This is a genomic window from Halorubrum ejinorense, from assembly GCF_039522565.1.
In the GTDB taxonomy this organism is placed as follows: domain Archaea; phylum Halobacteriota; class Halobacteria; order Halobacteriales; family Haloferacaceae; genus Halorubrum; species Halorubrum ejinorense.
The window spans coordinates 325,566-416,785 of the sequence record NZ_BAAADQ010000015.1; the positions used below are offsets into that span (position 1 = coordinate 325,566).

A 91,220-nucleotide genomic window follows, 5' to 3' on the forward strand; every position below is an offset into this window, starting at 1 on the left:
TGGTCACCAGGGAGCTGTCGCTGTCGGACGTTTCCGACCGGCTCGCGGCGATGAACGAGTACGCCGTGCGCGGCGTCGAGGTCGTCACCGACCTCTGAACGCCGGGACGGGACCGCCCTACAACAGCCGCGAGAGGAACTGCTGACCGCGTTCCGTCGTCGGCTGCTCGAAGAAGGACCGGGTCTCGGTCCGCTCGACGACCCGGCCGTCGGCCATCAGGACGATCCGGTCGCCGACCTCGCGGGCGAACCCCATCTCGTGGGTGACGAGGACCATCGTCATCCCGTCTCTCGCAAGGTCCTCGATCACGTCGAGAACCTCCCCGACGAGTTCGGGGTCGAGCGCGCTCGTCACCTCGTCGAACAGCATCACCCGCGGTTCCATCGCGAGCGCGCGGGCGATGGCGACGCGCTGCTGTTGACCGCCCGAGAGCTCGTTCGGATACGACTCGGCCTGGTCGGCCAGTCCGACTCTGTCGAGCAGGTCGGAGGCGGACTCCTTCGCGCTCGACTCGGCCTCTCCTTTGACCTTCTCCGGAGCGAGCGCGACGTTCTCCAGTGCGGTCTTGTGCGGGAAGAGGTTGAACGACTGGAACACCATCCCGATCTGCTGTCGGATCTCGTTCACGTCCGTCTCGATCACGGACCGTCCGTCGAGGCGGATGTCCCCGCCTTGGATCTCCTCTAACCTGTTCGCACACCGGAGCAGCGTCGACTTGCCGGAGCCGGACGGGCCGATGACGACGACGACCTCTCCCTCGTCGACGGAGAGGTCGACGTCGTACAGCACCTGCGTGTCACCGAACGACTTGTCGACGTCGTCGAACTCGACGAGCGGACCGGTCACGCCTTCTCACCTCCGTCGTTGCCGGACCTGAAGTCCGACAACCAGCCGAACATCCGGCTGTCCGAACCCCAGTCCGACCGACGTTCCAGCCCGTTGACCAGTTGGCTCATCGACATCGTGATGACGAGGTAGAGCACGCACACCCACACGAGCGGCGTCCACGGGTCCAGCTGGTTGCTGTTGATGTTCCGGAACACGCTCATGATCTCCGGGACTGCGATGACGGTCAGTAGCGAGGTGTCTTTCACCAAGATGATCTGGTCGTTTCCGATGGCCGCGAGCGCGTTACGCCACGCCTGGGGGAGGACGACCTCCCGCAGCGCCATCACCCGCGACATTCCCAGCGAGCGCGCGGCTTCCATCTGTCCGTCCGGCACGGCGTCGATGCCGCCTCGGACCGCCTCGCCGACGTACGCGGCGTGGTTCAGAGTCAGTCCGATGATCGCGGCCGGGACTGCCCAGTTCTCGAAGGGGAACTGCCCCGTGGCCCACAGCCGCGGGATGCCGAAGAAGATGACGAACAGCTGGAACAGAAGCGGCGTCCCGCGGAAGAACTCCACGTATCCCTTCGCGATCCGCCCGGTGACGGGTGAGGTCGAGATCCGTGCGAGACCGACGAGGATGCCGGCCGTCACCGACAGCACGCTCGATATCACGACGATCCGGATCACCAGGAAGAACGCCTCGACGAACCGCTCGGCGATGAACGGCGACGAGAGCAGCGTGTAGTTGACCTGCGTCGTGAGGATCCACACGAGCAGTCCGCCGATCGCCAGCACGAAGCCGGCCGCGGCGATCTCTCCGATGCGTCTGACGGTCCCGTCACGCATCATGACACCGCCGGTGTTCGACTCCGTATCTGTCTGTGTCGCCATTATATGTGTGCCGAGTGCGCTCGATTACGCGCTGAAGTACTCGCTGTATATCTCGTCGTACGTGCCCTCCTCGCGGAGGGTTGCGAGCGCCCCGTTGACCTCCTCCCGGAACTCGTCGTCGTCCTGCCGGAAGGCGATCCCGTACTCTTCGATGGTGAGCGTGAGGTATGGCGGTGCGTCCTCGCGGTCGGCGGCGACGCCCTCACCCTCCAGGAACACGACGTCCTCGTTTTCGGCCGCGAAGTCGCCGCTGACGGTGTTGTCGTTGATCACGGCCGACACCTGGTTGTTCAGCAGGGCGTCGAACGCGCCCGTGATCTGGTCGTAGCTCTGGATCTCGAGGTCGCCGTCGAAGTCGGACTGGAGGTCCTCGGCGGCGGCCTCGCCGGTCGTCCCGCGCTGGACCCCGACGGACTCGCCCTGGAGGTCGTCGAGCTCGGTGATCTCCCCGTTGTCGAGGATCAGGACCGTCTGGTACGCCGTGAAGTACGGGTCCGAGAAGTCGACCCGCTCCGCGCGCTCGTCGTTGATCGTCATGGCGCTCATGATGACGCGGAAGTTCGCGTTGTTCAGCGACGCGATGATCCCGTCGAAGCCGGTTTCTTGGAACTCGAAGTCGTAGCCGAGCTGATCGGCGAACACCGCCTCGGCGATATCCACGTCGAACCCGACGAGCTCCCCCGACTCCGTGCGGTACTCGAAGGGCGGGTACGGGATGTCCGACCCGATCGTTATCGTCTCCTGTCCGTCTCCGCCGTCGCCGCCGGAACACCCGGCCAGTGCCACCGTGCCGGCCGCTCCGAGTCCCGTGAGGTACTGACGGCGACCGACCGTTCGATTTCCATCCATACACTCTCGGTCGGCCGATCAGGGTTTCAACGTTTCGGCCGCCGCAACGGCCCATCGATCGTTCGTGACGTTCTCGAAACGTCATTCGGCCCGCTGAGGGAGAAATCCCACTGCTTTCGAGAGTCACACGCATCAGACTCACGTCGACACGTCAGTCTCGTGGAGCGGTTCTTCTCGTCGTCCGGGGTCGTCGCTCGCTTGTTGGGTCCGACAGATTGACCGACGGTGCCCGGTCAGTCACCCCGAGAGAACCGGTGACTTCCGAGTCAGTCCCCGCCGATCGGTTCCGACGAGGGCCCGTCGGGCTCGACCCCGCGTAGCGTCCACGCGGACCCGGCGGCGAGCGCGACGGCGGCGGCGAGCGCGACGAGGTTGACCTGCTGCCAGACGGCGGTGTAGAGGACGAGGTCGCGCCCGAGGAGGAGGGTCCCAACGAGCGCGCCCATCGATCCGACCGCGAGCGCGCGTACGGTGCCCGCGGTGCCCGCGTCGAGGCCGGCGTATCCCGACCGGACCGCCTCCGTCGCGTACGCGACCGTCGCGACGAGCCCGAGGTGGCCGGCGAGGCCCGTGATGTAGAACGCGGCCTGCGCGGGCGGGGCGTAGGTGAGGAACGGCACCGCCCGCGAGAAGAGCGCGCTGGCGACGATGCCGACGACGGCGATGCCCGCCGCCGCGCGGAGCAGTCGCGCGCTTCCCCGGCCGCCGCCCCAGATGGTCGCGAGGCCGAGCAGCGTGAAGATGGTCAGCGCGACCGAGAGGTGGGCGGCGTGAGTCGACACCGTGTACCCGCCGGGGACGAGCCCGCTGAGCGTGACGGTGATCGCGCCGACGGTGATCTGGAGGGGCAAGATCGCGACCGCGAGCGTCGCCGCCAGCTTCGTCCGGCGGTCGAAGCCGGAGCCGAGCCACGTCCACCCGGCGACGCCGACGATCAGGAAGCCGGTGACCATCGCCCACGCGCGGTGGAACCACTCGATGAAGTCGGGGTTGATCGTCAGCGCCGGGATCAATTGGTCGGAACACAGCGGCCACTGGGCCTGACACGCCAGCCCCGAGCCGGTCGCCGCCGTGTAGACGCCGAGCGAGAACAGGACGAGCGTCATCCCCGTCGTCGCCGCCGCGTATCGCCTGAACGTTAGCCACGCGGGCCGAAGACTCATTGTCCAATTTCGGGCGTGCGCGTACTTAGACCGTTCGGCCGCTCCCCGCGCTCGGGAAGGTCGCAACGCGGAGACGCGCTACCCGGACAGCTCTCGCTTCGCCTTCCGCGCCCGTTCGGACATCTCCTCGTTCCCGTCGACGTCGGCGAGCGTCTCGACGGCCTCTAGGTTCCGGACGGAGTCGTCGAGGAAGGAGAGCACGTCGCCGGTGTACGCGTACACCATGTAATCGTCGGTCATCACGTCGACGATGGCCTGCGGTCCCAGCCCCTCGGCGCGCAGTTCGAGGACGTAGCGCATGAACTTCTCCTCGGGACAGCCGCAGTACGGGTTCGCGTCGCAGCTACAGTCGAGGAAGTCCTCGGCGAAGTCGAGGACCCGATCGCGGGTCGTCTCGTCGAGCTTCGAGAGGCCGTCACCGGTGAAAAGCAGGTCGAGGGTCGCGCCGGCGAACGCCCCCTTCGGGATGTTCGCCTCCAGCTGGGAGGCGAGCTGCCGGTGGTTCTTCACGTAGATCTTGTCGGTAAAGGCCACGAGTTGGCGACGCTACGCCCGCGACCCTGAAAAACGACGCGGTGACCGAGAGACGGTGCGGCGCTCGGTTCGGACGCTCGAACCGACCCCGGTCGCCACTCCGTGCCACGCCCGTCCGGGAGTCGTAACCGTTATTTATCGAAGCGGGGTACTTGACGACGCGTGTCCGGGTTAGGGTAGTGGACTATCCTTCAGCCTTGTGGAGGCTGAGACGCGGGTTCGATTCTCGCACCCGGACCTTTTCACGACGACCGCAGGGAGGAGTTGAAACGCCGGAAGGCGAGAGCGAAGCAGGGAGCAGCCGAGCACCGCGAGGCTGCGAGTGGGGTTCGATTCTCGCACCCGGACCTTTCTCGAACTGGCAGTGAATTAGAGACCAGCGGTCTCGCTGACGGCGCCGGCGAGTCGGTCCAGAAACGCCGCGTCGTACCCCTCGTCGACGTGGTCGATGTTCCATAGCCCCGATTCGCCGATCTCGCGGCGCGGACTGTCCCGCCCCAGCCAACCGTCGCCTCGGCAGTCGATGGCCTCTTTTCCGTAGTTGCTGACGAGCGCGATCGCGTTCCGCTCGACGGCGGCGCGGTCGCTCTCCGGTCCGGGCTCGTCGTCGATGTCGACCCACAGGAACGGCAGGTCACGGACGTACTCGCTCACGCGACGCTCGTGTTCCAACTCCCCGAGGCGCCGCTCGCGGTCCGCGGTAGACCCCGTTCCCCAGTGCGGATGCTCGTCGCCGAGGCCGTCCCGTTCGATCATCGCCCGGCCGACGTGTTTGCGGAACACCGAGCCCCGGTGATTCCCGCCGCCCTCGTAGCTGCCGCGGTTCGCCCCGCGATGCGTCCGAAGCCGATTCCACAGCGTCGTTCCCGACCCCGCCGACACGGCGTGCGTGCCGACTCGCGTGAGTCGGAGTTGGTCGGTCGCGTCCCGCGTCTCGTCCGTCGCGAAGAAGAAGTAGACCCCTCGATCGGGCCAGTCCATGTGCCCGGTACACTCCTCCAACCGTCGCCTCCCTCCGACGTTCGATTCGAGACGGTCGAGGAGGTCGTAGAGTCGGTCGAGGTCCGAGGCGCGCGACATGTGTCTCCGTTCCGGGGTGACACACAAAACCGCCCGGGCTCTCACGGGCGCACGGCGCCGCGACTAGAACTCGATCCGCTCGCCGTCGTCCGGCACCAGCACGTCGTCCGTCTCCGCGCGGAGCTCCTCGCGCGTCAGCAGGCAGTGGTTGATCGCCTCCATGTGGACCACGGCGACCGCGGCGTCCGTGGCCTCGCGCACGGCGGCGACGTCGTCGACGCCCATCGTGATCGGCTCGCCTCGGTTGAACCGCGCCGCGCCGCCGTTGAGGAGGACGGCGTCGGGGTCGAACGCCGTCAGCGTCTCCGCCACCGGCTCGTACCAGACCGTGTCGCCGGCGATGTACAGCGTCTCGTCGCCGTCGAGGACGAACCCGGAAACCGGCCCCATCTGCTCGGCCAGTTCCCCGTGACCGTGACGGCCGGGGGTCCGATGAACGGCGACCCCGCCGAACGACGCCTCGTCTCCCACCGGCCGCACGTCGGTGAACCCCTCCTCGACGAACGCGTCCGCCTCGGCGGGCTGACAGAACAGGGGCACGTCCGCGTCGAGCGCCTCCCGCGCCGCGTCGTCGAAGTGGTCGGGGTGGCGGTGCGTGACGATCACCGCGTCGTACGACAGGTCCACGTCCGGCATCGGGACGAGCGGGTTCGCGCGGTCGTTCGGCGTGTCGTCGATCGGCGGCAGCGCGCCCTGCTCCGCGAACAGCGGATCGACGAGGAAGGCCGTCTCGCCGACGGTCGCGAGGACGGTCGCGTTGCGGACGAGGGTGACGGTCGGGCCGGAGTCTGTCGACATACCTCCCGTTCGGCGAGGGGCGGGTTGTGGCTTGCGACGGGGGCGATCCGGGCGTCCCGGCCGCCGGACGCCGTCTTCTCGCCGCATCGCACCGCAAACTTATCCGGCGCTCGCCCGACGCATCAATCGGTATGAACGAACGCGCAGCCGCCGTGCGACGACGGGACGTGCTTCGGGCCGGAGCCGCGGCCGGCGTCATCGGGCTCGCGGGCTGTGCGGGCGGGAGCGAGGGTCCGGCATTCGAGGAGGGGTTCGAAGAGGACATCGGCGACTGGGAGTTCGACGCCGCGATCGGTCCCGAAGTCGACATCGAGGACTTCGACTGGGAGGTGTCCTTCTCTCGCGAGGAGGCGGCTAGCGGAACGCAGTCGCTCCGCGTCTGGAACCAGGGCGACTACGACGACGGGGTGACGTGGGCGGTCCACCCGGTCCCGATCGAATCCGGAAGCTCGTACCAGATAGAGGTGAGCGGCCAGTTCTGGAGCGAGTCGGAGTCGTTCAACACGATCCGACACGCCCTGATGCGGCTGGGCCCCGAGCCGCCGTCGACGGAGGAGGAGTTCCCGCAGCCCGGCCTCAACACGACCGAACTCGGCGAGACGCCGTACGGCGGGCTCCGCGACGCGCTGTGGCTCGCCGACGGCTGGCGCGAGTACGCCTTCGAGTGGACGACGCCGGAGCTGTCGACCGACACGCTCTACCTCGCCGTCGGCACGGCCGTGATCTGGGAGGCGGACGCGACGCACTACGTCGACGACCTGTCGGTGCGCGTCGAGACGCGGTGACGCCCTCGTCGCGCGCGCTGCCCCGGTGCGACGGGAGGTGGCGAGCGCGGCCGCTCGTCGTAGTGGGATATCGCCCGCGACACTAACGACCGGTCTCATCTCCGGCGGCGTGCCGCGTCGACCGGGAAACCCTCGTGGCGGGCGGTCGCCTGCGCGGCGACGGGCGGGTCGCGTCAGCGACCGGTGTCGCGCGCCTGGGTTCTCCGCGCTGTCATCGCTCCCATCGGGGAGTACTCGGGCGGGGACTAATGGCGCGCAGTCCATCGTTACGCGGTGTGGGTGTTAAATAGCCCGTTGCTCCGCGGAATCGGCGCGTATCCGAACGCACTTACGTCCCTGTCACGGACCCACGCGCAATGTCTGTACGAGTCGGCATCCTCGGCGCGACGGGCGCCGTGGGCCAGCGGTTCATCCAGTTGCTCGACGACCACCCGACGTTCGACCTCGCCGCGGTCACGGCGAGTTCGGAGAGCGCGGGCGAGACGTACCGCGAGGCGGCCAAGTGGCGCGTCGACACGCCCATCCCGGCGGACGTGGCCGAGATGGAGGTCGCGGAGACGACCCCCGCGGGCATCGCCGACGACGACGTGGACCTCCTCTTCTCGTCGCTCCCCTCGGGGGTCGCCGCCGAGGTCGAGCCCGCGTTCCTCGAAGAGGGGTACGTCGTCTCGTCGAACTCCTCGAACGACCGCATGGCGGCGGACGTGCCGCTCACGATCCCCGAGATCAACCCCGACCACCTCGACCTCATCGAGGTCCAGCGCGACGAGCGCGGCTGGGACGGCGCCCTCGTGAAGAACCCGAACTGCTCGACGATCACGATGGTGCCGACGCTCGCGGCCATCGACGAGTTCGGCTTAGAGAGCGTTCGCGTCTCGACGCTCCAGGCGGTCTCCGGCGCCGGCTACTCGGGCGTCACGTCGATGGAGATCATCGACAACGCCATCCCGCACATCGGCGGCGAGGAGGCGAAGATGGAGACGGAGTCGCGCAAGCTGCTCGGCGAGTTCGACGGCGCCGAGGTCCGGCTTCACGGCGCCGACGTGGCCGCCTCCTGTAACCGGATCCCCACGCTCGACGGCCATCTGGAGAACGTCTTCGCCGAGTTCGCCGCCGACCCCTCCCCGGAGGAGCTCCGCGAGGCGATGCGCTCGTTCGAGGGCGCCGGCGACCTCCCGAGTTCGCCCGACCAGCTGATCAAAGTGTTCGGCGAGGACGAGCCGGAGCGCCCGCAGCCCCGCCTCGACCGCACGTACGCCGACGGGATGGGGATCGTCGCCGGCGGCGTCCAGTCGACCGACGCCGGCGCGAAGTACAACTGCCTCGCGCACAACACGATTCGCGGCGCGGCCGGCGCGTCCCTGCTCAACGGCGAACTGCTCGTCGAGGAAGGGTACGTCTGAGCGACGCCCGCGCCGACCGACACTAACTTCATCCTCCGCGTTTCGTCCGCCGACGCCATGGCAGAACCAAGCGCAAAACGGTCCCTCCGCCGAGGCGTCGCCGTCCTCCTCGTTCCGCTGTCGGGGGCGACGACGCTCCCCGAGTTCGTCGAGTCCGCGCTCCCCGGCATCTCGGATGTCGTCGGTATCGTCCTGTTCGTCGCCGCCGTCGCGTACCTCGTCGCCAGCGTCGGCAGGCAGGTGGCCGCGGCCGCCGACACGCCGCTGTAGTCGGGCGACCGGTCACCCGCGCCGGCGCCTCACTTCCCTTCGAACTCGGGCTCGCCGTCGCCCATGAACGCCGTCATCCCCTCCATGAGGTCGTCGGTGTTCATCACGTGACCGAAGCCCATCGCTTCGACTTCCAGGCCGGCCTCGTTGTCCGTGCGGCCGGCGTGGATCGCGCGCTTCGTGTACTTCTGTGCGATCGGCGGGCCGCCGGCGAGCTGTGCGGCCAGCTCCTGTGCTCGCTCCTCCAGCTCGTCGTCCGGGACGACCTCGTTGACGAAGTCGTACTCGGCCATCGTCTCCGCGTCGTAGCGGTCCGCGGTCAGGATGATCTCCTTCGCGCGCCCCTCGCCGACGATCCGGGCGAGCCGCTGCGTGCCGCCCCAGCCGGGCAGCAGACCCAGGTCGAGCTCGGGCTGGCCGAGCTCTGAGCGCTCGGAGGCGATCCGCATGTCGGCGGCCGTCGCGAGCTCCATCCCGCCGCCGAGGCAGTAGCCGTCGATGGCGGCGATCACGGGTTTGTCGGACTCCTCGAGCTTCCCGAACGTCTGCTGGCCCTGTCGGGAGAGCTCGACCGCGTGGATCGGGTCCGAACCGCCCGCGGCCATGCTCTGGACGTCCGCGCCCGCGGAGAAGGCGCGGTCGCCCGCGCCGGACAGCAGGATCGCTCGCACGTCGTCGTCCGCGTCGAGCCGGTCGATCGCGGTCGAGAGCTCGTCGAGCACCTCGCCGCTTATCGTGTTCATCCGGTGCGGGCGGTCGATCTCGACGCGACCGACCCGGTCGTCGACGCTCACGTTCAACACGTCGTAGTCGGCCGTGTCGTCGCCGCCCTCGGCGTCCCCGCCGCGGAAGCCGCCGGTCTCGGCGGCCTCGCGCAGGTAGTCGGTCGCCTCGTAGCGCGCCTCGCCGGTCTCGTCGGCGAGTTCGTCGAGCGTCTCGACGAGGGCGTCGAGCCCTTCCGCGTCGGCCAGCTTCGCCGGGCCGTCCGGGAAGCCGGCGCCGAGCTTGACGGCCTCGTCGATGTCGTCGGCGTCGGCCACGTCGTTGCCGATCAGCCCGGCCGTCTCGTTGGCCATCACCGCGAGCAGGCGGCGGCTGACCGCCTCGTCGACCGCGTTGGTCGGGATCTGGGCGCCGTCGCCGCCGTCGTAGTCGTAGAACCCCTTGCCGGTCTTCTTGCCGAGGTCCTCTTCTTCGACCTTCTCGGCGAGCATCGGGCAGGGGCGGTAGGCGTCGCCGAGGACCTCGTGCATGTACTCCAGGACGTGATACCCCACGTCGATGCCGACCTGATCGGCGAGTTCGAACGAGCCCATCGGCAGGCCCATGCCGAACTTGGTCGTCGAGTCGACCGTCTCGATGTCGGCGTCGCCGGACTCGACGACCCACGCCGCCTCGTTCATCAGCGGGACGAGGATTCGGTTGACGATGAAGCCGGGACTGTCCTTGCGGACACGGACGGGCGTCTTCCCCATCGACTCCGCGAGGCCCTCGATCAGGTCGAGCGTCTCCTCGGAGGTGTGTTTCCCGGAGATGACCTCGACGAGGTCCATCCGCACCGGCGGGTTGAAGAAGTGCATCCCGCAGAAGCGCTCGGGGCGGTCGGTGACCTCCGAAAGCTCCGTGATCGAGAGGCTGGAGGTGTTAGTGACGAAGACGGCCTCGTCGGGCGCGTGTTCGACGACGTCGTCGTACACGTCCTTCTTGATGGCCATCTTCTCGGGGACGACCTCGACGACCACGTCGGCCCCGTCGAGGGCGTCTTCGAGTTCGACGAACGCGTCGACGCGGTCGAGCGCGGCGTCGGCCTCGTCGTCACCGATTCGGTCCTTCTCGGCGAGCTTGCCGAGCGACCACTCGATCTGGTCGTACCCCTTCTGGACGAGTTCGTCGTTGATGTCGCGCAGCGACACGTCGTAGCCGGCGAGCGCGGCCACCTCCGCGATACCGTGACCCATGTTTCCGGCGCCGAGCACCGTCACGCGCTGGACGTCTTCGAGCTGCATACCTCAGGGTCGGAACCGTCATGATTGAACCTTTCCATCTTCCAAACGCCAAACGCACCGTAAGTTTATTCGGACGGGTCGACGGACGGCGCTCGGAAAGATTCACGCGGGCCGGACCCCTACGGCGCTCCATGGACGACCACGTCGCCGAGACGCTCCGCGCGGACCCGCGGATGGCCGACCTGATCGACCGACACGGCCCGGTCGACGTCGCGCCCGCGGACGACGAGTTCGACCGCATCTGTACCTCCATCGTGAACCAGCAGCTGTCGACCGCGTCGGCGAACGCCATCCGCGAGCGGTTCCTCGACGTGCTCGGCGGCGCCGTGACGCCCGACCGAGTTCTCGCGGCCGACGAGTCGGCCCTGCGCGAGGCCGGACTCAGCGGCACGAAAGTCGAGTACCTGCGGAACGTCGCCGCGGCCTTCCGCGACGACGAGCGCGACCTGACCCGGGAGGGGTTAGCGGGCGTGAGCGACGAGGCGGTCGTCGACCGGCTCACCGAGATTCACGGCGTCGGCGACTGGACCGCGCGGATGTACCTCATCTTCGCGCTCGGCCGCGAGGACGTCCTCCCGCTCGGCGACCTCGCGGTCAGGAAGGGGATAGCGCGGATATACAACGGCGGCGAGGAACTGTCGCGCGCGGAGATGCGCGAGATCGCCGACTCGTGGCGGCCCTACCGGAGCTACGGGACGCGGTACGTCTGGTCCGAGTACGAGTCCTGACCGGCCGGCGCGCGTTATCGGTCTCGGAGGCGGACCTTGTCCGGGTCACAGGAGGGGCAGAGGCGAGCTATTTCGCCCGGGCCCTCCAGAAACGCCTCGCCACAGCGGAGACACTCGCGCTCCCGGTTCCGGTCGAGGCCGCCCCCGCCGCCTCCGCTTCGCCCGCCGCCTTCATTTCGCCCGCCGCCGTCACTTCGCCCGTCACCTCCACCCCCCTCACCGGCCGCACTACGGCTCGGTGACGACGCGTCGCTCGGCTCGGCGGTCGTGCTGGCACTCGGCGCGGTCGTCCGACTCGGACAGTCGTCGCAGATGCGCGTGACGGTTCCGGCGGGCTCGGTGAACCGCTCGTGACACCGGATACAGGTCCGGGTCCGCTCTCGCGTGACGACGTTCATGCGCCCAGGGAGGTAGCGACGTTCATGCTCTCGGGGAGGTGGCGACGTTCATGCGCTCACGGCACCGCCGGCGGGCTTATTGGTTCCGGCTCGTCGCTTCCGGCTCGTCCTCCGCGGGCGACGCGCGGCCGCCGGTCGCCGCCTCCTCGCGGTAGAGCTGGAGGATCTCCTCGAGGAGGACGGCGTGGCGGTCGCCGGGGACGTACTGGTGGTCGATGAAGTCCTCGGCGTCGCTGAAGTTCCCTCTGAGCGCGAGCTTCCGGAGGAACGCGACCGACTCGAAGAACGGCGGCTCGTCGGCCTCCTCGTCGCCGCCGAGTTCCCGCTCCGCCTCGGGAATTACCTCGGCCTCGATCGCGTCGTAATCGATCGTCGCCGGCTCGTACTCGTCGAGGGTCCGCGAGAGCACGTAGTCCGCCGAGAACCGGTAGAACTCGGACTTGCTCTCGAACTGTCCCTCCTCGACGAGCGTCTCGATCTCCTCGACGACCGGCTCGGGAAACCGAACCGTGCTCTTCACCATATGCCGTGCTATTGACACCCGCCGTATTATACCTTCGTCAGACGGTCGCGACGCCCGACGACCGCGGCGTTCGCGGCGTCACTCCTCCTCTAATATCTCGCCCGCCTCGTCGCGCTCCGCCTCGTCCGTGTCGGCGCGCCGCCGGACGTCGACCCGGTAGTCGGTGAGGATGTCGCGGCCGAGGAGCAGCGGGTACTCCATGTGGCCGCGGTCCTCGACGCTGGCGGTGACGGTGTGTTGGTTCCCGCCGATGCCGATGACGAGGTCGACGACGGGGCGCGCCTTCCCGCCCTTCATGCTGCCCGACTTGACGCGGGTCATGCTCTTGATCGGGCCGGCGCCGATCTCGGCGGCCAGCTGGGTGTCGATGCTCGTCCGGGTCGCGCCCGTGTCCGACTTCGCGAGCGCCTGCGTGGAGCCGGAGGTGCCGGTGACGACGACCTCCTCGATGTAGCCGATGTCCGGCTGCTCGGTGGAGGTCGGCTTCGGGGCCGGCGCACAGGAGGGCCGCGAGTCGTCGAGGGTCGCGGCCACGCGCTCGACGGCGTCGTCGTCGACCTCGCCGCCGACCGTCTCGATCGCGAGCTTGGCGATGTACGGGGCGGGGCTGGTCCCGGTGGCCTCGAACAGCCCCTTGAACCCGGCAGTCGGGTTCACCTCCAACACGTACCAGCCGTCGTACCCCTCGACGAGGTCGACGCCGGAGTAGTCGAGCCCCATCACTTCGGCGGCGTAGAGGGCGGTGTCGGCGGCCTCGTCCGGCATGTCGTCGGTGGCGTCCTCGACGGCGCCGCCGAGCGCGACGTTGGTGCGCCAGTCGCCCTCGGGCGCGTAGCGGTACATCGACCCGACTATCTCGTCGCCGACGACGTACACCCGCAGGTCGCGGTGCTTCTCGTCGTCGCGGTCGATGAGCTTCTGGAGGAACGCCTGTCGGTTCCCGACCTTCGGGTTCACGCGCTCGGTGAGGTCGACCTTCCACGTCCCGCCGCCGTGGGTCCCGATGGCGGTCTTGTACACGCCCACGTCACCGAAGCGCTCGCGGCCTTCGTTGAGGCGGTCGTTCGAGAGCGCGAGCAGCGCGTCGGGCACGCGGATGTTCCAGTCGGCGAGCGTCGCCGCGGTCGCGAACTTGTGGATCGACGCCAACACCGCGTTCGGCTCGTTCAGCATCGGCCGGATGCGCTCGAAGGTCGCCGCCAGCCCGAGTAGCTCCGCGGGCTGGTCGGTGTTCGAGAGCAGCAGCCGGTTCGCGATCACGTCGACCGCGGGTTCGACGGACACGTCGCCGTCCTCGACGCTGACCGCGGCGTTCTCCTCGCGGAGCCACACGGGCTCGTGGCCGAGGTCCTCGACCGCGTTACAGATCGCTTTCGTTTCCTTGCTGTTGTGTAGCGACAGCACTCCCACCCGAACCGGATCCGAACTCATGCCAACACCTGCGCAGGGGTTCCTAAAAGGTCGACCGATCGATCCGCCCGGTGACGGCCGGTCGGGGTCGCCATATATATACCCGGTGCCGTGCTCCGGTTTCTCATGAGCGACGACCGGGTGTTCACGTACAACGGCGGCGCTGTGCCGCCCGGCGAGACACAGAACATCCGCTACGGCATCAGCGAGACGTACCTCGGAGACCCGGTGCGGATCCCGGTCACCATCGTCAACGGCGAGCGCGACGGGCCGACCGCGTTCCTCACCGCCGCCGCTCACGGCGACGAACTCAACGGGATCGAGGTCGTCCGAGAGGTCGCCCACGAGTGGGACCTCTCGGAACTCTCGGGGACGTTAGTCTGTCTCCCCGTTCTCAACGTCCCGGGATTCCTCGCCCAACAGCGGTACCTTCCCGTCTACGACCGGGACCTGAACCGGTCGTTCCCCGGCAAACCGGAGTCGACGAGTTCGAAGCGAATGGCCCACCGGATATACGCGAACTTCATCGAGCCCTGCGACTTCGGCCTCGACTTCCACACCTCCACGCGCGGGCGGACGAACATGCTCCACGTCCGCGCCGACATGACCAACGCTGGCGTCCACCGGCTCGCGCTGGCGTTCGGATCGAGCGTGATCATCGACAGCGACGGGCCCGAGGGCACGCTCCGCGGCGAGGCGACGAGCGACGGCATCCCGACGATCACGATCGAGATGGGCGAGGCACACCGGTTCCAGCGCCCGCTGATCGACGACGCGCTCGCCGGGGTTCGGTCCATCTTCGCCGAGTACGGCCTCTTATCGTCCGGCACGGTCCGGTGGCCCGGCTGGCGGACCATCGTCGCCGGCACGGGCGAGAAGACGTGGCTGCGGGCCGACTCCGGGGGGATCGTCGACACTCACTTCGAGAGCGGGTCGCTCGTCCGCGAGGGCGAGCGGATCGCGACGATCACCAACCCGTTCAAGCAGGACGCGGTCGCCGTCGAGGCCCCCTTCACTGGCCTGCTGATCGGGCTCTTGGAGAACCCGGTCGTCTACCCCGGAAACCCGCTCTGTCACCTCGTCGAGATAGACGAGTCGACCCGGCGGGCGATCGAGACCGGCGACGCGCCGAAGCCGGTGGGACAGCCGACGCCGTCCGTCAGCGGCGACTGACTCCCTCGCCGCCGAGCCGCCCCCGGAGCCCGAGCGCGGCGCCGGCGACGACCGCGAGGAACCCGACGAGGAACGCGACCGGCTGGAGCAGCGCTCGCTGGAAGACGACCGGGCCCGGCTCGCGCTCGACCGTGCGCGTCCAGAACTCGTACCGCTCGCCCTCGTACTCGACGACCAGTAGCCCGTCGCCGAGCGTCGGTTCGGCCGGGTACGACAGCGAGTCGACGCGTTCGTCCGGATCTTCGACGCCGAAGCCGCCGTCGGCCGCCTCGCGGGCGCGGTCGAACGCCTCCCGCGCGGCCGGGTCGAGGTCGGCGTGGGCGACGACCGCGCCGTCGTCGATCTCGCTCGGGTCCACCGCCGACCCCGGACCGACCGGCGACTCCGCGGTCACCGGTTGGACCGTGTGCGTGTACGCCGGGTCCGCCGCGCCGACGGAGACGGGGAGGTACAGGGGGTTCGCCATCAGGCAGACGCCGAGCGCGAGGAGCCCGACGACCGCGAGCGGGGTGCGCATGGGCGGGGTTCGACCGCGCGGGTGTTTACCGTTCCGACCGCTTCCGCCTCCCGTCGAACCGCCGCGGCCGCTTCCGCCTCCCATCGAATCGCCGCGGCCGCTCGCTATCGACCGATAGTCCCCTGTCGCGTGATCGGCGCGTCGGGGTCGAGGAGGAACGCCACGACGGTCGCGCCCTCGTCGCCGGCGGTCACGGTCGGCGGCGGGCCCTCGCCGGTCCAGACGACGCTCTCGGTCTCGTCGAGGGCGACGCCGCCGGTCGGCTCCTCGGCGTCGGACTCCCGGTCGCCGACCCCGACCGACCCCTCGAAGACGTACACGTAGGCGTCTCTCCCCTCGATCGCCGGCAGCGTCGCCGCGGCGTCGGCGTCGAGGCGCACGTCGAAGCAGTCGACCGCGTTGCGCACGGTGAACGGGTGGTCGGCGCCGGCGGGCGCGAACACGCGCCGCCACTCGTTCGGCTCGGGATCGGGGAGCGGTCCGTGCTGGATCCCCGGCTCCAAGCCGAGGTCGTGCGGCCGGACGAAGATCTGGAGCATCCGCAGCGGCGGGTCGTCGGCGAGCGTCTCCTCGGCGTGCCAGAAGCCGGCCCCGGCGTTCATCACGAGGAGGCGTTCCGAGTCGGTGACGAGCTCGTTCCCCTCGCGGTCGTCGTGGCGCATCACGCCCGCGGGGACCCACGAGACGATCTCCTCGTCGCGGTGCTGGTGCATCCGGATCAGCGTGCCGGGGTCCATGAACGACTCGACGACCGTCGAGAGCGGACCGTACCCGTGGTCGTCGTGATCCGGGAGGTTTCGGCCCGGGAAGTTGAACCGGGTTCGGAACTTGCCCTGATTCCGGAAGACGTCGGAACGCGGCGCCGGGTGGAGGCCGCGGTCCGTCTCGGAGTGCGCTTCCATTACTAACTGGTAAAATCCGTTCGGTGAAAAGCCGTCCGGTGCCGGGAATCAGCGGCGACGCCCTCTTACTCCCCGCGCCCCGTGTACCGATACCGTGACGACCGTCCTCTCTGACCGCGACCGACGCAAGCGCGACGACCGGCCGGACGGGACGTTCTACGACGCCCCGCGGTTCGTCACACACGCCGACGACGCGTTCTTATCGCGGCTGACAGCGCTGTACGCGTCCGCGATCGAGCCCGGCGACCGCGTCCTCGACGCGATGAGCAGCTGGGTCTCGCACCTCCCGGACGCCGAGTACGACCGAGTCGTCGGCCACGGGCTCAACGAGGCGGAGCTGGCCGAAAACGACCGGCTCGACGAGTTCGTCGTCAGCGATCTCAACGCCGACCAGTCGCTCCCGTTCGCGGACGACGCCTTCGACGTCGTCTGCTGTGCGCTGTCGGTCCAGTACCTCGAGTACCCCGGCCCGACGTTCGCGGAGTTCGCCCGAGTCCTCGCGCCCGGCGGCACGGTAGTCGTCAGCTTCTCGAACCGGATGTTCCCGACGAAGGCCGTCCGCGCGTGGCGGGCCGCCTCGATGGACGAACGCGCCGACCTGGTCGAGCGCTACCTCGACGCCGGCAGGTTCGCGACCGTCGACCGGATCGCGGAACGCCCCGGCGGGGACCCGTTCTACGCCGTGGTGGGGAAACTTCGGTGACTCCCCGCCGGATCGCGGTCGCGGCCTTCGACCTCTCGCTCGCCGTGACGCTCGGCGCGGCCGCACGGCTCACGCACGTGCTGTGGTACCGGACCTTCGAGACGAGCGTCGCCGTCGATCTCGCCGGGTCGGCCGCCATGGGCCTCGTCTTCGGGGTCGGCCACGTCCTCGTCGCCTCCGGCGACCGCGTCCTCGGCCCGGCCGGCCGCGACGCCGACTCGTGGGTGTTACGCCCCCGCCGAGTGACGCTTTCCGCCGCGGTCGGATTCCTGTGTCACGCCGGCGTCGCGCCAGCGTTCACTCCCTTCGGACTCGCGCCCGGCGGCGTCAACACCGTGCTGGCGGCCGCCGGCGTCCTCGTCGGTCTCTGGTCGCTCGCCGTCCGCCGGACCGCGCGGTAGGGCCCTCGTCGAGAGGGCGCGGGACCGAGGCGGTCCGTTCAGTCCGCGGTGGGTGACTCGGCCGCCTCCAAGCCGGACCCGCTCGGCGGTCGGAGGAGGAACACCGCCAGCCCCGCGGCGATCGCGAGGCCGCCCCCGAGCGCGAAGGTGGGAGTCCACCCCAGCGTCGCGACGAGGTAGCCGGCGACGGTGCCGGCGAAGACGCCGCCGCCGACCTTCGCGGTGTACAACACGGCGTAGTTGCCGGAGGAGTTGGCCGCCCCGTAGTAGTCCGTGAGCAGCGACGGGAAGTAGACGAAAAGCGGCGAGGAGAAGAACATCGCCCCGAGGACGAACGCGACGAAGACGGCGCCGTTCCCCGTCTGGCCCGCGCCGATGAGTCCGATTCGGAAGAGCCCGGCGAGCAGGAACGAGCCGGCCATCACGCGCTTGCGGTCGAACCGGTCGGTCGCCTCGCCGAGGACCAGCCGCGAGACCCCCGCCGCGACGGGCAGGAGGGTCGCCGAGAGCGTCGCGACGAGCGCCGCGAGGCCGAAGTTCTCCGCGAACCGGACCACGTTCGCGATGACGAGGAGGTCGGCGCCCGCCATCGCGACGAACATCGCGTACAGGAGCCAGAACTGCCACGTCGACAGCATCTCGCGCGAGGAGTAGTCGCGGCCGCGGATCGAGGCCGCGAGGCCGTCGTCGCCCCCGCCGCTCTCAGCGTCGTCGCCGTTCCCGCCGTCCTCGTGGCGGTCCAGCCAGTCCGTCGGCGGGTCCCGGAGGAGGAAGGACCCGACGAGCGTCACGACCAAGATCCCGATCCCGATGTTTCGGAGCACGTCGCCGTACGCCGCCACCGTCGCGTTCGCTCGGACGTACGGGACGACCAGCGCGCTTCCGGCGGCGAACGCCATCGTCCCGACGCCGGTCGTCAACCCGGTCCGGTCGGGGAACCACTTGACCGCGGTGTTGACCGCGACGGTGTAGACGATGCCGACGCCGATCGCGCCCAGCGAGTAGAGCAGGTACAGCTGCCAGAGGGTCGTCGCGTACGCGAGGCCGATGTATCCCCCGCCCGCGAGCAGCGCCGCGAGGAACGTGAGCGCGCCCGGCCCTCGCCTGTCGCGCCACTTTCCCGCGGGGAACTGCGAGAGCGACTGGAACACCACGTAAAACGAGAACACCGCGCCGAGCGCCGGCAGCGCGATGTCGAGGCCCTCCGAGAGCGCGGGCGATATCGACGACCACACGTACTGGTACGGGCTCACCGCCGCCATCATCCCGGCCGCGGCCGCGATCTGCCACCACCGAGAGAAACCGAGGATGTCGGCGGCGCGGCCTGCGTAGTCGACGCCGTCGCGCGGCTCCTCGGCGTCGGACTCGGCCTGACCGCCGCCCGGCTCGCCGTTCTCGGCTGAGCCGGCGCCTCCGGCTGAGTCGGCGCCTCCGCCTGAGTCGGCGCTTCCGGTCCGGTCGTCGGATCGCTCCTCACCCATCGTCGTCGGTCGGTCGCGTGCTGGTTGGCCGTGACATGTCGTGTGCCCTCCGGGTCACGCGAGCCCCGATCGACCGGGACTCGCTCGTCTCGTTTCTACTCATCGCACTCGTCGATTAAAACGCGTCGTTGCGGTCGTTCTTGCTTCGATCCGCCGACTCGACCGCGGGCGTCGTTTCGTCGGAGTGCGACGCGCGGACTCGTTAAGTGGGTCGGACCCCAACGATCGGTGTGACTGACGTAGGCATCGTCGGTGCGGGCGCCGGGGCGGCCGCGGCGGCGTTCGTCATCGACAGAACCGTGCCCGACGTGGACGTGACCGTCTTAGAGAAGTCCGGCGGGCTGTGCGGGCGCGCCGCGACCCGTCGCCACGGGGATCTCACGTACGACTACGGGGCGAACTACCTGAAGAGCGACGACGACCGCGTCGTCGAACTGATCACCGAGACGCTCGACGACGAGGGGCTCGTCGACGTGACGGAGCCGGTGTACACCTTCGACGCCGACGGGTCGGTGTCGCCGGGGCGCGACGCCGACGAGCACAAGTGGAGCTACCGGCGCGGTCTCACGCAGATCGCGAAGCGGCTGTTCGGCCGGACCGACGCGACGATCTACCGCCGGACTCGCGTCGAGACGGTCCGGCGGCTCGGAGCGGCCGAGGGCGACCGCGACGACGATCGGTGGGAACTCGACGACGCGGACGGGGAGACCCACGGACCGTTCGACGTCCTCCTGTTGAACCCGCCGGCTCCGCAGACGACGGAGCTCCTCCGGACGGCGGAGTGGGACGCCCCGCTCCGCGAGACGCTCGTCGAGGCGGTCGGCGACGTCGCGTACGGCAGCGTCTGGACCGCGGTGTTGCACTACCCGTTCGCGATCGACGTCCCGTACTACGCGCTCGTCAACACCGACAAGGAGCACGCGGTCGGTTGGATCTCCCGGGAGGAGTGTAAAGCGGGGCACGTGCCCGACGGCGAGACGCTGCTCGTCGTCCAGGCCGGCGGCGCGTGGTCGACGGCCCACTACGACGACGACCCGGCCGAGAACGTCGCCGCGCTCGCGGCCCACACCGCCGAGATACTCGACGACGAACGGCTCGCCGACCCGGCGTGGACCGATCATCAGGGGTGGCGGTACGCGCAGCCCGAGGGCGGCGTCGACCGCGGTCCGGTCGACTCGGCGCGCGAGGCGGGGCTGTACCTGCTCGGCGACTGGGTCGCCGGCGAGGGACGCCTCCACGCGGCGATAGCGAACGGGCTCGACGCGGGCGAGCGCGTCGCGTACAACGTCTAGAAAACGGTCGGGCCGGCGTCGCGGACGCGACGCGAGCCCCTTTTGAAAATCAGTTCGGTGCGGCCGGGCGGACGCCCGGCGGCTATCGGTTCAGTTCGTCGTGATGCGGTACTCGACGGTGCCCAGCCCGGGGAGCGTCAGCGTTCGGACTCGACCGCTGCGCCGGCGCAGGGTGCGCAGGACGGACCGCGAGAGGGCCCCGAGCGCGACGGTGCCGGTCAGGAAGGCGACCGTCGCCACGGGGTACGCGAGCGCGACGAACGGGACGATGACGAGCGCCAGGTACGCGAGCGTCCCGAGCGGAGTGCGAGGTGCGGGCGGCGACGCGGAGCTGATCTGTCGGTGCCGCTCCGTCGTGGTGAGAGAGCCTTGGTTCATACTACATCCTACACGCCCCGTTGACTAAAACCTTTCACATTCCAAATAGGTTTTGAGGAATGCTACCAATAACCATACACAGAGAGCATCTGAAACGGTTGTTCATGGAGTGTAAGGAGTACCATGTCACTTGTTCCTATGATTCTCATATTTCTTTTACTTCGGGTGTTCTCGGCCGCTTTCGTGTCCGGCTCGGGTGGGTGCGATCGGCGGCCTTCGGAACGCTCGTCGTGGCCCGGACGACTCGCCAATACTTTTATTTCGATCGAGAGATGTGTGTAGATACGGACAGACAGACGATGACACTCGACACTCCAACCACCGATCCAGCGGTCGTCGTTTCGGCGCCGGAGCGCAGGCGCGCGGTCGCCGGCCTCGCCGACGGGGCCGTCGAGACGGTCGCGGATCTTCGCGTTCGCGGGCGGGCCGACGAGATCGCCGCCGAACTCCGCGAGACGCACCTGCCGGCGCTAGAGGAGGCCGGCTACATCGAGTGGGACCGAGAGGCCGGGACCATCGAGCCCGGTCCGAACTTCGAGGAGGCGGCGGCCCACGTCGACGACCTCCCGATGCCGAAGCCCTCCGACGACTGACCGGGTCGGTCGCCCGACCGGTCGCGGACGCCCTCCCGACGCCCTCCCGACGCCCTCCCGACACCACGCCCCTTCTGGCGCCGACGCGAGGCGTCACCGCCGCCGCGGCCCGAGACGTTTATGCCGGGGCGCAGGCGACACCCGACAGCGATGGCCGAGCCGATCCTGAAGTGGGCGGGCGGGAAGCGGCAGCTCCTCGACGAGCTGTACGCCCGGTTCCCGGCCTCCTTTAGCCGGTACCACGAGCCGTTCGTCGGCGGCGGCGCCGTGTTCTTCGACCTGGAACCGCCTCGCGCGACGGTCAACGACGCGAACCCGCGGCTCGTGAACTTCTACGAGCAGGTCCGCGACCGGCCCGACGAGCTGATCGCGCGGCTGGCGTCGTTCGACGACCCCGAGAGCGACCCCGACCCCGACCTGCCGTACGACGAGGAGACCGCGCGCGGCCGCGACGTGGACGCCTACTACTACCAGCAGCGCGCGCGGTTCAACCGCCGGCCGTACGAGGGGGAGTTCGACCCGCTGGAGGAGGCGGCCCTCCTCTTGTACCTCAACCGGACCTGCTACAACGGGCTCTACCGCGAGAACGCGGACGGCGGGTTCAACGTCCCTATCGGCCGGTACGCCGACCCCGACTGGGTCCAGCGCGACCGGATCCGACGCGCCAGCGACCTGCTCGACGCCGCCGAGGTCCGGAACGACGACTTCGCGTACGTCCTCGACGCAGCCGACCCGGGCGACCTGGTCTACTTCGACCCGCCGTACGAGCCGATGAGCGCGACGGCGAACTTCAACGAGTACAGCGCGTCCGGCTTCGACCGCGAGGACCAGCGCCGCCTGCTCGACGCGGCGAGCGACCTCGACGACGCCGGCGTCTGGGTCGTGCTCTCGAACAGCGGCGTGATGTACGACGCGTACGTCGACGCGGGCTTCCGCGTCGACCGCGAGGACGCGACCCGCGCGATCAACAGCGACGCCGCGAACCGTGACGCGGTCGACGAGATCGTCGCGACGAACGTCCCGCCCGCGGAGCGCGGCACGGACGGCCAGCGAGAACTCCCCGATTTCTGAGTCGACGGATCCGCGCGGACCGCGATGGCGCGGAGACGGCGGGCCCGCGCGGTCGTCGGACCGCGACGTTGGGGCGGGCTTTTTGGCCTCCCCCGCCGACGGCTCGCGTATGACCGATCTCGACATCGACCTCGTCCTCGTGCCGGTCGACGGCAGCGAGGAGTCACACGAGGCCGTCGACTACGCCATCGCCGTCGCGAGCGAGTACGGCGCCAGCGTCCACGCGCTGTACGTTCTCGACGAGGAAGTCGTCCGCGCCATCGACCACGGCGTCGTCGACGAGAGCGAGGTGGCCGACGACTCGGAGGCGTTCACCGACTCGGTCGCCCGACGGGCGGAGGCGGCCGGCGTCTCTCACAGCAACTCCATCGCCTACGGGTTCTCCACGTCGGTGAAGACGGTCCATCCCGGGAGCGTCGTCCTCGACACCGCCGAGGAGCTGGAGTCCGACTTCATCGTCGTCCCGCGCGAGCCGGTCTCCGGCGACCCCGGCGAGGTGCTGGGGAAGGCCGCGGAGTACGTCCTCCTGTACGCGAGCCAGCCCGTGTTGTCCGTCTGATGGTCGGCGGCCTCCTCCCGGCGGGAACGACGCTGCCGCCCGCGCCCTACGTTCTCGTCGTCCTGCTCGCCGCGGGCGGGGTCGTCGCCGCGCTCCGCCGCCGACGGCCGCGCGTCACGGCCCGGCGCGTGCTCGCGCTCGCCCCGTGGATGGCGCTCGGCTCCGCGGCGCACGTCCTCTACGTCGTCGACGCGCTCCCGGCCCGCCTCGCGCCGCTGGCCGGCTCGCCGACCGTCTACCTCACGGTGGGGTCGCTGGCGGGCGCGGCGTGGCTCGCCGCCGACGCCGCCCGCCCGGACCGGGTCGCGGCGACCGTCGCGGGCGTCGGCGTCGTCCTGCTCGTTCCCGTCGTCGCGGTCGCGTTCGGGACCGGGCTCTCGCCCGTCGGCGCGCGCTGGTCGCTGATCGCGCTCGCGCTCACGGTCCCGGTCGCCGGCGCCGCGTGGGCCGGCCTGCTCCGGCTCCGCCCCGAGACCGCGGTCACGGGGAGCGTCGGCGCGCTCGCGGTGTTCGGCCACGCGCTCGACGGCGTCTCGACCGCGGTGGGGACGACGCAACTCGGCTTCGGCGAGCGGACGCCCGTGTCCCGGATCCTGCTGGAGCTCGGCGGCATCCCGCCGGTACCGGTGCTCGGCGAGGGGTGGGTGTTCCTCCTCGTGAAGCTCGCGGTCGCGACCGCCGTGACGTGGCTGTTCGCGGCGTACGTCCGCGAGACGCCGGCCGAGGGGTACCTCCTCCTCGGCTTCGTCGCGGCGATGGGGCTCGGTCCGGCGGCGCACAACCTCCTCCTGTTCTCCGTGGCGGCGTGAGGAGCGGGTCCCGAGCGGCGCGCTCCCGGTCGCCTCACAGGACCGCCAGCGCGAACGCGACCGTGACGCCGGCGAGCAGGACGGCCTGTACGAACGCGCTGGCGAGGGCGCCGACCACCGCGTAGGCCGCCTGCCGAGCGGCCTCGCGCGTGTCGCCGTCGCGCTCGTTCAGGGCGGCGAGGAAGACGGTGCCGCCCAGTCCGACGACGAGTCCGATCGGGCCGAGCGGGATCAGGAGCACGATTCCCACCAGCGTCCCGACGGCGACGGTCCGGGTCGACGCGCCGCCGAGCCGCCCGGAGACCATTCCCGACGCGACGTCCGCGGCGGAAGCGAGCAGCGAGACGACGACGAGCGCGACCACCGCGACGAGGCTCGGCTCCGTGAACCCGGTGGTGTACGCGTAGCCGACGACGGTCAGCGCCGCGAGGGCGCCGCCCGGCACGAGCGGGACGAACGAGCTGGCCGTCCAGACGACGAGCAGCGCGATCGCCAGTCCGGCCGCGGGGGTCACCATACGGACCGCACGCTACGTGCGCTGAAAACACTTCACCTCGATCGGCCCGGCGGGGACCGGTCCGCCGACGCCGTCAGTCCTCTTCCTCGACGACTTCCGGGTCCTCGATGGCCGACTGGAGGGAGTCGATACCGTTGACCCACTCGGAGACGAGCCCGTACTCGAGGTCCTCGACGAGGTCGATGTCGAGCGGCTCGCCGTCGATGACGCGGGTGCCGGCCTGAACGACGTAGCCGAGGGCGGCGTCGAGGTCGTCCTCGGCCTCCGCCTCGGCGGCCGCGCGGACGAACTCGGCAACGTCACCCTCGACGACGCCCCCGACGACGTACTCCTCGGCGGCGTAGAACACGGGGACGAGCGAGGTCTGGACGCCGTCGATCAGCATGACCTTGTCCTCGTCGTCGAACTCGACGTCGGCGAGGACGATCTCGCGGATGTCGCGGATCTCATCGACCGCGCGCTCCTCGTCGACGCGCTCCTCGTCGAACGCGGCGAGCACCTTCGCCACCGCGATCGCCGCGTCGTCTTGGAGGTTCAAGAGGAGCCGCGCGGAGTCCTCGTTTTCCGGGTCGAGGTCTTCTTCGGCCAGCCGGTCGAGCCAGTTCTGCCAGCGTTCGTCGGTATAGAACGTTTCAACGGCGTCGTCGTCGGTCATGTGCTATCCGTCGCCCGGACTACTCAAATGCCTTTCCTATCGATCGCCGCCCGATATCGCGTCTCACCCGCCCGAACTCCGCGTTCGAGGCCCATCGTGTTCGGCGCCGAACGGGGCTCAGGTCACGTCATCGGCTCGTCTCCGAGGTCCGGGTTCTCGCGGGCGAACGCCACGAGCCGGTCGACGTACGACTCGAACGCCGGGACCTCGATCCCGGTCTCGGCCAGCGCCGCGGTCGCGTTCGCGCAGCGGTAGCGCGTCGGGTGGTCGAAGTAGTCGATCGTCGCCGCCTCGACCTCCACGGAGGCGGCCGACAGCAGGCGGGCCGCCGCCTTCGCGATCCGCTTCGTCGTGGGGACGGTCACCGTCCGGCGGTCGGCGGCGTCGGAAAGCGCCGCGACGAACTCCGGGACGGTCGGCGGGTCGGGGTCACAGAGCTGGTACGTCTCCCCGACGGTGTCGGGCCGGCCGCTCAGTTCGGCGACGGCGTCGACGACGTAGTCGCGCGGCACGACGTTCAGTTCGGTCTCCGCCGCGCCCGGGATCGAGAACGCGAACGCGAGCCGCGCGGGCTGAGCCAAGAGCAGCCGGAGGAGGTTGTACGGCCCGTCGAGCTTGTCGGTCTCGCCGGTCCGGCTGTCGCCCACGGCGATCGCCGGGCGGTATATCGTCGCCGGGAGCCCGTCGGCCATCCGCTCTCGCACCGCGACCTCCGCGCGGTACTTCGTCGCCTCGTAGTGGTTGTTGAACGACTGACCCTCCCGGAGGTGGTCGGCGGTGAAGGTCCCGTCGTACCGACCGCTGACGTAACAGGTGCTCACGTAGTGGAGCCGGTCGACCCCGAGCCGTTCGGCGGCGTCAAGGACGTGCTCGGTGCCGCGGACGTTCACCGCCGCCGCGAGGTCGGCGTCGACGCTCAGGTCGTAGACGGCCGCGAGGTGGTACACCTCCTCGACGCCCGCCAGCAGGTCGGAATCGCCGGGCGCCGAGCCGAGTCCGAGGTCCGGCTCCGTGATATCGCCCTCGTAGAGGTGGACGGCCGCTTCGTCCCCGGAATCGGGCTCGGCCTCGGAGACGATCTCGCGGGCGCGCTTCTCGGCCAGATCGCGGTACTGCGGCTGGATCAGGCAGGCCACCGGACCGTCGCCGCGTTCGAGCACCTCCCGGAGGAGCGCCGACCCGAGGAAGCCGGGGAACCCGGTGAACAGGACCGTCGGCGGGCGCGACGACGAGCGTCCGATCACGACCCGGTCCCTTCCAGCGTCGCCTCGGTGTCGATCCCGTACACCGCGGCGGGCGTCTCGACGTGCGCCCGGCGGACCGCCTCGTCGTACCCCTCTTCGAGCAGCCACCGGACCCGTCGCGGGACGGTCTTCGGCCCCAGCACCATCCCCGGCCGGTCGGGGTCGTCGACGAAGTCGGTCTCCATCAGGAACGGCTCGCCGGTCTCGGCGGCGCGTCGCAGGCGCTCCTTGTCGCTCATCACGCTCGGCGTGACGCCGGCCAACTCGCCGGCAGCGTAGTGTTTGACGACCTTCGAGGGGTCCAGCCCGACCTCCTCGGCGACCGCCGCGAGGTCGGTCAGGTCCTCGGTCGCCTCGGTGTGGAGTTGGACCGCGCAGTCGGCGTCTGCGCCCAGTTCGAACGCGCGCCGCGTCACCGCGTTCGACGCGTCCCACACGGCGTCGCTCACGTCGTAGTGGGGGCGCCCGGACTTGAGCGCGAGCGCGTCGCCGTCGGCGACGTACTCGCTCGCGACCTCCAGTCCGCCGCGCATGAGGTCGCGGGCCTCTTCGGGGGAGAAGCCGCGCTCGTCGACGAGCCGGCTGATCAGCCCCGGATGAACGCCGAGTACGGGCCACGCGCGTCCGGGAAGCACCTCGGTCGCGGCCGCGACCGTCTCCAGCGTCTCCTCGAAGACGGCCCGGAAGTCCGCCGGCTCGTCGGGCTCGACGCCGAGCAGCCACGACGGTTTGTTCACGACGAGCAGGTGGGTGCCGCCGAGCCGGACGAACTCTTCGACGGCCGCCGTGCCGCGGCCGTGCCGGGGGTCGAGGTGGAGGTGGTCGTCCAACACCGGTGTGCCCAGGTCCTCTGTCATGGACCCTCCTTCGGCCGCGCCCGATTAGAAGGCTCGGTCCTCAGTCGTCGCCCTCGGCCGACGCCTCGGTTGAGCTGGACTCCTCCGACGCCTCGGGGCGGGGCACCGTCACGTCGGGGAGCCCGGCCTCGATCGCCTCGCGTCGGTCGCCGAACTGCCCGGGCAACACCAGCCGCTCGCCGAGCGCGTCCGCCGGCTCGTCGCTGGCGTACCCGGGGTCGCTCGTGGCGAGTTCGAAGAGGACGCCGGCGAACTCGCGGAAGTAGACGGACCGGAACCAGTGGCGGTCGATCTGTCCGGTCGGCCGCAGGCCCATCGAGGCCACCGCCTCGCGCATCGCGGACTGGTCCGCGTCGGTCGGCGTCTGGAACGCGACGTGGTGGACCGTGCCGCGCCCCGAGCTCCCCCGCCGGTCCGTCTCGACGACGTCGACGTACTTGCCCACCGACCCGGTCGCCGCGAAGCGGGTGCGGTCGCCGTCGGTCGTCGCGTCCGGTTCGGCGTCGGCCTCGGTCAGCCCCATCGTGCGCAGGAGCCGCTGCGTGCGCTCCGGCTCGTCGATCCACAGCGTCACCGAGTGGAACCCCCGGATCGCCGCCGACTCGGGGACGAACGCGGTCCACGCCGTCGTCGGGTCGTCCTCGGGGACCGCGACCGCGACCAGTTCGATCGGGAGTCCGTCGGGGTCGCGGACGGGGAGCACCGTCTCGCCGAACCGCTCCTCGCGGGCGTCGTAGTCGACGCCGCGCTCGTCGAACCGCTCCTCCCAGTAGTCGAGGCTGCCCTCCGGGACGCGGAACGCGGTGCGGGAGACCTGCCCCGAGCCGACCGTCCCGTCCGGGAGGTCGGACCACGGGAAGAACGTCATGCTGGTGCCGGGCGTCCCCTCGGCGTCGCCGTAGAAGAAGTGGTACGTGCCGGGGTCGTCCTGGTTGATCGACCGCTTCACCAGTCTGAGGCCGAGCGTCTCGACCCAGAAGTCGAGGTTCGCCTGCGGGTCTCCGGCCACGCAGGTCACGTGGTGGATTCCGGGGGTGGGAGTCGGACCGTCCCCCGGGGCGCTCCCGGAGTCGGCTTTCGCGTCGGTCGCGCCGGCGTCGGCTGGCGTGTCGCTCATACCCTCCGTACGTCCCGGACCGACTTGAATCGGCGCGGACACGGATGTTACCGGGGCGCGATCGGGGTCGACGAGCGGTCTCCCGAGTCAGCGCGCTCGTCCCATCGACCGCTCGATTCGTCGCCGGAGCGCGTCGAGGTCGGCGCCGACCGCCCCGACGGCCGCGAGGACCGGGTAGGTGGCGTCGAGGTCCTGATAGCAGTACGCCGGCAGGTCGAGGCCGTCGTCGAGCGCGAGCCGTCGCTCGCTGTCCGCGATCGCTCGCTGTCGCCGGGCGGCGATCCGGTCGCAGTCGTCTCTGAGCGCTTCCGTTCGAGTTCGACAGGCGTCGAGCGCGCCGAACGTCGGCGCCGCTCGGTGCCCGTTTCGGTCGGCGTCGCCGTCGCGTTCTTCGTCTCGCTCGTCACCGCCGCCGAGTTCGTCGCGGATCGCCTCGACCTCCGACCGGACCGGGTCGAGCCGGGAGCCGGCGCGCGAGACCGACTCGACCTCCGATTCCACGGCGTCGAGGAACGACTCCCGCTCTTCGATCGCGGTCGACGCCGCGGTCAGCAGCGACCGCTTGTACTCCGCGCGGAAGTTCGTCGTTCGCGTGAGGGCGTACGCCATCTCGGGACCGAACTCCGCCGCGACGCTGCGCTCGTAGGTGTCGTCGTACTCTACCTCGTAGTGCGGGACCGACATCACGGTGGCCCGGTAGGCGTCGCGCACCGCGACGAGCCCGGACCCGGCGGCCGCCGTCACGCCGTCGCCGATCTCATCGGTGCCGCGACCGAGCGCGTCCCCGAACGCGTCGACGGCCCCGCCGCCGACCGCGCGGTCGACGCCGCCGCTCGCGCCGCCGCCCCCGTTGGCGGGGCCCGCGGTCGACGGGTCGACGCTCCCGCTCTCGTCGGGGATAGACGACACGCGGTCCCGAAACGTCTCGAAGGCCTGTCGCTCGTCGACGGTCCGACGCCGCTCCACCCGGAGGGCGGCCAGCGCCGCTCGGACCGGGTCGTCCGCCTCTCCCGTGCGAGTCGCTGTCATGTATTGCGGCACGCCGACGCCCCTCGTAAACGCTTATATGAGTCGTACCGCGGCGAAACGAGCGCTCAGGACCGCTCCCGAGCGGTATATATCGCCCCGCCCGGTGGACAGCGGTTTTCACGCTCCGCCGTCGACCGGCAGTATGGACCCGGTGTCGCTCACGGAGGCGTTCGACTCGTTCGACGAGACGTGGTCCCCGCGGCTCGCGGGCGAACTCAACGGGCAGGCGGTCAAACTCGCCAAGGCGGACGGGGAGTTCGTCTGGCACCGCCACGAGGAGGCCGACGAGCTGTTCCTCGTCCACTCCGGCCGGCTCCGGATCGAGTTCCGGGAGGAGGGGGACACGGTGCTGGAAGAGGGCGAGTTCGCGATCGTCCCGCGCGGGACCGAGCATCGCCCGGTCGCCGAGCCCGAGGCGGAGATCCTGCTGTTCGAGCCGAGCGAGACGCGGAACACGGGCGACGTCGAGACCGACGAGACCGTGACCGACCTGGAACGGCTGGACTGAGTCGCGAGCGGCCGGACCGAGTCACCTGGCGACGGCCCGGGCGAGCGACCCGAACAGCGGCAGCGCCAGCCCCGCGCCGACCGTGACGTAGACGATCGGCCGCATCCCCGGCACTGCGGCGGCCGCCGGGCCGAGCGAGGCCGCGAACGCGGCGAGACAGACCGCGCCCGCGCCGAGCGCGTACGCTGCCCCCCGACGCACGGTCGGCGCTACGAGCGACGCGAGCGCGCCGGCCGCGACGAGACCGAGCCAGTGGACCGACGCGAGCGCGACGCCGGCGAAGAGCGCCCCGACGACCGCGACCGCGTGTGATCGCGGCTCGGTCCTGACGCGGTCGAGGAGCGAGGTCAGGTCGCTCACTGCGACCCCTCCGTCGACGGTTCGAAGCGAACCGTCGGGTCGCCGCCGCCCCCGAGCGGCATCGGTCGCTGGTCGTTCCCGAGCCAGCGCCGAAGCTGGTCGTCGTAGTGCTCCGAGAAGTAGTCGCCCGAGTTCCCGCCCGGCAGGACCGCCGTCGCGTCCGTCCCCGGACGAACCACCATGCGCCAGCTCGACCCGACAGCCGACTCGACGCGGTAGTTCTTCACCGTCGCGGGCGAGCCGTCGGCCGGTCGCTCGGGGTAGTTCAGGAACGGCGCCTCCCCGCCGAGCGGGTGGTCCATCGCCCGGGTAGAGTTGTAGTCGCCGTACAGATCCCACCCCGTCTCGCCGATCTCGTCAAGGGCGTCGCGGAGGGCGGCGACCGCGAGGTCGCCCCGCGAGCGGTCGTCGAACAGCGGGTCGTCGTCGGGGAGCCGCGCGAGCGTCCAGTCGCTCGGGTAGTAGGACTCGCCGAGGTCGGCCTCAGTGAACGCGGGACCGAAGACGCGCTCGCGGAACGCCGGCAGGTAGCGGGCGAAGATCAGCGCGGCGTCGGAGTCGCGGTCCATCCGGTAGTCCCACTCGTCGAGCGCGTCGGCGGCGCCGACGAGCGACGGGTCGGGGTCGGACAGCCCGTCCACTGCGTCGACGAGTTCCGGCACGAACTGCGCCGCGCGCCCGTCGCGCACGTCGTTCTGGAGGCCGCGGTGGAAGTCGGGGTCGGTGGCGCCGGTCGCGTCGCCGTCCTCCCCGACCGCCGCGTCCAGTCGGTCCGCGATCCGAGCCCCGCGGTACGGGGTCGCGTAGGAGACGCCGACGTAGTGGATCGGGTCGTCGATCGGGCGCTGATTGGCGGTCGAGAGGACGCCGGGGTCGATCGCGTGCGGCTTCTCCTCGAAGGGGACGAACCCCTCCCACGAGGACTCGCCGAACGGCTCGAACCCGCGCCACTCCCCCTCGCCGGCGGAGCCGTCGAAGACCCGGTCGCCGTCGACGACCTCGCCGTCGGTCCGCCGGATCGGGAGCCGCCCGGTCGCGTAGTAGAGGGTTCGACCGTCCGCGTCCGCGTACACGAGGTTCTGGGTCGGCAAGTCGAAGTCCCGAGTCGCTTCGAGCAGGTCGTCGATCCCCTCGCTGCGGCCGTACGCCTCGATGGCGACCGTGGTGCGCGTCGCGGTGTGACCCGTCCACGCGACGCCGACGGTCTGCTCTTCGCGCTCGATCAGCGGCCCGTGGACGGTGCGGCGGACGCGCAGGTCGCGGTCCTCGGCGTCCGAGACCGGGATCGTCCGCGTCTCGTCGACCTCGAACGGGCGCCACTCGCCGTCGTAGCGGTACCGGTCGCCCGCGTCGTCGGTCTCGTACCGGTAGCAGTCGAGCACGTCGGCGCCGAGGTTGGTGAACGACCACGCGCCGCTGTCGTTCGCGCCCGCGATGACGAACGGGACGCCCGAGAACGTCGCCCCCCGGACCGACCGCTCGGGCGTCTCGACCGACTGCTCGTACCACAGCGGGGGCGCTTGGAGCGAGAGGTGCGGGTCGTACGAGACGATCGGCGTCCCGCTTTCGGTGTGCTCGCCCGAGACGACCCAGCTGTTCGAGCCGACGCCGGTCGGCGACTCGAAGCCCGAGAGCCAGTCGGTCAGTTCCGGCTCGACGGGGGCGGTCGAACCGCCCGTCCGCCCGCTCGACTCGAACTCGGTCTCGGCCGGCGTCGTCTCGTCGCTCCCGTCGACACTGGCTCGCTCCGTGTTCGCCTCACCGAGCCGCGTCTCCGTCCCGTCGAGGATCGGGTCGTCGTGGTCGTACCGGCGCGGGAACAGCGTCGCCGCGCGGTCCGCGCCGAAGCGGTCGGCGACCAGCGCGCGGCGGAGTTCGCCGAAGTCGCCGGTGAGCGTCCACGAGATCTGTTTCTCCATCAGCATCGAGTCGACCGGGGTCCACGGCTCGGGCTCGTAGCCGATCAGCTCGAACTCCAGCGGGAGCGGGAGGTCGTCCATCGCCGCGTTGACGCCGTCGACGAACGCCTCGACGATGGGGCCGGCGCGGCTCTCGGCGACGACTCCCCAGGTGGCCTCGGCGGCGTCGGCGAACCCCATCGCGACGTTGAACTCGTCGCTCGACAGCGTCGCCGCGCCGATCACCTCGGAGAGCCGGCCGCGCATCACCCGCCGCTGGAGGTCCATCGCGAACAGCCGGTCGAACGCCTGACAGTACCCCACGGCGAAGTACGCGGCGGGCTCCGCGTCGGCCTCGATCTGCGGCACCCCGAACTCGTCGCGGGCGACGCTCGCGGCCCCGTGCGGGCTCTCGACGCTCTCCGGGAGCGACCGGTCGGCGGCGTCCCACGTCTCGCCAGACAGCGGGGCGAAGGAGTCGAGGAGGTCCGCCGCGTCGCTCGCCGCCAACCCGGCGCTGCCGGCCGCGAGGACGCTCGCGAGGACCGCGCGGCGCGTGGTGTCGCGTGTCACCTCCGAACCAGGGTCGCGATCCCTCATTATCATTTGGATTGCCTCGTTGAAGTCCTCCGAACCAGATACGAACGGCGTGCTGAATGCGGGGCGCGAGTCGACCGATGACGTCTTCTCAATTACAGCGGAGACTCATCACAGATCGTGACTCTACAGTTCGTCTGAATCGGATGCCGAACTGTAGAACCAGCAGAAGAGATTTACCCGTCTCACATGAGCATTGATATAAATGAGTAAACGTCGGGAGATGCTCTCTGCCCTCGTTGGTGCCTGTGGTGGAGTCTTTAGTTGGACCCTCGGATCAGAATTTGTCGACGAATTTCGGACCTCGGAAGTCCGATACACCACCTTCCGGAATGAGACGCAAAGCCAGCAGTCCCTCAGCGTGTTGTTCGAGAGCGAATCGGACCCGGTCTTTTGGGAAACGTACGAACTGGAACCGGGCGAAGTCGTCGAGTTTGACGGCTTCGATCGAGTCGGTGATTATCGGGTCTTCGCACGGTGGGACGACGTGGCTCGCTCCCAGCGACTTGAGACAGGCGAAAGAGCGGTCGCAGTCGTTCTCGCGTTTCCGTTCGGAGATGAAGATCTCTTGATTCGAGACCGTCTTTTCTCGTCGCTATCTCCCTCACAGCGATCTGTCGAACGGCCACAAAACGATTCGTCAGCGTAGGTCTCGATATCGTTTCACCCTCACACTCCGTTCACTCGATTATTTCCACTCTCGCTCCGTGGCTGACTCAGTCTTCGACGGGTGAAATGAGCGCCGATGGCTGTAACATACACCCTCTATATTCAGCACGTGGGCTGAGAAATATCAACGTCGAAGAATTTCAACAGAGCCGTTTGGGTCGGTTTTCGGGAAACGTACATCCGTCGTCCGGCCGAAGGATCGTTCGATGGAGGTCGCGCTGATCACGGTCGGGGACGAACTGCTCTCGGGGGACACGGTGAACACCAACGCGAACTGGCTCGCCGGCGAGTTGAGCGACCGCGGCGTCGCGGTGGGCAAGATCCTCTCGCTGCCCGACGACCGTGCGCTCATCGCCGAGCACGTGCGCGAGGACGCCGCCGCGTTCGACGCCGTGATCGTCACCGGCGGGATCGGCAGCACGCCCGACGACGTGACGATGGAGGCGGTCGCGGACGCGTTCGACCGGGAGATGGTCCCCACCGACCTCACGCGCGAGTCGGTCGAGCGCCGGCTGGCCGCGATCCGCGAGCGCGTCCCCGACCGCGAGTTCGACGTGGACGTGGCCGCCGAGGCGTCGGTTCCCGAGGGAGGCCGCCCGCTGGTCACCGAGGCCGGGCTCGCGCCGGGATGCGTCGTCGAGAACGTCTACGTCATGCCCGGCATCCCGGACGAACTGAAGGCCACCTTCGAGACGGTCGCCGACGAGTTCGCGGGCGACAGGCGCTCGCGGTTCCTCTACACCGTCGAGCCGGAGTCGAACATCGTCCCCGCGCTGCGGGAGGCGATGGACCGGTTCGACGTCGCCGTCGGCTGTTACCCCGACCGCGAGGCCGACCACAACCGGCTGAAGGTGACCGCGACCGCCGACGAGGCGCTCGACGCCGCCGCGTCGTGGCTGCTGGCGAACGTCGACGCGAGCGAGACGCCGGTCTCGCGGGACTGGGACTGAAAAAAATCGAGTTCGACCGAGCGGAGCGGGCCGCGAGCGCGTCGCGACTCGCCCGCGAGGCGGGCTCGGGTTAGCCGGCCGTCTCGTTACCGCTCGGCGGCTCCGGTCCGGGCGCGGTCGGGCCGGTCGCGCCGCCGGACCCCGGCGGCGTCCGGTCGTTCGTCACGAGGAAGTCGGCGAGGTTGCCGATCAGCACGTCCGTGTCGGCGCGCCCCGCGTTCTGCGGCGAGAGGAAGTCGCTGTCACCGATCATCACCACGTCGTCGTTCCGGACGAGCAGCGACGCCCGGGTGGACGCGCGGGTGGTCGACAGTTCGCTCCCCTCGATCGGACGGAGGACCTCGGTGCCGACGGCGGTCGTCCCGACCGGGGTCGCCGACGGGAGCACGGCGCGGTCGACCCCCTCGGTCAGGGCGGCGTCGGACTCGGCGACCGGCTCCGCGTACACGCGCTGGTAGTTCAGGTCGTTCTCTTCCATGTTGTACACGTAGCCGGGCTCGGTCGTCACGTCGAGCGTCGAGTCGAGCGCGGCCGCGCCCGGCTGGTCGAACGCCGCGCCGGGCTCGGTCGCCACGATCACGTGGCCGCCCGACTCGACGAACGACTCGATCTCGGCGAGTTCGGCCTGGTCGTAGTCGGTCCGGAACGTCACGAACGCGTCGGCCTCGGCGAGGCGCTCGCCGAGCTGCGTCGGTCCGGCCTGTCCGCCGGGACGGACGGCACGCTGCCGCTGTTGGTTCGGATCCGGCACGTAGACGCCGACCTCGTGGCCGTTCTCGATGAGGGCGTTCGCCAGCGGTCGGATGTCGCGGTCGGCGACGCTCGGCCCGCCGAATCCGAGCAGCGCCAGCGGGCTCGCGGGCACCGCACCGCTAGCCTCGACGCCGGGGTCGACGAGGACCGTCTGCGAGCGGGCCGTGGACTCCATCTCGACGGTCGCCTGCCCCGGCGTGTCGTTCGCGATCGCGTCGCCGTCGACGTAGTGTTCGTTCTGTATCTCGGGCGTCGGCGCGGCGCCGTCCGCGGTCACGTAGCCCGTGACCGCCGCGCCGCCGGTGACCGCCGCGAGCGTCACGACGAACGCGGCCGCCAGCGTGACGGCCCGGTTCATGCGCCGACACCTCCGGCGAGCCGCGCCGTGTCGTTCGTCGTGTCCGTGCCGGTTCCGTCACCGCCGCCCACGTCGAGGTCGCTCCGCGAGAACCGCTCGACGGTGTCGACGTGCGGCACGGCTCCCAGGTGGACGTAGGTGAGCCCCATCGGCTCGACCTCGCCGTAGCCGGGGTCGTTGGCGTACACCGCCACGACCTGCGTGTCGGTCCGCAAGAGGATCGGGAAGGCGGTGTCCGGGCCGGTCTCGCGGGTGTCGACCTCGTACTCGCCGAGGCTCTCCTCGGTGGCGGCGGCGTGGATCGCCTCGTTGAGCGAACCGATCTCGTCGGCGAAGCCGTTCTCGACCGCCTCGGTGCCGAGGTAGACGTCCGCCTTCGCGACCTCATCGCGCGGCATCTGGAACTCCTCGCCGCGTTCGGCCATCATGGCGTCGACGAAGGTGTCCGCGAGGGTCTGCTGTTCGGCCCACCGCTGGATCTCGTTGCTGCCGCGCTTGTCGGGGCCGCTCGGGCCTTCGGTCGGCGCGGTCGACCGCGGGGCGGGCGCGTTCAGCCCGATGCTCCCGACCGTCGAGGTCGGCAGCACGTAGATCTCGTCGGCGGGCGCCATGGCGTAGTAGCCGCCGGAGGCGCTGATCGACTGAACGCTCGCGATCACGGTCATCTGCTCGCTCGTCCGCTGGACCGCCTTGTACATCCGCTCGGAGGCGACGGGGGCGCCGCCCGGCGTGTCCAGTTTGAGGACCACCGCGCCGACCGACTCGTTGGCGCGGATGTCTGCGAGTTCGCTCTCGACGTCGTCGGCGAGGGCCGCGTTGACGGGCCCCTCGATCTCGACGACGGCGACGGTATCGTCCGGGTCGTTGGTCGCCGCGTACACGCTCGGCGCGAGTACGGCACCGACCAGTGCCGCGGCCAACACGACGACGGCGAGCTGCTGCCGTGACGTGAGGGCCGTGGAGGGCTGTTTGTCTGACATGTGCGAGTGATACGTGCGGCAACCGAAAAATAAAAATTCCGGAAACGAACGCGGAGAAATCGAGTCTCGGACGGCCGTCGCCGGCTCCGCGGTCGCGTGGTCTCGCGTCGGGACCCCGCAAGCGACGGCGAGACGCGGAGCGGCCGTCCGGTGCCGCAAGCGACGCCGAGATGCGGGTCGGGCGTCAGGTGCCGCAAGCGACGGCGAGACGCGGGTCGGCCGTCGGGTGCCGCGGGCTACGCGAGCCCGCCGGGAACCCCGGCGACGACCGCCCAACCGGCCGTCGACGCGACGGCGACGCCCACCATCGTCACGACCGCGAACAGCGGCTCCTCTCGGTCCGTGAATCGGGCCGCGCCCGGCAGCAGTCCGACCATCGGCGCGAGCGTCCCGACCGCGACGGGGAGCGGGAACACCCGGCCGGCGAGCGTGACTCCCGTCCCGACCGCGGCCAGGAGCCCGGCGACGTACGCCCACCGAAGCCGACCGGCCGACCACCGAGTCGCGAGCGTCCGCTTCCCGACCGCGGCGTCCGCCCGGCGGTCGGGCCACTGCGTCTCCAACAGGTTCACGAACACGACGAGCGCGAAGGGGACGGTCGCCAGCGCGGCCGCGGTCGTGACGCGACCGGTGACAACGGCGAACCCGTACAGCGGGAGCGCGGTGCCGCCGAGGGCGGCGTTCGTGGCCTCCCCGAGCCCGCGCCACGCGAGCCGGAGCGGTCCGACCGAGTACTGCCAGCCGACGGCGAGGATACCGACGAGCAGCGCCGCGGCGGTCGCCGGCAGGGTGGACGGCGCGGGCAGCGCGGGCAGCGCCGACGCTCCCGGGGCGCCGGTCGACAGCACGGCGAAGGCCAGAACCGCGAGTCCGATCACCCCGGTCGCGACCGCGGCGCGGAGCGCGAGCCGGGGGTCGATGTCGGTCTCGCCGAGCGCACCGCTCCCGCCGGAGAACGGCGTCCTGTCGGTGAGCGCGTCGGTCTCGACGTCCGCGTACTCGTTCGCGTAGTGGACGCTCGCGGCGACCGGCAGGAGCGCGGCCAGTCCGACGCCGACGCGCGCCGGGTCGAACGCGGCGCCCCGGCCGACCGCCATCGCGACGCCGAGGGCGTACACGAGGGCGATCAGCGCCAGCTGTGCGGGCCGGGACATCCGCCACAGCGCGACGAGGACGGTTCCGGGTCCGGGCGCGCTCATCCGTCAGTCGGCGCGGAGCGAGTCGATCTCCGCCAGCAGGTCGTCTATCTCCGGGCGGTCGGCGGGCATCCGGCCCTCGTAGGTGTACGCGACGACCGGCTCTCCGGAGCGCACGTCGAGGACCATCGCGACCGGCATCCGCCCGACGAGGTCGTGGAGCGAGCCGAGGACGCCGAATCGCACGGGCTGGTCGTAGGCGTCGCTCACGTCGGCGTCCGGGTCGGCGAGCAGCGCGAACGGAAGGTCGTACGACGACTGCCACTCGCGGGCGCGCTCGACGGGCTCCGGGAGAATGGAGACGACCGAGGCGTTCAGGGCCGCGAACTCGTCGTAGCGCTCGGCGATCACCTGGACCTGCTTCCGGCAGTTGCCGCAGTGGTAGTCCCGCTGGAACAGCAGAACGATGGCGTCGGTATCCGGGTCGGCGGCGGCCGCGGCCAGCGAGAACGGGTCCGGCCCGGCCGCGACGTTGGGCAGTTCGAAGTCGGGCACCCGCTCGACGGCGGCGTCGGCGTCGCTCATAGGCGATCCACGCGACGACGAGGCATAACCTCGGGGTCGGTCTGGCGCGCGCGACGCCCGACCGCATCGGCTATACCGGCTCGGCGCGGCTAACGGTGACATGACGCCGCCGGAGTCCCGACGCGCCGACACCCCCGACGCGTCTCCCGTGGCCGTCGCACGGGAGTTCCTCCGGGCGGTCCGCGTCGGACCGAACGCGGGCGTCGACGTCGGCGCGGCCCGCGACCGCCTCGCCGCGCTCGATCCGGACGACCTGGAGGCACTGGACGCGGACGAGCGGCTCGCCTTCTGGCTGAACGCGTACAACGCCGCGGCCGGCGACGCGCTGTTGTCCGACCCCGACCGGTTCGAGAACCGGGGGCGGTTCTTCTCGGCGCCGCTCGTCACCGTCGCCGGCGAGGCGCTGAGCCTCGACGCGATGGAACACGGCATCCTCCGCGGCTCGCAGTGGAAGTACGGGCTGGGCTACGTTCCGGACCCGTTCCCCTCCGCGTTCGTTCGCCGGCACCGGCTCGCCGACCGCGACTGCCGGATCCACTTCGCGCTCAACTGCGGCGCCGCCTCCTGTCCGGCGGTCCTCGCGTACGACGGCGAGACGGTCGACGCCGCGCTCGACGCCGCCGCCGAGGAGTACCTGCGGAGCGAGACCGTCGTCGAGGGCGGGACCGCGTACGTGCCGCGACACCTCCTCTGGTACCGGGGCGACTTCGGCGGGGGGAGCGGGATCCGCCGACTGCTGGACGAGTACGGCTTCGTCGACCCCGACGCCGTTTCGCGGATACGCTACCGCGAGTACGACTGGTCGCTCGCGCTCGATGCGTTTCGCGAGTGAGACGCCGAGGGGGCGAACCGACCCCGCTCTCCGTCAGAGCACGCCCGCGCCGCCGAGCACCAGTCTGGCGCCGATCACCGTCAACAGTCCGAGGACGACCCCGCGGCGGAGTCGTTCGCTCACTCGGTCGCGGAGTCGCTTCCCGACCGCGACGCCGGCCACCGCGGGGACCGCGGCGGCCGCGGACGCGAGGGCGAACCCCGCGTCCGGGTAGAGGCCGAGCGCTGCGGCGGCACCGACGCGGAGCCCGTTGATCCCGACGAACACGAGCGCCACGACGCCGACGAACAAGCCGTGCGACAGGTCGAAACTCCGGACGTACGCGACGAGCTGGACGCCGACGTTCGTCGCCCCGAAGAGGACGCCCGAGACCGCGCCGACGGCCGCCATGACCGGGGGCGACCCCGCGAGGCCGCGGTCGCCCGCCGACGGGAGGGTCGGCAGCGGGACGACGCGTTGAGCGGTCGCAACGAAGCCGAGCGAGACGAGCCCGAGGAGCACGCGCACCGGCGCCTCGGGGAGGCGGTCGAGCAGCGCCATCCCGACGACGGTGCCGACGAGCGCGGCGACGAGCAGCGGCGCGAACCGCCGCCCGCAGGTGCGGAGCTCCTCTCGGGTGAGTTCCCCGACGAGCGCGACGTTGACGGCGAACATCGGGGCGATCATGAACGCGACGGCGACCGCGGGGTCGAGCGTCGTGGCGAGGGCCATCGTTCCGACGACGGCGAAGCCGAACCCCGCGACCCCGTTGACGGCGCCCGCGACCGCGACGACGAGAACGACCGCCGCCGCCAGTTCCGTCGAGAGCGCGAGCGTCATACCGTCGAGACGGGGCGGTCGGTGATAAACCGCCGTTGGCTGTGCGCCGCGGACGACGTCCCGCCGCGGTTCCCCGGCGACTCGGCGACGCGGACGCACAGCCGCCGCCGGTTTTTGTACCGGTGTCCGATACACGGGGACACGATGACGAAAGCAGCAATCGTGATCCTCGCCGGGAACGAGTCGCACGCCGACTACGGTCGCCTCGCGAACGCGCTGGAGGCCGCGAAGGAGTTCGCCGAGAACGACGGGGACGAGCTAGAGCTCATCTTCGACGGCGCGGGGACGCAGTGGATCCCGGAGCTGGAAGACGAGGAGAGCGACTACCACGAACTGTATCAGGCCGTCCGCGACGACGCCGCCGTCTGCGACTACTGTTCCGGGGCGTTCGGCGTCGCAGAGGCCGTCGAGGACGCCGGCCTCGCCACCCTCGCCGAGTACGACGGACACCCGAGCATCCGGTCGCTCGTTGACGACGACTACGAGATCATCACGTTCTGAGCGGCCGCAGTCAGCCGCTCCGCTCGCTGCGCCCCGAGAGCCGCGGGGCACCCTTTAGCCGACCCACCGCGAACGGGCGAGCATGAAACGCGTCAGCGTCGACGACGTCGAGAACTCGATCCAGCCGGCCGCCGTGATGCGACCGCTCACCGACGCGCTCGGTCTCACCGACGTCGCGCTCAACTACTACGAGCTCGAACCCGGCGACAGCTTCGCGTTCGCGTATCACAGCCACGAGGTCCAAGAGGAGGCGTTCTACGTCATCTCGGGGACCGCGACGTTCGAAACCGAAGACGGGCCGGTCGACGTGGGGCCGAACGAGGCCGTGCGGTTCGACCGCGGCGAGTTCCAGCGCGGGTGGAACCGCGGCGACGAGCCCGTTCGTGCGCTCGCTATCGGCGCGCCGCTGGAGTACGGAAACCAAGTGAAACTGCGCTACTGCGCGGCGTGCGACGCGGAGACGGACGCCGAGTTGACCGCCACGTCCGGCGCCGAGGACGCCGTCGTCGCGAACTGCGTCGAGTGCGGCGCTGAGACGGGACGCTGGGTCCGGGGATCGATGGGCGGGGAGGTGCCCTGAGCGGCGGTTGCGACGCGGTCCGCGAACCGACTCAGGACCGGAAGGCCCCGAGCGGCTTGCGACAGACGGAACAGATGAAGCGGTCGAGGTTCTCGTAGCGCTCGATCCGTCCGCCGTCGTTTCCGTCCATCTCCGCGACCGTTCCGGAGCGGTCGAGGTCGCCGATCGATTCCGCGGTCTCGCCGCAGTCCGGGCGGGTCATCTTGGCAGCTATTTCCTCACACTGTCGCTCCGACGACGAAACCGTGGCCGGTCGGTGCGCGGGCGACGCACACCTCCGCCGGGGCGGACGGATCTGACGGTTCGACGGCCCTCGCAGCGGGCTGTTCAGATGAACTCGGAGGGGTTCGGGCCGTTCGTGACGTGGACCTCGAACGGCTGCGTGCCGACGGCGTCCCGCTCGACGAGGTGCCAGTAGGTCTCTGCCAGTTCGTCCGGATCGAGGAACGTCTCGCCCTCGCGGTCGGGCTGTCGCTCGCGGGCGTCGGGCGAGTCGATCTGTCCGTCGATGACGACGTGGGCGACGTGGACCCCCTCCGGACCGAACTCCTGGGCGACGTCCATCGCCATCCCGCGTGCGGCGAACTTCGCGGCCGTGAACCCGATCGCGCCGCCGCGGCTTCGGACCGCCGAGGTCGCGCCCGTGAAGATCACCGTCCCGCCGCCCGCGTCGAGCATGTCGTCGACGGCCTCCTGCGAGCAGACGAACGCCCCGCGGCCGTTGACGGCCCACGCCTCCTCGAAGGCCTCGACGCTCGTGTCCATGAGGCCGGTCCACGACGCGGCGCTCGCGTGGTTGACGAGCACGTCGATCGGACCGAACGCCTCCCGAACCGTCTCGAAGCCGTCTCGGATCGCCTCCACGTCGCTCAGGTCCGTCGTGACCGCGAGCCCTTCACCGGGGTCCGGGAGGTCGCCCGCGAGCGTTTCGATGTACTCCGTCGAACGGGCGAACAGGGCGACCCGACACCCCTCCGCGGCGAACTTCCGCGCGAGCGACGCTCCGAGCCCGGAACCGACCCCGGCGATGACGGCAGTGCGTGCCATGCCGTGTCGTAGGGGACGCCGGGTGAAAACCGTGGTCTCCGGCGCGGCCGCTCGCCGGTGAGTACCGCGGCGTCGAGCCGACCTCAGTGGGCGGGTCCGCCCGTCGGGACTCGCGCTGCCGGACCCCGCTCTGGGACAGTGGACCGCCGCGCGGGCACGAGAACGGCGAAGCCCTACTATTTGACACACGGCAGGCAACTCCCGACTGTGTTCGTGATCCCGTAGGACTCCCGAGGAGAGCTCGATCAGCGCTTTCTTCGTTGACATCAATACGTTGATTACATCACACCGGGGAGTGGCGCGTATGCTCCCGTGGGGCCACGCCGCGGTCGGTTATCTGTGCTACACGGCGGCGACTCGCCACTGGCATCGGCGACCACCGGCGGGCCCCGCCGTGCTCTCGCTTGCCGTCGGCACCCAGCTACCGGACTTGATCGATAAACCGTTCGCGTGGTCGTTCGGCCTGCTCCCCTCGGGACGGAGCCTGGGACACTCGCTGCTCATTGCCGGAGCGATCGGTGTCCTCGCGTGGCGGTTCGCTCGACGATACGATCGCCAGTCCGAAGCCGGCGCGTTCCTACTCGGTCTCCTCACGCATATCGTCGCGGACGTCGCCCCCGCCGTCGTCGCACGCGACTGGGAACCGTTAGGGGCGTTGCTCTGGCCGCTCACTCCCGCCTATCGGTATCCCGGCGAGATGGAACGAACCGTTCTCGGCTTCTTCCTCGACCTCCGACTCGCGGAACTCTCGTCGGTCGGAAGCGTTCTCACCGTGCTTGCGGTGGGCGCGTGGCTCTACGACGGACGGCCCGGCGTGGCGACGCTCGCGGCTCTCGTGACGCGGCGTCGTTCCTAACATCTACAGGTTTCGAGGGACCTCATCAGCCCCCCCCCCCTCGCCGGCGTAGCTCCGTCCGCCGTCGAGCTATATTTCCAACCGATGGTACTGTTCAAAATATAAATAAAAATAAGTCCGCTCTGACTGTCTCCTGCGGGTATCGATGGACGTTCACGACGAATACATCCCCGAAGAGCTGTTCTCGCAGTTCATTTCGCGAATGCCGCAGATCTGTGTCGAGTTGATATTCGAATCCGAGGAAGGCATTCTCGTCGCGAAACGCGACATCGAGCCGTCAATTTGGTTCTGGCCGGGAAGCCGGCTGTACAAAGGCGAAAAGCTGGAGGACGCCGCCCACCGAATCGCCGAGGAAGAACTGGGGATCGAGGTTCATATCATAGACCAGTACGGCCCCTACGCCCACTTTTGGACGGACAGCCCAACGAGGGGGTCGCCGAGTCGCCACACGGTCAACTCGGTGTTCCACGTCGAGCCGGCCCGCGCGGAGTACGATATCGTGTTGGACGAACAGCACTCCCAATACCGATTTCTCACGGAGGTCGAAGACGATCTCCACGAGTACGTCCGTCTCTACCTCGAAGACAACGACCTCCTCTGACCACGGGCGGGGCGTGTGCTTACCCTGAACCGACGAGCGAACGTTTGCGGAGGTTCTCCGGACGGGTTTCGACACGATTGTCGACTCCTACCCGGTCAGAACCCGATATCGTGCGTTCCGAGACGAGACCGGTCGCGACGGGTGACGGTCGCTCGTTCCGTGTCTGTATACGATCGGGAGTTAGCTGACCGGTCACCGCAAGCGAAAGACTCGGTGCCGGTACGGTATCGTCGTCTCGCGTCGTACGAAGGCGGCTCAGATCAGTTCGTTAGTCCACGTTTCCGGGGTTTGCTCGTTGACGATCTCGCACTCGATGTGGTAGTCGAACTCCTTCGCTCCCTGGTCTTCTATCCAATCGATCATCTCTTCCAGGCCTTCCCGCAATGTGTACTCCGTCTCGTAGTCGAGTAAATCTCGGGCCTTGTCGGCCGAACAGTTCGCTAACTTGACCTCCTGCGGTCGGTCGGGTTTGTAGATAGGGTCCAAATCGAAGTCGAGGATGTCGGCGATCGTCTCGGCCAACTCGTTGATGGAGACGAACTCGTCGTCCGGACCGATGTTGATGACCTCGCCGGTGACGTCGCCGTGGGAACCGAGCTTCCGGAGCGGACGCACGTTGTCCTGTATGAACGTGAAACAGCGTTTCTGCTCGCCGTCTCCGTAGATGATAGGTTGCTTGCCACGGAGCATTCTGTTAATGAAGATGGCGGCGACGTTACGGAACGGATCGTCGTAGCGCTGCCGCGGACCGATGATATTGTGCGGAACGGCGATGACGTACTCGAACCCGTGAACGTCGGCCATCAGCTCGACCATCTCCTCCGCCGCCACCTTGCTCACGGCGTACGGGTCCTGGGGTCGGGGCTCCATGTTCTCGGTGAACGGCGTCTCGTTTTCGCCGTACCGAGACATACTGGAGCAGAAGACGAACCGCTCGACACCGGCGTCGGCGGCGGCCGCCAGGGTCGCGGACGTCGACTGGTAGATGCTCTGGTTGACTCGCGCCGGCGAGAAGACGCTCAGTCCCTCGTACGCCAACGCGGCGGTATGATACACCACGTCGGCTCCCGCTACCGCCTCCTTCATCTCCCAGACGTCCTTACAGTCGATCTCGTGGAATTCCGCTTCGTCGGGAACGTTGGACTCGTACCCGCCACTGAAGTTGTCGTTGCCGGCGACAGTGTGTCCTTCCTCGAGGAATGCGTCCGCGAGGTGGCTACCGAGGAACCCGGCGATCCCTGTGATGAACACGTCTTTCGAGGGGTCCGCGTTGGTTACTGTCATCGAATCAGCTACCGGGCAGAAACACCTAATTTGGTTTAAGAATGAGTTTGCTATCAGTCCGTAGTACCCCCCTAACTCTCTCGCCGCAGGGGGATACGCACGGAATGTCCAGCGTCGCGGGAACCGGGCGTCTGTAGCCGAGAGTTCCCGTCGCTCTCTCGGGGGGTGTCAAAAGCGAACGTCCGGGTCGGCGCCGCAGTCAGTCGTCCGCCTCGGTTCGGCGCTCCGCGAGAATATTCTCCCGGGTCTCGTAGGCCTGCTGGACGATGTCCTTTATCCAGATGTACTCGTAAGTGCTCACTCGACCGAGGTTGAACATGTTCTCGTACGCGCTCAGTTTCCCGTTGATCCGCTCGAACTTCTCGATCTCCTCGGTGACCGGCAGCGGGTACGCACGCGGCGCTCGGCGGACCGTCGCATCGAGCAGTTCGGCGTCGATGCCCTGTTCGTCGAGGAACTCGAGCAGGTAGTCGGCGTACCAGCTTTCGTCGCTGGACCAGACGTCGTCACCGATGAAACAGGGGAACTCGACCGTGAGGATGGACTCCCCGGCGGGCGTCTCCTGCGGGACGAACTCGTAGTCGGTGATCCGGGTGAAGTCGTAGTGATTCGGGAAGTAGCCCCAGTCGACGTGGTCGGGGAACAGAGACTCGTCGGCATCGACGTGGGCACCGAGGATGACCATACTCCGGTACTCCAAGGACTCGTCGGTGTCGACGATGATACTCGGGTCGATCGTGCTGACGAACAGGTCGCTCTCGATCCGGTCGCCCGTCTCGGTTTCGAGGGCAACTATCCGATCGCCGTCCGTCTCCAATCCGGTCACTCCGTCGAAGACGAGGTCGCAATCGGCGATCATCGACCGGAGAATGTCCGTGTACTTGTCGTCCGGGTAGTAGGCACCGCCTCCGAAGAACTCCTGTTCTTCCTCGGGGAAGCTGATCTTGAAGTCGAACCAGTCGCCCGTGATCCGCTTCGGATCGATCCCCCAGTGTTTCTCGGTGTAGCTCCGGTTGTACCGCTCGTAGAGCGTCTCTCCGACTTGGTTTTTCATGTACTCCTCGAAGAACTCGGCGTCGGTTCTCCCGGGCGCCTGCTCGAGCTCCTCTCGGATCCGGTCCGCGTCGTCCCACCTGTCGATGTTCTGCTTGCTCACGGGGTAGTGGTGCGGGTCGTCGAGATCGCCCCGCGGGTACGTCGCCGCGTAGAAGTCGTTGTGCTCGATCTGCGTGAACTCCGAGAACAGCTCGCCGACCTCCGCCTCCTCCTCTTCGTCGAAAAACAGTAAGTGGGGGGCGGAATCGCAGTGGTAGCCGGTTTCGAACTCGATTTCGCGTAACAGCCCGCCGACTGCGTCCTTCTCGACGACGGTCACGTCGAAGCCCTCCCTCTCGAGGAGGAAGCCGGTAGAGCACCCCGCGACACCGGCACCAATTATCGTGACGTCTACCATTACTCGAGGAGTCAGCGTGGACTCATTAAATTATATACAGCTTACGGCCGCTCGTCGGTGTCGTTTTCACGCTCGCCGGCGCGCATCTCACGGCCGGCGCAACGTGTGCGGACGGTCTCGGCCGAGCCGACTGCGAGCCGCGGTCCCGAAGTCCGGTCGCGTGGAGCACGGGGGAGCTGTCGCATGCCGAGGTTACCGGTCCCGGAGCGCTTCGACTCCCGGGGCGTCGTCCGCCAGCCAGAGTACCGTCGCCGCCGAGGCGAGTGCCAGTTCGACTACGCGGATCCATCGACTGAGGCGTGCTCCGCTCGGCACGTGCCGCGCGGTCCAGCGCGGCTTCGCCTCGATGGCTCGATCGGCTGCCGGCAATCGTTCGAGAAATCGGACGATCCCGTCCGCCGGGAGCCCGACCGGCCAGAGAACGAATCCGACCTCGACGAGGTCCCTCGCGAGCGTCCCTTGAACGAGGAAGACCGACGCGTCGAGAAACGGATGAGAGGCGTATCCGACCGCGAAGAGCACCACCGGGACCGCCGGTCCGCGACGACGCCGGAGGACGGTACGGAAGATGAGGACGACGGGGATCCCGAAGAGCAGAGAATGGGCGACCGTCCGCCCGCTCGCGAACGGACCGCCGACCACGAGCGCGAGCGGCTTGTCAATGAGATCCGGCAGCAGTGTGCCCGCGACCACAAGCAGCGCCTCCCGGCGCGTCATCGATCGACGCCGAGTCGCACGGACGACTCCCGAAGCCAAGAGATACCCCACGGCCAGATGTGCGTGCGGGAGCATCAGGGAACGAACTCAGGGAGGTTCATCCCGGACCATTCTGCGGGTCCCACCCCGCGCTCCCGAGCGCACTCAGGAAGAACGACGAGGACAGGATCTGCATCCCGAGGACTACCGAAATGAATGCGATGACGATAGTTTTCAGGGACGGAAGCGCCGTGTACCCGGCCGTCGCCCAGGTCAGAAGAACCGAGCCGAGGTACGCCAGTCCGAGTGCGCTGACGCCGACCCCCACGCTCATTCCGTGCTCCAATCGCACGTGCTCTTTCGCCCACTGAGTGAGCCGGTCTGAGGGCGCGCGAATGCCGGTGTCGGCCGTTGCGCTGAACACCGCGAGACACCAGAACTGGAAGCCGGTGATGAGGGCCAACCCGCCCGCGACGGTCGTCAGTACGCCGGGCGAGTACTGGCCGATCTGTGCGCCGCTGACCGACAGCACCAACGATACCAACCCGACCACGGCGAGGGCCGTCCCGGGGAGCGAGAAGATGTGTCCCGGAGTGTTGACGAGCATGAACCGGACGTGGCGCCAGCCGTCACGGAAACTGTGGAGCGTCGCGTCGCCTTCCCGCTCGTGGTAGACGATGGGGACCTCCTCTATGCGGAGGCCCTTCACCGACGCTTCCATCAGCATCTCGCTGGCGAACTCCATCCCGCCCGACGACAGTTCCAGCCGGTCGAGCGCGTCGCGAGTGAAGACTCGGAACCCGCTGTGGGCGTCGCTAACGCCAGCGTCGTAGAACACGTTCAGAAACCACGTCAGGAACGGGTTCCCGACGTATTTATGTAACAAAGGCATCGAGCCGCTCTCTATCGTTCCGTTGAGACGGCTTCCGAGGACCATATCGGCTCTGCCGTCCCTGACCGGGGCCAGCAGCTTCGGGAGCGACGTGAAGTCGTAGGTCACGTCGGCGTCTCCCATGGCGATGTACTCGCCGCGCGCTCGCTCGAACGCGTATCGATACGCGTTGCCGTACCCCATCTCGGTCGGCTCGACGACGATCGCCCCCTCGTGGCGCGCTATCGCGCGCGTCCGGTCGGTCGAGCTGTCGCTGATGATGATCTCCGTGGGAACGCCGAGTTCGACGATCGCTTGTTTTATTTTTTGAATACAAACGTAGACCCCCTTCTCCTCGTTGAGCGTCGGCATAACCACGCTCAGTACCGGGGCCTGACTGCTGTCGGCCTGTAAGAGCAGGTCCGAGACGTCCGGATGGTCCCCCTCCTGATCCCTCGACTCGGGAGTGACGAGAGCAGGGTCTTCTTGACCGGTTGGGATGGTATCGCTCATCTGTTTTCCTCTCGGAGTAGGAGACGATCGCCCGGGTCGGTCGGGTTGATGTCGCGCTTGTCTTGGCTCATATCCGATTGGTCACCCGACGATAATTCGATCGCAGGTGATAGTTATCCGTCTTTTACCGGTTCAGCGGGCCGGTATCCGGTGTTTACTCACCGATCTCGGAGTACCGCGCTGATTTGGGATCGCAACAGCCGGCTTTGCGATCGATCGTGAATCGGCGGTAACCGTCCCCTTACGACTGACTACGAATCCCGAACCGAACGCTTGCCGACGAGATACGACCGCTGATGGGTCATTATCGCCCGCCTCCGGAGAGCCGTATCCGCGAGATCAAAGCGGAGTCGTAACGCGTCGTCCGGTCGCTCCCGCCGGTGGGGTGTGGCCGCTCCCGTTGACCGCTCTCCCCTTGATAGGACGCGCGTGTCGGGCCGAGAATCTGAATCTGGCCTCGCGTTCGACCACGCCGTGTCCTTCGAGTACTCAGAGGGAGACAATACGGTGAGCCGTCGCATGATTCCCGCTGCGGAGGTCTTGCTGTGCGTACCGCCTCCGCGTCCCGCTCGAAGGGCGGCCCGGACACACCGCCGCAGTCACGTGATTCTCTCCGTAATTGAAGACGTGTGCCGCAGTCAATGCCGCCTACTGCGTCACTCGCCGAGAGTTATCGACGAGTCGGCACCGATGGTAAGATTCAGAGAGGTCGTCCGGTCTTGGGTGCCAGATAGAGACGATCGTGGGCCAATTACGCTTTCCGCAAGCGTACAATCGAAATCCGTCTCAACGGCATCCATGATCACGGTCGAGCGAATATCCGCGTTTCCGATCTCACATCGGTTTCCGACGGTGACGTATGGACCGATCTTAGCATCACCGCTGATCGACGTGTCTTCTCCGATATGAACGGGTCCCCGGATCTCCGCACCCGCCTCAACGGTAGTTCCTTCGCCGAGGCGAACTCTGCCAGTTATCTCGGCCCCATCGGAAACGTCGCCTTCTATCTTCGGAACCAGCGATTCAGAGAAATACCGATTCGCTTTGCGGAGATCGTCAACCGTCCCGACGTCCATCCATAGCTCAGTTGTCTCTGTCCAGTACGATTCATACTCCGATATCAACGCATCAATCGCGTGAGTGAGCTCGAGTTCGCCTCGGTCGGACGGTTCGAGACCCTCTATGATGTCGAATACGGTCGGCGTGTACGCTTGGACACCGATGTACGCTAAATTCGTCGGGGGATCGTCCGGCTTTTCCAGTATCCGTCGGATTTCGCCCTCCTCGTCCAAATCTACAATTCCAAATCGCGTCGGGTCATCCACCGCCTTCAAAATAATTCCCACTTCGTGTTCGCTCGACTCAAACTCACGGACTAACTCGGCAGTAACGTCGCCTCCTGTGATCGTATCACCGAAGTACACGACGAACGGGCTGTTATCTACGAACTCCTTCGCACAATGGACCGCATCTGCCAGCCCCCGGGGCTCACCTTGATGAATGTACGTCAACGAAACCCCGTACTCCGAACCGTCACCCATCCGTTCACGGACCTTTTCGGGGAAGTCACCGCCGAGAACGACTCCGATATCGTCAATCCCGGCCTGTTTGAGATCTTCTATGACGTACTCTAAGACCGGCTTGTTCACAACGGGCAACAGCTGCTTCTGCGTAGCGTTGGTGAACGGTCGTAGCCTCGTTCCCGACCCGCCGGCGAGGATTACAGCTTTCATAGAGCCGTCATTTCACCGAGAGATATAGTGTCTTTGGTGGGCACGGTCTAGTTGACTGATTGTAAAATAAGCGGGCCGTAGCAAGAACTGCTAAAACACCTCCTAGCCCTCCTGAAGAACCAGTAGAAACGGACAGACGAGACGTTTCAACGTCATCTGGGCCGTCCGACACGGCCAACAAGCAGACGGTGTCGACCCGAACTGGGGAGCGAACGCCGAGCGCTCACGCGGCCCGTATTCGACCGAAATCGGTCGGTAGCCCGCGTGGCGCGTTGGGCGGCGGTTCATCGAGTACGGACCACCGATCGACGGCGTGTACGCGTCACCGTCTCTTCGGACCATCGAGACTGTCGGCGAAGTCCGTCGAGGGATCGATAGCGAGCCGATTCCTGAATCGGGGCTCGGCGAACAGCAGAACCGCGACCGGTTCGACGGCGAGCCGGAGACGATCCCACAAGAGCGGTTAGCCGACCGGTTCGGTGCGATTCGCCTCGGCCACGAGCCGTTCCTCCGCTCGTAGGACCCGCGTGTCGGGCGCCTCGCTACGGAATGTACCACCTACCAAAGTGCCCTTGCCCGGAGAACTGACAGAGGAGACGAACCAATGAGCCACTCGACAGAGTCCGAAGCCACGGCGCCTGTGCGAGGCGACGAGCGGACCGACGCGGCCGACTCGTCCGCCTCCGGACCCGCAGTCGCTATCATAATTCTGACCTGGGAGAACTACGAGGAAACCGCCGACTGTCTCGATTCGCTCCGGTCGGTCGACTACGACAACCATCGCGTCATCGTCGTCGACAACGGCTCCGAGGACGGTTCGGTCGATCGATTGCGGCGGGAGTACGGCTGGTGCGAGTTCGTCGTCAACGACGAGAACATCGGATTCGCCCGGGGAAACAACGTCGGCATCTCCCACGCGCTCGACACGGGAGCCGACTACGTGCTGCTCCTCAACGACGACACCCTCGTACGGCCGGACTTCCTGACGCCGCTGGTCGAGGCGATGGAGCGGTACGACAGGGTCGCCGCCGTCGGGGGCGTGAATCTCTTGCCCGACTCCGGCGAAATTCACAACGCGGGGTACGTCTTCCACCCGTGGCTCGCGGCCAAGGGCGAACTACACCGGGAACCGGTCTCCGACGAGCCCTATCCGGTCGATTTCGTACAGGCCTGTCTGATACTCCTGAATCCGGAGTTCTTAGAGGAGGTCGGGCTGTTGAACGAACGGTACTTCCTCGGGATGGACGACGTCGACCTCGCCTGGAAGGCGTGGTCGAGAGGGTGGAAGGTGCTGGTCGCACCCGAATCCCGGATATACCACCGCGTCGGCGAGACAGGGTCGAGTTCGCCGTTTAGCATCTACCACAAGACCAGGAACAAGCTCCAGTTCGCCGAGGAGAACCTCTCGCCGGCTCGCCGGCTCCCGCTGTACCTGTCGCTTCTGGCGTACCGATCTCTCCTGTCGATCTGGTGGGCAGTGTCCGGGAACCGACGGGCGATCCGATCGACGGTGCTCGGTGCGTATGACCATTACAAAGGCGTTGAGTTCCGGGATTACGAGGAACTCTCCGGATAGCAGGCGGGGGCGTGTCAGCCCTCCCGACGGACTGGGGGCTCAGTCCCTCAGCGCTTCGATCACCGCGTCGTACTCCGCCATGAGCGAGTCCCAGGAGTGTTCCGCCGCGATCTCGCGCCCCGATTCCCCGAGCCGTCGTCGGAGCTCCGGCGAGGACCGGAGCCGTTCGATGCCGCCGACGAACCCCTCGGCGTCGTCGCAGACGAGCGCCTCTCGGCCGGGTTCCACGGACAAGCCCTGGGTCCCGACGGTCGTCGAAATGACCGGGAGTTCGGCCGCGAAGTAGTCGAGCATCTTCAGTTTGGTCCCGGATCCGGTAGTTAACGGACAGAGAGCGGCGTCGGCGAGGTGTAACGCCCCGGCGAGGTCCGCTACGTATCCGGGGGCGTATACGTTGTCACCGGACGCAGCCGGGGGGTTCCGACCGAGGAGCAGGAAGTCGACGTCCGGCAGCGCTGGCGCGAGGTCGTCGATTATCAGCCTCGCCGCTCGGCGGTTCGGCGCGTAGTCGTACGACCCGAGGAAGACGCACGTGAACCCGTCTCCGGGTATCCCACACTCCCGGGCGGCGGCTTCCGGGTCTCCGCCGTGGCTTATGCTCCGGTAGTCACAGCCGTTCGGGATGACGAATGTGTCGGTCGCTGCCCCGACGTCGAACCGCTTCCTGTCTTCCTCCGATTGGAACACGGTCACGTCGGCGGTCTCGATGGCGTTCGCCTCGAACTCTCGGAAGTTCTCGACCAAGCGACGTCGAACGACCGACGGAACGCTCCGTTCGCGGAGGTATCCGTCGAGTATCTCGTAGTCGGCGTTGTGCTTGTTCAACAGGAGCTTGGCGTCGTGCGACGTCGAGAGTTCGGCGGCCGCGTCCGTGACCTGCGGGAACTCGCACACGACGACGTCGAATGAGACCGTCGTACGCTCTACGGGCTCGACCATCGCGTTCGCGAGGGGCTGTCGGAGCGGATGCCGGGCGGACACCGCGAACAGGCCCGTCCAGAGTTCGTCCCAGACCGGCTGGTGGTTAAACAGCGGGCTCGTCACGTCGATCGGTTCCATGTCGCCGTCGAGCCGTTGCTCCCCGGGGGGAGCGGCGACCCACAGGTCCCCGAGCGTGCTCAGCTTCTGTGCGGTCTTCCAGAGCCGAACCTCGGCTCCGTTCTTCGGCGGGTACATCGAGGTTCGGCTCAGTTGAACGATGTTCATGACGTAGCGGGCGGGGTCGTTACGGTCTCTCGGACGCGATCGTCCCGGGTTCGGCCGCCGGGACGAGGCGCCGAGCGGACGAACCGGCCGGGGCGTACTATCGTCGGTTCATCGGAGGGGAGCGCCCACGGTTTGTAAGTATTCGTCGCGTACTCCGCCGACGGCGGCCCGGTCACTCGTCTGGCAGGAGCCGCAGACGGGAGTTCGGTCATCACAACAACTCCCCGAGTTTGTTGACGTCGCGTACACCGACCTCGTCGAGCACGTAGAGGACGGCAACGTACAGTACCGCGCCGACGGCGGCCGCGAACAGCGACGCCGCGAGGCCGTAGGTTCCGGTCACGTACAGCACCGCGGTCGGACAGGCCATGACGGCACCGCCGATCAGCGCGTTCCGGAACGGAATCGTCGGGAACTGCCAGTCGATGTACCGCGAGGAGAACAGCAACGTGAACACGCAGTAACACATGTAGCTGAGCGTCGTCGCCACGGCGGCGCCCACGTACCCGAAGGCGGTGATAAGCGGAATGTTGAGGGCGACGTTTAGCGCGATAACGACGAGGACGCCGTACGAGAGTAACGATGTTTGCTCCTTGATCTCGATAGCGACCTGAGCGAGGTTCGCGAGCGCCCAGAGGAACAGACCGACGGCGACGATGGGGATGATGACGTAGCCGCTCGTGTACTCGTCCCCGATCAGAAGTGTGCTCACGGTCTGACTGAGGACGGCGACGCCGATCAGCGCGGGGACCCCCAGCAGGATGAAGTACCTGATAAACGCGGAGAGCATCTCGGCGATCTCGTCCTCGTTGTCCTCCTCCCACGAATCGATTATGATGGGCGACATCGCCTGAATCATCGGGGTGTAGGCCAGCCTGAGCCCGCGGTCTACGAGCATGTAGTTCGACGAGTAAATACCGACTGCGACGCTGCCGGCGAACACTTCGAGCAGCACCCGATCCGCCTGAACGAGGAACGCGTCTCCCACCACGAACCCGATCATCGGAATGCCGTATCCAGCGAGACGGCTGATTATCTCTCTGTCGACCACCGGAGCCGTCCGAACCTGTTTCGACGTAACGAAGATGAGGACGCAGGTGACGGCGATACCGATGGTGGTTCCCCAGACCCACCCGACGATGTGATCGAGAACGAATATCGCCAGCACGACTGAGAGTCCGAGCGCGACGACGGCCCGCACGAGCCGGAACAGGGTGACCTTCCGCGAGTTGAGGACCGAACGGAAGAACGCGAGAAGTATCTGTAGCCCGCCTCGAGCGAGGGCCAGCCCCAGCGACGCGAAGTAGAACACGGTGTACGGCCCCAGTCGGTGTCGCAACGCGAGGTAGCCGCCGATTGCGGCCAGTAACAGCACCGACGAGATCCCGAGGTACAGCGAGAACGTGTTCCGAATGACGAGCCCCTCGTCCAACTGGGGAGCGTACCGCAGCACCGAGTAGTCGAGCCACCCGTACAGAAGCGTACTAACGATTCCGGCGACCGCTAGCGAAAGCGAGTACCGGCCGAACATCTCCGGTTGAAACGTCCGAGTGAACACCATCAGCGCCACGAGCGAGAGTACCGCAGGAACGACGTGTGCGACGGAATAGAGGCTCAGGTCGCGGGAGAGTTGTCTGGCCCGCTCGCTCAGCCCCTCCGTAGTGCTCTCCATCGGATTACGTGACGGAGAGTGTCGTGGTAAGTAGTCCCCGACTACGAGACGGTCTCACGGCTTCGCTCGGAGTGAGTCGAGCTCGTCCGGACCGACCCGACCCGCTCGGATCGGTCATTCACTGCCGAAGAGATTTTTGAACGTCTCGGACGCCTCCGAGTGGATCTCCCACTGATCTGAGACGTATAGTTGACTCGGCCCGACGAAGTGGGGGCCGGCGACAAAGCACCAGACGTTGTGCCACGCGACTAGGTCGTCGTTCGACGCGATCCAGTCCGCGAAGCGCTCGAAGAACAACGGATTGTCTCCGCCGCCGGCGCCGTTCCAGTTCTGAGCCACGACGCCGTACTCCGGGAACGCGAGCGATTTCTCGTGATCTCTCGCGAACTCGGCCCAGTAGCTGAGGCCGAAGTCTTGGTTCACGAGGCGGTTCCAGTTCTCTTCTCGATGCTCCCGAACGCAGGCGTCTCCGCACTCGGCGGGGTAGTACTGCTGGGACTTGTCGTATATCGTCAGGCCGATCTGGTCGACCCACTCGTCTCCCGGGTACGCGTCCGTCGGATCCATGTGTCCGCGGCCGATGTGGGGTGCCCACACGTAGTCGAACGCCGCCTCGTCGGCGGCGTCCATCGCCCGGACGACCGCCCTCCACGCCCGTACGAACTCGTTCGAGCGGTTGACTGCGTTGTCAAACGCCCACCGTCCGTTCATCTCGTGGCCGATACGAAGCGTCGCGTCCGCCATTCCGTGGTCGATCAGGCTCCGAGCGAACGCTCGGTGTCGGTCGGCGTGTTCTCCGGCCGCGACGGCGTTCAGCGTGGTCTCGCTCGGCGGAAACAGTTTCATCGTGACCGCTATCTCCCGCTCGGACGCGATAGACCGTATGGGTCGCTCGAAGGGCATATTTTCAACGAGGTACTTGTCCCATCCGCTCGTCGGAACGTTGAACGAGTAGTAGTCGACGGATCGGCCGAACCACGATTCCCAGGGTTCTAACGCGCCTTCGTCACCGAGGTAGACCCCCACCTTCGGGCCGCTGTCGTCGGCCCCCTCGGTGTCGGTCTCGTCGGCCGGTTGGTCCCCCGACGTTTCAGAGGGGTTCAGACCCAAACACCCCGATAGCAGGCCGACTCCGGTTACGGCGCCGGCGGCCGTCCGCTTCAGGACTGAGCGTCGCTTCCGCTCTGCCGAGTCGTTCTCGGAAGCGGGGTCGTTCTCAGCAGAAGCGGATTGCCCCCTGTCCGTGGCTGCCGTGGACCCCTCCCGACGGCGAGTGTCGTTTGTCACACCGTTCGTGTCGTCTGCTTCATATATAGTAAGTAAACACGTTACATCGAGGTAATCCCTCGTCAAAGAGCGGACCCCGATGACCGGGTTTCCGTCGAACGGAACCGCCACTCGGACGAGTCGCCTCGAAGCCGTCGTATTCGGAGGTTATCCGCTCACTCGCGCCCCGTTTTTCCACCGTATTACTAATACCGTATCGTCTCAACTAGGTCTCAATCGCGACTGTCAGCGGCGGACGAACCGAGGTAACCATGAACGCGAATCCACTCGAAGTCCTCACCGACAAGGGGGTCGTGACCTTCCTCTCGATGTGTCGGTCCTACCTCGAGAGCGAGCTGTACAAGCGGACCCTCGACGCTCGGCACAACGTGTCCGTACACCCGTCGGCAGAGATCGATCCCGAGACGAAGTTCGACACGAGCGGAACGATAACCGTCGGTCGCGACTGTCGAATACGGAAATACGCGGTTATCGCTCCGTCGGGAGGCCGAATCAGTATCGGCGAGAATTCCCTCGTGAACGTCTTCGGGACGCTGATGGGGCACGGGCCGGTCGACATCGGGACCGACGTCCTGATCGGACCGCACACGACCGTCGTCGCCGGGAACCACACGTTCGACGACCCGGAAACGCCCATCGTTCGACAGGACGTCGTGGGCACGGGTATCGAGGTCCGTGATGACGTGTGGATCGGTGCCAACTGCGTCGTACTCGACGGCGTTACGCTCGGTGAGGGATCCGTCGTCGCGGCCGGCAGCGTGGTCACCGAGTCGGTTCCGGCCCACACGGTAGTCGGCGGCGCGCCCGCGGAGAAGATCGGCGAGCGGGATGGATCGCAGTCGTTGTAGTTCACGACATCTCGAGGCAAGCGACGGTAATGGCACCCTACCCGTCCGGATCGGGCGTCAGTTGTCCCACCACGGGGGATCGAGTCCCGGGCTGTTTGACCGGACGCGCGGCGTATTCGAGCCTCAGGACTGGCACGTTCGCTCGTCGCCCCCGTTCACCGGCGCATAATTATAAACGGGACGGCCCACGTGCCGACCACGAATGGCCGTCGGAATCCGACCTCAAGTCTCGAAGTATTTTCTTCCGGCGCTCTTGGCCGTCGCCATAGCCGTCACGACGACCGTCTTCGAGTTCCTGGGACCAGTTGCCGGTATCAAAAGCGGCTACGTGCTTCTAGGGTTACTGTTCGCGTCACTCGTCTATTACACGCACACGCCGTCGACGCTGGTCTCGAACGGCCTCGGATCGGCGCCGTACTACGGTCAGGTGGTGCTCGGCGTCGTCGCCCTGTCCATAGCCGCCGTGGCGGCGGCTTCGGTACTGCCGTTCGCAGACCCGTCTACGGTCCGAACGGGCGCGATTCTGGTCGGCCTCCCGGTCGGGTACACCTTACTCGTTCTCCAGATCGGCGAGCGGGCGGCTCCCGACTGGCTCCTGACCCAAATCCTCGCGCTCTTCGCGTTAGACCCGATCACCAAGGTCCTCTCGACTGACTTCTACTTCGGTCGGGGTGATATACCCAAACACGTCCGGTTCGCGGAGCTCGTGGCGACGACCGGTACGTGGAGGAGCATTCCGGAGACGACCCTCTACCATTTCTTCCCCGGACTCCAGACGCTAGTCGGGTCGGTGAGCCTCCTGTCCGGGCTTTCGACGTACGACTCGCTCGTCGCTACCGGCATTATCACGTACCTCGTTGTCGTCGTGGTCGCGTATCTGCTCGCCGGACAGCTGTTCGACGACCCGCTCCTGCCGATATGCGTCGCGTTGGGTGTCTCCGCGCTGGGGCCGATCCACCGGTACAGCGTCTACTTCTTCCCGCAGTCGCTCGCCGTCGGACTGGCCCTCGTCGTCGTTCTGGCCGCGTACCGGTTTGGCGGTGTTCCCGAAGTAAGACCCGGCTACCACCTGCTCGTCGCGTCGCCGATCGTCGTGGCGCTCTGGTTTACCCACCACCTGACCGTCGTTCTCTTCGCCCCGCTGGTTTTCTGTCTCGTTGCGATCCCCGCGATCGCCGGCCGGGTCGGATTCGACGACGTGCGCGGCCTCGGCCCGCTCCCGCTCGCGGCTTGGATCGGCGGAAGCATCGCTTACTGGCTCCTGACCGGAGTGTTCATCCAGAACCTCATTAACGACGTTCGGATGGTCGTCGGTCAGGGGCAGGTGAGCGACACCGATGCCGGCGCGCCTATCGTCTCGCTTGGCGCGGAGGTCCCGGAACCACTCGTCGGCGAAGCGCTGCGCAGTCTCCTCAGCGTCGGTGCCGTCTACAACGTTTTGCTCGTCTGCGTGTTCTCACTGGGCGCGCTGTTGCTGTTCGAGAGGCCGAACCGGTATCGCTCCCCGGCCGCCCTCCTCGTCGTCGGACTGTCGGGTGCGGGACTCATGATCAGAACGCCCATCGATATCCACGGCCTCGCGCGCACTCAGTTGGTCGTCAGCGTCTTCGTGGCCTTCGTCGTGGCCGTAACGCTACACCGACTGCTCCCGCTCTCGAGCGGTTCGATCCGGAAGGCGGGACCTGCGCTCCTGATCGTCGTGTTACTCGCGACCAGCGGGCCGGCGTCCGCCGCAGACGATCTCTACGGCCTACACTCGGGCCCCGACCTCTGGGAAACCCGGACGACACCCGAGACACAGAAGGAGTTCAGCGCCGCGGAGATGGAGGGGTTCCGCCTGACCGCCTCCTTCGCTGACCGGAACGAGATCACGGTCGGAACTGATTGGAACTCGGAGATCGGCCTCAGTCGGTATCGATACGGGCTGGCGGCCGAATCGTTCGCTGTCGAAGAGGGGCGGATCACGACGGACAGGGACGTGATACTCTACCGACAGCGCTGGGTCGACCGCAGCGTTCGGTTGGTCCCCGAACGGACGTCGTTCGTCACGCTCCTGATCTCGGACGGGTGGTTCGATCGAATGGTCGAGACCGAAAACAAGGTGTACACGACCGGTGATCTCGGCATGATCGCCGACCACTCAAACGCCACTTCCGTCGACGTGCGGGAACCGCAGTAGTCCCCGTCCGTCGCGTCGCGCGTCTCGGGCGGCGTCACGCGACGTGGAAGCGGCCGCCGGCCGCGGTCCGGGGATATGTTCCCTGGTGCTGGCGATAATGGCGGCCTATTCATCGGTAATGTTGCCTTTCGATTCGTCTCTGGCCCGCCGTCAGAAGACAATTGGTAAGTAAATGTACGCAATTGGCTCTCAAGATTGGGCAAACACTCAGTTAATGGTTAAATACTTTTAATTAGGAACAACTTATAGCGGGAGATGGATGAATTGGACTAGACAAGTCGGTTCGAGTGGAGAAACGTGTGATAACGACGGAAAACGAACGCGGACGGTGGTGTGAAATGGAGCACGGCGCGTACGTGATTTCCGAGTCGAGAGTACAACGGCTCGAAGACGAGTGGTTCAATGGTGCCGAGATCGACCTGGTCACGACCACGTTCACTGAGGGATTCCACGATGCGGTCGGCATCACGTGGGAACCCGGTGCGGGTGCGAGCGAGAAGCGCGAATCGCTCCGGCGAACGTTCGGGGAAACCAGTCGCCGAATGATAATCGCTTACGAGTTCGCGGGCGAAAACCGTGGTGCGTACGGTCCTCCGGCCAACGGTGAGTTCGACAGCCGGTACCGGCAGTTCGCCAAGGACTTAGTGGATATCGGGATGGGAGATTCGCTTATCGCCCCGAACCACGAGTTCAACCTCGATTGGGGCAACAAGTCGGCCTGGGACGACCCGGAGAACTACCGCGACGGCTACGCGCGCTGTGTTCGCGAGATGCAGTCCGTTACCGGGGCCGACTTCCGGTTCTGCTATGCGCCGGCCCGGAATCGGCTCGGCGTGGCTCCGGAAGCGTGGCCCGTCCAGTCCGACTACTGGCCGAGCGACGAGGAGCCGCCGATCGTGATGCCGACGTTCTACGACGCTGGACAGACGTACCCGGACGACCTCTCGTCGGTCAGTCAGACCGAGTTACAGGACCTCCGAGACCAGATCTGGCGGGAGAAGCACAAACCGTTACTGGACATGTGGAACGACTTCGCGACGTCGCGGAACGCGTCTCTGGGGTTCCGCGAGTGGGGAGTCGGAAACGACGAATACTACCACCCGGCCGGCGGCGACAACGCCGAGTTCATTCACCGGATGTTCGACTACATGCGGAATAACGGCGTCGAGTTCCAGGCCTACTGGAACGTGGAGTCGGGCGGCGGTGGTTCCCATCGAATCTGGCCAGAGGACGAAACGACGCTTACAAAAGCCGGAGAGGCGTTCAACGCCGAGGCGGCGGTCGACATCAACAGCACCACTGACGACGGGAGCACCGACGATGGGTCCGACGACAGTACAGACGGGACTACGGAGGCGATCGGAGGCTACAACCAACCGGCCTCGGGGACGCTGAACTGGCACATCCCGATGAACGAGAACTTCGCGGACATCGAGGCGGACCTCAAGTCGCTGGATCAGAGGCTGCGGAATCTGGAGTAGTCGCTCCTTCGTGCGCGAGCGGCGACGAGCGTCACAGCTCTGACGCGGGCGGCGGTTCGACGCGGCGCGACCGCGGTTCCGTCGTCATTTCCGGTCCACGTTCCACGGAAAGCACCGCATATACAAACGGAACGATGCCGAAGCGCTGACTGAACTCAGATGTCGGGTCTACACGAACTCGCTGGCGCGCTGTCCGCCCGGCTACCGCCGACTGACCGACTCGAACAGACGGCGGACGCGGCCCTGAAGATCCTCTCGTCTTGGTTTCCACACGGGACCGACGTTTTCGACGAGGAGTGGGACGTGCTCGTTATCCTCGACACGTGTAGGGCCGACGCGATGGACGAGATGGCCACAGAGTACGATTTCGTCGCGTCCGGGACGTCGGTGTGGTCGCGCGGTAGCGCGACCCGTGAGTGGGTTCCGCACACGTTCGACCAGTCCAACCTCGATGAGATACGGGACACGGCGCTCGTCACGGCGAACCCGACGAGCAGATGGGGACTCGGCCACGAGTCTCAGCCCGAGTGGCCGGAGTTTACGAAGCGGCTAACTCGCTGGGACACGGTCGACCCCGACGACTTCCTCGAGTTCGACGAGGTGTGGCAGTACGGGCCGAGGAACCCGTTCAGCGGAACGGTTATGCCGTACGCCGTCACCGATCGTGCCATCTCGGTGTGGCGGTCCGCCTCGCCCGACCGAATGATCGTCCACTATCTGCCGCCTCACAAACCGTACGGCGCCAAGGCGCTCCGCGAGAACCGCGCGCTGAACGACGTCGAACGATCACCCTGGAAGGCGCTGAGAGAGGGGACCCCCCGCGAAGCGGTCTGGGATCGATACCTCGACGAACTCGAGTTCGGTCTCGACAGCGTCCGGACGCTGGTTGAGGACATCGACGCCGAACGGATCGTTATCACCTCGGACCACGGCGAGGCGTTCGGTGAGTTCGGAGTGTACGCGCACCCGATGATACCGATCCCGCAGCTCCGGGAGGTTCCGTGGGTCGAAACGACCGGGCAAGGCCGCGACGAGTACACGCCGGTCCTCGAGCCGGCAAGCGGAAACGACGCCGTTGAAGCGGACGTCGAGGAACAACTCGAGTTGCTCGGGTATCGCTGAGCGGAGCAGACGGCGCTGCTCCGCGGACGGCCCGCCCTCTTACTGTTCGGTCACGTAACGCGAATCCAGAGGTGGACCTCTCGATAAGCGCTGTCTATCGAGGGATCGGCCGGTGGTTCTCCGACGTACAGCAGATAGGTCAACCGATAGCTCCCGGCACCGACCGTCGGCTCGATGGTGTGAGGTATCCGTTCTCGCTCCCCGTCGTCGAGATCGGCAGAGAACGTCCGGACCCGAGTTTCCGCGATCAGCGGGCCGGTCCCGTTGCCCCCGTCGAACTCTTGGAGAAGTACCTCGACCGTGTACGTTGTTCGTCCTCCCTCTTGATTGGTTATCCCGAGCGCGAACGACTCGTTTTCTCCTCGTGTTACGGTCTCCGGGTACTGCCTCGGGACGTACTCTCCGCTCTCGTTTTCCGACAGGAGATACAGTTCGGTGACTTCACTGCCCTGAGACGATCCGCCTCCGACTCCGACGGAGGCAGCTGCGGCGACTAGCGCCACCGCGAGGAGGACGGTGGCCGCGTTCGCCGTGGCCCCCTGATTCGCGAGTCTCGACCGGATGCGGGTCGTTACGGCCCGGTGCGGGGATCGCATTCGGACATCAGACGGCAGACCCGATCGCCGTTTCGCCGCCACCGGGAGCCCAACCGCGATGAGTACGGCCAGCCCGGTATACAGGTTGATACGAGAGATCCCGGGGAGCCAATACCCGAGAGCGAGTCCCAATAGTATCGTGATCGCAGCGCTCACGCCGAAGGAGAACACGAGTCGTTCGAGCAACCCGAGTCCACCCTCCGAGTACGCCGCAGCGGACGCGTTGTCCGATGTCTCGCCCGGGCGGAACCGCTTCGGGAACAGGGCGCTGAGGTAGACGTAACCGGGAGCAAAGAGGGCGAACACGAGCGAGACAGCGGGCCGAAGCGGCGTGTCCCTCAACGGAGCGACGAACACGAACACGGCTACGATGACGAGTAACGCCGCTATTGCGAGGAGATCTGCGATAGGGTCGAGGCTGTGTTCGTCGGCCGCGTCGGGTTCTCCCATTGTGCGGCCAGTTCGACCTCGAGGTTAAAAGTATAAGCGCGGTACGGAGTCGAATAGCGGGCTATCGGGCCTGTCGACCGAGTATAGCGGGTCCCTACCCGAGATCGGCGTTCTCCGTCACGACTCATCTCCGTCGACATCCGGTCGTCCAGTTCGGTTCGATATCGGTCAGTCACAGCCCGAGTACGCACGAGGTCGGTCTGACGCGTTCGACGGGGAACCGGTGATCGACGTGCCGGGTGATCCGCTCACCGATAGCCCAGATCCTCTAGGCGTGCCTCCACGTCCGAGTTCAACTGGCGTTCACCGGGCGATCGGCCGTCGGCACCGATGTCGGTTATCCGTTGGTTTGCGACCCGCTGAACCCGTCGTAGTTCGTCGTCGTCGTGGCTCTCCGGTGAGACTTCCTCACCCGACTTCAGGTCAGTAAGGCGCGTTTCGTCGAGGATGTTGTCGATCTCGTACAGCCAGGTGTCGGACCGGACGCCGACGATCGAGTCGCCGTGTACCTCGTGTTCCGCCACGACGTGGTCTCTGGCCCCTGGCTCGGGATACCGACCCGAATACTCGGCGGGAACGTCCAGTCCAGTTGCTCGATGGAACAGCGGGGGCAGATCTATGAGGCTCAACAGTTCATCGGTGGCTGCCGATAGATCGGTCGGTCCGTTGACCACCACAAGCGGGACACGTATCAGCTCGTCGTACATGCGCTCGGGCTTGCCGTACTGCCCGTATTCCCCGAACAGTTCGCCGTGATCCGACGTGAACACGACGAGCGTGTCGTCAAGGCGGCCACTCGATTCGAGCGCCTCCAGCAACCGCTCCAGTTGACCGTCGACGTACGTGATCGAAGCCCGGTACAGCCGTCGAATGTCCGCCATCTCCTCGTCGGTGAGGGAGGCCGAGTCGTCCAGTAACCGCGAGTAGAGTTCGGAGACGGTATCGATGTCGACGTGCTCGACACCGAACGCCGCCCGGTGCTCGGAGGGGGGATGACACGGATGGTGGACGTCCATGTAGTGAGCCCAACAGAAGAACGGATCCTCCGCGTCGGCCATCCACGCTATCGCGTCGTCCGTGATAACCTCCGCACTGACGTACGGACGCGGTTTGCTAGCGACCGTCCGATACGCGGTCTTGATGAACCCCGTCAGGTTGACCGTGTCATCGACCCGTTCGAGCCACGGGTTGTTGATCTCGATTCCCCGGGGGAACACCTTCGTCGCGACGCCCATCAACGGGTTCTGGTAGTCTTCGAACTCGTCGAAACCACGGTCGTAGTTGAAATGCGTCGATAGGAAGGGATTGCTGTGGAAGCCGGCGGTCGCGAACCCACGGTTCCCGAGCAGCGCTGCGACCCGAGGTCGGTCGGCCCGCAGCGGCCCGAGACCGCCGTAAGAGAGCGGCAGCGTTCCGGTCAGCATCGCCGGAAACGACGGCGTGGTTCCCGGACCTGTTGTGAACGCCCGATCGAAACTGACGCCGTCCCGTTCCAACTTCGGCCCCGCGACGAGCGTGTCCTGCATCTGCTTCCAAACGTCGTACCGGAGCGAGTCACACGTGACGAGCAGCACGTTGTCCACCGACCCGCGAGTCATGCTGCCACCGTCTGTCCGTCCGGCTCGGCGAGCATCTCGTGGTACCGGTCGATAGAGGCGTCTTTTACGAAATTCTCCTCGAACGCCTCGCGTGCGTTGGCACCCTGTCGGTCCACGAGCTCCGGGTTCTCCTTCCAGCGTTTGATCACGGCGGCTAGCTCCTCTACCGACCCCTGTTCGACGTGGACGCCCGCATCGAAGCGGTCGACGATTCGGGCCTCGTCGTCGTTCGCGTTGGCGATGGTCAACACGGGTTGCCCCGTCGCCATCGACGTATAGAGCTTGCTGGAGACGACGATACCTTCGAACCCCTCTTTGACCGCGACGACGGAGACGTCGGCGGAAGTCAGGCTGTACGGCAGATCTTCGTACGGCTGGTACGGGAGGAATCGGACGACGTCTCCCCGCAGGCCCTGCTCTTCGGCGAGCTCCACGATACGCTGTTTGTTGTCTCCCTCGCCGATGATGAGGAACCGAACGCCCTCATCCCGGAGTTCTGCCGCCGCTCTGACCAGCGTCTCGAGGTCGTGGAACTCGGCGATGTTTCCGGAGTAAAGCACCGTGAACTGATCTTCGAGCCCGTGTTCTTCGCTGAACCAGTTGTCCGATTTCGCCATCGGAGTGATGAACTCCTCGTCTGCCCAGTTGTGGATGACGTGGGTCTTGTCGGCGTCGAACGACGGCCCGCCCTTCTCGCTGATCCGCTCTTTCATCACGGGTCCGAGCGCGACGACGTGCTCGGCTCCCAGCAGCGCTCGTCTGTCGAGAGCTCCCCAGATCCGATCGAGGACGCCGTCCTTCCGGAAGTATCCTAGCTCTGCCGGTTCGTCCGGGTACAGATCGTACGCAATGTAGGTGTACTCCCACCCTCTGACGGTACACACGAACCACATCGCGACGGGCATGAACGGCGGGCAGGTCACGAACACGACCTTTCGTTCGCGTTCGACGCGCTCGAAGAGCAGCAGTGCGGTCATCCAGACCGTGAACAGCGCCCAATTACTCAGTCGGCGGAGTATCGACGTCTGTCGGAACTGCGGCGCGCCGATTCGACGGACCAGAACGCCCTCGTGGAGTGATCGTTTCGGCTGTCTCTCGTTGTCCCCACTGTGGTAGTTGGGCTGGCCAGTGTACACAGTCATATCGAGGCCTCTGTCGTTGAGTCCGACCGCCAGCTCCGTCATCAACTGCCCCGTGGACGCCGTATCCGGATGGAAGTATTCGGTGACCAACAGGTACTCCGGTTCGCGTGTCATCTATCGCTCGTGGAGGAGTGTCTCGAGGTTCGATTTCACGTGCTCTCTGTCCTTCGCGTCTGTGTACCAGTCGACTGTCGCTTCGAGACCCTCTTCGAGGGAATATTCCGGCTCCCACCCGAGGATCTCCGCCGCTCGAGAGGTGTCCGCTGCGCGGTGGCGAACGCCGACGGGCTTGTCCGTCATGTGCTCGATCTGTCCCGGGTCCTCGCCGAGACACTCGAATATCTGCTCGACCACCTCGTTGATCGATACGTATCGGCTGATTCCCGCGTTTACCGGTGTCCCGTCGGTGACGTTCTCTGCCGCGAGACGGAGCGCGCGCGTGATGTCTTTGACGTACGTGAAGTTCCGAGTCTGTTCCCCGTCGCCCCAGATCTCGAACGGGGTCTGCTCGGCGTACGCCTTCGCGATGAGCGCGATGATCGCGTGGGTTTCGTTCTCCCGCGGCCCGTACGCAGTGAAGATGCGTACGATGCTGGCGTCGATGCCGTACTGTTCGTGATACGCCCGTAGCGAGCGTTCGCCCATCAGCTTCGCCCACCCGTAGACCTCGTCGGCGTACGCGCCGCCCCGTTCGTCGAAGCTCACCATGTCCTCCCGGAGACGTTGCTTTTCCTGCTGTATGTCCGTCGGGTACGCGCACGCGCTGGAGGCGAAGGTTATTCGATCGACGCCGTTCTTCGCCGCGGATTCGTACACGATGTTGTCCAGCGCCATGTTCGTGGCGCAGTTCGCGGGGTAGTTCGAAATGTAACCCCGCCCCCCGTGGTCCGCGGCGAGGTGGAAGACCGTGTCCACGCCCTCGGTGGCACGGTTAGCGAAGGTGACGTCCTTGAGGTTCCCGTCGAGGATCTCGATCCGTTCGGCGACCGAGTCGAGGTTGTCCCGCGTCCCGCTGGAGAAGTCGTCGGCGACTCTGACCCGCGCCCCGTGGTCCACGAGGTCCTCAACCAGGTGGCTGCCGATGAACGACGCGCCCCCCGTGACGAGCACGCGCTCGTCACGCCATTCGCTCACGACGACCCCCCGTCGGCGGAGACCCTCGCTTTCGGCGTCGCTTCGAGCTCCCTCTCAGCCCACTGGTAGACCTGCGAGAGTCCGGAGTCGAGCGGCACCGAGGGGCTCCAGTCGAGCGCGGCCTCCATCTCGGTCATGTCACAGGCGTACTTGTCGGTCCCGGTGGGTTTCGACCGGTCGTACGACAGCGAGAGATCCTTGTCGCTGATCTCGATTATCCGCTCCGCGAGCTCGCGTATGCTGATCACTTCCTTCGAGTTCCCGAGGTTTATCGCCTCGCCGTCCGACTTCGTGGTCACCACTTCGATCATCCCGTCGACGAGGTCGGTCACGAAGATGAACCCGCGCTGCTGAGAGCCGTCTCCGAACAGCTCGACGGACCCGCCCTCGGGCGCCTCGATCACTTTTCGACAGAGCGACGGGATCACGTGACTACTCTCGGGATCGAGGCTTTCGCGCGGGCCGTAACAGTTGAAAATCCGCACGCTGCTCGTCCGCAGGTCCGTGTCGGCGTGATACGCCTCACAGGCGACCTCGCCGAGGACCTTCGCCCATCCGTACGTGCTGTGTGGGTCGGCGGGGAACCCTTGGTCTTCGGAGAAGCGATTCAACCCGTCGTGTTCCTGTCGGTAGATACACGCGCTCGAAGCGAAGAGGAAGCGATCGACGTCGTTTATCCTGGCGGCCTCGAGCATGTGTTGGTTCATCAGGACGCTCGGTGTGAGCCCTCCCACGTTCTCTTGTTTGATGTAGTGGATACCCCCGACGCTCGCGGCGAGGTGGAACACGTCGTCGACACCTTCCGTGGCCTCGACACACCCCTTCTGTGTGGTCAGGTCGACCGGGAGCAGCTCGATGTCCTCCGAGACACCGGCCAGATTGGACGCGTCTCCCCGAGAGAAGTTGTCTGCGACTCGGACCTCAGCCCCAAGAGACAGTAGCTTCTCAGTCAGGAAAGACCCGATAAAACCGGCTCCTCCGGTCACGAGAACGGTGCGGTCGGCGAGTCCGTTTGTCATAATTCCAATGGGTAAAATCCACGGTCAGCATATTGTTATGTAGAAATTATCGAACTCTTCGAGGGGCAAACCCGGGCATTCCCCGCGAGCGCCGGCCCGTCCGTCTATCGTGTTGTCGTCCCGCGCCGCGGAACTGCCGGCAGTGTCACTCATGGGGCCAATCATCGCGAACGACCGGAGTTAACGGGACGATGCGTGAGCGAGCTTCGGCCGTGTCCTGGATTCGCTCCGTCGAGACGGCGCCCGCACGAGTCCCGCGGCCGCCCGGATCTCTCGGAGAGACGGGACCCGTGTCTGACCGCTCCTAACACACCGAACGCGATAGGCCCGGCGTTGCGGCGCCAGATGAGTGCGGAACGGGTCTGGTTCCGGGTACGTCTCTCTTACTGACGTCCCGGCTCGTCGCGAACCTTTCCGGCGATCTGCGGACGGACAGAAATCGCCGAAAACGAGCGGTAGGAGTACACTATACCCTAGTTCGTGGAATGTATTCGAATGCGAACTGGCTGTTAAGCTCCCACTCTCGGTAACCAAAGCTGGCTAAACGGATAGATCTGGTAAGAACGATTAAGACGCGTTTGTGCTGACTCCCAAACGCCATGGACGAAGAAAGTGATCATCGGTATGATCGCATTATCGAAGGGTTCAGCAGTGTTAGGGGACTCCTACCGGGAACTGATGCCGAAGAGACTGCCGACAGCGACCCGTCAAGCCGCGCCAGCCTCTCTCGCCGGTCGTACCTCGCCGGCGCCGGTATGGCGGCGGCCACGCTCGCCGGGTGCGCGGGGCGTCCCGGAGGGACCGTCGTCAAACCGGTAACGGTGTTCAGCTACGGCGGCGGTGCAGCGCTCCGGCAGACAGAGACTACGTTGGCGTCGATTACCGAATCCGAGCCGAACGACACCCGGCAGAACGCGACGCGCGTGCCGCTAGGCACCAGGGTCGACGGCTCTCTCGAACCGAGCGACGGCGACTGGTACGCTCTCGACGTATCGAGCGGACAGCAGATTGCCGTCACCTTCCAGCGGACCTCCCAGACGGGAGTGACCGCGGTCATCGCTTACGACCCCGACGGGACCTTCAGCAATCTTCGGTACGTCACCACAGATGAGGTGGTCACGTTCGAAATGACGGCCGAGACCAGCGGGACCCACCACGTTCAAGTCGTGGATACGCAGTCGAGCGACGCTGCGTATACGTTGTCACTCGAAACTGCGTCAGCGAGCGATTCGACCGACACGGATTCCGGAACCGAAACGCCGACCTCGCCGTCGGTCGAGGACGACTACGGTCAACAGGGGTACGGGGAATACGGCTACGGCGGAATCGAGGCCTGACCGACTGCGACGGACGGTCGAGTGGGGTAAACGGAGTCGGAGAGCGCGTCGAGAGAGACGAACTTTCGGCGTGCCACGTGTCGACTTCGGTCGGGCATCGAAGTGTTCGGACCGGCGCTCACGGCTTCGGCTCAGCGAACGGACGAGCCGGTGACTGAGAGGCCGGAACTATTCGCCAAGCTAGCATGGTCCGACTCGTCGCACGTTCAGCGACTGCGCCGTGAGGGACCGTGGCCGCCGTGCGATGAGCCACCGGGTGTCACTGCCGGACGGCGGTGGTGTCAGGGCCACGACTGTCGCTACCGGGCGAAGCGGATCGGCATGCCTCTCACATTACCCTTGAGGGCGGAGGCCCCCGATGTCTCTTACAGGTAACTGACACTGTGGGTCCGAACCGCGTCAGTTGGCCCTACTGATACGGCGAACACACCTTCGCTAGGCCCTCGGAAAACGAGGTCTGTGGCTCCCAGCCGGTCACACCTCTCAGCTTCGTTATATCTGCGTACGTGTCGTGAACGTAGACGGATTCGGGAATCGGATTCTCGACGTAGGTCGGGTCGATGTCAGTGCCGAGCTCCTCATTGAGCATGTCGACGAGCGTGTTGAAACTGTACGCCTCCTCGGTGCCGACGTTATAAATACCGCTCAACCGCTCTTGGCCGGCGGCCTCAAGCGCTCGCACCACATCGTCGACGTGCGTGAAATCTCGCGTCTGGGTACCGTCGCCGTACAGTTCGGGCCGCCGACCGTGTGCGATGTCGTCGGCGAACTGCGCGACCACGTTGGCGTACTCGCCTTTGTGCCCCTCGGCGCCGTCGTACCCCTGATACACTGAAAAGAAGCGCATCCCGGCCGTCGCCATGTCGTAGTGACTTGAAAAGTACTCTGCGTACTGCTCTCGCGCGAGTTTAGAGGCCTCGTATCCGGTGTTGACCGCGATATCCATCGACTCGGGAGATGGTTCGGTGCGGTCGCCGTATATCGATGAAGTCGACGCGTAGACGACGGTGTCACATCCGTCCCGACGGGCCTGCTCGGTGACGTTAACGAACCCCTCGACGTTTACGCGAGCACCTAACTGTGGATTCTCTTCGTGCATGGCGTACGAGGACAGCGCGGCGAGGTGATAGACGACATCGACGTCCGTTGGAAGGCCCTCATCGAGAACACTCCGATTGCGGTAGGTGACTTCCTCCGCGAGGTTCTCAGGAGTTCCGAGGTACTCGTCATCGATAGCGATCACATCGTTGTCCCGTGCCAGATGGTTAGCCGCGTTCGCTCCGATAAATCCGGCACCACCAGTCACCAAGACACGCTGATTCTTCATGTCGGCACAGTATCCGAGGTCCGAGAAAAGTAATCGGACCATATCGGGGACAGAACGGGCACAGCGACCGACGTTCCCGTTTGACACGACAACTCCGAGCCTCCAGAACAGGCCACCTCGGCTCCGTTGAGACTCTCTGTTTCAAATTTCAGTACAGTAACGCGTGGGGGGGCTCCGGCGAGTCTAAACCCGCTTGAGACGACAGGTGAGCATACGCGGGGAAGACACAAAACCCCCGTCTCGCCGGCGAGACGCTGACGTTCGATGTCGAAATCCTCGAGCTCAACTGAGAACCCGACCGATTCGGCGGTCGTGCAGGTCGGCGCTCGCGGCGTTTTCCGTATATACTTATCCTGCTGCTTGGCGTATCGCTTTCATGTATTCGCGTCGCACCCACCTCTTCGTCGTGGCGTTGCTTGTCGTCCTCGCGGGCTGTGCCGGCGGCGGTGGTGGCGTACCAAGCGCCGAGGACGCCGACTCCGCGGGCGGATCGGCCGGGACTGACGACGGTGCGACCGGCGACGAAGCGAGTGACAGCGACGCGTTCGAGTTGGGCGACCCCGAGCGCCTGCTCCGCGATGCGGGGAGTTTCACCGTCACGTGGTCGTACAGCGGTGTCGACGCGAGCGGGGCAGAGATCGAGGTCACCCGCGAGTTCTACGCCGACCTCGAGGCCGAGCGATCGTACACCCGTACTACGTCCGCAACCGACGGGCAGGCGGACGGCGGAAACATTGAGCAGTTCGTTGACGGTGGCGTGACGTACGTCCGCTTTGGTACCGGCGACGACGCGTTCGTGTCGTCTCAGGAGGGATCATCGGAGGTGCTTGGCACCGCCATCGCGCTCTCTCAGGCCCGCGCGTACGGCGCCGACGACGATCTGGTGTCCGCCGGGACCGAGACGTTCGACGGCGTGACGGTGGACCGATACGAGCTGTCGGCCACTGACGAAGCGCTGATCCGGGCCGGATCGGTCTCCGCGCAGGGCGAACCCGGCGACTTCGAGGTGACGAACTTCGAGTACGCCGTCTTGGTCGACGAAAACGGCCTTTCGCGCCACGAATCGTGGCAGTTCTCCGGGCGAGCGGACGACCAAGCGGTAACCGGCGCGTGGGAGTTCTCGCTCACCGGCGTCGGTTCGACCACGGTTGAGGTGCCCGACTGGGTAGACCAGGTAGAGACCTAGTCGGTCGACCTCGTCACTCCTTCAAGCGCAGCAGGAAAACGTATGGGTTGGGGCGGATACTCCGCGGACTACGCGGGGTTCCTTCTCTCCCGGTTTCGCCGGCGAGGCGTCTTCTGAAGGGGGTCTGTGACAACGATGACCACGGACAAAGACGATCTCGAACCCATCGAACCGGGGACCGCGCAGGAGCTGTTCCTGGATCACAAGGCGACCGACTGTACCGATTCGACCGTTCGGAACCACCGGTACCGACTGAACCCGTTCGTTCGGTGGTGCGGTGAGAAGGGTATCGATAACCTCAACGACCTCACGGGCCGGGACCTACAGCGCTATCGGCTCTGGCGGAAGGAGGACGGCGACCTGAGTAAACTCACGCTCCGCATGCAGATGTCCACGCTCCGCGTGCTCCTGAAGTGGGCCGGGTCGATCGAAGCGGTGCCGCAGAACCTGTACGACAAGGTGATGGTCCCGCGGGTCCGCCCGGAAGAGCGGCAGCGCGACGAGACTCTCGACGCCGACGACGCGCAGGAGATATTGGAGTACCTGTCGAAGTACGAGTACGCGTCGAAGGAGCACGCGGTGATGGCGCTGCTCTGGCAGACGGGAATCCGCGTCGGGTCCGCGCACTCGCTCGACGTGGACGACGTCTTCCTCGACGAGAACTACGTTCAGCTGATCCACCGACCCGACGAGGGGACGACTTTGAAGAACGGGAAGAGCGGTCAGCGCCCCGTCGCGCTCACGCCCGACGTCTCCGAAGTGCTCGCGGATTACATCCGGACTCATCGCAAAGACGTGACCGACGAGCACGGACGAGAGCCGCTGTTCACCACGGCGTACGGCAGGATGCACGGCAACACGATCCGGCGACTCACGTACCGCGTGACCGCCCCGTGCTACCGTGGCGTCGACTGCCCGGACTGCGAGGGGGACGAGTCGAAGTGCCCCGAGGCGGTCAGCCCGCACGCTATCCGTCGAGGGAGCATCACGCATTTCCTCACCAGCGACGTGCCCGTCGACGTCGTCAGCGACCGGATGAACGTGAGCCGGAAAGTCCTCGACCAGCACTACGACAAGCGGTCCGAGGAGGTGAAAATGGAACAGCGGCGCGGGTACTTAGACGACATCTGACGGTCGAACCGTCGTAGCGACCACCGCTGACATTTTTCATTGAAGACGCGGCGAGACTGCCGCATGTTCGACCCGCAGCGCGGATTCGTGGACCCGCTGCTCGCCTGGCACGAGCGGCACGGTCGTCACGACCTGCCGTGGCGAGAGCCCGACCGAACACCGTTCGAGATACTGCTCGCAGAGGTCCTGCTACAGCGGACGACCGCCGAGGCGGTCGCGGGTGCGTACCGACCGTTCGCAGCTCGGTATCCCACGCCGGGAACGATCGCGGCCGCCCCGACCGAGGAAATCGAGGCGCTCGTCGCACCGCTCGGGCTCGTGAAACGCGCCGCGTACCTCCGACGGTGCGCCTCCGAGATCCTCGCGTGGAATTCGGGCGACGTGCCGCGCGAGCACTCGGAGCTGGTGAACCTCCACGGGGTCGGCGAGTACACGGCTCGGTCGGTCTTGATACACGTTACAGGGCTCGGAATCGCAGCTGTCGACACGAACGTCAAGCGACTGCTGTCCCGGTTCTTCGGCGTGACGGCGGACCGGGACCGGATCGCCGTCCTCGCCGACGCGCTGGCTCCTTCGACCAGGAGTGGAGACTTCCAACACGCGATGCTCGACTTCGCGGCCGAGGTCTGTACCGCCGGCTCCCCCGCGTGTTCCTCCTGTCCGGTTCGAGAGCCCTGTGCGAGTTCTGAAGGGTAATTCACAATCGAAACGACAGCCCGAGACTTCTGCGCTCCGCGATTACCGTGCCCCTCCCGCGTGAGGGGAACCCGTCACCCGCTCAGGCGGGAACTATCCCGAGCAATCCGAAGTTCACCGCGAGCATCGTCACGAAGAGCGCATACCCGGCGACACCTTTCGCGGCGCGGCCCGGGCTCGGAGTCGTGACACCGCTCTCCCCGGACGACATCGCTTCGAGTTCCTTGTGAAGTCGACCGGCGGTCTGGGACCCGAGTGCCGTGGTGCCCGCGACCGCTGCCGTTCCCGGGCCGAAGACTGCCGTCGGACCGCCTCCGAAATCGTCTAGACTCTGCTGATCCGAGTCTTTCTCTTCCGGCGCTTCCGGTGTCTCGTCGGGTTCGTCTTCGGTGCCTGCCGCTCCGACATCTTCGTTGTCCGTCGCGTCGCCGGAGATCGGATCAGTACCTGAAGTCGCACCATCCGATTGGAGTCGCAGCAGCGCTTGCGGATCGATCATCCCGTCCTCGTCGATCAGGACATCGGGCATCTGGTCCACGTTCAGCGTCTCCTCCTGATCCCCGTAGCCGGGGAACAGCTTCTCGAACACCTTGAGCCGGTGTTTCCGCTTCCGCTCCTTGCTACGCGTGTCGTAGTGTTTGTTCAACACGGGGACCGAGACATCGACGCGGTCGGCAAGCAGTTCCTTCGATACGCCGCGGTCAATCTGCGACTCTATCGAGTACCGGCGAAGGGGATGCGGACTGTGACTCGAGGGGCACTCGCTCGCGTTCTCATTGAGATATGCACTACAAGTGTCGATCTCTCGGTCATGCGGGCAGTGATCTGCGTAAGTACACGGCCGGGTCAATTTATATAAGTCTCGACGAATTGTGTCCGTCGACGGTCGCCCGTTCTCTGTTGTGAACAACGGTTTCCGACCGAACCGATCGGTCACGTCTTTCCGAGGATTCTTCATGTAGTCACGGATGAGATCGGCCAGGCTGTTCGAAATATTAATATCCCGTTCCCCGTCGCTTTTGTTTTTCAATGGAGTTCCTTTCTCTCCTAGCTCCTCCGCCGGACGATGACGAAATCGAATTAGCGGTTCTTCGCCGTCGAGTTCAAGATCACCGATATCGATCGCTCGAACCGCTCCGACGCGACATCCGAGCTCCTCAATAATCTTGTACTCAACGTGGCGACGAGACGCGTATTCGTAGTTCTCAAGATACTCTTGCGCCGCTTTGACTTCTTCTTCTGTCGGTTTCTCGTAGTTTACGTCTTCATCGTCCGGGACGTTTGGCATCGGCGTTTTGTCCGGTGTACCGGGTGCTACAGCTTCAATCCGCACACAGTAAACGAGAAACCGCCGGAGAACTCCGAGAATACCGTTCAGACTCACGGTGTTGTTGTCGGTCGTCTCCTTACACCATTGTTTGTACCTGCTGAGTTGCCTACCGCGAACCACGTTCATATTGCGAATCGCTTGGTGTTCGCTCCATTCTACGAAGAGGTTAATCCCCTTCCGAATTGTTTTAAGCGTATCGAACGACGAATCTTCTCGCCGTTCTTTCAAGTAGTCATCCCGCGCTGTCCTCGGATCGATCGGATCTAACTTCTCGTCCGTCATTATCGAAGCAAACCTTGTTTTTTCTACCTATGTATAAGGGTAAGCCATAAACTGGTCACAACCACGTTTCTGACACCTCAAACAGCTACAGATGTGTTGTCATCGTCCTCGGGATTGAGATCACGCGTATTTCGCCCTTACAGGGTCGATTACATTTCGAGTAGACGCGGTGCGGCCGCCCTGAATGACTCCTCCAATAGTTGTACTAAGGGGAAGGGGGGGGGGGTGTCCCGAGTGTAAATGGTTAAAAATGGCTTTGAAGAGTGTATTGGTGGGGTGTACTACACACAGACAGTTGATCGGGGCGTGTCCCGAGTGTAAATAGTGACATATGATATTGGAGAATATTTGATCGAGATCTTCTGTAGAATAAAATTGGGAGGGGGGTGTCCCGAGTGTAAATGGTTAAAAATAGCTTTGAAGAGTATTTGAGAGGGGTGTACTACACACAGACAGAGGGTAGGGGCGTGTCCCGAGTGTAAACAGTTCCAAGCAGGCGACTCAAGCAAACTCTGGTGGGTCCATTTTGATCGATCTGGGCATACACCCAATCAATTGAGCTACCGAGAGACGGTTTTATTAGAATTTAGTCTATGAGTAAAATAGGCCACTAACACATCTCATGACCATCCTCTGGGTCCACTATTAAAATATATTTGTCATATAAACTACGTATAGTATTCAGACAAGAGAAAATGAAATATACAATTTTTCAAATCTATGTCAAATAAACAATACACTTGGGCGGGCAGATATACAACGATCTTTTGCACTTTTCTCAAATAGAGACGATACCCTGATTCTAACGGATCTTTGCATTTTTCTTAAAGTCATCATCAGAATACGGTGTGCGATTTTAACGAAGCCTTTCATTTCTCTCAAAGACAATTTTTGATGATCTAGTCACTAATCCGAGAAGTCTATTCTAGCACGATAAGTATTATATTTCATACCTTTTAGGATTGAGATAGAAATCCAACACGGTGTGCGATTTTAACGGACCTTTGTATTTCTCTTAAAGTCGCAATCGGAACACGGTGTGCGAATTTAACGAACCTTTGCATTTTTCTTAAAGACGTCTTTGGCTAGCGATTTCCCCTGACTTTACCAAGTTGTATTCGAGCACCTACCCGGCCAGTATTGGATCAAACTAACTCTCGATTATCCCCCGATTTTAACGGACCTTTGCATTTTTCTTAAACTCAGACGCTTGTTTTCGGGGAGTCTGAAAATCCTACCAAAACAGTGGCGCTGTTTCTAAGAGCTTTAGAAACAGCGCCAAGCAATCTAAACGCATAGATTATGTTTGGCGCTGTTGTTGTACCCCCCGATCTCGTCCGAAAGAGGGTACTGTTATAGAGGTGTTTGGGGGATTTACCCCTGGGCCTGTTGTCCGCTTGCTGCGGGACGGGCAGCACTGGTCATGCGCCTCAGTGGGGAGGCTTGGTAGCTCATACTATCGTAATTATGATGTATTCTAATTCGTTCTGAGAAGCAGGAGCGATAGTCCGGTCTATTCGGTACGATGAGTTTTCGTGTTTTCCGCTCACGCGGTCAGGTCTTGTGACTGGTTGCCCCAATCGAGTTTGTTTCGCCCGAAGTCATGGTCAACGGTAAACCGCCTAACTTCAGTTCCCGCTGTACCGTCCACCAAACGTTGCGAAGTGGTCAACGAGCTCCGCCTGCGCCGCCTCAAGTTCGTCGACCGATCCGACGTGCTTGTAGAAAACAGTGTTCGAGTCGAACGGATTACCCGCCGTTGAAAGCGACCAGTCACCCTCACGCGTCCGGTCAACAACCGCTTGGTCAACAGCTTCGTCAGCACCTTTGATCTTGTAGCCGAACGCTCGCAGCGCACCGTCGACGTCGGTTCGATCGTAGTCGGTCGGAGACATCCAATACAGGTGTACGTTCAGTCGCTGCCTGTGATTCGCCGGTGCCTTCGGTCCTTCCATCTCGTGATTGATGCGATGAATCGCAAGTGCTGACCCGGAGTTTTGATTGGTCTTCACGCTCATGTCCGTCTCCGGATCGAAGAGCGCGGGCTGTTCATCAACCATCTCCTGGTCGAACACGCGGAGGCGTGCCTCGATTTCGTCTTCGAACTGCGAAATCAGTTGGAGTGCCTTGAGGTAGCGATCCGAACGCAACCCCTCGGTCAGAAACTCGCCGGTCATAGGTCGAGTCTCGACCGGAGATATGTTAATTGTTCGTCGAGTGTGTCCGAGACAACGATCGGTCGCACCGTCTCAACGACACCTGATGAGTCGACCATCCGGTCGATCACAGGCTGCGATTGGAAGCCCGAGATGTGCTGTTCAACCGCCGCACAGAAGAGATACGCGTTGGCTGCCCAGTGATCATCAACTATGTCGCCTCGCTGTAGTACCGCTCGAACCGCTGTAGCGACGTCCTGCCAGTATAGTATGGTAATTGGTCCCGATTCGTCCCACACGATCTCACGCGTCCCGTCCGCGTGCTCATCGATACTTGGCGACACAACTGCGTTGAGACGACCACGCTGCCGCTTCGGTAACAGGAGGGCGTGGTTCCATCCTACGTTATCGTAATGCCGTTCGATGAGCCGCGCCGTCTCCGGAGTTTTCCGATAGTTCTCATCGCCGAGTTTCACTTCGATTGAGACCCCGTAGTCGGGATGCCGAACCAGAATATCTGCCCGGCGTCGCCCACCGTCTTGTTTCGGGAGTCGAGCCTCACGGAGTACTTCGTTCGGTGATTTCTCACTCGGAACGCCAAACAATTCTCTGACGAGCGCCGCAGATGGTTCAAGTAACTGCGCGAGCCACTGCGACCAGTCTAGTTCACCGCTCGGTTGTACTGGCCCCCGAAGCGCTCGCGTCCCTGTTATGTCGGCAGCCAACGGGTCCGTCTCAAAGGGAGCCGCGGATGTTGCCCACGACTCGTTGGATTGTTCAAGTAAATCAGCGATCTCGATTGCATTCTGGTGGCCCGCTTTACTGAAGGCATCCCACCACGTATCGAGTTCGGTCCACCACTCGGTCAATTGGTCTTGGTTCGTAACTTGTAGGGGTGGACTACAGAACAGCGTGGACTTTGCGTTCAATCCGGCTTGGGCCACTGAATCAATCGCTTCCCACTCCTGTCCCGGTTCCTGTAGCACTCTCTCCCGATCAGACCGCTGCGTCCCCGCACTGCTTCCGGAGCCGAGGTACGCGTCAAACCAGGGATCAAGACGTGCCCAGTCACTCGGCTCAACGTCGCTACTCACAAGCCGACAGACTCAACGAAATTATAAAACTGCTTGCCAGGGTCACCGGGGTATTTAGTCGACGTCTCGTGAGAGATTCGATATGCCCTCCACGGACACCACACGAGTAGCCCCCAGCCAACGGTGGGAGACGACCCTTCACGGCATTCGTCGGCTGCCGCACCGGACAGCCGCGTTCATCGTCACGATGCATCCTGCGGTCTGGGTCGGCCTTTTCGTCGCGCTCCCGCTCGCAGTCTTCGGGTCGACGACCGTCTTCGGTTCGCGGGCAGCCGTCGGGTACGTCATCGTCTGTGCGTGTCTGTGGTTGATGGTGTGGTTTTCGAGTGCGGGGCTCAAGACGAACCGCTACCGGCTCACTCCCGAGACTCGCACCCTGGTAATCGAACCCGAGTTCGACGACCCCGAAACCGAGCAGTTCGCGGCGGCGACCGGTGCTGACGAACAGACGATCGACCTCACCGAAGTAGAGTCCCTACAGTTGATTCCGCTCGGGCCAATCGTTGCCGCTCGGGTCCGCTACCGGTCGCTCACTCTCACGAAGCCAGAGGGGTTCCTCATCCCGCGTGGACAACTCCGCGAGATTGCCGCCAGCTTTCGATCGTGTGGCGTGTCGGTCCCCGAACTGGTCGCCGGCGACCCTCCGACACTACAGCGTCGACCGCTCCGTGCTGTAGCTCGGATCGCGGCGACGCCGATACTGATCGGCGTACTCCCGATTTACATCGTACAGGTTCGACTCGACATCGACGTGTGGCCGTTTCTGTTCGGGTTCATACTCGTCACTTGGGTCGTGATCGTTCGCCACCTCTCAGTTCGGTTCGGGATTCGTCCCGAAGGAAGTCGAGCACGCGACTGGCTCCTTCGGTGGGTGATCGACCTCTTCGTCGCGGCGCTGGGGTTAGTGGTCGCGCTCGGATTGCTCACTTTCGTCGAGTCGATGTGAGAGTGACTTGGCAACTGAGTCTTCCACCAAGCGCAGCAACCGTCTCGATGCTGAGTGTGAGTCCCAACCCGATTCCTGCTTCGTGGGTTGTTTCTACCGGTTCGAACACTGCCTCACAATCTCTTTTGGAGTGGTACTCGACCTGTAGCGACCTTCTTTACTGCGACCGACTGCCGACTCGGCCCCGATCGATCAGTTGTGGGCACGCCGATATCAAGAGCCGATTATAATACTTCAAAATATCATATTCTAACGTACAATTATCGCCACGGTGATTGAGCCGTACTTCGCTGACCCATCAGCCGTGAGGGAGCCAGGAAGTTCACGACAAACTCGTGAGCTGACTTGCAAGGGATTCGAGTTCGCCCACCTCATCGATGGTATTCACCCATCGGTCCGGAAGCTGTGACGCCCCGAACCGCGCACCTGCGACCGCACCCGCAATCGCGCCGATTGTGTCGGTATCACCGCCCCGATTGACCGCAGTCACGATCGCCTCCTCGGCACTCTCTGCGAATAGCCCATCGTGGAGTGCCGTCTGTAGCGAGTGGACGACGTATCCCGACGTCTCCAACGTGTCGAGTGAGTCGCCACGGGCGAGCGGTTGAAGCGCCGTCACGACCTCGCTAGGCGCGTCTGAACCGACCTCGTCGAGCGCGTCCTGTAAGGGCGTGTCCGCGTCGCCGAGGAGACCAGCCACCGTGAGGTTCAGCACCGCGCAGCCGTACGTACACCGCGGGTCAGCGTGCGTGATCTGTGAGGACTGTCGACTCACCTCCACGAGTCGTTCCCGGTCTGTCGCGTACGGAATGGCGAGCGGCGCGCATCGCATCACACTCCCGTTGCCCGCGTTCTGACCCTCCGGACTGCTCTCCCAGACGTGCTGGCCTGCTTCGTCCCACTCGTCACCGTGTTTCAGTCGGCTCAACGACCGCCTCGTCATCACCCCAATATCGAACGGCTCACTGTCATACCACGCGACGAACCGTTTGGCAATGTCTGCCGGATCGAACGCTTGTTGCTCAGCGAGGCTCCGTGCGATACACAGCGCTTGCTCGGTGTCGTCCGTGATCGTCCCAGCGGGCTGGTTCCACGTTCCGTGCCCAATCATCTCGTCGAGCTGCCCGTGCTCAGCCCGAATCCCGGACGCAGACACAAACTCGACCGGCCGGCCAAGCGCATCTCCACAGGCGATCCCACAGAGAACACCACGAGCTCGATCGATATCCATACGTCACACTACATGATCCTCGACGAAAAGTGTCGGGTGATGGGTACTGCTTCGGTTCTCTTCCCGTCTCGCAGTCGAAGGCTGGTAGATTCCGACTACAGCAGTCCCATTTCGGCGTCTGCGATCGCGTCAAATAGCTCTCTCAACAGAAGCTAGAATCGGAATTCAAATAGCCGAATGGTTGTAACACGGGATGTCCGAATGACAGAAGAAAGCAGTTCTACCCACGTGCCCAGCCAGCCCGTTGTTGTCCAAGAAGACACCCATCAGAACGAGATCCCGGAGAATATCGACTCAGAGCTGTATTCGGCAGATAGTCCCACTAATTCGTTCCACGAATTCACAATCGAACGTGGAGATGCGCTCGTTGAAGCACTTCGCAATAACGGCTACACAGTAGAGTTTAGAGACCGGTGAGATCCAATTCTGGCGCTGTTGAAACACGTCGAAACGGATAGGGTAGGCGTACGGTATTGAGAGATTGTATTCAACTTATAAATCGATAGATCAATTTCTACCGGCTGCCGGTCCGCTAGAGCCGTACCACGCGACACCTGTTCAGGCGACTGCTCCGAACCGCTGCTCAGTCCAAGTTCAGCCGAACGTCACCCATCTGCTTCCCGCGGGCAACGAGTGTGGTACCGTACTCAGTGCGTGTTTGGTCCCATGCCGCGAGCGCCTCGTTGATCGATCCGTGACTCGCAAGGGCCTCGGCGAGCGCGGTCGCATCACCAGCCGCCTTCGCAGTCCCGGCTGCCGTGTGCGGGCGGGCAACGAATGCACCATCTCCAAGCAGACATACTCGATCTGCAACCATCTCCGGGACCGTCAGGTCATAGATCGCCTGTACGAAGAGGTCTGGTGTCTCGCTGACGAGTGTCTCGAACACGGGCGGGAGCGTCGTTGCGCGATCGCGCTGTCGGTGACGAACCGATTCGCGCAGCTGACCCGGTGAGACGGAGAACCGTTGTTGAGCACCGCTCGTGCCCGTGAATATCGCACCCCGGTCCCGCCCGTCGAGCGTATCGTACCACACCCAGTTGAGCCGACGCGAGCCCGACTCAGTCTCGCCGTCCGAGCCCGGAATGAAATACGCGAGAATGAGCTGATCGGCCCCCTGGTAGAACGTGAATGTCTCGTCGAACGCCTCGACACACGCAGCCGGGAGGGACGCTTCGTCGACGACGCCACGCCACGCGACGTAGGATGCGAACTCTGGTTCCACGTCGGGATGTAGTTGCGCGCGTGTCGCCGACTGACCACCCTCGGCGGCGACGACCACGTCCGTCGTCCGTTCCGTCCCGTCATCGGTCGTGACGGTCGCCGTCTCGGGCGTCACGCTCGTGACTTCTGTCCCGGTCCGGTACCGCTCGTCGGGGAAGGCGTCGCGGAGCTGTCGATAGAGCGCGTCCCACGACGTGAACACCATCGTTTCGGACACGGCGCGTTCGACGTCCCCTCTCTCCGTGAGAAACCGGCGCTCATGAGACCGGGTCGTGATATCGTCCGGGTCAACGATGTCGTAGTTGCTGAGAAACTGACGGATATTCTGTTGCGCGACGATACCGCCGCCACGGCTTTTCAGTGCCCCTGCTGACCGCTCATAGATCGTCGGCTGATGACCTGACCGCTCAAGCGCAATACCGGTAAAGAGTCCTCCCATCGATCCGCCGGAGATGAGTACATCGAGTCCGGAAACAGGCTGATGGGGCTGGTCGTTGGACACACTAGTCCATTACTGCGTGACAGGTGAAAGCCTACGGATCCATCAACACCGTATGGCTTCTCGCAACGATCGCTGCTTCCCTTCGGGGACATGGTACCGCCGGTGCGAGCGCGTCTCGATTACGCAGCGCCCTCGTAGTCGTTGCCGCCGGAAATCCCGCGTTCTCTACTTGACTGGCCTCTGTCGACGGCGCTGTCCATCGTCACCAAATCAGTGGTGTCTATACAGTCCCGCGGTCGGGTGTCGGAAGTTCCTCGTCAATGCCAACATCATGCCCAGCGGCGTACCCGTTCAGCTTGGCAGCGATCGGTGATTCACGCAACTCCTCGTCGCCGTATCCCGCCGCCTCAAACGCGTCCATGAGCGAGGAGACGGACCGGAGCTTGTACTTCTGGTGATAGTCCTCAGCGGGGTAGAAGCGCGAGAGCTGTTCGATGCGTGTTCCGATCCCATCGGCAGTGAGTCCCTTTGTAGTGAGAAACTCATCAAGGACTGCTCGTTGGGCTTCTGTCCCAGTAAACACGATGTTCTGATACTGTGTTTTTCTGGTCTGGTGCTGTGGGTTGTGCGACTCGAACACCCGATTCAGAAGGTCTCGATACGCTACCGTGTCGGGATCGAACTCAACTTGGACCACTTCCGTGTGGTCGCCTAACGCGTGATACGTCGGATCGTGCTTTGTACCGCCGGCGTAGCCGACCCGGGTGCGAACGACGCCGTCCATCGCACCGAACTGGGCATCTGGCCCCAGAAACAGCCGATCCCGAACGTCGCCGTGGCAGTCTCCGCACTATCCATCGCACGGCGGTCGTACTCGCGTATCTGTGTTTGTGTAAGCGTCATTGGAGTCACCAGCCTCGAGAGTCGCCGGAGCGCGGGTCGTGGATCCCACCGCATCTACCACCAGTTAGGCTCGCAGCCGTATATGCTGAGCGTCGGAATTTGTGCGCAGTCGGCAGCGAAAAGACACTCTCGGCGTCGTGAGTTGCTGTGGAGTGCGGTCGACGGTTCGGGTCATCGAATACACGACCTACTGAGTTTGCCCATCTCCTAATTGTACTAAGTTAGCTCGCGGCCGATCTGGTGAGATACGGGAAGGAAGCAGCGACGATTGACCAACCCGCGTGCGGGTGGCCGTTAGGGCGCTGCCGCGCCGATGTCCCCGTTAGATTTCGCAAAGGGAATGTCAATTTCGAGGCCGTCGTAGGTCAGTTTCGGTTTCTTCGCCTGACCTGCTCCGCCACCTTCGAACTCGATAACACCGATATCGTCGAGTTCAGAGAGGTTTCGGTGAACCTGTTTGTAGTCCCGGTCCACCAGTTCGGCAGCTTCGCGGATACTTTCGGGTTCGTGTTCGGATATTGCCTCTAACAACTCCAAGTTCTTCGGACTGAGGAGTCGGCTGAGTTCAGCGTACGAGCCGAAGTTCAATACCGGCTGGGCGTCGTCAAGGTCCTCACCCTCCTGAGCGGCCTTGATGCGACTGCGCGTGCGCTGATCGAGGCGGTCGCGTTCGCCGACGGTGACTTTGAGTGTGGGCATGGTATGTCTCTCCCGGAGGCGTCCTACTCTGACCAGTCCCACGAAACGGGAGTCATTTCTTCAACGTCACGCTTGAAGCGGTCGTAGAGCGTCAGCATTCCGGGGAATTGAATGATTTCGACATCGTCCCCGATGTGACGCTCGTGACCTTTCGTCCGTTCGTGAGCGTTGTCGTAGCGGAGGATGGTGTCGCCACCGACTTCCCCGAGGTGTAGACCGTAGTCCCACGCGCTCGGGTACTTTTCAGCCTCCGTCTGCCGGATGGTCACACTGACAACGTAGCCGCCTTCGACATCCTTCCAATCTTCGATGGTGGTGTAGGACGCCATCCGCCATCCTATGTTATCACCTCCATACGCATAAGCCTATGGACCCCACAACATAGGACAGGATCGGCTCAGATAGGTCCGGGTGGCTCTGTTGAGCCCTGAAAAGGTGATCTGTTTTGCCCCGATCAGGTCAATACAGAGGACGCACGGATTGTTTTGTGTAGTTGTTTCACCGACAATTCTTAGTTGCGGGATATGCTATTAGCCCACATGTTCGATCTGTTCGGCGGCGACGATGACCATGATGATCGTGTAGAGTCCCAGGCAGACTTGTTCAGAGATCTCGGCTATTCAGATATTCGAGCCGATCACACATCAGAATACCCGGACCCAAAGAAACGAAACGGCCGGATCCCCGATGTGACCGCTGATAATCCGTTTGGGCGTGACCCTGTAGTTGAAATCGATACTGGGAAAGATACCTCAAAAAGAGACCAGCGTCAACTTAATGATCTCTCATCAGGACTTGATCCGAATGAGACTCTGATTCAGGTTGACGAAGATGATCGGCTTGTTGACGGCTGGTAAGACCATCTGAATACTCGCGCGATTAGCAGTCTTTAGCCACCGGCTGTTTCAGCATATTGTATATCTGAAGAATAAATTTCAACAGAGCCGCTCACTCATATTGTTGGATTCCGTGACGAACCGCTGTATATGCCGCGTGGAGCGCGTCGAATAGGGTGAGATCGTGTTATCATCTCCACACACTTCGGTGACTCGAAAACACCGGAACTCGGTCAACCCTGGTCAGGAATCGTCATCAGACGGTGGTCGTTTTGACAGTCGATCGAACCGATCTTGCGCTGCCGAGGATCGTTCTGTTGTCTCTTCAGGCTCGTACACTGCTTCCTCAATGTCTCCATCACGAAGCGTTACTGTGAGGATTGCGTCGGCGTGCTGCGCATCTGTAGGGAACTGTGCCGCGTCGATCACAGCGTTCCCAACCTCGTCGCCATCGCGTTCGAAAAACACGGTCGCGTAGCCGTCTTCGATATTGTCGATAACAGCCGTGTACGTGCCGTCAGGTAGCTCAACTGGCGACATTAGTATTGCTCCTCCACGACACGCTCACCATCATCTGTTGTGACTATCACTGTATCGCCATTATTGTTCCATATTGGAGAGCCCGACCCCCAGTACAGTTCGGTTTCCGTATTGGTCCCGCTCCCAGTACGAAGCGTTAGGGTTGCTTCTGAGCCGATCGTGACGCCATCAGGGATCGTGTAGGTGTGCCCAGCGTCATCAGCGACGGTCCATCCGGAGACATCAAGCGGGTCGTCTCCCGTGTTCTCGAAGACGATGTACTCGTCATTGAGGTTCTCTCGATCATCGCCTTCTGCATCGGCGTTGATTTCTGCGACTGCGAGCGTCGCGTTCTCGGTCGTCGTCTCGTCATCATCGTCTTCTGTAGAATCATCACTCCCGCCCGAATCAATCGCACCAGTCCCAGCTCCGCCAAGCCGGTCGCGTTCAGTCACTGTGCCGGTCGTCCCTGGTTCGACAGCATCCCCATCACGAAGCGCACCGGGGTCTGTCGGGGCAGCCGCCTGAGTTTGAACGGAGACTGCGCTCCCGTCGCTCACAAGCACAATGTCACCGTGGGTCGCGGTCCAATACGTAGAGATCGACCGATCCGACAACCGCTGTAGCACCTCATCGTTCGGGTGATCGTACTGCGAATCATACGCGCTTGACACCACGACTGCTTCCGGCTGTACCGCATCAAGGAACGCTTCACTCGATGAGCTCGCAGAGCCGTGATGTCCGGCTTTCAGCACCGTGGATTGTAACTGCTCACCGTACCTCTCAACCAGGTATGCTTCCTGGTCGTCTTCGGCATCACCAGACAACAGGAAGCTTGTCTCTCCGTATGTGAGCTTCAACACGATGCTGTTCTCATTGCGCGCTTCATTCTCTAGATACGGCTCCGGTGGCCCTAACACATCAACGGTGACCGCACCGAACGCAAGCGAGTCACCTTCTCGCGTCTCGTACAGCGTCACATCGTGCTCCTCGATCGCATCAAGGTACTCGCCGTACGTTTGTGTGCTCGCGGCAATTCCGGGATCGTACACCGCGCCGACCCCATCAGCCTCCGTCTCGTAGTAGTCGATGATCGCTGCGTTCCCACCAATGTGGTCAGCATCGTTGTGTGACGTGACGAGATGGTCGATCCGCGTGATGTCGTGGCGTTGTAGATAGTCGATGACGTACTCGCCGTCATCGTTGTAGTGTCCGGTATCAACGAGCATCGTCTCCCCATCCGGCTCGATAATGAGCGTGCTCACTGATTGCCCGACATTGATATAGTGGACTTCGACGGTCCCGTTTGTCGTCGCTACAGATTCTGTGTTATTCTCTGGTGTAGACTCTCCCGGTGTCGAATCACCAGGAGCCGCACCCGCACAACCAGCGAGCACGACCATTACCCCGACGACAACCAACAGCACCCCGCGTCTCATACACACCAGTCTGCCGGAAGCGTGTTGAGCGTTCGGGTGGCGTACTCATCGTCGAATCAACCCGCACAGTCTGTGGAGCTCTAGTTTCGGTCACCTAGTTCCCTTCTGCCCCAGATGACTCCAAGCGTCACCACCATCCCAGTCGTGAATCCTGTGCCGTGCGCAACGACGTTCACGAAGCGACGGCTCGCATCGAGTTCAACTTGGAATAACACAGCAATCAGGGCCACCACGACAACCCACCCGACACCCACACGCACCCCCGCATCACGATCGTGCGCCCAGGCACGTCGCAGCCGTTGAATCAGAGCGCTGTGATGCGCCCCAATTCCGAACAGAGTTACACTCGTCACCCCAAGGGCGATTCCTGCGATTTCCGGCAGCACATCGGATGTGACCGATAGCACGGAGAGTGTCGCAACTGTCACTGTCCCTGACGCGGCCACGCCAGCCGCATACCCGTACCACGCCGTCACTGATCCAAGCAGTACCACGTACAACATCCCACCGAACGCACTCACCACCCCAGAAAATCCGCTTGCTGTCGTTATTTCCGCAACGACTTCCCACTGAAGCAGAAGGACCCAGTAATCAACGAGCTTCGTCACTGGCGGCGCAACCACAACGCACCCAGCGGTAGCGAGCCAAAACGTGCGTCGACGTCCTCGCTTGGCGAGTAGTCCGTATATCGAACCGACCACAACAGTGTACCACGCAACGTTCGACACGAGATGCCCCAAACTGTCGTGGACCGCTGCCGCTGTCCATGCTGACACCAGCGACGGCTCCCCATACGTGAACACAAGCTCTGTCCGGAGTGACTCTGGGAACACCAGATGGATCGCAACAAGGAGACCACCCACCCCAGCCAATATCGTCGCCTCTACCGACTGTTTGAGTGTAGATACAGGTGGGACTCCACTCATTGTCGTGGCGTAGCCAGGTCAGATAGAAAAATATCAAGAAGTCTGTGATCGCGGCGATATAACATTAGACTCTGTCAAAATGCTCTGCTGAACTCCCTGACAGATGACATATTCTAACTCGGTTACGGTCAATACAGGGGCCTCACGACTCGTTCAGTACAGACAACGCGCTTACCAATTCCTATGAATGGCGAACGCGCCGATACAGCAGGACAAAGAGTCCCGAGGTTACTGCGCCAGCGTCCGTTGCGAGCCCAATCCATGGCTCTCAAAGCAGGTAACCGAGGGCAGCGGCAGCCACCACCTCGTACTACCACGTCTAAACAATGACCTATTTTGTGGACAGTCGAGCCAGCATCTGGGAGACATTTATTCGTGCTGCTGGGTATTATTACGTATGGGATGGGCAATTTGGACGCTTGCGGGATTATACGTGCTCGTCGGAATCGGACTGTTCTACAGCTTGGCTATTGACTCGGACAAATTGTTTCTCACCGTGACTGCTGCAGTGTTTGCCCTGATGGGCCCGATGGCATACCTTGTATATAAAAAGCAGATTAGTGACGGAGAGTGAGTGGTCGCAAGTCAGGTTGAATCGGCATCAGCCCGCGTCTTCTGTGCCATATACACGAGTAATCCGACTATCCCAAAGAACCCATATACGACTCCACGAAGTCGTGGGGACGATTGCTCTCGTTTGGTAGCGTCCCAGGCGACATAATAGCCCACCGTTGGCCAAAAAATCAGTTGGTAGAGGCCGAAACGGATGAGTAAACCATTATATGCGGTAAGTATGTCCATGCTGACCTACTTCCCACTAGCTCGTTCACCGGCATCTTGGATTTTACCGTAGGCAGGCGCAAGCACGTAATCGACTACCCCGAGTGCGACGATAAATCCCGCCAGCCGAAGTCCGCTGAAGCCGGTATCGATCCATAGATCCATGAGGACAACCAGCCCAGCCAGCCCGATTCCGACTCCGATCCCGACAGTCAACTCCCGTCGATATTCACCCCACCAGGCGATGATACCAGCACCCAGCAGCACGATACCACTCACAACCGCATCAATACCAAACGACAGACCACCGAAGGCGAGCCCACCCAGTATCAGTCCGATCCCGACCCGTCGAAGTTGTTCGACCGGATCGAGGTCCTGCTCACTCATACCAGACACTTCATCACGCGAGCACAAAACACGAAGGGAATTATAGAACTCTTATCGGTCAATACAAAGAGTGTGCTCAGCAATAGCAACATTTCCTCACGAGAGATTTATGTGTTCGAAATGAATATTAGCCATATGATTTCAGCTGAAAATAGGGTCATCGCTGCTTCCCTGTTTGCGGGTTTGTGTGGCTTGATAATTCTCGGCATTATTGAGGTGGTAATCGGGCTACCGGGTCAGTGGGCATTTGTCATCGCGTTCCTACTCTTGGTCTTGTTTGGGGCCATTCTCCCACAACTGTATCTGTTAAAAATCGATCAATCTGTTTCTAGAACCTCTCGGTTGGGTGTTGTTACCCTCGTGTTGATCGTGCTCGCTGGTGAATTTTCAGATGGAGTCAGTGGAACAGAATTGACCGTCATCTGGGCTCTGGTGGGAATTACGATAGCACTAGTTGTGATTACTGAACTACGTGAGGGGTATCGACAATCAGCTTGGAATGAGAACTAGTAGGTTCTGTTAAAATCCTCAGCAAGCGATATATTCTGACCCTGTTTCGGCCAATGCACAAGAAAAAAATTTCCATATGGCTGAGAATAATAAGGGTAGATGTCTAACGCAGAGTTCCCGTCCTCATGGACTGACCCCCGATACGTTGCAGCTATCGTTAGCGTGATCGCCACCGGTGTACTCTACTTTTATGCCGCTCTGACACAATCTGGTCTAACTATAGAAGAAATCACGCTTGTGATATTCGCCATTCTTCTCCCGACATCAATCGCATACGAAATCGCTCGCCGTTTGTGAGCTAACGATAGCAATCCGCTTCATTGAGAGGATTTACTTAGTTTCGGTAGCGTCTGAAGCAAATACGTCCGTTCTGTATGTTACAAGATACGCAATAACTGTCCCACCGAGAATTACTCCCACTCCGATCCGGAAATTGGTGTCCGGATCTAGTGGGCCGAATATTGCCCCGAGAATGAATCCGAACATCACCAGTATCGCCCACACAATCACAAATCGGGTGTGAATTGACTGAACCATAGTAATTTGTGTGACAGAACGTTCATAAGATTGTCGTCTGTTCAAAACGCACTCCTCAGCGACCAGCCGTTTCAGACAATGATGTATCTGAAGAAGAGGATTTCAATAGAGCTGTAGGAATCCTATAGCCCGGGATCAGACCCCTCGTGGACTATCCTTAATTCAACGATAGATGTATATTGAATAGTGCCTCGCGGACATCACTGACACGACCCTTGAGAGTCACCGCGCAGACTTGGGAAGAGTGTTCAGTCCTGTCTCATGCGAGGTCGTATACGAGGTCACTCCGCAGTCTCCTCATCTAGTTCGTCGCCGTCAATCTCGATGATGTCACCGTCACCGACATCAAGCGTATCTCGAAGCACCGTAAGCTTCTCATCTGCCTCCTCACGCAGTTCTTTGGCCGTCTCGAGTCCGACTTCACCGTCTTCAAGCGTTTCAGCGATTTCTTCAAGGCGATCAATTGTGCCGCCAATATCGACGTCGTCGTGCTGGCTCATACCTGTGTGATTACCGCCCAGCCTTTTCAACCCTCAGAGAACACCCACGGCGAGTGCCAGCAGCGTCAGCCCCAGCACGACAAGCAATACAATAACGGCAACTCGGAGGCGTCGAGCCTCACTCTGCCCGGCTTGTACGCGGGCGTCGGTTTCGATCTCGCGGTACCCATCCTCAATCCGCGCTTCGAGTGCCCCAAGCTCACGGTCAACGCGTGTCTGATACGCCGTGTCGATCCGCGATTCAAGCCCTCCTACTCGACGCTGCGCGGCCCGAACAGTCACCGCATCCGTCTCCACAGCATGTTCGAGGGCCTGGTACGCGTCATTCAGTTGGGTTTCAATCGCAGTCAGCCGCGACGTGACAAGCGCCTCGTACGCGACCGTGATCCGGTGTTCAATATCAGCGATGCGTTGCCGTGTCGCCTCCCGAGCCTGCGCTCGCTGTTCAAGCGTTTGGAGCCCGGCGTCAAGCCGTTGGGTGAGTGTCGCCACACGGTCGGTGACGACCGAGGTGTAGGCACGATCCACTCGATGTTCAATATCGGCGACGCGCTGGCGAACTGAAGCGAGATCCGGGGCGACCGCCACACCAGCGTCGGTTGGCGTCATCGACCGGTGATCTGCCACTGCCTCCGCAAGTGTCTCGTCATCTTCGTGCCCAACCGCAACGACCGTCGGTGTCGCACAATCAGCGATCGCCCGAACGACCGGTTCCTCGTTGAAACACCACAGATCCGCGTCAGCGCCCCCACCACGCGTCACCACAATCACATCGATTGCCGAGTCCTGCTCTAGTCGTCGCACCGCAGTAACGAGTGAGGCGACTGCGGCCTCGCCTTGGACTGTTGCGCCACAGACTGTAATCGGGACCCCCGGATGTCGCGCCCGGACCGCTTCCTCCAAGTCACGGCGAGCGGACCCAGCAAGCGACGTCACAACCCCGATATGGCGCGGATACTCCGGGAGCGGTTGCGCCGCCGCCTCATCAAGCAATCCATCTTCCGCCAGCTCGGCCCGAAGCGCAGCGAGATCCTCTGATCGATCCGATTCCCCGACCGGCCAGAAGTTCTTCACCGCAAGCTGTGTGCGGCCATCATCGTGATAGAAATCAACGGTTGCGCGAACAATCGTCTCAGTTCCTTCCTCCAACTCATGGGTAACCGCCTCGCGCTGGTGGGCCCACATGATACACGAGATGGTGGCGTCATCGTCTAAATCGCGTAAATCGAAGAATGTCCCGAAGTCATACCGGTTAATGTCTGAAACCTCACCGACGACATATGACGGAAGCCGATCCTGCGCCGCATCCAACACCGACCCAATCTCCGCGTTGAGCTGTCCAACGGACCATACATTCCCCTCCGGAACCGATGGACCCTCTGGGCGCGGATCGTGCGTATCGGCCATCTGGTCTGCGGTTTCATCTCTCACGGCTTGAGTCTGGCTCTCTTCCGCAGAACTCTCTAGCAGTAGAGTTGCGAGTTCGCTAGTATGGTACAGTTAGAGTCTATCGACTCTGGTGCTACCCCCAGGTGTTGTTAGGTACCAGTTGCTGAATAGAGGGGGTGTAGTCATCATCAGCGACGAGGTGGTCATCGGAGGAAGCTCTATATTGGAGCTAATAACAATATCGTGTCCAATTCTGAACGAGTTTGCTTCGGCACATTCATACTTACTCATTAGTTACATTTGGCATATTCGTGTTCACACTTGTCGCATTGACTCTTGTTTGGAGTGTGTTCGTTCTGTACTCACTGTCTGTTCTATTTTGGCTATACGAAGTCCTCATTCTCGCTCGCAACCAGTTAGTCTCGTCTGCTTTGTTGAATCCGATGACGGCGTGGGGATCACTGTTTGAGAGCCTGTTCGAGGTTGTAGACTGCGGCGGTCAACACGAGCTCGCGGAACTCGCGGTACCAAGCGCGAGGGTGGACAGCGGGGCCGAA

General features: G+C 64.6%; 92 protein-coding genes, 1 tRNA gene and 2 pseudogenes (1 of these 95 only partly in view). 36 read left to right on the forward strand and 59 right to left on the reverse strand.

The genetic code is table 11. The annotated features are described in order from the left end of the window. Positions 1-98 carry the 3' portion of an alcohol dehydrogenase catalytic domain-containing protein gene (locus ABDZ89_RS14970; RefSeq protein ID WP_343780413.1) on the forward strand. Its footprint begins 970 nt before the window's first position, so the window shows 98 of its 1,068 coding nt (coding positions 971-1,068); the start codon falls outside the window, past its left edge; it ends in the stop codon at positions 96-98. A 19-nt stretch (positions 99-117) separates the two neighbouring features. Here the strand turns inward: ABDZ89_RS14970 and ABDZ89_RS14975 are convergent, their stop codons facing one another. The 5 genes from ABDZ89_RS14975 to ABDZ89_RS14995 all read right to left on the reverse strand — a co-directional run bounded on the left by ABDZ89_RS14975 (position 118) and on the right by ABDZ89_RS14995 (position 4,267). Next, positions 118-846, reverse strand: a complete 729-nt coding sequence (locus ABDZ89_RS14975; RefSeq protein WP_343780414.1) for an amino acid ABC transporter ATP-binding protein — start codon at positions 844-846, stop codon at positions 118-120. Beyond that, positions 843-1,676: an amino acid ABC transporter permease gene (locus tag ABDZ89_RS14980; protein WP_343780527.1), complete on the reverse strand. Its 834-nt coding sequence runs from the start codon at positions 1,674-1,676 to the stop codon at positions 843-845. The genes ABDZ89_RS14975 and ABDZ89_RS14980 overlap by 4 nt, the downstream gene beginning before the upstream one ends. A 69-nt stretch (positions 1,677-1,745) precedes the next feature. Beyond that, positions 1,746-2,570 (reverse strand): basic amino acid ABC transporter substrate-binding protein, encoded by an 825-nt coding sequence (locus ABDZ89_RS14985; protein ID WP_343780415.1) that lies wholly within the window; start codon positions 2,568-2,570, stop codon positions 1,746-1,748. Between the two features lie 266 nt (positions 2,571-2,836). Then, positions 2,837-3,676, reverse strand: coding sequence for a COX15/CtaA family protein (locus ABDZ89_RS14990; protein WP_371152595.1), 840 nt, complete (start codon positions 3,674-3,676; stop codon positions 2,837-2,839). 135 nt (positions 3,677-3,811) lie between these two features. Beyond that, positions 3,812-4,267, reverse strand: coding sequence for a DUF5814 domain-containing protein (locus ABDZ89_RS14995; protein WP_343780417.1), 456 nt, complete (start codon positions 4,265-4,267; stop codon positions 3,812-3,814). Positions 4,268-4,432: 165 nt separating this feature from the next. Between ABDZ89_RS14995 and ABDZ89_RS15000 the strand changes: the two genes are divergently transcribed. Beyond that, positions 4,433-4,505, forward strand: a tRNA-His gene (locus ABDZ89_RS15000). Positions 4,506-4,636: 131 nt separating this feature from the next. Here the strand turns inward: ABDZ89_RS15000 and ABDZ89_RS15005 are convergent. Together ABDZ89_RS15005 and ABDZ89_RS15010 are read right to left on the reverse strand one after the other, a co-directional pair. Further along, positions 4,637-5,347, reverse strand: coding sequence for a GIY-YIG domain-containing protein (locus ABDZ89_RS15005; RefSeq protein WP_343780418.1), 711 nt, complete (start codon positions 5,345-5,347; stop codon positions 4,637-4,639). A gap of 63 nt (positions 5,348-5,410) precedes the next feature. Continuing rightward, positions 5,411-6,145, reverse strand: coding sequence for an MBL fold metallo-hydrolase (locus ABDZ89_RS15010; RefSeq protein WP_343780419.1), 735 nt, complete (start codon positions 6,143-6,145; stop codon positions 5,411-5,413). Between the two features lie 131 nt (positions 6,146-6,276). Between ABDZ89_RS15010 and ABDZ89_RS15015 the strand changes: the two genes are divergently transcribed. The 3 genes from ABDZ89_RS15015 (at position 6,277) to ABDZ89_RS15025 (ending at position 8,603) form a co-directional block, all read left to right on the forward strand. Then, positions 6,277-6,930 carry a hypothetical protein gene (locus ABDZ89_RS15015; protein ID WP_343780420.1) on the forward strand — a complete coding sequence of 218 codons (654 nt, stop codon included), beginning with the start codon at positions 6,277-6,279 and terminating at the stop codon, positions 6,928-6,930. A gap of 356 nt (positions 6,931-7,286) precedes the next feature. Further along, positions 7,287-8,333 carry an aspartate-semialdehyde dehydrogenase gene (gene asd / locus ABDZ89_RS15020; protein WP_343780421.1) on the forward strand — a complete coding sequence of 349 codons (1,047 nt, stop codon included), beginning with the start codon at positions 7,287-7,289 and terminating at the stop codon, positions 8,331-8,333. A 57-nt stretch (positions 8,334-8,390) separates the two neighbouring features. Beyond that, positions 8,391-8,603 carry a hypothetical protein gene (locus ABDZ89_RS15025; RefSeq protein ID WP_343780423.1) on the forward strand — a complete coding sequence of 71 codons (213 nt, stop codon included), beginning with the start codon at positions 8,391-8,393 and terminating at the stop codon, positions 8,601-8,603. Positions 8,604-8,632: 29 nt separating this feature from the next. Here ABDZ89_RS15025 and ABDZ89_RS15030 read toward each other — a convergent pair whose 3' ends face one another. Then, entirely contained in the window at positions 8,633-10,609 is a 1,977-nt protein-coding gene (locus tag ABDZ89_RS15030; protein ID WP_343780424.1) for a 3-hydroxyacyl-CoA dehydrogenase/enoyl-CoA hydratase family protein, read from the reverse strand. A gap of 131 nt (positions 10,610-10,740) precedes the next feature. On the opposite strand from ABDZ89_RS15030, the gene ABDZ89_RS15035 reads away from it, so the two are divergent. Beyond that, positions 10,741-11,337, forward strand: coding sequence for a DNA-3-methyladenine glycosylase family protein (locus ABDZ89_RS15035; RefSeq protein WP_343780425.1), 597 nt, complete (start codon positions 10,741-10,743; stop codon positions 11,335-11,337). Positions 11,338-11,351: 14 nt separating this feature from the next. Here the strand turns inward: ABDZ89_RS15035 and ABDZ89_RS15040 are convergent, their stop codons facing one another. From ABDZ89_RS15040 to ABDZ89_RS15050, 3 genes are all read right to left on the reverse strand, one after another. Then, positions 11,352-11,735: a hypothetical protein gene (locus ABDZ89_RS15040; RefSeq protein WP_343780427.1), complete on the reverse strand. Its 384-nt coding sequence runs from the start codon at positions 11,733-11,735 to the stop codon at positions 11,352-11,354. Positions 11,736-11,811: 76 nt separating this feature from the next. Further along, complete coding sequence (locus ABDZ89_RS15045) at positions 11,812-12,258, reverse strand: ribbon-helix-helix domain-containing protein (protein WP_343780429.1); 447 nt, start codon at positions 12,256-12,258, stop codon at positions 11,812-11,814. Between the two features lie 78 nt (positions 12,259-12,336). Next, positions 12,337-13,689: a putative ATP-dependent zinc protease gene (locus ABDZ89_RS15050; RefSeq protein WP_343780430.1), complete on the reverse strand. Its 1,353-nt coding sequence runs from the start codon at positions 13,687-13,689 to the stop codon at positions 12,337-12,339. 105 nt (positions 13,690-13,794) lie between these two features. Here ABDZ89_RS15050 and ABDZ89_RS15055 point away from each other — a divergent pair, with 105 nt between their 5' ends. Then, positions 13,795-14,841 carry a succinylglutamate desuccinylase/aspartoacylase family protein gene (locus tag ABDZ89_RS15055; protein WP_343780432.1) on the forward strand — a complete coding sequence of 349 codons (1,047 nt, stop codon included), beginning with the start codon at positions 13,795-13,797 and terminating at the stop codon, positions 14,839-14,841. On the opposite strand, the gene ABDZ89_RS15060 is transcribed toward ABDZ89_RS15055, so the two are convergent. Both ABDZ89_RS15060 and ABDZ89_RS15065 read right to left on the reverse strand, forming a co-directional pair. After that, entirely contained in the window at positions 14,828-15,358 is a 531-nt protein-coding gene (locus tag ABDZ89_RS15060; protein ID WP_343780434.1) for a DUF7979 domain-containing protein, read from the reverse strand. The two genes, ABDZ89_RS15055 and ABDZ89_RS15060, sit on opposite strands and share 14 nt — an antisense overlap. Positions 15,359-15,462: 104 nt before the next feature. Next, complete coding sequence (locus ABDZ89_RS15065) at positions 15,463-16,260, reverse strand: pirin family protein (protein ID WP_343780436.1); 798 nt, start codon at positions 16,258-16,260, stop codon at positions 15,463-15,465. A 94-nt stretch (positions 16,261-16,354) separates the two neighbouring features. Between ABDZ89_RS15065 and ABDZ89_RS15070 the strand changes: the two genes are divergently transcribed. Then, the gene (locus ABDZ89_RS15070) at positions 16,355-16,963 is read left to right on the forward strand and encodes a class I SAM-dependent methyltransferase (protein WP_343780438.1); all 609 of its coding nucleotides are present in this window, start codon (positions 16,355-16,357) and stop codon (positions 16,961-16,963) included. Beyond that, positions 16,960-17,364: a hypothetical protein gene (locus tag ABDZ89_RS15075; protein WP_343780440.1), complete on the forward strand. Its 405-nt coding sequence runs from the start codon at positions 16,960-16,962 to the stop codon at positions 17,362-17,364. The genes ABDZ89_RS15070 and ABDZ89_RS15075 overlap by 4 nt, the downstream gene beginning before the upstream one ends. A gap of 38 nt (positions 17,365-17,402) precedes the next feature. On the opposite strand, the gene ABDZ89_RS15080 is transcribed toward ABDZ89_RS15075, so the two are convergent. After that, positions 17,403-18,845: an OFA family MFS transporter gene (locus ABDZ89_RS15080; RefSeq protein ID WP_343780442.1), complete on the reverse strand. Its 1,443-nt coding sequence runs from the start codon at positions 18,843-18,845 to the stop codon at positions 17,403-17,405. A 230-nt stretch (positions 18,846-19,075) separates the two neighbouring features. Here ABDZ89_RS15080 and ABDZ89_RS15085 point away from each other — a divergent pair, with 230 nt between their 5' ends. Further along, a complete protein-coding gene (locus ABDZ89_RS15085; protein WP_343780444.1) occupies positions 19,076-20,137 on the forward strand; it encodes an NAD(P)/FAD-dependent oxidoreductase in 1,062 nt (353 codons plus the stop codon). A 90-nt stretch (positions 20,138-20,227) separates the two neighbouring features. Here the strand turns inward: ABDZ89_RS15085 and ABDZ89_RS15090 are convergent, their stop codons facing one another. Further along, positions 20,228-20,515 (reverse strand): hypothetical protein, encoded by a 288-nt coding sequence (locus ABDZ89_RS15090; protein ID WP_343780446.1) that lies wholly within the window; start codon positions 20,513-20,515, stop codon positions 20,228-20,230. 299 nt (positions 20,516-20,814) lie between these two features. Between ABDZ89_RS15090 and ABDZ89_RS15095 the strand changes: the two genes are divergently transcribed. From ABDZ89_RS15095 to ABDZ89_RS15110, 4 genes are all read left to right on the forward strand, one after another. Then, positions 20,815-21,108, forward strand: coding sequence for a DUF7344 domain-containing protein (locus tag ABDZ89_RS15095; protein ID WP_343780448.1), 294 nt, complete (start codon positions 20,815-20,817; stop codon positions 21,106-21,108). Between the two features lie 150 nt (positions 21,109-21,258). After that, positions 21,259-22,179 carry a DNA adenine methylase gene (locus tag ABDZ89_RS15100; protein ID WP_343780449.1) on the forward strand — a complete coding sequence of 307 codons (921 nt, stop codon included), beginning with the start codon at positions 21,259-21,261 and terminating at the stop codon, positions 22,177-22,179. Positions 22,180-22,288: 109 nt separating this feature from the next. Continuing rightward, positions 22,289-22,738: a universal stress protein gene (locus ABDZ89_RS15105; RefSeq protein WP_343780450.1), complete on the forward strand. Its 450-nt coding sequence runs from the start codon at positions 22,289-22,291 to the stop codon at positions 22,736-22,738. Further along, positions 22,738-23,547, forward strand: coding sequence for a DUF63 family protein (locus ABDZ89_RS15110; protein WP_343780452.1), 810 nt, complete (start codon positions 22,738-22,740; stop codon positions 23,545-23,547). Before ABDZ89_RS15105 ends, ABDZ89_RS15110 begins: the two co-directional genes overlap by 1 nt. 34 nt (positions 23,548-23,581) lie before the next feature. On the opposite strand, the gene ABDZ89_RS15115 is transcribed toward ABDZ89_RS15110, so the two are convergent. The 6 genes from ABDZ89_RS15115 to ABDZ89_RS15140 form a co-directional block, all read right to left on the reverse strand. Beyond that, positions 23,582-24,064 (reverse strand): DUF456 domain-containing protein, encoded by a 483-nt coding sequence (locus tag ABDZ89_RS15115; protein ID WP_343780453.1) that lies wholly within the window; start codon positions 24,062-24,064, stop codon positions 23,582-23,584. A 73-nt stretch (positions 24,065-24,137) separates the two neighbouring features. Further along, positions 24,138-24,719, reverse strand: a complete 582-nt coding sequence (locus ABDZ89_RS15120; protein ID WP_343780454.1) for a DUF2150 family protein — start codon at positions 24,717-24,719, stop codon at positions 24,138-24,140. A gap of 122 nt (positions 24,720-24,841) precedes the next feature. Then, complete coding sequence (locus ABDZ89_RS15125; RefSeq protein ID WP_343780455.1) at positions 24,842-25,963, reverse strand: SDR family oxidoreductase; 1,122 nt, start codon at positions 25,961-25,963, stop codon at positions 24,842-24,844. Continuing rightward, positions 25,960-26,820, reverse strand: a complete 861-nt coding sequence (locus ABDZ89_RS15130; protein ID WP_343780456.1) for a TatD family hydrolase — start codon at positions 26,818-26,820, stop codon at positions 25,960-25,962. The genes ABDZ89_RS15125 and ABDZ89_RS15130 overlap by 4 nt, the downstream gene beginning before the upstream one ends. Positions 26,821-26,860: 40 nt before the next feature. Further along, on the reverse strand, positions 26,861-27,937 hold the full coding sequence (locus tag ABDZ89_RS15135; RefSeq protein WP_343780457.1) for a ring-cleaving dioxygenase: 1,077 nt from the start codon (positions 27,935-27,937) through the stop codon (positions 26,861-26,863). Between the two features lie 87 nt (positions 27,938-28,024). After that, on the reverse strand, positions 28,025-28,966 hold the full coding sequence (locus tag ABDZ89_RS15140; RefSeq protein WP_343780458.1) for a DUF7260 family protein: 942 nt from the start codon (positions 28,964-28,966) through the stop codon (positions 28,025-28,027). 142 nt (positions 28,967-29,108) lie between these two features. On the opposite strand from ABDZ89_RS15140, the gene ABDZ89_RS15145 reads away from it, so the two are divergent. After that, positions 29,109-29,474 (forward strand): cupin domain-containing protein, encoded by a 366-nt coding sequence (locus tag ABDZ89_RS15145; RefSeq protein WP_343780459.1) that lies wholly within the window; start codon positions 29,109-29,111, stop codon positions 29,472-29,474. Between the two features lie 21 nt (positions 29,475-29,495). Here the strand turns inward: ABDZ89_RS15145 and ABDZ89_RS15150 are convergent, their stop codons facing one another. Together ABDZ89_RS15150 and ABDZ89_RS15155 are read right to left on the reverse strand one after the other, a co-directional pair. After that, positions 29,496-29,834 (reverse strand): hypothetical protein, encoded by a 339-nt coding sequence (locus tag ABDZ89_RS15150; RefSeq protein ID WP_343780460.1) that lies wholly within the window; start codon positions 29,832-29,834, stop codon positions 29,496-29,498. Beyond that, complete coding sequence (locus tag ABDZ89_RS15155) at positions 29,831-32,305, reverse strand: penicillin acylase family protein (RefSeq protein ID WP_343780461.1); 2,475 nt, start codon at positions 32,303-32,305, stop codon at positions 29,831-29,833. Before ABDZ89_RS15155 ends, ABDZ89_RS15150 begins: the two co-directional genes overlap by 4 nt. Before the next feature lie 899 nt (positions 32,306-33,204). Between ABDZ89_RS15155 and ABDZ89_RS15160 the strand changes: the two genes are divergently transcribed. Next, positions 33,205-33,948: a competence/damage-inducible protein A gene (locus ABDZ89_RS15160; protein WP_343780462.1), complete on the forward strand. Its 744-nt coding sequence runs from the start codon at positions 33,205-33,207 to the stop codon at positions 33,946-33,948. Between the two features lie 70 nt (positions 33,949-34,018). Here ABDZ89_RS15160 and ABDZ89_RS15165 read toward each other — a convergent pair whose 3' ends face one another. From ABDZ89_RS15165 to ABDZ89_RS15180, 4 genes are all read right to left on the reverse strand, one after another. Next, positions 34,019-35,059, reverse strand: a complete 1,041-nt coding sequence (locus ABDZ89_RS15165) for a hypothetical protein (RefSeq protein ID WP_343780463.1) — start codon at positions 35,057-35,059, stop codon at positions 34,019-34,021. Then, a complete protein-coding gene (locus ABDZ89_RS15170) occupies positions 35,056-36,039 on the reverse strand; it encodes a S49 family peptidase (RefSeq protein ID WP_343780464.1) in 984 nt (327 codons plus the stop codon). The genes ABDZ89_RS15165 and ABDZ89_RS15170 overlap by 4 nt, the downstream gene beginning before the upstream one ends. A gap of 236 nt (positions 36,040-36,275) precedes the next feature. Beyond that, entirely contained in the window at positions 36,276-37,238 is a 963-nt protein-coding gene (locus ABDZ89_RS15175; protein WP_343780466.1) for a prenyltransferase, read from the reverse strand. Positions 37,239-37,241: 3 nt separating this feature from the next. Beyond that, the gene (locus ABDZ89_RS15180) at positions 37,242-37,760 is read right to left on the reverse strand and encodes a peroxiredoxin family protein (RefSeq protein ID WP_343780467.1); all 519 of its coding nucleotides are present in this window, start codon (positions 37,758-37,760) and stop codon (positions 37,242-37,244) included. 100 nt (positions 37,761-37,860) lie between these two features. On the opposite strand from ABDZ89_RS15180, the gene ABDZ89_RS15185 reads away from it, so the two are divergent. After that, positions 37,861-38,592 (forward strand): DUF547 domain-containing protein, encoded by a 732-nt coding sequence (locus ABDZ89_RS15185; protein ID WP_343780468.1) that lies wholly within the window; start codon positions 37,861-37,863, stop codon positions 38,590-38,592. A gap of 33 nt (positions 38,593-38,625) precedes the next feature. Here ABDZ89_RS15185 and ABDZ89_RS15190 read toward each other — a convergent pair whose 3' ends face one another. Further along, a complete protein-coding gene (locus ABDZ89_RS15190; RefSeq protein WP_343780469.1) occupies positions 38,626-39,411 on the reverse strand; it encodes a TSUP family transporter in 786 nt (261 codons plus the stop codon). 144 nt (positions 39,412-39,555) lie between these two features. On the opposite strand from ABDZ89_RS15190, the gene ABDZ89_RS15195 reads away from it, so the two are divergent. Beyond that, a complete protein-coding gene (locus ABDZ89_RS15195; protein WP_343780470.1) occupies positions 39,556-39,912 on the forward strand; it encodes a DsrE family protein in 357 nt (118 codons plus the stop codon). An 82-nt stretch (positions 39,913-39,994) separates the two neighbouring features. Further along, entirely contained in the window at positions 39,995-40,492 is a 498-nt protein-coding gene (locus tag ABDZ89_RS15200) for a cupin domain-containing protein (protein WP_343780472.1), read from the forward strand. 31 nt (positions 40,493-40,523) lie between these two features. Here ABDZ89_RS15200 and ABDZ89_RS15205 read toward each other — a convergent pair whose 3' ends face one another. Next, entirely contained in the window at positions 40,524-40,694 is a 171-nt protein-coding gene (locus ABDZ89_RS15205; protein WP_343780473.1) for a hypothetical protein, read from the reverse strand. 125 nt (positions 40,695-40,819) lie between these two features. Beyond that, entirely contained in the window at positions 40,820-41,539 is a 720-nt protein-coding gene (locus ABDZ89_RS15210; protein WP_343780474.1) for an SDR family NAD(P)-dependent oxidoreductase, read from the reverse strand. Between the two features lie 304 nt (positions 41,540-41,843). Between ABDZ89_RS15210 and ABDZ89_RS15215 the strand changes: the two genes are divergently transcribed. Both ABDZ89_RS15215 and ABDZ89_RS15220 read left to right on the forward strand, forming a co-directional pair. Beyond that, positions 41,844-42,395, forward strand: coding sequence for a metal-dependent hydrolase (locus ABDZ89_RS15215; protein WP_343780475.1), 552 nt, complete (start codon positions 41,844-41,846; stop codon positions 42,393-42,395). Between the two features lie 145 nt (positions 42,396-42,540). Next, positions 42,541-42,996 (forward strand): NUDIX domain-containing protein, encoded by a 456-nt coding sequence (locus tag ABDZ89_RS15220; protein WP_343780476.1) that lies wholly within the window; start codon positions 42,541-42,543, stop codon positions 42,994-42,996. A gap of 255 nt (positions 42,997-43,251) precedes the next feature. On the opposite strand, the gene ABDZ89_RS15225 is transcribed toward ABDZ89_RS15220, so the two are convergent. From ABDZ89_RS15225 to ABDZ89_RS15245, 5 genes are all read right to left on the reverse strand, one after another. Beyond that, positions 43,252-44,280, reverse strand: a complete 1,029-nt coding sequence (locus ABDZ89_RS15225) for an NAD-dependent epimerase/dehydratase family protein (RefSeq protein WP_343780477.1) — start codon at positions 44,278-44,280, stop codon at positions 43,252-43,254. A gap of 199 nt (positions 44,281-44,479) precedes the next feature. Then, on the reverse strand, positions 44,480-45,733 hold the full coding sequence (locus ABDZ89_RS15230) for a protoporphyrinogen/coproporphyrinogen oxidase (RefSeq protein WP_343780478.1): 1,254 nt from the start codon (positions 45,731-45,733) through the stop codon (positions 44,480-44,482). Between the two features lie 192 nt (positions 45,734-45,925). Then, a complete protein-coding gene (locus ABDZ89_RS15235; protein WP_343780479.1) occupies positions 45,926-46,525 on the reverse strand; it encodes a metal-dependent hydrolase in 600 nt (199 codons plus the stop codon). A gap of 22 nt (positions 46,526-46,547) precedes the next feature. Further along, the gene (locus ABDZ89_RS15240) at positions 46,548-47,813 is read right to left on the reverse strand and encodes a glycosyltransferase family 2 protein (RefSeq protein ID WP_343780481.1); all 1,266 of its coding nucleotides are present in this window, start codon (positions 47,811-47,813) and stop codon (positions 46,548-46,550) included. A 656-nt stretch (positions 47,814-48,469) separates the two neighbouring features. Further along, a complete protein-coding gene (locus ABDZ89_RS15245) occupies positions 48,470-49,546 on the reverse strand; it encodes a glucose-1-phosphate thymidylyltransferase (RefSeq protein ID WP_343780483.1) in 1,077 nt (358 codons plus the stop codon). Positions 49,547-49,859: 313 nt separating this feature from the next. Between ABDZ89_RS15245 and ABDZ89_RS15250 the strand changes: the two genes are divergently transcribed. Beyond that, on the forward strand, positions 49,860-50,066 hold the full coding sequence (locus ABDZ89_RS15250; RefSeq protein WP_464388586.1) for a hypothetical protein: 207 nt from the start codon (positions 49,860-49,862) through the stop codon (positions 50,064-50,066). 84 nt (positions 50,067-50,150) lie between these two features. Continuing rightward, positions 50,151-51,122, forward strand: coding sequence for a glycosyltransferase family 2 protein (locus ABDZ89_RS15255; protein ID WP_343780484.1), 972 nt, complete (start codon positions 50,151-50,153; stop codon positions 51,120-51,122). Positions 51,123-51,161: 39 nt separating this feature from the next. Here ABDZ89_RS15255 and ABDZ89_RS15260 read toward each other — a convergent pair whose 3' ends face one another. The 3 genes from ABDZ89_RS15260 to ABDZ89_RS15270 form a co-directional block, all read right to left on the reverse strand. Further along, positions 51,162-52,298: a glycosyltransferase family 4 protein gene (locus ABDZ89_RS15260; RefSeq protein ID WP_343780485.1), complete on the reverse strand. Its 1,137-nt coding sequence runs from the start codon at positions 52,296-52,298 to the stop codon at positions 51,162-51,164. 241 nt (positions 52,299-52,539) lie between these two features. Next, positions 52,540-54,000, reverse strand: coding sequence for an oligosaccharide flippase family protein (locus ABDZ89_RS15265; RefSeq protein ID WP_343780486.1), 1,461 nt, complete (start codon positions 53,998-54,000; stop codon positions 52,540-52,542). 114 nt (positions 54,001-54,114) lie between these two features. Next, positions 54,115-55,398, reverse strand: a complete 1,284-nt coding sequence (locus ABDZ89_RS15270; RefSeq protein WP_343780487.1) for a glycosyl hydrolase — start codon at positions 55,396-55,398, stop codon at positions 54,115-54,117. 140 nt (positions 55,399-55,538) lie between these two features. Between ABDZ89_RS15270 and ABDZ89_RS15275 the strand changes: the two genes are divergently transcribed. The 4 genes from ABDZ89_RS15275 to ABDZ89_RS15290 all read left to right on the forward strand — a co-directional run bounded on the left by ABDZ89_RS15275 (position 55,539) and on the right by ABDZ89_RS15290 (position 60,917). After that, positions 55,539-56,135 (forward strand): acyltransferase, encoded by a 597-nt coding sequence (locus tag ABDZ89_RS15275; protein ID WP_343780488.1) that lies wholly within the window; start codon positions 55,539-55,541, stop codon positions 56,133-56,135. Between the two features lie 202 nt (positions 56,136-56,337). Continuing rightward, on the forward strand, positions 56,338-58,314 hold the full coding sequence (locus ABDZ89_RS15280) for a hypothetical protein (protein ID WP_343780489.1): 1,977 nt from the start codon (positions 56,338-56,340) through the stop codon (positions 58,312-58,314). Between the two features lie 338 nt (positions 58,315-58,652). Further along, complete coding sequence (locus tag ABDZ89_RS15285) at positions 58,653-59,795, forward strand: hypothetical protein (protein ID WP_343780490.1); 1,143 nt, start codon at positions 58,653-58,655, stop codon at positions 59,793-59,795. A gap of 159 nt (positions 59,796-59,954) precedes the next feature. Next, a complete protein-coding gene (locus ABDZ89_RS15290) occupies positions 59,955-60,917 on the forward strand; it encodes an alkaline phosphatase family protein (protein ID WP_343780492.1) in 963 nt (320 codons plus the stop codon). Positions 60,918-60,967: 50 nt separating this feature from the next. Here the strand turns inward: ABDZ89_RS15290 and ABDZ89_RS15295 are convergent, their stop codons facing one another. From ABDZ89_RS15295 to ABDZ89_RS15315, 5 genes are all read right to left on the reverse strand, one after another. Then, a complete protein-coding gene (locus tag ABDZ89_RS15295) occupies positions 60,968-61,963 on the reverse strand; it encodes a DUF1616 domain-containing protein (RefSeq protein WP_343780493.1) in 996 nt (331 codons plus the stop codon). A 248-nt stretch (positions 61,964-62,211) separates the two neighbouring features. Beyond that, complete coding sequence (locus ABDZ89_RS15300) at positions 62,212-63,561, reverse strand: sulfatase (protein WP_343780494.1); 1,350 nt, start codon at positions 63,559-63,561, stop codon at positions 62,212-62,214. Further along, positions 63,558-64,817: a glycosyltransferase family 4 protein gene (locus ABDZ89_RS15305; RefSeq protein WP_343780495.1), complete on the reverse strand. Its 1,260-nt coding sequence runs from the start codon at positions 64,815-64,817 to the stop codon at positions 63,558-63,560. Before ABDZ89_RS15305 ends, ABDZ89_RS15300 begins: the two co-directional genes overlap by 4 nt. Then, positions 64,818-65,837, reverse strand: coding sequence for an NAD-dependent epimerase/dehydratase family protein (locus tag ABDZ89_RS15310; protein ID WP_343780496.1), 1,020 nt, complete (start codon positions 65,835-65,837; stop codon positions 64,818-64,820). Further along, positions 65,834-66,856, reverse strand: coding sequence for an NAD-dependent epimerase/dehydratase family protein (locus ABDZ89_RS15315; protein ID WP_343780497.1), 1,023 nt, complete (start codon positions 66,854-66,856; stop codon positions 65,834-65,836). The genes ABDZ89_RS15310 and ABDZ89_RS15315 overlap by 4 nt, the downstream gene beginning before the upstream one ends. Before the next feature lie 599 nt (positions 66,857-67,455). On the opposite strand from ABDZ89_RS15315, the gene ABDZ89_RS15320 reads away from it, so the two are divergent. Next, positions 67,456-68,193, forward strand: coding sequence for a hypothetical protein (locus ABDZ89_RS15320; protein ID WP_343780498.1), 738 nt, complete (start codon positions 67,456-67,458; stop codon positions 68,191-68,193). Between the two features lie 409 nt (positions 68,194-68,602). Here ABDZ89_RS15320 and ABDZ89_RS15325 read toward each other — a convergent pair whose 3' ends face one another. Further along, positions 68,603-69,520, reverse strand: coding sequence for an NAD-dependent epimerase/dehydratase family protein (locus tag ABDZ89_RS15325; protein ID WP_343780499.1), 918 nt, complete (start codon positions 69,518-69,520; stop codon positions 68,603-68,605). A 376-nt stretch (positions 69,521-69,896) separates the two neighbouring features. On the opposite strand from ABDZ89_RS15325, the gene ABDZ89_RS15330 reads away from it, so the two are divergent. From ABDZ89_RS15330 to ABDZ89_RS15340, 3 genes are all read left to right on the forward strand, one after another. Next, a complete protein-coding gene (locus tag ABDZ89_RS15330; RefSeq protein WP_343780500.1) occupies positions 69,897-70,706 on the forward strand; it encodes a DUF7537 family lipoprotein in 810 nt (269 codons plus the stop codon). A gap of 135 nt (positions 70,707-70,841) precedes the next feature. Beyond that, complete coding sequence (locus tag ABDZ89_RS15335) at positions 70,842-71,837, forward strand: tyrosine-type recombinase/integrase (protein ID WP_343780501.1); 996 nt, start codon at positions 70,842-70,844, stop codon at positions 71,835-71,837. Between the two features lie 63 nt (positions 71,838-71,900). Beyond that, entirely contained in the window at positions 71,901-72,533 is a 633-nt protein-coding gene (locus ABDZ89_RS15340; protein WP_343780502.1) for an HhH-GPD family protein, read from the forward strand. Positions 72,534-72,615: 82 nt separating this feature from the next. On the opposite strand, the gene ABDZ89_RS15345 is transcribed toward ABDZ89_RS15340, so the two are convergent. The 3 genes from ABDZ89_RS15345 to ABDZ89_RS15355 form a co-directional block, all read right to left on the reverse strand. Continuing rightward, positions 72,616-74,145: a tyrosine-type recombinase/integrase gene (locus ABDZ89_RS15345; RefSeq protein WP_343780503.1), complete on the reverse strand. Its 1,530-nt coding sequence runs from the start codon at positions 74,143-74,145 to the stop codon at positions 72,616-72,618. A gap of 1,628 nt (positions 74,146-75,773) precedes the next feature. Further along, the gene (locus ABDZ89_RS15350) at positions 75,774-76,322 is read right to left on the reverse strand and encodes a hypothetical protein (protein WP_343780504.1); all 549 of its coding nucleotides are present in this window, start codon (positions 76,320-76,322) and stop codon (positions 75,774-75,776) included. Continuing rightward, the gene (locus ABDZ89_RS15355; protein ID WP_343780505.1) at positions 76,319-77,395 is read right to left on the reverse strand and encodes a hypothetical protein; all 1,077 of its coding nucleotides are present in this window, start codon (positions 77,393-77,395) and stop codon (positions 76,319-76,321) included. Before ABDZ89_RS15355 ends, ABDZ89_RS15350 begins: the two co-directional genes overlap by 4 nt. An 82-nt stretch (positions 77,396-77,477) precedes the next feature. Here ABDZ89_RS15355 and ABDZ89_RS15360 point away from each other — a divergent pair, with 82 nt between their 5' ends. Next, positions 77,478-78,341, forward strand: a complete 864-nt coding sequence (locus ABDZ89_RS15360) for a hypothetical protein (protein ID WP_343780506.1) — start codon at positions 77,478-77,480, stop codon at positions 78,339-78,341. A 322-nt stretch (positions 78,342-78,663) separates the two neighbouring features. On the opposite strand, the gene ABDZ89_RS15365 is transcribed toward ABDZ89_RS15360, so the two are convergent. After that, complete coding sequence (locus ABDZ89_RS15365; RefSeq protein ID WP_343780507.1) at positions 78,664-79,572, reverse strand: ADP-ribosylglycohydrolase family protein; 909 nt, start codon at positions 79,570-79,572, stop codon at positions 78,664-78,666. 201 nt (positions 79,573-79,773) lie between these two features. On the opposite strand from ABDZ89_RS15365, the gene ABDZ89_RS15370 reads away from it, so the two are divergent. After that, positions 79,774-79,989 (forward strand): hypothetical protein, encoded by a 216-nt coding sequence (locus tag ABDZ89_RS15370; protein WP_343780508.1) that lies wholly within the window; start codon positions 79,774-79,776, stop codon positions 79,987-79,989. Between the two features lie 166 nt (positions 79,990-80,155). Here ABDZ89_RS15370 and ABDZ89_RS15375 read toward each other — a convergent pair whose 3' ends face one another. From ABDZ89_RS15375 to ABDZ89_RS15390, 4 genes and pseudogenes are all read right to left on the reverse strand, one after another. Then, complete coding sequence (locus ABDZ89_RS15375; RefSeq protein WP_343780509.1) at positions 80,156-81,298, reverse strand: FAD binding domain-containing protein; 1,143 nt, start codon at positions 81,296-81,298, stop codon at positions 80,156-80,158. A gap of 220 nt (positions 81,299-81,518) precedes the next feature. Continuing rightward, positions 81,519-82,141 (reverse strand): annotated as a pseudogene (locus ABDZ89_RS15380) (peptide-methionine (S)-S-oxide reductase MsrA). A gap of 294 nt (positions 82,142-82,435) precedes the next feature. Beyond that, positions 82,436-82,840, reverse strand: a complete 405-nt coding sequence (locus tag ABDZ89_RS15385; RefSeq protein WP_343780510.1) for an HVO_A0114 family putative DNA-binding protein — start codon at positions 82,838-82,840, stop codon at positions 82,436-82,438. A gap of 23 nt (positions 82,841-82,863) precedes the next feature. Further along, a complete protein-coding gene (locus tag ABDZ89_RS15390) occupies positions 82,864-83,169 on the reverse strand; it encodes a toxin-antitoxin system TumE family protein (RefSeq protein ID WP_343780511.1) in 306 nt (101 codons plus the stop codon). Positions 83,170-83,379: 210 nt separating this feature from the next. Here ABDZ89_RS15390 and ABDZ89_RS15395 point away from each other — a divergent pair, with 210 nt between their 5' ends. Beyond that, a complete protein-coding gene (locus ABDZ89_RS15395) occupies positions 83,380-83,697 on the forward strand; it encodes a hypothetical protein (protein WP_149799343.1) in 318 nt (105 codons plus the stop codon). A 222-nt stretch (positions 83,698-83,919) separates the two neighbouring features. On the opposite strand, the gene ABDZ89_RS15400 is transcribed toward ABDZ89_RS15395, so the two are convergent. The 3 genes from ABDZ89_RS15400 to ABDZ89_RS15410 form a co-directional block, all read right to left on the reverse strand. Beyond that, the gene (locus ABDZ89_RS15400) at positions 83,920-84,216 is read right to left on the reverse strand and encodes a DUF3006 family protein (protein WP_343780512.1); all 297 of its coding nucleotides are present in this window, start codon (positions 84,214-84,216) and stop codon (positions 83,920-83,922) included. Continuing rightward, positions 84,216-85,634 carry a lamin tail domain-containing protein gene (locus ABDZ89_RS15405; RefSeq protein ID WP_343780513.1) on the reverse strand — a complete coding sequence of 473 codons (1,419 nt, stop codon included), beginning with the start codon at positions 85,632-85,634 and terminating at the stop codon, positions 84,216-84,218. Before ABDZ89_RS15405 ends, ABDZ89_RS15400 begins: the two co-directional genes overlap by 1 nt. 80 nt (positions 85,635-85,714) lie before the next feature. Next, positions 85,715-86,560 carry a hypothetical protein gene (locus ABDZ89_RS15410; protein WP_343780514.1) on the reverse strand — a complete coding sequence of 282 codons (846 nt, stop codon included), beginning with the start codon at positions 86,558-86,560 and terminating at the stop codon, positions 85,715-85,717. Positions 86,561-86,957: 397 nt separating this feature from the next. Here ABDZ89_RS15410 and ABDZ89_RS15415 point away from each other — a divergent pair, with 397 nt between their 5' ends. Then, the gene (locus ABDZ89_RS15415) at positions 86,958-87,134 is read left to right on the forward strand and encodes a hypothetical protein (RefSeq protein ID WP_343780515.1); all 177 of its coding nucleotides are present in this window, start codon (positions 86,958-86,960) and stop codon (positions 87,132-87,134) included. Positions 87,135-87,367: 233 nt separating this feature from the next. Here ABDZ89_RS15415 and ABDZ89_RS15420 read toward each other — a convergent pair whose 3' ends face one another. Then, positions 87,368-87,727: a hypothetical protein gene (locus tag ABDZ89_RS15420; RefSeq protein ID WP_343780516.1), complete on the reverse strand. Its 360-nt coding sequence runs from the start codon at positions 87,725-87,727 to the stop codon at positions 87,368-87,370. A gap of 135 nt (positions 87,728-87,862) precedes the next feature. Between ABDZ89_RS15420 and ABDZ89_RS15425 the strand changes: the two genes are divergently transcribed. After that, a complete protein-coding gene (locus tag ABDZ89_RS15425; RefSeq protein WP_343780517.1) occupies positions 87,863-88,237 on the forward strand; it encodes a hypothetical protein in 375 nt (124 codons plus the stop codon). Positions 88,238-89,055: 818 nt separating this feature from the next. Here the strand turns inward: ABDZ89_RS15425 and ABDZ89_RS15430 are convergent. The 3 genes and pseudogenes from ABDZ89_RS15430 to ABDZ89_RS15440 form a co-directional block, all read right to left on the reverse strand. Beyond that, positions 89,056-89,274 (reverse strand): exodeoxyribonuclease VII small subunit, encoded by a 219-nt coding sequence (locus ABDZ89_RS15430; RefSeq protein ID WP_142986973.1) that lies wholly within the window; start codon positions 89,272-89,274, stop codon positions 89,056-89,058. A gap of 33 nt (positions 89,275-89,307) precedes the next feature. After that, complete coding sequence (gene xseA, locus ABDZ89_RS15435; protein WP_343780518.1) at positions 89,308-90,681, reverse strand: exodeoxyribonuclease VII large subunit; 1,374 nt, start codon at positions 90,679-90,681, stop codon at positions 89,308-89,310. A 440-nt stretch (positions 90,682-91,121) separates the two neighbouring features. Then, positions 91,122-91,220 (reverse strand): annotated as a pseudogene (locus ABDZ89_RS15440) (IS5/IS1182 family transposase); the annotation flags it as partial.

What these genes read in the sequence shown, in the direction of transcription:
- ABDZ89_RS15425 (WP_343780517.1), top strand. Translation starts at nt 87,863, where the DNA reads ATGATTTCAGCTGAAAATAGGGTCATCGCTGCTTCCCTGTTTGCGGGT.
- ABDZ89_RS15325 (WP_343780499.1), bottom strand. Translation starts at nt 69,520, where the DNA reads ATGAAGAATCAGCGTGTCTTGGTGACTGGTGGTGCCGGATTTATCGGA.
- ABDZ89_RS15235 (WP_343780479.1), bottom strand. Translation starts at nt 46,525, where the DNA reads ATGCTCCCGCACGCACATCTGGCCGTGGGGTATCTCTTGGCTTCGGGA.
- ABDZ89_RS15050 (WP_343780430.1), bottom strand. Translation starts at nt 13,689, where the DNA reads ATGAGTTCGGATCCGGTTCGGGTGGGAGTGCTGTCGCTACACAACAGC.
- ABDZ89_RS15350 (WP_343780504.1), bottom strand. Translation starts at nt 76,322, where the DNA reads ATGACCGGCGAGTTTCTGACCGAGGGGTTGCGTTCGGATCGCTACCTC.
- ABDZ89_RS15040 (WP_343780427.1), bottom strand. Translation starts at nt 11,735, where the DNA reads ATGAACGTCGTCACGCGAGAGCGGACCCGGACCTGTATCCGGTGTCAC.
- ABDZ89_RS15200 (WP_343780472.1), top strand. Translation starts at nt 39,995, where the DNA reads ATGAAACGCGTCAGCGTCGACGACGTCGAGAACTCGATCCAGCCGGCC.
- ABDZ89_RS15215 (WP_343780475.1), top strand. Translation starts at nt 41,844, where the DNA reads ATGCTCCCGTGGGGCCACGCCGCGGTCGGTTATCTGTGCTACACGGCG.
- ABDZ89_RS15145 (WP_343780459.1), top strand. Translation starts at nt 29,109, where the DNA reads ATGGACCCGGTGTCGCTCACGGAGGCGTTCGACTCGTTCGACGAGACG.
- ABDZ89_RS15420 (WP_343780516.1), bottom strand. Translation starts at nt 87,727, where the DNA reads ATGAGTGAGCAGGACCTCGATCCGGTCGAACAACTTCGACGGGTCGGG.
- ABDZ89_RS15010 (WP_343780419.1), bottom strand. Translation starts at nt 6,145, where the DNA reads ATGTCGACAGACTCCGGCCCGACCGTCACCCTCGTCCGCAACGCGACC.
- ABDZ89_RS14980 (WP_343780527.1), bottom strand. Translation starts at nt 1,676, where the DNA reads ATGCGTGACGGGACCGTCAGACGCATCGGAGAGATCGCCGCGGCCGGC.
- ABDZ89_RS15090 (WP_343780446.1), bottom strand. Translation starts at nt 20,515, where the DNA reads ATGAACCAAGGCTCTCTCACCACGACGGAGCGGCACCGACAGATCAGC.
- ABDZ89_RS15320 (WP_343780498.1), top strand. Translation starts at nt 67,456, where the DNA reads ATGGACGAAGAAAGTGATCATCGGTATGATCGCATTATCGAAGGGTTC.
- ABDZ89_RS15035 (WP_343780425.1), top strand. Translation starts at nt 10,741, where the DNA reads ATGGACGACCACGTCGCCGAGACGCTCCGCGCGGACCCGCGGATGGCC.
- ABDZ89_RS15255 (WP_343780484.1), top strand. Translation starts at nt 50,151, where the DNA reads ATGAGCCACTCGACAGAGTCCGAAGCCACGGCGCCTGTGCGAGGCGAC.
- ABDZ89_RS14990 (WP_371152595.1), bottom strand. Translation starts at nt 3,676, where the DNA reads ATGACGCTCGTCCTGTTCTCGCTCGGCGTCTACACGGCGGCGACCGGC.
- ABDZ89_RS15055 (WP_343780432.1), top strand. Translation starts at nt 13,795, where the DNA reads ATGAGCGACGACCGGGTGTTCACGTACAACGGCGGCGCTGTGCCGCCC.
- ABDZ89_RS15340 (WP_343780502.1), top strand. Translation starts at nt 71,901, where the DNA reads ATGTTCGACCCGCAGCGCGGATTCGTGGACCCGCTGCTCGCCTGGCAC.
- ABDZ89_RS15205 (WP_343780473.1), bottom strand. Translation starts at nt 40,694, where the DNA reads ATGACCCGCCCGGACTGCGGCGAGACCGCGGAATCGATCGGCGACCTC.
- ABDZ89_RS15130 (WP_343780456.1), bottom strand. Translation starts at nt 26,820, where the DNA reads ATGACAGAGGACCTGGGCACACCGGTGTTGGACGACCACCTCCACCTC.
- ABDZ89_RS15285 (WP_343780490.1), top strand. Translation starts at nt 58,653, where the DNA reads ATGGAGCACGGCGCGTACGTGATTTCCGAGTCGAGAGTACAACGGCTC.
- ABDZ89_RS15045 (WP_343780429.1), bottom strand. Translation starts at nt 12,258, where the DNA reads ATGGTGAAGAGCACGGTTCGGTTTCCCGAGCCGGTCGTCGAGGAGATC.
- ABDZ89_RS15015 (WP_343780420.1), top strand. Translation starts at nt 6,277, where the DNA reads ATGAACGAACGCGCAGCCGCCGTGCGACGACGGGACGTGCTTCGGGCC.
- ABDZ89_RS15300 (WP_343780494.1), bottom strand. Translation starts at nt 63,561, where the DNA reads ATGACTCGCGGGTCGGTGGACAACGTGCTGCTCGTCACGTGTGACTCG.
- ABDZ89_RS15240 (WP_343780481.1), bottom strand. Translation starts at nt 47,813, where the DNA reads ATGAGCGATACCATCCCAACCGGTCAAGAAGACCCTGCTCTCGTCACT.
- ABDZ89_RS15275 (WP_343780488.1), top strand. Translation starts at nt 55,539, where the DNA reads ATGAACGCGAATCCACTCGAAGTCCTCACCGACAAGGGGGTCGTGACC.
- ABDZ89_RS15105 (WP_343780450.1), top strand. Translation starts at nt 22,289, where the DNA reads ATGACCGATCTCGACATCGACCTCGTCCTCGTGCCGGTCGACGGCAGC.
- ABDZ89_RS15265 (WP_343780486.1), bottom strand. Translation starts at nt 54,000, where the DNA reads ATGGAGAGCACTACGGAGGGGCTGAGCGAGCGGGCCAGACAACTCTCC.
- ABDZ89_RS15225 (WP_343780477.1), bottom strand. Translation starts at nt 44,280, where the DNA reads ATGACAGTAACCAACGCGGACCCCTCGAAAGACGTGTTCATCACAGGG.
- ABDZ89_RS15245 (WP_343780483.1), bottom strand. Translation starts at nt 49,546, where the DNA reads ATGAAAGCTGTAATCCTCGCCGGCGGGTCGGGAACGAGGCTACGACCG.
- ABDZ89_RS15295 (WP_343780493.1), bottom strand. Translation starts at nt 61,963, where the DNA reads ATGGGAGAACCCGACGCGGCCGACGAACACAGCCTCGACCCTATCGCA.
- ABDZ89_RS15180 (WP_343780467.1), bottom strand. Translation starts at nt 37,760, where the DNA reads ATGAGCGACGCCGACGCCGCCGTCGAGCGGGTGCCCGACTTCGAACTG.
- ABDZ89_RS15290 (WP_343780492.1), top strand. Translation starts at nt 59,955, where the DNA reads ATGTCGGGTCTACACGAACTCGCTGGCGCGCTGTCCGCCCGGCTACCG.
- ABDZ89_RS15370 (WP_343780508.1), top strand. Translation starts at nt 79,774, where the DNA reads ATGACAGAAGAAAGCAGTTCTACCCACGTGCCCAGCCAGCCCGTTGTT.
- ABDZ89_RS15170 (WP_343780464.1), bottom strand. Translation starts at nt 36,039, where the DNA reads ATGTCAGACAAACAGCCCTCCACGGCCCTCACGTCACGGCAGCAGCTC.
- ABDZ89_RS15400 (WP_343780512.1), bottom strand. Translation starts at nt 84,216, where the DNA reads ATGTCGCCAGTTGAGCTACCTGACGGCACGTACACGGCTGTTATCGAC.
- ABDZ89_RS15210 (WP_343780474.1), bottom strand. Translation starts at nt 41,539, where the DNA reads ATGGCACGCACTGCCGTCATCGCCGGGGTCGGTTCCGGGCTCGGAGCG.
- ABDZ89_RS15025 (WP_343780423.1), top strand. Translation starts at nt 8,391, where the DNA reads ATGGCAGAACCAAGCGCAAAACGGTCCCTCCGCCGAGGCGTCGCCGTC.
- ABDZ89_RS15405 (WP_343780513.1), bottom strand. Translation starts at nt 85,634, where the DNA reads ATGAGACGCGGGGTGCTGTTGGTTGTCGTCGGGGTAATGGTCGTGCTC.
- ABDZ89_RS15140 (WP_343780458.1), bottom strand. Translation starts at nt 28,966, where the DNA reads ATGACAGCGACTCGCACGGGAGAGGCGGACGACCCGGTCCGAGCGGCG.
- ABDZ89_RS15345 (WP_343780503.1), bottom strand. Translation starts at nt 74,145, where the DNA reads ATGACGGACGAGAAGTTAGATCCGATCGATCCGAGGACAGCGCGGGAT.
- ABDZ89_RS15395 (WP_149799343.1), top strand. Translation starts at nt 83,380, where the DNA reads ATGTTCGATCTGTTCGGCGGCGACGATGACCATGATGATCGTGTAGAG.
- ABDZ89_RS15065 (WP_343780436.1), bottom strand. Translation starts at nt 16,260, where the DNA reads ATGGAAGCGCACTCCGAGACGGACCGCGGCCTCCACCCGGCGCCGCGT.
- ABDZ89_RS15430 (WP_142986973.1), bottom strand. Translation starts at nt 89,274, where the DNA reads ATGAGCCAGCACGACGACGTCGATATTGGCGGCACAATTGATCGCCTT.
- ABDZ89_RS15360 (WP_343780506.1), top strand. Translation starts at nt 77,478, where the DNA reads ATGCCCTCCACGGACACCACACGAGTAGCCCCCAGCCAACGGTGGGAG.
- ABDZ89_RS15330 (WP_343780500.1), top strand. Translation starts at nt 69,897, where the DNA reads ATGTATTCGCGTCGCACCCACCTCTTCGTCGTGGCGTTGCTTGTCGTC.
- ABDZ89_RS15115 (WP_343780453.1), bottom strand. Translation starts at nt 24,064, where the DNA reads ATGGTGACCCCCGCGGCCGGACTGGCGATCGCGCTGCTCGTCGTCTGG.
- ABDZ89_RS15120 (WP_343780454.1), bottom strand. Translation starts at nt 24,719, where the DNA reads ATGACCGACGACGACGCCGTTGAAACGTTCTATACCGACGAACGCTGG.
- ABDZ89_RS15280 (WP_343780489.1), top strand. Translation starts at nt 56,338, where the DNA reads ATGGCCGTCGGAATCCGACCTCAAGTCTCGAAGTATTTTCTTCCGGCG.
- ABDZ89_RS15005 (WP_343780418.1), bottom strand. Translation starts at nt 5,347, where the DNA reads ATGTCGCGCGCCTCGGACCTCGACCGACTCTACGACCTCCTCGACCGT.
- xseA (WP_343780518.1), bottom strand. Translation starts at nt 90,681, where the DNA reads ATGGCCGATACGCACGATCCGCGCCCAGAGGGTCCATCGGTTCCGGAG.
- ABDZ89_RS15175 (WP_343780466.1), bottom strand. Translation starts at nt 37,238, where the DNA reads ATGAGCGCGCCCGGACCCGGAACCGTCCTCGTCGCGCTGTGGCGGATG.
- ABDZ89_RS15390 (WP_343780511.1), bottom strand. Translation starts at nt 83,169, where the DNA reads ATGGCGTCCTACACCACCATCGAAGATTGGAAGGATGTCGAAGGCGGC.
- ABDZ89_RS15195 (WP_343780470.1), top strand. Translation starts at nt 39,556, where the DNA reads ATGACGAAAGCAGCAATCGTGATCCTCGCCGGGAACGAGTCGCACGCC.
- ABDZ89_RS15315 (WP_343780497.1), bottom strand. Translation starts at nt 66,856, where the DNA reads ATGACAAACGGACTCGCCGACCGCACCGTTCTCGTGACCGGAGGAGCC.
- asd (WP_343780421.1), top strand. Translation starts at nt 7,287, where the DNA reads ATGTCTGTACGAGTCGGCATCCTCGGCGCGACGGGCGCCGTGGGCCAG.
- ABDZ89_RS15030 (WP_343780424.1), bottom strand. Translation starts at nt 10,609, where the DNA reads ATGCAGCTCGAAGACGTCCAGCGCGTGACGGTGCTCGGCGCCGGAAAC.
- ABDZ89_RS15415 (WP_343780515.1), top strand. Translation starts at nt 86,958, where the DNA reads ATGGGATGGGCAATTTGGACGCTTGCGGGATTATACGTGCTCGTCGGA.
- ABDZ89_RS15260 (WP_343780485.1), bottom strand. Translation starts at nt 52,298, where the DNA reads ATGTACCCGCCGAAGAACGGAGCCGAGGTTCGGCTCTGGAAGACCGCA.
- ABDZ89_RS15385 (WP_343780510.1), bottom strand. Translation starts at nt 82,840, where the DNA reads ATGCCCACACTCAAAGTCACCGTCGGCGAACGCGACCGCCTCGATCAG.
- ABDZ89_RS15410 (WP_343780514.1), bottom strand. Translation starts at nt 86,560, where the DNA reads ATGAGTGGAGTCCCACCTGTATCTACACTCAAACAGTCGGTAGAGGCG.
- ABDZ89_RS15305 (WP_343780495.1), bottom strand. Translation starts at nt 64,817, where the DNA reads ATGACACGCGAACCGGAGTACCTGTTGGTCACCGAATACTTCCATCCG.
- ABDZ89_RS15160 (WP_343780462.1), top strand. Translation starts at nt 33,205, where the DNA reads ATGGAGGTCGCGCTGATCACGGTCGGGGACGAACTGCTCTCGGGGGAC.
- ABDZ89_RS15100 (WP_343780449.1), top strand. Translation starts at nt 21,259, where the DNA reads ATGGCCGAGCCGATCCTGAAGTGGGCGGGCGGGAAGCGGCAGCTCCTC.
- ABDZ89_RS15095 (WP_343780448.1), top strand. Translation starts at nt 20,815, where the DNA reads ATGACACTCGACACTCCAACCACCGATCCAGCGGTCGTCGTTTCGGCG.
- ABDZ89_RS15335 (WP_343780501.1), top strand. Translation starts at nt 70,842, where the DNA reads ATGACCACGGACAAAGACGATCTCGAACCCATCGAACCGGGGACCGCG.
- ABDZ89_RS15135 (WP_343780457.1), bottom strand. Translation starts at nt 27,937, where the DNA reads ATGAGCGACACGCCAGCCGACGCCGGCGCGACCGACGCGAAAGCCGAC.
- ABDZ89_RS15220 (WP_343780476.1), top strand. Translation starts at nt 42,541, where the DNA reads ATGGACGTTCACGACGAATACATCCCCGAAGAGCTGTTCTCGCAGTTC.
- ABDZ89_RS14985 (WP_343780415.1), bottom strand. Translation starts at nt 2,570, where the DNA reads ATGGATGGAAATCGAACGGTCGGTCGCCGTCAGTACCTCACGGGACTC.
- ABDZ89_RS15060 (WP_343780434.1), bottom strand. Translation starts at nt 15,358, where the DNA reads ATGCGCACCCCGCTCGCGGTCGTCGGGCTCCTCGCGCTCGGCGTCTGC.
- ABDZ89_RS15080 (WP_343780442.1), bottom strand. Translation starts at nt 18,845, where the DNA reads ATGGGTGAGGAGCGATCCGACGACCGGACCGGAAGCGCCGACTCAGGC.
- ABDZ89_RS15110 (WP_343780452.1), top strand. Translation starts at nt 22,738, where the DNA reads ATGGTCGGCGGCCTCCTCCCGGCGGGAACGACGCTGCCGCCCGCGCCC.
- ABDZ89_RS15185 (WP_343780468.1), top strand. Translation starts at nt 37,861, where the DNA reads ATGACGCCGCCGGAGTCCCGACGCGCCGACACCCCCGACGCGTCTCCC.
- ABDZ89_RS15230 (WP_343780478.1), bottom strand. Translation starts at nt 45,733, where the DNA reads ATGGTAGACGTCACGATAATTGGTGCCGGTGTCGCGGGGTGCTCTACC.
- ABDZ89_RS15365 (WP_343780507.1), bottom strand. Translation starts at nt 79,572, where the DNA reads ATGGATATCGATCGAGCTCGTGGTGTTCTCTGTGGGATCGCCTGTGGA.
- ABDZ89_RS15165 (WP_343780463.1), bottom strand. Translation starts at nt 35,059, where the DNA reads ATGAACCGGGCCGTCACGCTGGCGGCCGCGTTCGTCGTGACGCTCGCG.
- ABDZ89_RS15190 (WP_343780469.1), bottom strand. Translation starts at nt 39,411, where the DNA reads ATGACGCTCGCGCTCTCGACGGAACTGGCGGCGGCGGTCGTTCTCGTC.